General features: G+C 65.2%; 92 protein-coding genes, 2 tRNA genes and 2 pseudogenes. 52 read left to right on the top strand and 44 right to left on the bottom strand.

From position 1 onward, the window contains the following. Nucleotides 1–43: 43 nt before the first annotated feature. Together HUW43_RS07810 and aroA are read right to left on the bottom strand one after the other, a co-directional pair. Complete coding sequence (locus HUW43_RS07810) at nucleotides 44–673, bottom strand: (d)CMP kinase (protein ID WP_188236861.1); 630 nt, start codon at nucleotides 671–673, stop codon at nucleotides 44–46. Then, entirely contained in the window at nucleotides 670–1,998 is a 1,329-nt protein-coding gene (gene aroA / locus HUW43_RS07805) for a 3-phosphoshikimate 1-carboxyvinyltransferase (protein WP_188236860.1), read from the bottom strand. Before aroA ends, HUW43_RS07810 begins: the two co-directional genes overlap by 4 nt. A 125-nt stretch (nucleotides 1,999–2,123) precedes the next feature. On the opposite strand from aroA, the gene HUW43_RS07800 reads away from it, so the two are divergent. Further along, a complete protein-coding gene (locus HUW43_RS07800; protein ID WP_188236859.1) occupies nucleotides 2,124–2,450 on the top strand; it encodes a TIGR02300 family protein in 327 nt (108 codons plus the stop codon). A 120-nt stretch (nucleotides 2,451–2,570) separates the two neighbouring features. Beyond that, nucleotides 2,571–2,646 (top strand) — tRNA-Ala (locus HUW43_RS07795). A 180-nt stretch (nucleotides 2,647–2,826) separates the two neighbouring features. Here the strand turns inward: HUW43_RS07795 and HUW43_RS07790 are convergent. Further along, a complete protein-coding gene (locus tag HUW43_RS07790) occupies nucleotides 2,827–3,267 on the bottom strand; it encodes an RrF2 family transcriptional regulator (RefSeq protein WP_188236858.1) in 441 nt (146 codons plus the stop codon). Between the two features lie 148 nt (nucleotides 3,268–3,415). Here HUW43_RS07790 and HUW43_RS07785 point away from each other — a divergent pair, with 148 nt between their 5' ends. The 3 genes from HUW43_RS07785 (at nucleotide 3,416) to HUW43_RS07775 (ending at nucleotide 5,341) form a co-directional block, all read left to right on the top strand. Further along, nucleotides 3,416–3,976, top strand: coding sequence for a hypothetical protein (locus HUW43_RS07785; RefSeq protein ID WP_223181373.1), 561 nt, complete (start codon nucleotides 3,416–3,418; stop codon nucleotides 3,974–3,976). Further along, nucleotides 3,960–4,670: a hypothetical protein gene (locus HUW43_RS07780; protein ID WP_188236857.1), complete on the top strand. Its 711-nt coding sequence runs from the start codon at nucleotides 3,960–3,962 to the stop codon at nucleotides 4,668–4,670. Before HUW43_RS07785 ends, HUW43_RS07780 begins: the two co-directional genes overlap by 17 nt. Nucleotides 4,671–4,738: 68 nt before the next feature. Further along, a complete protein-coding gene (locus tag HUW43_RS07775; RefSeq protein WP_188236856.1) occupies nucleotides 4,739–5,341 on the top strand; it encodes an HD domain-containing protein in 603 nt (200 codons plus the stop codon). A 91-nt stretch (nucleotides 5,342–5,432) separates the two neighbouring features. On the opposite strand, the gene HUW43_RS07770 is transcribed toward HUW43_RS07775, so the two are convergent. Beyond that, on the bottom strand, nucleotides 5,433–6,236 hold the full coding sequence (locus HUW43_RS07770) for an enoyl-CoA hydratase-related protein (RefSeq protein ID WP_188236855.1): 804 nt from the start codon (nucleotides 6,234–6,236) through the stop codon (nucleotides 5,433–5,435). A gap of 342 nt (nucleotides 6,237–6,578) precedes the next feature. Between HUW43_RS07770 and rpoB the strand changes: the two genes are divergently transcribed. The 6 genes and pseudogenes from rpoB (at nucleotide 6,579) to HUW43_RS07740 (ending at nucleotide 17,954) form a co-directional block, all read left to right on the top strand. Then, nucleotides 6,579–10,757 (top strand): DNA-directed RNA polymerase subunit beta, encoded by a 4,179-nt coding sequence (gene rpoB / locus HUW43_RS07765; RefSeq protein ID WP_188236854.1) that lies wholly within the window; start codon nucleotides 6,579–6,581, stop codon nucleotides 10,755–10,757. Between the two features lie 54 nt (nucleotides 10,758–10,811). Further along, nucleotides 10,812–15,089, top strand: coding sequence for a DNA-directed RNA polymerase subunit beta' (gene rpoC / locus HUW43_RS07760; protein ID WP_188236853.1), 4,278 nt, complete (start codon nucleotides 10,812–10,814; stop codon nucleotides 15,087–15,089). Nucleotides 15,090–15,192: 103 nt separating this feature from the next. Further along, entirely contained in the window at nucleotides 15,193–15,717 is a 525-nt protein-coding gene (locus HUW43_RS15680) for a helix-turn-helix domain-containing protein (RefSeq protein WP_223181372.1), read from the top strand. After that, nucleotides 15,647–16,006 (top strand): annotated as a pseudogene (locus tag HUW43_RS07750) (YciI family protein); the annotation flags it as partial. The gene HUW43_RS15680 and the pseudogene HUW43_RS07750, both read left to right, overlap by 71 nt. A gap of 112 nt (nucleotides 16,007–16,118) precedes the next feature. Beyond that, nucleotides 16,119–17,378: an RNA polymerase sigma factor gene (locus HUW43_RS07745; protein WP_188236851.1), complete on the top strand. Its 1,260-nt coding sequence runs from the start codon at nucleotides 16,119–16,121 to the stop codon at nucleotides 17,376–17,378. A 276-nt stretch (nucleotides 17,379–17,654) separates the two neighbouring features. After that, nucleotides 17,655–17,954 carry a hypothetical protein gene (locus HUW43_RS07740; RefSeq protein ID WP_188236850.1) on the top strand — a complete coding sequence of 100 codons (300 nt, stop codon included), beginning with the start codon at nucleotides 17,655–17,657 and terminating at the stop codon, nucleotides 17,952–17,954. 31 nt (nucleotides 17,955–17,985) lie between these two features. Here the strand turns inward: HUW43_RS07740 and HUW43_RS07735 are convergent, their stop codons facing one another. The 10 genes and pseudogenes from HUW43_RS07735 to HUW43_RS15950 form a co-directional block, all read right to left on the bottom strand. After that, nucleotides 17,986–18,180 (bottom strand): hypothetical protein, encoded by a 195-nt coding sequence (locus tag HUW43_RS07735; RefSeq protein WP_188236849.1) that lies wholly within the window; start codon nucleotides 18,178–18,180, stop codon nucleotides 17,986–17,988. A 27-nt stretch (nucleotides 18,181–18,207) separates the two neighbouring features. Then, nucleotides 18,208–18,360 carry a hypothetical protein gene (locus HUW43_RS07730; RefSeq protein WP_188236848.1) on the bottom strand — a complete coding sequence of 51 codons (153 nt, stop codon included), beginning with the start codon at nucleotides 18,358–18,360 and terminating at the stop codon, nucleotides 18,208–18,210. A gap of 23 nt (nucleotides 18,361–18,383) precedes the next feature. Continuing rightward, a pseudogene (gene infA / locus HUW43_RS07725) lies at nucleotides 18,384–18,642 on the bottom strand (translation initiation factor IF-1). Nucleotides 18,643–18,662: 20 nt separating this feature from the next. Then, the gene (locus HUW43_RS07720; RefSeq protein WP_188236847.1) at nucleotides 18,663–18,869 is read right to left on the bottom strand and encodes a cold-shock protein; all 207 of its coding nucleotides are present in this window, start codon (nucleotides 18,867–18,869) and stop codon (nucleotides 18,663–18,665) included. 304 nt (nucleotides 18,870–19,173) lie between these two features. After that, the gene (gene leuA / locus HUW43_RS07715) at nucleotides 19,174–20,838 is read right to left on the bottom strand and encodes a 2-isopropylmalate synthase (RefSeq protein ID WP_188236846.1); all 1,665 of its coding nucleotides are present in this window, start codon (nucleotides 20,836–20,838) and stop codon (nucleotides 19,174–19,176) included. 248 nt (nucleotides 20,839–21,086) lie between these two features. Next, on the bottom strand, nucleotides 21,087–21,575 hold the full coding sequence (locus HUW43_RS07710) for a rhodanese-like domain-containing protein (protein WP_223181371.1): 489 nt from the start codon (nucleotides 21,573–21,575) through the stop codon (nucleotides 21,087–21,089). Nucleotides 21,576–21,702: 127 nt separating this feature from the next. After that, nucleotides 21,703–22,056, bottom strand: a complete 354-nt coding sequence (locus HUW43_RS07705) for a hypothetical protein (RefSeq protein WP_188236844.1) — start codon at nucleotides 22,054–22,056, stop codon at nucleotides 21,703–21,705. An 89-nt stretch (nucleotides 22,057–22,145) separates the two neighbouring features. After that, nucleotides 22,146–22,790, bottom strand: a complete 645-nt coding sequence (locus HUW43_RS07700; RefSeq protein WP_188236843.1) for a YceI family protein — start codon at nucleotides 22,788–22,790, stop codon at nucleotides 22,146–22,148. A gap of 85 nt (nucleotides 22,791–22,875) precedes the next feature. Then, complete coding sequence (locus tag HUW43_RS07695; protein ID WP_223181370.1) at nucleotides 22,876–23,289, bottom strand: hypothetical protein; 414 nt, start codon at nucleotides 23,287–23,289, stop codon at nucleotides 22,876–22,878. A gap of 251 nt (nucleotides 23,290–23,540) precedes the next feature. After that, on the bottom strand, nucleotides 23,541–23,861 hold the full coding sequence (locus HUW43_RS15950) for a hypothetical protein (protein WP_188236842.1): 321 nt from the start codon (nucleotides 23,859–23,861) through the stop codon (nucleotides 23,541–23,543). A gap of 53 nt (nucleotides 23,862–23,914) precedes the next feature. On the opposite strand from HUW43_RS15950, the gene HUW43_RS07685 reads away from it, so the two are divergent. Next, nucleotides 23,915–25,231: a spinster family MFS transporter gene (locus HUW43_RS07685; RefSeq protein WP_188236841.1), complete on the top strand. Its 1,317-nt coding sequence runs from the start codon at nucleotides 23,915–23,917 to the stop codon at nucleotides 25,229–25,231. A 68-nt stretch (nucleotides 25,232–25,299) separates the two neighbouring features. Here the strand turns inward: HUW43_RS07685 and HUW43_RS15845 are convergent, their stop codons facing one another. Together HUW43_RS15845 and HUW43_RS07680 are read right to left on the bottom strand one after the other, a co-directional pair. Beyond that, nucleotides 25,300–25,434, bottom strand: a complete 135-nt coding sequence (locus HUW43_RS15845; protein ID WP_262926792.1) for a hypothetical protein — start codon at nucleotides 25,432–25,434, stop codon at nucleotides 25,300–25,302. Between the two features lie 8 nt (nucleotides 25,435–25,442). Next, on the bottom strand, nucleotides 25,443–26,732 hold the full coding sequence (locus HUW43_RS07680) for an adenylosuccinate synthase (protein ID WP_188236840.1): 1,290 nt from the start codon (nucleotides 26,730–26,732) through the stop codon (nucleotides 25,443–25,445). A 236-nt stretch (nucleotides 26,733–26,968) separates the two neighbouring features. Here HUW43_RS07680 and HUW43_RS07675 point away from each other — a divergent pair, with 236 nt between their 5' ends. Then, nucleotides 26,969–27,913 (top strand): alpha/beta hydrolase, encoded by a 945-nt coding sequence (locus HUW43_RS07675; RefSeq protein ID WP_188236839.1) that lies wholly within the window; start codon nucleotides 26,969–26,971, stop codon nucleotides 27,911–27,913. A gap of 99 nt (nucleotides 27,914–28,012) precedes the next feature. Here HUW43_RS07675 and HUW43_RS07670 read toward each other — a convergent pair whose 3' ends face one another. After that, a complete protein-coding gene (locus tag HUW43_RS07670; protein ID WP_188236838.1) occupies nucleotides 28,013–28,708 on the bottom strand; it encodes a glutathione S-transferase N-terminal domain-containing protein in 696 nt (231 codons plus the stop codon). Beyond that, nucleotides 28,705–28,992, bottom strand: a complete 288-nt coding sequence (locus tag HUW43_RS07665; protein ID WP_188236837.1) for a chorismate mutase — start codon at nucleotides 28,990–28,992, stop codon at nucleotides 28,705–28,707. The genes HUW43_RS07670 and HUW43_RS07665 overlap by 4 nt, the downstream gene beginning before the upstream one ends. A 106-nt stretch (nucleotides 28,993–29,098) precedes the next feature. Between HUW43_RS07665 and HUW43_RS07660 the strand changes: the two genes are divergently transcribed. From HUW43_RS07660 to HUW43_RS07645, 4 genes are all read left to right on the top strand, one after another. Next, a complete protein-coding gene (locus HUW43_RS07660; protein ID WP_188236836.1) occupies nucleotides 29,099–30,112 on the top strand; it encodes a polyprenyl synthetase family protein in 1,014 nt (337 codons plus the stop codon). A 129-nt stretch (nucleotides 30,113–30,241) separates the two neighbouring features. Continuing rightward, complete coding sequence (locus tag HUW43_RS07655) at nucleotides 30,242–30,628, top strand: DUF1801 domain-containing protein (protein WP_223181369.1); 387 nt, start codon at nucleotides 30,242–30,244, stop codon at nucleotides 30,626–30,628. Next, nucleotides 30,625–33,093 carry an ATP-dependent helicase HrpB gene (gene hrpB / locus HUW43_RS07650; protein WP_188236835.1) on the top strand — a complete coding sequence of 823 codons (2,469 nt, stop codon included), beginning with the start codon at nucleotides 30,625–30,627 and terminating at the stop codon, nucleotides 33,091–33,093. Before HUW43_RS07655 ends, hrpB begins: the two co-directional genes overlap by 4 nt. A gap of 98 nt (nucleotides 33,094–33,191) precedes the next feature. Then, nucleotides 33,192–33,470 (top strand): ETC complex I subunit, encoded by a 279-nt coding sequence (locus tag HUW43_RS07645; protein WP_188236834.1) that lies wholly within the window; start codon nucleotides 33,192–33,194, stop codon nucleotides 33,468–33,470. A gap of 125 nt (nucleotides 33,471–33,595) precedes the next feature. On the opposite strand, the gene HUW43_RS07640 is transcribed toward HUW43_RS07645, so the two are convergent. The 5 genes from HUW43_RS07640 to HUW43_RS07620 form a co-directional block, all read right to left on the bottom strand. Next, complete coding sequence (locus tag HUW43_RS07640) at nucleotides 33,596–33,811, bottom strand: DUF4170 domain-containing protein (protein WP_188236833.1); 216 nt, start codon at nucleotides 33,809–33,811, stop codon at nucleotides 33,596–33,598. An 81-nt stretch (nucleotides 33,812–33,892) separates the two neighbouring features. Continuing rightward, nucleotides 33,893–34,249: a hypothetical protein gene (locus HUW43_RS07635; protein ID WP_120219073.1), complete on the bottom strand. Its 357-nt coding sequence runs from the start codon at nucleotides 34,247–34,249 to the stop codon at nucleotides 33,893–33,895. Further along, nucleotides 34,233–34,616 carry a DUF3618 domain-containing protein gene (locus tag HUW43_RS07630; protein ID WP_188236832.1) on the bottom strand — a complete coding sequence of 128 codons (384 nt, stop codon included), beginning with the start codon at nucleotides 34,614–34,616 and terminating at the stop codon, nucleotides 34,233–34,235. The genes HUW43_RS07635 and HUW43_RS07630 overlap by 17 nt, the downstream gene beginning before the upstream one ends. Then, nucleotides 34,616–35,065 (bottom strand): phage holin family protein, encoded by a 450-nt coding sequence (locus tag HUW43_RS07625; protein WP_188236831.1) that lies wholly within the window; start codon nucleotides 35,063–35,065, stop codon nucleotides 34,616–34,618. Before HUW43_RS07625 ends, HUW43_RS07630 begins: the two co-directional genes overlap by 1 nt. A gap of 7 nt (nucleotides 35,066–35,072) precedes the next feature. Next, nucleotides 35,073–35,663, bottom strand: coding sequence for a hypothetical protein (locus tag HUW43_RS07620; RefSeq protein ID WP_188236830.1), 591 nt, complete (start codon nucleotides 35,661–35,663; stop codon nucleotides 35,073–35,075). A gap of 152 nt (nucleotides 35,664–35,815) precedes the next feature. On the opposite strand from HUW43_RS07620, the gene eno reads away from it, so the two are divergent. From eno to HUW43_RS07585, 7 genes are all read left to right on the top strand, one after another. Further along, the gene (eno, locus tag HUW43_RS07615; RefSeq protein ID WP_188236829.1) at nucleotides 35,816–37,090 is read left to right on the top strand and encodes a phosphopyruvate hydratase; all 1,275 of its coding nucleotides are present in this window, start codon (nucleotides 35,816–35,818) and stop codon (nucleotides 37,088–37,090) included. A 70-nt stretch (nucleotides 37,091–37,160) separates the two neighbouring features. Further along, complete coding sequence (locus HUW43_RS07610) at nucleotides 37,161–37,484, top strand: FtsB family cell division protein (RefSeq protein ID WP_188236828.1); 324 nt, start codon at nucleotides 37,161–37,163, stop codon at nucleotides 37,482–37,484. Between the two features lie 209 nt (nucleotides 37,485–37,693). After that, the gene (pdhA, locus tag HUW43_RS07605; RefSeq protein WP_188236827.1) at nucleotides 37,694–38,764 is read left to right on the top strand and encodes a pyruvate dehydrogenase (acetyl-transferring) E1 component subunit alpha; all 1,071 of its coding nucleotides are present in this window, start codon (nucleotides 37,694–37,696) and stop codon (nucleotides 38,762–38,764) included. A gap of 1 nt (nucleotide 38,765) precedes the next feature. After that, on the top strand, nucleotides 38,766–40,184 hold the full coding sequence (locus tag HUW43_RS07600) for a pyruvate dehydrogenase complex E1 component subunit beta (protein WP_188236826.1): 1,419 nt from the start codon (nucleotides 38,766–38,768) through the stop codon (nucleotides 40,182–40,184). Nucleotides 40,185–40,231: 47 nt separating this feature from the next. Next, the gene (locus HUW43_RS07595) at nucleotides 40,232–40,900 is read left to right on the top strand and encodes a hypothetical protein (protein WP_188236825.1); all 669 of its coding nucleotides are present in this window, start codon (nucleotides 40,232–40,234) and stop codon (nucleotides 40,898–40,900) included. An 85-nt stretch (nucleotides 40,901–40,985) separates the two neighbouring features. Further along, on the top strand, nucleotides 40,986–41,711 hold the full coding sequence (gene cysE / locus HUW43_RS07590; protein ID WP_188236824.1) for a serine O-acetyltransferase: 726 nt from the start codon (nucleotides 40,986–40,988) through the stop codon (nucleotides 41,709–41,711). Then, nucleotides 41,711–42,058, top strand: coding sequence for a DUF2794 domain-containing protein (locus tag HUW43_RS07585; RefSeq protein ID WP_188236823.1), 348 nt, complete (start codon nucleotides 41,711–41,713; stop codon nucleotides 42,056–42,058). Before cysE ends, HUW43_RS07585 begins: the two co-directional genes overlap by 1 nt. Before the next feature lie 3 nt (nucleotides 42,059–42,061). On the opposite strand, the gene HUW43_RS07580 is transcribed toward HUW43_RS07585, so the two are convergent. Then, nucleotides 42,062–42,499, bottom strand: a complete 438-nt coding sequence (locus HUW43_RS07580; protein WP_188236822.1) for a nuclear transport factor 2 family protein — start codon at nucleotides 42,497–42,499, stop codon at nucleotides 42,062–42,064. Nucleotides 42,500–42,571: 72 nt separating this feature from the next. On the opposite strand from HUW43_RS07580, the gene HUW43_RS07575 reads away from it, so the two are divergent. After that, nucleotides 42,572–43,477 (top strand): LysR family transcriptional regulator, encoded by a 906-nt coding sequence (locus HUW43_RS07575; RefSeq protein ID WP_188236821.1) that lies wholly within the window; start codon nucleotides 42,572–42,574, stop codon nucleotides 43,475–43,477. On the opposite strand, the gene HUW43_RS07570 is transcribed toward HUW43_RS07575, so the two are convergent. Continuing rightward, a complete protein-coding gene (locus HUW43_RS07570; RefSeq protein WP_188236820.1) occupies nucleotides 43,474–44,520 on the bottom strand; it encodes a hypothetical protein in 1,047 nt (348 codons plus the stop codon). The two genes, HUW43_RS07575 and HUW43_RS07570, sit on opposite strands and share 4 nt — an antisense overlap. 261 nt (nucleotides 44,521–44,781) lie before the next feature. Further along, on the bottom strand, nucleotides 44,782–45,684 hold the full coding sequence (locus HUW43_RS07565; protein ID WP_188236819.1) for an SDR family oxidoreductase: 903 nt from the start codon (nucleotides 45,682–45,684) through the stop codon (nucleotides 44,782–44,784). Between the two features lie 202 nt (nucleotides 45,685–45,886). Between HUW43_RS07565 and HUW43_RS07560 the strand changes: the two genes are divergently transcribed. Continuing rightward, the gene (locus HUW43_RS07560) at nucleotides 45,887–47,251 is read left to right on the top strand and encodes an OprO/OprP family phosphate-selective porin (RefSeq protein ID WP_188236818.1); all 1,365 of its coding nucleotides are present in this window, start codon (nucleotides 45,887–45,889) and stop codon (nucleotides 47,249–47,251) included. Nucleotides 47,252–47,265: 14 nt separating this feature from the next. On the opposite strand, the gene HUW43_RS07555 is transcribed toward HUW43_RS07560, so the two are convergent. Next, entirely contained in the window at nucleotides 47,266–48,687 is a 1,422-nt protein-coding gene (locus HUW43_RS07555) for a WS/DGAT/MGAT family O-acyltransferase (RefSeq protein ID WP_188236817.1), read from the bottom strand. Nucleotides 48,688–48,785: 98 nt separating this feature from the next. Here HUW43_RS07555 and HUW43_RS07550 point away from each other — a divergent pair, with 98 nt between their 5' ends. After that, nucleotides 48,786–49,019, top strand: coding sequence for an Rrf2 family transcriptional regulator (locus tag HUW43_RS07550; protein WP_317450841.1), 234 nt, complete (start codon nucleotides 48,786–48,788; stop codon nucleotides 49,017–49,019). A 19-nt stretch (nucleotides 49,020–49,038) separates the two neighbouring features. Here HUW43_RS07550 and HUW43_RS07545 read toward each other — a convergent pair whose 3' ends face one another. Next, nucleotides 49,039–50,628, bottom strand: a complete 1,590-nt coding sequence (locus HUW43_RS07545) for an AbgT family transporter (RefSeq protein WP_188236815.1) — start codon at nucleotides 50,626–50,628, stop codon at nucleotides 49,039–49,041. 56 nt (nucleotides 50,629–50,684) lie between these two features. Here HUW43_RS07545 and HUW43_RS07540 point away from each other — a divergent pair, with 56 nt between their 5' ends. From HUW43_RS07540 to phhA, 15 genes are all read left to right on the top strand, one after another. Continuing rightward, complete coding sequence (locus HUW43_RS07540) at nucleotides 50,685–51,278, top strand: thymidine kinase (RefSeq protein WP_188236814.1); 594 nt, start codon at nucleotides 50,685–50,687, stop codon at nucleotides 51,276–51,278. Then, on the top strand, nucleotides 51,271–51,813 hold the full coding sequence (locus HUW43_RS07535) for a GNAT family N-acetyltransferase (RefSeq protein WP_188236813.1): 543 nt from the start codon (nucleotides 51,271–51,273) through the stop codon (nucleotides 51,811–51,813). The genes HUW43_RS07540 and HUW43_RS07535 overlap by 8 nt, the downstream gene beginning before the upstream one ends. 97 nt (nucleotides 51,814–51,910) lie before the next feature. After that, on the top strand, nucleotides 51,911–52,315 hold the full coding sequence (locus HUW43_RS07530) for a DUF6491 family protein (RefSeq protein WP_223181368.1): 405 nt from the start codon (nucleotides 51,911–51,913) through the stop codon (nucleotides 52,313–52,315). Nucleotides 52,316–52,347: 32 nt separating this feature from the next. Beyond that, nucleotides 52,348–53,343, top strand: a complete 996-nt coding sequence (gene truB / locus HUW43_RS07525) for a tRNA pseudouridine(55) synthase TruB (RefSeq protein WP_188236812.1) — start codon at nucleotides 52,348–52,350, stop codon at nucleotides 53,341–53,343. 24 nt (nucleotides 53,344–53,367) lie between these two features. Beyond that, entirely contained in the window at nucleotides 53,368–53,637 is a 270-nt protein-coding gene (gene rpsO, locus HUW43_RS07520) for a 30S ribosomal protein S15 (protein WP_188236863.1), read from the top strand. Between the two features lie 260 nt (nucleotides 53,638–53,897). Then, entirely contained in the window at nucleotides 53,898–56,192 is a 2,295-nt protein-coding gene (gene pnp / locus HUW43_RS07515; protein ID WP_188236811.1) for a polyribonucleotide nucleotidyltransferase, read from the top strand. Between the two features lie 164 nt (nucleotides 56,193–56,356). Further along, entirely contained in the window at nucleotides 56,357–57,061 is a 705-nt protein-coding gene (locus tag HUW43_RS07510; protein ID WP_188236810.1) for a peptidylprolyl isomerase, read from the top strand. Between the two features lie 97 nt (nucleotides 57,062–57,158). Further along, a complete protein-coding gene (locus tag HUW43_RS07505) occupies nucleotides 57,159–57,953 on the top strand; it encodes an outer membrane protein assembly factor BamD (RefSeq protein ID WP_188236809.1) in 795 nt (264 codons plus the stop codon). A 32-nt stretch (nucleotides 57,954–57,985) separates the two neighbouring features. Beyond that, a complete protein-coding gene (gene recN / locus HUW43_RS07500) occupies nucleotides 57,986–59,653 on the top strand; it encodes a DNA repair protein RecN (RefSeq protein WP_188236808.1) in 1,668 nt (555 codons plus the stop codon). After that, nucleotides 59,650–60,339 (top strand): GNAT family N-acetyltransferase, encoded by a 690-nt coding sequence (locus HUW43_RS07495; protein ID WP_317450840.1) that lies wholly within the window; start codon nucleotides 59,650–59,652, stop codon nucleotides 60,337–60,339. Before recN ends, HUW43_RS07495 begins: the two co-directional genes overlap by 4 nt. A 39-nt stretch (nucleotides 60,340–60,378) precedes the next feature. Then, nucleotides 60,379–62,523, top strand: coding sequence for an NAD-dependent DNA ligase LigA (gene ligA / locus HUW43_RS07490; protein WP_188236807.1), 2,145 nt, complete (start codon nucleotides 60,379–60,381; stop codon nucleotides 62,521–62,523). A gap of 72 nt (nucleotides 62,524–62,595) precedes the next feature. Beyond that, nucleotides 62,596–62,988 (top strand): hypothetical protein, encoded by a 393-nt coding sequence (locus tag HUW43_RS07485; protein WP_188236806.1) that lies wholly within the window; start codon nucleotides 62,596–62,598, stop codon nucleotides 62,986–62,988. A 142-nt stretch (nucleotides 62,989–63,130) separates the two neighbouring features. Next, on the top strand, nucleotides 63,131–65,137 hold the full coding sequence (locus HUW43_RS07480) for a TonB-dependent receptor family protein (RefSeq protein WP_188236805.1): 2,007 nt from the start codon (nucleotides 63,131–63,133) through the stop codon (nucleotides 65,135–65,137). A 16-nt stretch (nucleotides 65,138–65,153) separates the two neighbouring features. Then, nucleotides 65,154–66,506, top strand: coding sequence for a PepSY-associated TM helix domain-containing protein (locus tag HUW43_RS07475; RefSeq protein WP_188236804.1), 1,353 nt, complete (start codon nucleotides 65,154–65,156; stop codon nucleotides 66,504–66,506). Nucleotides 66,507–66,546: 40 nt separating this feature from the next. Then, on the top strand, nucleotides 66,547–67,419 hold the full coding sequence (gene phhA, locus HUW43_RS07470; RefSeq protein ID WP_188236803.1) for a phenylalanine 4-monooxygenase: 873 nt from the start codon (nucleotides 66,547–66,549) through the stop codon (nucleotides 67,417–67,419). Nucleotides 67,420–67,454: 35 nt separating this feature from the next. Here phhA and HUW43_RS07465 read toward each other — a convergent pair whose 3' ends face one another. From HUW43_RS07465 to HUW43_RS07450, 4 genes are all read right to left on the bottom strand, one after another. Next, nucleotides 67,455–68,426 carry a 50S ribosomal protein L11 methyltransferase gene (locus HUW43_RS07465; RefSeq protein ID WP_188236802.1) on the bottom strand — a complete coding sequence of 324 codons (972 nt, stop codon included), beginning with the start codon at nucleotides 68,424–68,426 and terminating at the stop codon, nucleotides 67,455–67,457. After that, entirely contained in the window at nucleotides 68,427–69,119 is a 693-nt protein-coding gene (locus tag HUW43_RS07460; protein WP_188236801.1) for an SDR family NAD(P)-dependent oxidoreductase, read from the bottom strand. A 99-nt stretch (nucleotides 69,120–69,218) separates the two neighbouring features. Beyond that, a complete protein-coding gene (locus tag HUW43_RS07455; RefSeq protein ID WP_188236800.1) occupies nucleotides 69,219–70,571 on the bottom strand; it encodes a methyl-accepting chemotaxis protein in 1,353 nt (450 codons plus the stop codon). 100 nt (nucleotides 70,572–70,671) lie between these two features. Continuing rightward, a complete protein-coding gene (locus HUW43_RS07450; protein ID WP_188236799.1) occupies nucleotides 70,672–71,139 on the bottom strand; it encodes an Lrp/AsnC family transcriptional regulator in 468 nt (155 codons plus the stop codon). Nucleotides 71,140–71,295: 156 nt separating this feature from the next. Here HUW43_RS07450 and ald point away from each other — a divergent pair, with 156 nt between their 5' ends. Together ald and HUW43_RS07440 are read left to right on the top strand one after the other, a co-directional pair. Continuing rightward, the gene (gene ald, locus HUW43_RS07445) at nucleotides 71,296–72,411 is read left to right on the top strand and encodes an alanine dehydrogenase (RefSeq protein WP_188236798.1); all 1,116 of its coding nucleotides are present in this window, start codon (nucleotides 71,296–71,298) and stop codon (nucleotides 72,409–72,411) included. Nucleotides 72,412–72,432: 21 nt separating this feature from the next. Beyond that, the gene (locus HUW43_RS07440; RefSeq protein WP_188236797.1) at nucleotides 72,433–72,657 is read left to right on the top strand and encodes a hypothetical protein; all 225 of its coding nucleotides are present in this window, start codon (nucleotides 72,433–72,435) and stop codon (nucleotides 72,655–72,657) included. A gap of 74 nt (nucleotides 72,658–72,731) precedes the next feature. On the opposite strand, the gene HUW43_RS07435 is transcribed toward HUW43_RS07440, so the two are convergent. Continuing rightward, nucleotides 72,732–73,328, bottom strand: coding sequence for an FMN-dependent NADH-azoreductase (locus HUW43_RS07435; protein WP_188236796.1), 597 nt, complete (start codon nucleotides 73,326–73,328; stop codon nucleotides 72,732–72,734). A 110-nt stretch (nucleotides 73,329–73,438) separates the two neighbouring features. Beyond that, nucleotides 73,439–74,137: a pirin family protein gene (locus HUW43_RS07430; RefSeq protein ID WP_188236795.1), complete on the bottom strand. Its 699-nt coding sequence runs from the start codon at nucleotides 74,135–74,137 to the stop codon at nucleotides 73,439–73,441. Between the two features lie 134 nt (nucleotides 74,138–74,271). Between HUW43_RS07430 and HUW43_RS07425 the strand changes: the two genes are divergently transcribed. Next, a complete protein-coding gene (locus tag HUW43_RS07425; RefSeq protein ID WP_188236794.1) occupies nucleotides 74,272–75,207 on the top strand; it encodes a LysR family transcriptional regulator in 936 nt (311 codons plus the stop codon). A gap of 196 nt (nucleotides 75,208–75,403) precedes the next feature. Then, nucleotides 75,404–76,111, top strand: a complete 708-nt coding sequence (gene ctrA / locus HUW43_RS07420; RefSeq protein WP_037557325.1) for a response regulator transcription factor CtrA — start codon at nucleotides 75,404–75,406, stop codon at nucleotides 76,109–76,111. Nucleotides 76,112–76,408: 297 nt separating this feature from the next. On the opposite strand, the gene rplQ is transcribed toward ctrA, so the two are convergent. The 5 genes from rplQ to ychF form a co-directional block, all read right to left on the bottom strand. Then, nucleotides 76,409–76,828, bottom strand: coding sequence for a 50S ribosomal protein L17 (gene rplQ / locus HUW43_RS07415; protein ID WP_188236793.1), 420 nt, complete (start codon nucleotides 76,826–76,828; stop codon nucleotides 76,409–76,411). A 111-nt stretch (nucleotides 76,829–76,939) separates the two neighbouring features. Continuing rightward, nucleotides 76,940–77,998 carry a DNA-directed RNA polymerase subunit alpha gene (locus HUW43_RS07410; protein WP_053554921.1) on the bottom strand — a complete coding sequence of 353 codons (1,059 nt, stop codon included), beginning with the start codon at nucleotides 77,996–77,998 and terminating at the stop codon, nucleotides 76,940–76,942. Between the two features lie 103 nt (nucleotides 77,999–78,101). Further along, nucleotides 78,102–78,491: a 30S ribosomal protein S11 gene (rpsK, locus tag HUW43_RS07405; protein ID WP_003040416.1), complete on the bottom strand. Its 390-nt coding sequence runs from the start codon at nucleotides 78,489–78,491 to the stop codon at nucleotides 78,102–78,104. Nucleotides 78,492–78,569: 78 nt separating this feature from the next. Next, a complete protein-coding gene (rpsM, locus tag HUW43_RS07400; RefSeq protein ID WP_120219119.1) occupies nucleotides 78,570–78,938 on the bottom strand; it encodes a 30S ribosomal protein S13 in 369 nt (122 codons plus the stop codon). Between the two features lie 207 nt (nucleotides 78,939–79,145). Beyond that, the gene (ychF, locus tag HUW43_RS07395) at nucleotides 79,146–80,243 is read right to left on the bottom strand and encodes a redox-regulated ATPase YchF (protein ID WP_188236792.1); all 1,098 of its coding nucleotides are present in this window, start codon (nucleotides 80,241–80,243) and stop codon (nucleotides 79,146–79,148) included. 117 nt (nucleotides 80,244–80,360) lie between these two features. Here ychF and HUW43_RS07390 point away from each other — a divergent pair, with 117 nt between their 5' ends. Further along, nucleotides 80,361–81,014, top strand: a complete 654-nt coding sequence (locus tag HUW43_RS07390; RefSeq protein WP_188236791.1) for a CAP domain-containing protein — start codon at nucleotides 80,361–80,363, stop codon at nucleotides 81,012–81,014. A gap of 11 nt (nucleotides 81,015–81,025) precedes the next feature. Here HUW43_RS07390 and HUW43_RS07385 read toward each other — a convergent pair whose 3' ends face one another. From HUW43_RS07385 to HUW43_RS07365, 5 genes are all read right to left on the bottom strand, one after another. Continuing rightward, nucleotides 81,026–82,015, bottom strand: coding sequence for an SDR family oxidoreductase (locus HUW43_RS07385; RefSeq protein WP_188236790.1), 990 nt, complete (start codon nucleotides 82,013–82,015; stop codon nucleotides 81,026–81,028). A gap of 199 nt (nucleotides 82,016–82,214) precedes the next feature. Next, nucleotides 82,215–82,784, bottom strand: a complete 570-nt coding sequence (gene pth / locus HUW43_RS07380; protein WP_188236789.1) for an aminoacyl-tRNA hydrolase — start codon at nucleotides 82,782–82,784, stop codon at nucleotides 82,215–82,217. A 146-nt stretch (nucleotides 82,785–82,930) separates the two neighbouring features. After that, nucleotides 82,931–83,569: a 50S ribosomal protein L25/general stress protein Ctc gene (locus tag HUW43_RS07375; RefSeq protein ID WP_188236788.1), complete on the bottom strand. Its 639-nt coding sequence runs from the start codon at nucleotides 83,567–83,569 to the stop codon at nucleotides 82,931–82,933. Between the two features lie 214 nt (nucleotides 83,570–83,783). Beyond that, nucleotides 83,784–84,626, bottom strand: coding sequence for a TraB/GumN family protein (locus HUW43_RS07370; RefSeq protein ID WP_223181367.1), 843 nt, complete (start codon nucleotides 84,624–84,626; stop codon nucleotides 83,784–83,786). A gap of 53 nt (nucleotides 84,627–84,679) precedes the next feature. Continuing rightward, nucleotides 84,680–85,645, bottom strand: a complete 966-nt coding sequence (locus tag HUW43_RS07365) for a TraB/GumN family protein (RefSeq protein WP_188236786.1) — start codon at nucleotides 85,643–85,645, stop codon at nucleotides 84,680–84,682. Nucleotides 85,646–85,846: 201 nt separating this feature from the next. On the opposite strand from HUW43_RS07365, the gene HUW43_RS07360 reads away from it, so the two are divergent. The 5 genes from HUW43_RS07360 to HUW43_RS07340 all read left to right on the top strand — a co-directional run bounded on the left by HUW43_RS07360 (nucleotide 85,847) and on the right by HUW43_RS07340 (nucleotide 94,647). Further along, a complete protein-coding gene (locus HUW43_RS07360; protein ID WP_188236785.1) occupies nucleotides 85,847–86,773 on the top strand; it encodes a glycine--tRNA ligase subunit alpha in 927 nt (308 codons plus the stop codon). Continuing rightward, nucleotides 86,770–88,884 carry a glycine--tRNA ligase subunit beta gene (glyS, locus tag HUW43_RS07355; RefSeq protein ID WP_188236784.1) on the top strand — a complete coding sequence of 705 codons (2,115 nt, stop codon included), beginning with the start codon at nucleotides 86,770–86,772 and terminating at the stop codon, nucleotides 88,882–88,884. The genes HUW43_RS07360 and glyS overlap by 4 nt, the downstream gene beginning before the upstream one ends. A 253-nt stretch (nucleotides 88,885–89,137) precedes the next feature. Beyond that, entirely contained in the window at nucleotides 89,138–91,795 is a 2,658-nt protein-coding gene (ppdK, locus tag HUW43_RS07350) for a pyruvate, phosphate dikinase (protein ID WP_188236783.1), read from the top strand. Between the two features lie 54 nt (nucleotides 91,796–91,849). After that, a tRNA-Arg gene (locus tag HUW43_RS07345) sits at nucleotides 91,850–91,926 on the top strand. 618 nt (nucleotides 91,927–92,544) lie between these two features. Beyond that, on the top strand, nucleotides 92,545–94,647 hold the full coding sequence (locus HUW43_RS07340) for a TonB-dependent siderophore receptor (RefSeq protein ID WP_188236782.1): 2,103 nt from the start codon (nucleotides 92,545–92,547) through the stop codon (nucleotides 94,645–94,647). The last annotated feature ends 154 nt before the right edge of the window (nucleotides 94,648–94,801 follow it).

The raw sequence follows: 94,801 nt of genomic DNA, 5'->3' as shown, positions 1-94,801 counted from the left end.
GCGTGAATCAGGAATCCGTGCGGTCTCTGCCCGAATATAGCTTTCAGCCCCGCCGTCCGACCTTGCCCTCGACAAAGGCGATCGCGGCGGCGATCGCGGCATCGCGGTCCAGGTCGCTATTGTCGAGCAGCATCGCGTCGGGCGCGCGCAGCAGCGGCGCGTCGGCACGGCCGGTATCGCGCGCATCGCGGGCCAGGACATCGGCGAGCACGGCGTCAAAGCCGATTTCGACCCCGCGCCCCAGCATTTCGGCATGGCGCCGCCGCGCGCGTTCCTCGGCGCTTGCGGTGACGAACAGCTTTGCGTCGGCGTGCGGCGCGATCACGGTGCCGATGTCGCGTCCGTCGAGCACCGCGCCGCCGGGCTGGTTGGCGAAATCGACCTGGCGCTGGAACAATGCGGCGCGGACCTGCGGATGGACCGACACGCGGCTGGCGAGGCTTCCCGTGCTTTCAAAGCGCAGCGCAGGGTCATCGAGCAGGCTGTCGGGAAAATCGCAGGCGGCAAGCGCGTCGGTGACCCGGTCGGGGTCGCCGTGATTGAGCTGCGTCTGATAGCCGACCGCGCGATAGAGGAGCCCGGTGTCGAGCACCGGAAGGCCGAAATGCGCGGCGAGCGCCCTGGCGATCGTTCCCTTGCCCGATGCCGTGGGGCCATCGATCGCGATAATCATTGCTGCAAGCCCGCAAGCAGCGTTTCGAAATTGGGGAAACTCGTCGCAATCGGCGCGATGTCGTCGATCGTTACCGGCGCCTCGCTGACGAGGCCGGCGACCGCAAAGCTCATGCAGATGCGGTGGTCGAGGTGGCCCGCGACGGTGGCGCCGCCGGGCAGCGGGTCGCCGCCGCTGCCCTCGATGACGAGGCCGTCGTCCTTCTCCTCGATGCGCGCGCCGATGGCTTTGAGGCCGGTCGCCATGACCGCGAGGCGGTCGCTTTCCTTGACCCGCAACTCGTCGAGCCCCGTCGTCACCGTGCGCCCCTGGGCGAGCGCCGCGGCGATGAACAGGATCGGAAACTCGTCGATCATGCTCGGCGCAAGCGCCGGATCGACCTCTATGCCCTTCAATGCGCTGTGGCGGACGCGCAGATCGGCGACGGGTTCGCCGCCGACATCGCGTGCATCGGCCAATTCAATGTCGCCGCCCATTGCCTTCAATACCTCGATCAGTCCCGCGCGCGTGGGGTTGAGCCCGACATTGGTGATGGTGATGTCAGAACCCGGCACGATCAGCGCCGCGACTATGAAGAAGGCGGCCGATGACGGATCGCCGGGAACGACGATCGTCTGCGGCTTCAGTTCCGCCTCGCCAACGATGCGAATGTGCCGCGTGCCGCTGGAATCGGTGTCGACAGTCACGTCGGCGCCAAAGCCGCGGAGCATGCGCTCGCTATGGTCGCGCGTCGGCACGGGTTCGATGACTTCGGTGATGCCCGGCGTGTTGAGTCCGGCGAGGAGGATCGCGCTCTTCACCTGTGCCGAGGCCATCGGAAGCCGATAGGAGAGGGGTATGGCGGGCGCGAGTCCGCGCACCATCAGCGGTAGCCGCCCTCCCGGCGACGCGCCGATATCGGCGCCCATCTGTGACAGCGGGTCGATCACGCGGCCCATCGGGCGGCCCGACAGGCTGGCGTCGCCGATGAAGGTGGCGGTGATCGGATGGCTCGCCACAAGGCCCATGAGCAGGCGTGTCGAGGTGCCGCTGTTCCCCATGTCGAGCGCGCCCTGCGGCTGGAGCAATCCGCCAACGCCGACGCCGTGGATGCGCCATTCGCCGTCGTCGCGGCGCGCGATGTCCGCGCCCATCGCTCGCATCGCTGCTGCGGTGGCGAGCACATCATGCCCTTCGAGCAGCCCGGAGACGCGGCTTTCGCCGACGGCAAGCGCCGACAGCATCAGCGCGCGGTGCGAGATGCTCTTGTCGCCGGGAATGGTGATCCTGCCCTTCAACGGGACGGAAGCCGAAAAGCGGCGCGGTGTGATGGTTTGGTCGGTCATCGCGAGCGGCTTTTGACAGCGGCCTTGCAATCTGGCAAGGCGCTCGCCGATTTGGCGGATAGCTATTCAGGTGCCGTCGCTCTTCCGATATTTTTATCCTGTTTTCAATGGATTATGAGGCGTTTATGATCAAGGCTGAATGGGGCACGAAACGCAGCTGCCCGAAATGCGCCACGCGATTCTATGATTTGACCAAGGAGGATCCGGTGACCTGCATCAACTGCGGTTACGCCTGGATTCCGGAATCGGTGCTGAAATCGAAGCAGCCGATGCCGTTCGAGGAAGCGGAAAAGCCGGGCAAGTCCGCCAAGGACGATGTGGCGGCCGACGAGGATCTGGATCTGGACGTCGATGTTGACGAGGACAGCGATTCGCCCGACAATGACGTCGATCTGGGCGGCGACGACGATCTGGGCGTCGCGACCGGCGACGACGAGGACGACGAAAGCTGATCGGTTTTTTGCGAGGGGCAAAAACTTCGTCGAAAGATGATTTCGCCCCTTGCATCACCCGGCGGCGCTGCTAAAGGCGGCGTCCCGGTCGCGCCGCCCAGGCGCGCGACGAAATGGCACGGGGCCTTAGCTCAGCTGGGAGAGCGCCTGCATGGCATGCAGGAGGTCAGCGGTTCGATCCCGCTAGGCTCCACCATTTTTCAAAAAAGGCCCGCGCAAGCGGGCCTTTTTTGTGCCGCTCGCGAGTCGGCGGGAAGGCGTGGCAGCGATGGCGGTTCTGGAGTGGACTTCCCCAATCAGCTTAATCGTCATCGCGGGACTTGATCCGGGATGACAATATAGAGAGACGCCGCCTTCGACCGGAACTGGCAATCCTCTAGCCCGCCGACTCCTCGAAAACGGGTTCCAGCGCGATCGGGTCAGCGAGCGTGATGCGGTCCAGCACCGACGCGGTGTCGTCGCGTACCTTCAGCATCAGGCTGCGCAACCGGCATTCGGCTTCGGGAAGGCAATTTTTGCAATGTTCATGCGCGTTGCGCGCGGCGCAGGGGACGAGCGCCAGCGACCCGCGCGTCAGGCGGACCAGATCGCCATAGCTGATGTCGACCGGCGGCAGGGCGAGCTGGTAACCGCCGTCGCGCCCGCGCTGCGAAATCAAAAGCCCCTCGCGCGCCATTTCGGACAGGATCACGGTCAGGAACTTTGGCGGGATATTCTGCGCCTCGGCAATGTCCGCAAGCTGCACCTGTCCCTTGCCCCAGTGATCGGCAAGATGCTGGAACGCGCGTATCGTATAGCGGGTCTTTTGCGAGAGCATGGCGGCGTTACTGTGACATTATGCCCTCTAATTCAACCTGTCTGGATGAGATAAGTTGCATGGTTGATGAAAATCACAGCGGGTGGCATGATTCGCCGATAGGGGTTGCGTGACTGCCCGGTCGCGGGCGCGGAACAGGATGAGACAGATGATGCGTAAAATCCTGGCGACCCCCGCGGTGCTTGCGGCCTGCCTGCTGGCGATCACACCCGCCCAGGCGCAGTTCGGCAGCCTCTTGCGCAAGGTGACGACGCCGGCGCCGACGCCGAGCGAGGAGGACAATGGCGGCTGTCCCAAGGGCAAGAAGGGCAGCAGCATCGGCCGCAGCATTCTGGGCAACGTCATCAGCGATGCGGTCGGCGACGCGGCGAGCAAGGCGGGCGTTTATTCCTATGTGCCGATTGCGGAGGTAAGCGGGACGCTGACCGATGCGATCGCCTGTCGCCTTGACCCCGCCGAACAGGTACAGGCAGCCGCGGCGACCGAGGAGGTCACGCGCGGCGAAGCGGTCGGCGCGACCGCGAACTGGACGAGCGAAACGCGCCCCAACGTCAGCGGGTCGTCGACCGTGGCGTCGATCAGCGACGAACGCGGTGGTCGCAAATGTATGAATGTCAACGACTTCATCATTGTCGAGGGTGAGGAAACGCGCGTCACCAAACGTATGTGCAAGGGACCGGGCGAGTCGCGTTATGTCCTGGCGGCATAAAGCCGCGCGGCTGGGTCTCGCGGCGGCGGCGCTCGTCGGCGCGACCGGGGCGACCGGGACGGATCCGGTCAATCCGACCTGTCCGCTGAACCCCAACTGGTCCGACAATCCCACCATGAAGCTGACGATCGAAAGGCGCGGCGGCATAAAGGTGATGTTGGCAGAGGGGCGTGTCGATCCTGGCCTGCCCGACCGTCTTGCGGCCGCGCTCAAGGCCAACCCCGACGTCGGCGAAATCTGGCTGCGTTCGCCGGGCGGCGATGCCCGCGCCGGCAATGCTGCAGGGCGCATTATCCGGTCGAACATGGGGCTGGCGACGCGCATTCCGAGCGGCTGGGCTTGTTTTAGCGCGTGCAATTTCGTTTTCATGGGGGGACAGCCGCGCGTGATCGATCCCGGCGGCGTCTTCATGGTGCATATGTTCACGCGAACCGGTGACCGGGCGGCGATCGACATGAGCGTCGCGCTGGGCACCGACGCGACGCGCGAGCTTATCGGCGATATCGAACAGGACTCGGCCCTGCTGGCCAGCGAGGATAATGATTTTCTTATCCGAATGGGAATCTCCCGCAAATTGCTGACCGAGATCATGTATCGCCAGCAGGCGGTTGCCAGCGAGGACAATAAGTCGACGCGGCGGTGCCTGACGCTCGACGAAGCGCTGAAATATGGTGTGACCTACGCTCCCGAATGAGGTGCGCGACATAGCGTTGCAAACCGAAACGAATGTCGTAGACTGGTGGTCGACAAGGAGAGGCTGCCATGACCGACATGACGCACGACCACGCCACCTTTCGGTCGATGATCGACGGGACGCAGGAAGACTGGGACATCATCGCGCGCGAGCAAAAGCTGTTCGCGCCGCAGAATGGCAAGCGCATCCTCGATCATCTGAAGCTGCTCGGCGGCGATTATGGCGGTTTTCCCGTGGACCGGCTCGAACATTGTCTGCAAACCGCGACGCGCGCGCATCGGGACGGCCGCGACGAGGAATATGTCGTGATGGCGCTGCTCCACGACATCGGCGACACGCTGGGCGCGTTCAACCATCCCGACGTCGCGGCGGCGATCCTGAAGCCCTTTCTGTCAGAGGAGAATCTCTGGATCGTCCAGCATCACGGCATCTTCCAGGGGCATTATTTCTTTCATTACATCGGCCTGGATCGCGACATGCGCGACCAGTTCAGGGATCATCCCTATTATGATGCCTGCGCCGAATTCTGCGAAAAATATGACGCCCCGGCGTTCGACCCCGATTATGACAGCGAGCCGCTGGAGTTTTTCGAGCCGATGGTGATGCGGCTTTGCTCCTATCCGCGCACCAGCATCTACAAAAAGGTGATGGCCGGGGAAACGGCGGCCTAGGCTGGCCCGTCGCCCCCGCGAAGGCGGGGGGCGCGGGAGCTGCGGCGCAAGGCCGACAGCGACGCTCGCCTGCGCGGGGGCGACGAGTTTATTACTTCCCCTTGAACTCGGTCTTGCGCTTTTGCTGGAACGCCATGATGCCCTCCATCGCGTCGGCGGTGCCGCCCGCGATGAACTGGCCCTTGGCCTCGGCATCCAGCGTGGTCGCGAAATCCTGTGACAATCCGTCGCGCAAGACCTTGCGCATTGTGCCCAGCGCGATCGTCGGACCGTTGGCGAGGCGGGCGGCCAGGGTCCTGGCCTCGGCCATCAACTCGCCGTCATCGACGCATTTATAGATCATGCCCCAGTCGGCCGCCTGTTCGGCGCCGATCTTCTCGCCCAGCATCATCATCTGCAACGCGCGCGGCACACCGACCAGACGCGGCAGCAGCCATGATGACCCGCCGTCGGGCACCAGACCGATATTGACGAAAGCCTGAAGGAAATAGGCGCTCTTGCCCGCGATGGTGAAGTCGCCCGACAGCGCGAAGCTGCACCCCACCCCTGCAGCAGGGCCGTTGACCGCGACGACGACGGGAATATCGAGGTTCGCGAGCGCGAGCAGCATCGGGTTATAATGACCGCGCAACGCATTGCGGCTTCGCGCCCCGCCGCCAACGGCGCCGCCCGAACGATCGCCCGCCAGATCGGCGCCCGAACAGAAACCGCGTCCCGCCCCGGTGATCAGCAGTGCGCGCGCGCCAAGCCCCGGCAAATGATCGAGCGCCGCGCGGATATCGTCCGCCATCGCGGGCGGCATCGAATTGAGCCGATCGGGGCGGTTGAGCGTGATGGTCGCGACGGCGTCGGCGAAATCGAGCCTGATCGTGTCGAAGGCGGGCAGGTCGGTCATGGAAACATCCTCTCGCTGGGGCTTTACCTTTACGTTCACGTAAAGATGTGACGCATTTGGGATGCGAGCGCAAGGGGCCGTGGGGAAGAGGCCGCAAACTGCTTGCGCTGACCTCCAGCGCCCAGGCCCCGGCCGTTGACTCGACGTGCGCCAAATCCTATATGGCGTCCATACCCCTTCGTCCGAGATAGAGCCTGACTTTGCGCGGCGGGCTGTACGGATAGGGCGGCGGGGATTTCGGGATGCGTCAAGAAGCTGCGGTAAACCGGCAACGGTTGCCTGCGGCCTTTTTGCGTCTCTTCTGCGCTCGCGAGTCATTTTATCAAGGCGAGACAATCTCTTATGGCGACCAAGGCGAAGTCGGTGGGCCAGGCCCTCGAAGCAACCGCGACCAAGCGAATCCGCAAGCTGTTCGGCAACATCCACGAAGCGGTGGAGATGCCCAACCTCATCGAGGTGCAGCGCGAATCCTATGAGCAGTTTCTGCGCTCGGACCCTTCGATCGGCTATGTTTCGGGCCTTGAAAAGACGCTGCGCAGCGTTTTCCCGATCCGCGACTTCGCCGGCACCGCCGAGCTCGACTTCGTTCATTATGAACTCGAAGAGCCGAAATATGACGTCGAGGAATGCCGTCAGCGTGGCATCACCTATGCGGCGCCGATGAAGGTCACGCTGCGCCTGATCGTTTTTGAGGTCGACAGCGAAACCGACACGCGCAGCGTGCTCGATATCAAGGAGCAGGACGTGTACATGGGCGACATGCCGCTCATGACCGAGAACGGCACCTTCTTCGTCAACGGCACCGAGCGCGTCATCGTGTCGCAGATGCACCGTTCGCCGGGTGTGCTGTTCGACCATGACCGCGGCAAGACCCATTCGTCGGGCAAGTTCCTGTTCGCGGCGCGCGTGATTCCCTATCGCGGCTCGTGGCTCGATTTCGAGTTCGACGCCAAGGATATCGTCAATGTCCGTATCGACCGCAAGCGCAAGCTGCCGGTCACCAGCCTGCTCTATGCGCTGGGCATGACGGGTGAGGAGATCCTGAACCATTTTTATGACCGCCTCGTCTTCGAGCGCGCCGAAAATGGCTGGAAGGTTCCGTTCGTCGTCGAAAACTGGCGCGGGGCGAAGCCCGCGTTCGATGTCGTCGACGCCAAGACCGGCGAAGTCGTCTTTGCCGCGGGCCACAAGATCAGCCCGCGCCTCGCGAACAAGGCGGCGAAGGACGGGCTCGACACGCTGCTGATCCCGACCGAGGAAATCTTCGGTCGCTACTCGGCTTATGACCTGATCAATGAATCGACCGGCGAGATTTACATCGAGGCCGGCGACGAAGTGTCGGCCGAAAATCTGGAGAAGCTGGATGCCGCGGGTATCGACAGGCTGGTTCTGCTCGACATCGACCACAACAACACCGGCCCGTGGATCCGCAACACGCTGAAGGCCGACAAGGCCGAGGATCGCGACCAGGCACTGTCGGACATTTATCGCGTGATGCGCCCTGGCGAACCGCCGACGCGCGAAACCGCGGAAGCGCTGTTCGCGGGGCTGTTTTTCGACCCTGAGCGTTACGATCTGTCGGCTGTCGGTCGGGTCAAGCTCAACATGCGCCTCGGCCTTGATGCCGAGGACACGGTCACCACTCTGCGCAGCGAGGACATCCTTGCCGTCGTCAAGGAGCTGGTGAACCTGAAGGACGGCAAGGGCGAAATCGACGACATCGACAATCTGGGCAACCGCCGCGTGCGTTCGGTCGGCGAGCTGCTCGAAAACCAGTATCGCGTCGGCCTGCTCCGCATGGAACGTGCGGTGAAGGAGCGCATGAGCTCGGTCGACGTGTCGACGGTGATGCCGAACGACCTGATCAACGCGAAGCCCGCGGTCGCCGCGGTGCGCGAATTCTTTGGTTCGTCGCAGCTTTCGCAGTTCATGGACCAGACCAACCCGCTGTCGGAAGTCACCCACAAGCGTCGCGTGTCGGCGCTCGGGCCGGGCGGTCTGACGCGCGAACGCGCGGGCTTCGAGGTCCGCGACGTGCACCCGACGCATTATGGCCGCATCTGTCCGATCGAAACGCCCGAAGGCCCGAACATCGGTCTGATCAACAGCCTCGCGACCTTTGCCCGCGTCAACAAATATGGCTTTATCGAAACCCCGTACCGCCGCGTCGTCGACGGCAAGGTGACGAATGAAGTCGTCTATCTGTCGGCGATGGAGGAGTCGAAGCACACGGTCGCGCAGGCGAACGCCGATTTGAACCCCGACGGCAGCTTCATCGACGAGCTGATCTCGGCGCGCGAAGCGGGCGAGTTCCTGATGGCGCCGCGCGAACAGATCACGCTGATGGACGTGTCGCCGAAGCAGCTCGTTTCGGTCGCGGCATCGCTGATCCCCTTCCTGGAGAATGACGACGCCAACCGTGCGCTGATGGGTTCGAACATGCAGCGTCAGGCCGTGCCCTTGCTCCGCGCCGAGGCACCGGTCGTCGGCACCGGCATGGAAGAGACGGTCGCGCGCGATTCGGGGGCCGCGATTGCGGCGCGCCGCGGCGGGGTGATCGACCAGGTCGATGCGACGCGTATCGTTATCCGTGCGACCGACATGGTCGAACCCGGCAAGTCGGGCGTCGACATCTATCGCCTGCAAAAGTTCCAGCGGTCGAACCAGAACACCTGCATCAACCAGCGTCCGCTGGTGAAGGTGGGCGACGTGGTCCGTGCCGGCGACATCATCGCCGACGGCCCGTCGACCGAGCTTGGCGAGCTGGCGCTCGGCAAGAATGTGCTCGTCGCGTTCATGCCCTGGAACGGCTATAATTACGAGGACTCGATCCTCATTTCCGAACGCATTGTGAAGGACGACGTCTTCACCTCGATCCATATCGAGGAGTTTGAGGTCACTGCGCGCGACACGCGCCTTGGCCCCGAAGACATCACGCGCGACATCCCCAACGTCGGCGAGGAAGCGCTGCGCAACCTCGACGAAGCGGGCATCGTCTATATCGGCGCCGAAGTCGGCCCGGGCGACATTCTGGCCGGCAAGATCACCCCCAAGGGTGAATCGCCGATGACGCCGGAAGAGAAGCTGCTCCGCGCGATCTTCGGTGAAAAGGCCAGCGACGTGCGCGACACCTCGCTCCGCCTGCCGCCGGGCGTGTCGGGCACCGTCGTCGAGGTGCGCGTCTTCAACCGCCACGGTATCGACAAGGACGAGCGCGCGATCGCGATCGAGCGCGAGGAGATCGAGCGGCTGAAGCAGGACGCCGACGACGAGCGCGCGATCCTCAACCGCGCGACCTTCTCCAGCCTCAAGGATCTGCTGGTCGGCCAGACGACCAGCGCGGTGCCGAAGGGGCTGAAAAAGGGCGATACCGTCACCGAAGAGATGCTGGTCGGCCTCGACCGCGCCGACTGGTGGAAGCTCGCGGTGGTCGACGACAAGGCGCAGGCAGCGCTGGAGGCGATCAAGGCGCAATATGACGACGCGATCAAGCGCATCAACGCGAAATATGAGGACCGCGTCGAAAAGCTCCAGCGCGGCGACGAACTGGCGCCGGGCGTGCTCAAGATGGTCAAGGTGTTCGTCGCGGTGAAGCGCAAGCTGCAACCGGGCGACAAGATGGCCGGCCGTCACGGCAACAAGGGTGTCATCAGCCGCATCCTGCCGGTCGAGGACATGCCGTTCCTTGAAGACGGCACGCCGGTCGACATCGTGCTCAACCCGCTGGGCGTGCCTTCGCGCATGAACGTAGGACAGATCCTCGAAACGCATCTTGGATGGGCTTCGCGCGGGCTTGGACAGCAGGTCACGCGGGCGCTGGAGGAGTGGCGCGACGCCAATCCCGATGCAACCGGCGGCGAAATGCCCGAAGCGGTGCGCGAAAAGCTTGAGCATGTCTATGGCGCCGAATATGTCGACGACATCCGCTCGCGCGATGCCGAAGGCATTATCGAGCTGGCGTCGAACCTGAAGGTCGGCGTTCCTTTTGCGACGCCGGTGTTCGACGGCGCGAAGGAAGCCGATGTGTCGAACATGCTGGCGCTGGCGGGACTCGATGAATCGGGTCAGTCGGACCTGTATGACGGCCGCACCGGCGACAAGTTCGACCGCAAGGTGACCGTTGGCTACATCTATATGCTGAAGCTGCACCACCTCGTCGACGACAAGATCCACGCGCGTTCGATCGGTCCCTACAGCCTCGTCACGCAGCAACCGCTGGGCGGCAAGGCGCAGTTCGGTGGCCAGCGCTTCGGTGAAATGGAGGTCTGGGCGCTCCAGGCCTATGGCGCGGCCTACACGCTCCAGGAAATGCTGACGGTGAAGTCCGACGACGTGATCGGCCGCACCAAGGTTTACGAAGCGATCGTCAAAGGCGACGACACCTTCGAGGCCGGCATTCCCGAAAGCTTCAACGTGCTCGTCAAGGAAATGCGTTCGCTGGGCCTCAACGTCGAATTGTCGTCCTATTCGGACGAAGATCCCGACGAAGGCCCGGAAGCCCTTCCCGAAGCCGCCGAATAAGATTTTTCCTCACCCCCTTCGCTTGCCGCGAAGGGGGAAGAGTGGAGCCAGATTATGAACCAGCTTACCAACTTCATGAACCCGGTCGCCAAGCCCGAAACCTTCGACATGATCAAGATCGGCATCGCGAGCCCCGAGCGTATCCGTTCCTGGTCGTTCGGCGAGATCAAGAAGCCCGAAACGATCAACTATCGCACGTTCAAGCCCGAGCGTGACGGCCTGTTCTGCGCGCGCATCTTTGGTCCGATCAAGGATTATGAATGCCTGTGCGGCAAGTATAAGCGCATGAAATACAAGGGCATCGTCTGTGAAAAATGCGGTGTCGAAGTCACGGTCACGAAAGTGCGCCGCGAACGCATGGGCCATATCGAGCTCGCCGCGCCGGTCGCGCACATCTGGTTCCTGAAGTCGCTGCCGTCGCGCATCGGCCTGCTGCTCGACATGCAGCTGAAGCAGCTCGAGCGCGTGCTCTATTTCGAAGCCTATATCGTCCTTGAGCCCGGCCTGACCCCGCTTGAGAAGTTCCAGCTGCTCACCGAAGACGAGCTGCTCGACGCGCAGGACGAATATGGCGAAGATGCCTTTTCGGCGGGTATCGGCGCCGAGGCGATCCGCACGCTGCTCGAAAATCTCGATCTGGAGCAGGAGCGCGTCGACCTGATGGAAGAGCTGGCGACGACCAAGTCCGAGCTCAAGCCCAAGAAGATCATCAAGCGGCTGAAAGTGGTCGAAAGCTTCATCGAATCGGGCAACCGCCCCGAATGGATGATCCTGGAAGTCGTCCCGGTCATCCCGCCCGAACTGCGCCCGCTGGTGCCGCTCGACGGCGGCCGTTTCGCGACGTCGGACCTCAACGACCTTTACCGCCGCGTCATCAACCGTAACAATCGCCTGAAAAGGCTGATGGAACTGCGCGCGCCGGACATCATCGTGCGCAACGAAAAGCGCATGTTGCAGGAAGCCGTCGACGCGCTGTTCGACAATGGCCGCCGCGGCCGCACGATCACGGGCGCCAACAAGCGTCCGCTGAAATCGCTGTCCGACATGCTCAAGGGCAAACAGGGCCGCTTCCGCCAGAATCTGCTTGGCAAGCGCGTCGACTATTCGGGCCGTTCGGTCATCGTGACCGGCCCTGAACTCAAGCTGCACCAGTGCGGCCTGCCCAAGAAGATGGCGCTCGAACTGTTCAAGCCCTTCATCTATGCCCGCCTCGACGCCAAGGGTCTGTCGATGACCCTGAAGCAGGCGAAGAAATGGGTCGAAAAGGAGCGCAAGGAAGTCTGGGACATCCTCGACGAGGTGATCCGCGAGCACCCCGTCCTCTTGAACCGCGCCCCGACGCTCCACCGCCTCGGTATCCAGGCGTTCGAGCCGGTGCTGATCGAGGGCAAGGCGATCCAGCTTCACCCGCTGGTCTGCGCCGCGTTCAACGCCGACTTCGACGGCGACCAGATGGCGGTTCACGTCCCGCTTTCGCTGGAAGCGCAGCTCGAAGCGCGCGTGCTGATGATGTCGACCAACAACATCCTGAGCCCTGCGAACGGCAAGCCGATCATCGTGCCGTCGCAGGACATGGTGCTCGGTCTTTATTATCTGTCGCTTGAGCGCGAAGGCGAGCCGGGCGAGGGCATGTTGCTCGCCGACATGGCCGAAGTGCATCAGGCGCTGCACGTCGGCGCGGTCACGCTGCACTCGAAGATCATCAGCCGCGTCCCGCAAACCGACGAAGATGGCAATGAGTATCTCAAGCGCTTTGAAACCACGCCGGGCCGCATGCTGATTGGCGAATGCCTGCCGAAATCGCACACCGTGCCCTTTGATGTCGTCAACCGCCTTCTCACCAAGAAGGAAATCGGCGACGTCATCGACCAGGTCTATCGCCACACCGGCCAGAAGGAGACCGTGCTGTTCGCCGACGCGATCATGGCGCTGGGCTTCCGTCATGCCTTCAAGGCGGGCATCTCGTTCGGCAAGGACGATATGATCATCCCGGCGTCGAAGGAGCAGCTGGTCGACGAGACGCGTGCGCTCGTGAAGGATTTCGAGCAGCAGTATCAGGACGGCCTGATCACGCAGCAGGAAAAATATAACAAGGCGATCGACGCCTGGTCGCAGTGCGGCGACAAGGTCGCGAACGCGATGATGGACGAAATCCGTGCAACGCCGAAGCTGGAGGATGGTCGCCTGGCCCCGATCAACTCCATCTATATGATGGCGCATTCGGGCGCGCGCGGCAGTCAGGCACAGATGAAGCAGCTGGCCGGGATGCGCGGCCTGATGGCCAAGCCGTCGGGCGAGATCATCGAAACGCCGATCATCTCGAACTTCAAGGAAGGCCTGACGGTTCTTGAATATTTCAACTCGACCCACGGCGCGCGCAAGGGTCTGGCCGACACCGCGCTCAAGACGGCGAACTCGGGCTATCTGACCCGTCGCCTGGTCGACGTGTCGCAGGATTGCGTTGTGATCGAGGAGGATTGCGGCACCACCCGCGGCATGGAAATGCGCGCGATCGTGCAGGGCGGCTCGACGATCGCCTCGCTCGGCGAGCGCATTCTCGGTCGCACGACGCTCGAAGATGTCGTCGACAAGGATGGCAATGTCATCGCGCCGGTCGGCACGTTGCTCGATGAAGCGACGACACAGCGTATCGAGGAAGCCGAAGTCCAGTCGGTGAAGATCCGTTCGCCGCTGGTCTGCGAAGCGACCATGGGCGTTTGCGGCAAATGCTATGGCCGCGACCTCGCCCGCGGCACGCCGGTCAACATCGGTGAAGCCGTCGGCGTCATCGCCGCGCAGTCGATCGGTGAGCCGGGCACGCAGCTGACGATGCGGACCTTCCACATCGGCGGTGCAGCACAGGTCAACGAACAGTCGAACGTCGAAGCGATTTCGGACGGCACGATCGAATATCGCGACATGGCGACGATCGTCGACCAGCGCGGCCGCCGTCTGGCGCTGTCGCGTTCGGGCGAGATCGCGATCATCGACAGCGAAGGGCGCGAGCGCGCGTCGCACAAGCTGCCCTATGGTGCGCAGATCATGCACAAGGACGGCGAGAAAGTGAAGAAGGGCGACCGGATTGCCGAATGGGATCCGTTCACCATGCCGCTCATCACCGAAAAGCAGGGCGTCGTGAAATATCAGGATCTGATCGACGGCAAGACGCTGACCGAACAGGTCGACGAAGCGACGGGCATCGCCCAGCGCGTCGTGATCGAGTATCGCGCCGCGGGACGCAGCAAGAAGGAGGACCTTCAGCCGCGCCTGACGCTGCTCGACGATGCGTCGGGCGAAGCCGCGCGCTATCTGCTCGCGGTCGGCACGATGATCTCGGTCGAGGACGGCCAGGAAGTGCAGGCGGGCGACGTTCTGGCGCGCGTCAGCCGCGAAGCGTCGAAGACGCGCGACATCACCGGCGGTCTGCCGCGCGTTGCCGAGCTGTTCGAAGCGCGCATTCCGAAAGACAACAGCGTCATCGCCAAGATCAGCGGCCGGATCGAGTTCGTCAAGGATTACAAGGCGAAGCGCAAGATCGCGATCGTGCCGGAAGAAGGCGAACCGATCGAATATCTGATCCCCAAGTCAAAAGTTCTGGAAGTGCAGGAAGGCGACATGGTCAAGCGCGGCGACGCGCTGATCTCGGGCTCGCCGAACCCGCACGACATCCTCGATGTCATGGGCGTCGAGGCGCTGGCCGAATATCTGGTCGCGGAAATCCAGGAAGTCTATCGACTCCAGGGCGTGAAGATCAACGACAAGCATATCGAGGTGATCGTTCGCCAGATGCTGCAGAAGGTCGAGATCACCGATGGCGGCGACACCACGCTGCTGCCGGGCGAACAGCTCGATTATCTGGAGATGATGGAATATAATGCCAAGCTGCCGAAGAATGCCAAGCCCGCCGAGGGGCGTCCGGTGCTTCTCGGCATCACCAAGGCGTCGCTGCAAACGCGCAGCTTCGTCTCGGCGGCATCCTTCCAGGAAACGACCCGCGTTCTCACCGAAGCGTCGGTGCAGGGCAAGATCGACGCGCTCCAGGGCCTCAAGGAAAATGTCATCGTCGGTCGCCTGATCCCGGCGGGCACCGGCGCGGCCATGAACCGCATCCGCGTCGCCGCCTCGTCGAAGGATGCCGCGCTGCGCGCCGCGATGCGCGCCGCGAACCAGCAGCATCTGATCGCGCCGCAGACCGCGGCCGAGGAGCATGAAGCCGAGCTGGCACAGGGGCCCGAAGCCGCGATCGGTGATGATCCGCTGGGCAAGGTGCAGGGCGAGGATTTCACGATCGACGATGTGATGGTCGAGGAACGCCCCGACGGCGAGGAATAAGCCCCCTAGCGGCCACAGGCCAGAGACAAGCCCCGCCGGATCGCTCCGGCGGGGCTTTTTTACGGCACACCCCGACGACGCTTCGCAGGCACCGGGGCATGTCTTGCTGGTCGCCGAAATGGCGGGCGAGGCCGGGATGGAAGAGCGGGCCGTTCAGCGACGCTTCAAAGCGGCGGCGGGGATGACGCCGGCCGAATATGTCCGGCATCTGTGCGTTGGCGGGGTGCTCGATCTGCTGGCGTTCACGCGGCGCCTGGTGGACCGGATCGCGTGGAGCGTCGGCTATGCGGATGCGGGGGCCTTCCGCAAGCTTGTTTCCCCGTCTGATCGGCCTGTCGCCCCACGGCTATCGCCAGTCCGTTTCGACGCCGGGATCGCTGACCGAAGCGGCATGATCGGGGCGACCATCCGGCAGGTAATCGCCGCCGCTGCAATGGTCCGCGATAACGGCCAGTGGAGCGCCGAAGATTTTTTTCGACCATGTGTCGATTCCGGTCGGGTTCGTTCGTCGTCAGCACAGGAGGCCGCCGTTGGCCCCGCTAAGAAGGAGATGACCAATGCGTGTGATGGTGTTCGTAAAGGCGACCGAGGACAGCGAAAAGGGCATGACGCCTTCGCCCCAGCTTAGCCAGATGTTCGTCGACATGGGCAAGTTCAACGAAGAGCTGGTCAATGCCGGGGTGCTGGTCGCCGGCGACGGCCTGAAACCATCGTCGTTCGGCAAGCGCGTCGCGTTCGACGGCCCCAGCCGCACGGTGATCGACGGCCCCTTCGCCGAAACGCGCGAACTGGTCGCCGGATATTGGCTTTGGGAAGTCAAGGACATGGACGAAGCCGTGGAATGGGTAAAGCGTTGCCCCAACCCGATGTTCGGTCCGAGCGAGATCGAGATCCGTCCGCTCTACGAGATGGAGGATTTCGCCGACCTTATCCCGCCCGAGGCCGCCGAGATCCACGATGGGGTAGGCGAAAAGCTTGCAAAACGCTGATTGTCTTGCCCGCGGCGCGATGCGCTTCTAGCCCTTGTGCATGGCGACGGATGACACCCATCGGGCGATCGAGGCGGTTTTCCGGATCGAGCGGGCAAGGCTGATCGCAGGCCTTGCCCGCATGACCCGCGATGTCGACCGGGCGGAGGAGCTGGCGCAGGATGCGCTGCTTGTCGCGCTGACCGAATGGCCGAAAAGCGGCGTTCCGGCCAATGCTGGCGCCTGGCTGATGGCCGCGGCGAAGCGGCGCGCGATCGACGGTATCCGCCGCACCGTGATGCAGCGACGCAAGCATGCCGAGATCGCCCGCGAACGCGACGAGGAGCAGGGCATGAGCGCGGAGGCCATGGAAGCGGCGCTGGACGATCCGCTGGGCGACGAGTTGCTCGGCCTCATCTTCGCCGCCTGTCATCCCGTGATTTCGCCCGAAGCGCGCGCCGCCCTGACGCTGCGGCTGGTCGGCGGGCTGACGGTCGAAGAGATCGCCCGCGCCTTCCTGTCGAACGAGGCGGCGATTGCGGCCCGCATCACCCGCGCCAAGAAGGCGATCGCCAACGCCGGCGTGGCGTTCGAGGTGCCGCGCGGCGCCGAGCTGGCGGCGCGGCTGCCATCGGTGCTGGAGGTTGTCTATCTGATTTTCAACGAAGGCTATGCCGCGACTGCCGGACCGTCGCTGGTGCGGCCCCCGCTGTGCGCAGAGGCGCAGCGGCTGGGGCGCATCCTGGCGGGGCTGATGCCGGGCGAACCCGAAGTGCTGGGCCTGTTGGCGCTGATGGAGATTCAGGCGTCGCGGCTGACGGCGCGCGCCGCGCCGGACGGCAGGTTCGTGCCGCTGACCGCGCAGAACCGGGCGCGCTGGGACCAGCTCCTGATCCGCCGCGGGCTCAACAGGCTGGCGCAGGTCGAGGCGCTGGGCGGCGCCGACGGACCCTATGCGTTGCAGGCGGCGCTTGCGGCGTGTCACGCGCGGGCGCTACGCGCCGAGGACACCGACTGGCGGCGCATCGCCGCACTTTACGACCGGCTGGGGCAGGTGATGCCATCGCCGGTGGTCGAGCTCAACCGCGCGGTTGCGCACAGCATGGCGTTCGGCCCCGAAGCGGGATTGAAGCTGGTCGATGCGATCGCCGACGAAGCGGCGCTGCGCAACTATGCCCCGCTGCCTGCGGCGCGCGGCGATTTCCTGCTGCGCGCCGGGCGAAGGGCGGAGGCGCGAGGCGCGTTCGAGGCCGCGGCCGCGCTGTCGGCCAACGAGCGCGAGCGCGAATGGCTGCTCGCCCGCGCCGCGGAATGCGGCTGAAGCGCGAGACAAGACAGCGCTCGCCGATACGCTAACTATCGGTAATTGCGTCGTAACGTTTCGGCTTTCGCCCGTCGCTCGTCGACGACAGAAGGCCGCCGGTCGAAACAATACCTAGAATGCTTTGTTGTTGCGCCATGGTCGTGGCGGCTTTTTCGCGGTGTCGCGAAGGCCGCCTTTCAGTTCAGGAGTTTATTGCTTCGCCCGGCTGCTTTCACGGTGGACCAGATCGTGCCGGTTGCCCCTTCGCTTCCTCCCCCACGAAGGTGATCGGAAATGACCATTCCCCTCGACGCGGCCGCTGGCGGCTGCGAATGCCTGCCTCCGCGGCGGCGCCTCGAACGCGACGATCCGCCCGCCGAGCGGCCGGTAAACGCCTTTGTCCTGCGATATGAGGATCGCTGGTTCGGCATCGAAAAGCGGGTTGCATTCGAGGCCCCCGATCTGGCGACCGCGCTGGCGATGGTCGAGCATGAGCCGATCGGGCGCTGGGCCGAATTGTCGCTGGACGGCAGGACGCTCTGCCGCCGCGGCGGCGAGCCCGATGGCGGGGCGCGTTATTGGGTCGTCGATTGATGGAGCCGGTCGCGGCGCCCTTGTCGCGCGATCATTCAGCCGCTTGAGCGGCGATCCGAACCTTATCGGCGCGCAGTTTTTCGGTGTAGAGCAGCTTGTCGGCCATCGCCTGCCACGCCGCCGCGGCGCGCAGGTTGCGCTCGCGAACCTGGATCAGCGCCGAGGCATCGGCCTCAGCGGCGCATTTTTCGGCTTGGGCGAGATAAAATTCGGTGGTGGCCGACACGGGGCTTTGCTCCTGTAAGGTGGCGGGTCAGTCGACCATGTCGGCGATCAGGCGCCGGAGTTCGCGCCGCGACAGCGTCGGGCGGCGACGACGCGGCGCCTTCGTCGTCATCGCCTTTCCGGCCAGCGACAGCGCCGACAGCGCGGGGATGATCGAAGGATTGGTTTGGAATGGCGTCATCATCATTATCTTTGTTTTCTGCGTTACGTGAATATATCGGGTCGGCGCGAACGGCGCTGTCCGGTGGTGGGTGGCCCGCCGCCGCGTTCGCGGTAGACGAGGCGACCCTTGCTGAGGTCGCAGGGCGTCATTTCGACGCGGACCGCGTCGCCAGCGACCGCCCGGATGCGCAAAACGCCGTATCCGGTCGGCCGTATGGACGACGAACCGATGACCGTTATCGAGCAGGACGCCGAAGCGGCCGTCGGGCAGGACTTCGTCGGCCTGCCCGTCAAAGGTCATCGGCTCATCCTTGACCAGGATCAGGCCGACTGGAGGTTGATCGCCGAAACCTTGCCGTTGCGGCCGGTTTCCAGATCGTAGGAGACGCGCTGCTGCTTGTTGAGCGTGGTCATGCCCGCGGCCTGGACCGCGGTGATGTGGACGAAGCTGTCGCCCGAGCCGTCTTCATTTTCGATGAAGCCATAGCCCTTGTCATTGTTGAAGAATTTTACGGTGCCGATGGGCATGAGCGTGTTTCCTTTCACGAAAAGGGGAAATCCTCCGGCAAAAGCACCGGTGGAGCTGGTAGCATGTGAAGGGAAAAGTCTGCCCCAAGAGGCCGTCAAATTCCGTCTCAGGCGACGTTAGCCAGCACGATATGGAAGATTTTCACCGAAAAGTCAAGGTGACGCGGAAAATCACGGCGGAACGATACGAAATCGCCACGTTCATTATCTGCGCGCGCGATGATAAATCTCACGGTGGACCGGCGATTTATTCCGATATCATGCTGCGATAAAGGCGAATTATTTATCGGGTCGGCATGGGTTTTCAGGCGCCATTCGCCGCCGACAATATCGCCCGCACGCTTGCCGTCGCGACGTCGGTGTCGAGACCGCAGCCGAACAGGCTTCTGCCGTCGGCGGTGCGGCATTCGACGTAGGCCGCGGCTTGCACATTGCTGCCCTGGCCGATCGCATGCTCGCTGTAATCGACGATGTCCATGACGGGGCCGCCCGATTCGGCCAGCGCGGCGATGACGCTGGACATCAGGCCGTTGCCGCGGCCGCTGACGCTGCGTTCGGCACCGTCGATGGTAAGCTTGCCCGCGAAGATGCGGTCGGCGCCGGCGTGCGTTTCGGACCAGTCGACCAGCTGAAACCGCTTGCTCGACGTGGCGAGATAGGCGCGCTCGAAGGCGTGCCAGATGTCATCGGCAGTGAGTTCGCGGCTCGTTTCGTCGGCCAGGGCCTGCACGATGTGGCTGAAGCTCGCCTGCATCTTCTTGGGCAGTTTCAGGCCCTTGTCCTGTTCGAGCACCCAGGCGACGCCGCCCTTGCCCGACTGGCTGTTGACGCGGATCACCGCTTCATAGCTGCGTCCCAGGTCGGCAGGGTCGATGGGCAGGTAAGGGACTTCCCAGCGCTCGTCATTCTGGCGCTCGCGCGCGGCGAAGCCTTTTTTGATCGCGTCCTGATGACTGCCCGAAAAGGCGGTGTAGACCAGCGCGCCGCCATAGGGGTGGCGCGGGTGAACGGGGAGCTGGTTACAATATTCGACCACCCCGATGACTTCGTCGATGTTCGAAAAATCAAGCTGCGGGTCCACGCCCTGCGTATACATGTTGAGCGCGATGGTGACGAGGCAGGTGTTGCCGGTGCGCTCGCCATTGCCGAACAGGCAGCCCTCGACGCGGTCGGCCCCCGCGAGCAGGCCGAGTTCGGCCGCCGCGACGCCGGTGCCGCGGTCGTTGTGCGTGTGCAGCGAGATGATCGCGCGGTCGCGGTTCGGCAGATTCTTGGCAAAATATTCGATCTGGTCGGCATAGATGTTCGGCGTCGCCGCCTCGACCGTCGCGGGGAGGTTGAGGATGATCGGCTTGTCAACGGCGGGCTGGAGGATCTCCATCACCGCTTCGCACACCTCGATGCTGAAATCGAGTTCGGTGGTCGAAAAGCATTCGGGGCTGTATTGGAAACGCCAGTCGGTATCGGGGAGGCGCGCGGCATTGTCGCGCAGCTGCTTTGCACCGTCGATCGCGATCGCCTTGATGTCGGCCTTGTCCATGCCGAAAACGATCTTGCGCCACGCCGGCGCAAGCGCATTATACACGTGGATGATCGCGGTTCGGGCGCCCGCGAGGCTGTCGAAGCTGGTGCGGATGAGGTCGGAGCGGCTTTGCGTCAGCACCTGCGGCGTGACGTCGTCGGGGATGCGGCCCGATCGGACAAGGCCCTGGATATAGTCGAAATCGGTCGCCCCGCTGGCGGGAAAGCCAACCTCGATCTCCTTGAACCCGGCCTTCACCAGCAGGTCGAAGAAGCGCGTTTTTTTTTCGGCATCCATCGGGTCGATCAACGACTGGTTGCCGTCGCGCAGGTCGGTCGACAGCCAGATGGGGGCGCGGGTGATCGTGCGCGCGGGCCATTCGCGGTGGGCGAGCGGAACCTGCGGAAAGGCGCTATATTTGACCGAGGGGTCGCGGAGCATGGTCATGGGATGAAAACTTCTTCTTCGGGTGGCTGTGTCGGTGTCGATCGGACCCTTGGGCGGGTGGCCGCGACGAGCGCGCAGCCAGTGTCACGCCCAAGGGCGTGTAAGTCGCAGAAGAAGAAGAGCGGCGGTGCGCATCGGCGCCCTAGTGATGCAAAATGTCGCGCTTGGCAAGGGGGGAGTGCAAAAATTGCGCCGTAACCCACCCCGTCATCCCCGCCTTCGCCGGGATGGCGGGGTGGGCCAGCGGCCTATCCCGTCACCCATTCGACCTTCGGGTCGTTGAAATCGACGACGTCGGCAAGTTCGCGGACATTGGGATAGCCATAGCCGACGAGGTTGATGAAGGTCTGGATGTTGAGCGCGAGCGCCGCGGCCTTGACTGGCACCGGGCTCTGATCGTTCGAGAAATTATTGTTGCAATAGATGAGGATCGGACGGTTCGTGTCGGGGCCGATCACGGCCGCGAGGCTGTCGGCGGTGAAATCGGTGAGCGGCAGGTTGACGGCGCCCTTGATATGGCCGCGCGCAAAGGCATCCTTCGAACGCGCGTCGAGCAGCAGCGTGCCGGGCCTTGCCGCCTCGGCCTTGAAGGCGTCGAGGGCGAGCAGGCGCGCGGCGCGCTGCGGCGCGACGCGGGCGGTGAGCGTCTCGAACGCCGGATAGTCTATCTGGGGGTTCGCCTGTGCGAAGGCGGGCGTGGCGATTGTGAGAGCGAGGGCAAGAAACAGCGGGCGCATGATCATCCTCCCTTGAACTGCGGGACGCTACGCCGCGCTTGCTGGCTCTGCGATGAACCGGAAAAACGTCGCCGGGCCGCGCGGGAGGCGGGCGGCCCGGCGCAGTGCAGGGGAGCGTTGCAAAAGGTCAGGCGGCTTCGCTCGCGTCCTCGTCCTCGTCCCAGGGCTCGAACAGCTCATCCTCGATCATATTGTCGACGGCGTGAACGCGCACGCCGACGCACCAGTCGTCGAGCGGACCTTCCCATGCAGCCTCGACCTCGGTGAGCGCCTCGGCGGCGTCCGCAGGGCGGTCGCCGACAAGGTCGAAATCCTGCACGCCGTCCTCGGGCGGGGTGATATAAATATGGGGGTCCAGCCGGACGTTGCTCCAGCCCGCGGTAGGGGCAAGTCCCTCGACCTCGACGGTCAGCTGCGGATTTTCCTCGTCACCCGCGATCCAGGCGGTGACCTCGACGATCTTGCGTACCAGTTCGCTCATCACACGCGCTCCTTGTGCGAAAAGGGGCGGGGCCGCGTAGGTCCCGCCCCCTTCATAGGCGGCGCGTGTGACAGATTGAGGTGCGCGCTTTACTGTTTCTCGAAAGCCGCGTGGATTTCGAGTTCGACCTCGTCGCTGACCATCGGGATGCCATAGGTGATGCCGAAATCGCTGCGGCGGATCGTGCCTTCGGCCTTGAATCCGACGGTCGCCTTCTTGTTGAACGGATTGGTGCCGGCGCCGTGGAAATCGACGTCGAGCGTGACCGGTCTGGTCACGCCGTTCAGCGTCAGATTGCCCGTAACCCTGGCCTCATCGCCATCGTCGTCGACGACAACGCTGGTCGAAACAAACCGGGCGTCGGCAGGGGACGCGCCGAAAAAGTCGGGCTTGCCGCCATCCTTGCCCGCGCGCAGCAGGTGGTCGGTGAGGCCGCTGCTCGCGGTCGTCACCTTGGCGACCGGGATCATCACATCGACCCTGGCGGCGGCGGGGTTGGCCGGGTCGATCACCAGCGTCCCGGTCACGTCGCCGAACAGGCCCGTGTACCGGCTGAAACCGAAATGATCGACTTCCCAAACGACCATCGTGTGGCCGGGATCGGCGATATAGGTGCCGGCGGCGACGCGCGCCTTGTCGGGGGTGCCGGGAAGGGCGGGTGCATTCTGTGCGACGACGACGGGCACGGCGACAACGGCAAGGGCGAGAGCGGCGAAGGGGGCGATACGGCGCATGATAACCTCCTGCTGTGGGGGAAGACATAGCTAGGCGAGCGGGCCGCCCGCCGTCAACAAGTGCTCGAGAAACGCCGCGTTTCCATCAGCGGGTCGATGTGCGGCGCGCCTCGAACCATTGGCGGAGCGCCAGCGCGGCGCAGCCGGTGAAGCCATAGCTGCCGACCGGCGAACAGCTGTCGGGGCGCGTCAGGCGCGCGATATTGTCATAGCCCTCGACCGCCGACGCCCAGCTGCCGCCACCCGCCGGGGTGTCGTCCTTGATTTCTTCGCGCAGTTCCTTTGGCACGCGGTAGCGGTCGGATTCGGGACGCTGCGCGCAAACGATGATCTCGTCGCCCTGCGGTTCGGGGCAGGGTTCGTCGCCGAAGGTGTAGAGCACCGAGGTGCGCTGCGGCGGCTGGCCCGATTGCGCGAGCTTCTCGCCGTCCTGCGCCAGCGCGGGCGCCGCGGCCAGCGCAAGCAGGGAAAAGGGGAAGGCGACGGTTCCGGTCATCATTTTCGCACTCCCATGGCCCCGCTGCCCTGCGCACACCATGGGCGGCGAAGATGAACCTGAGCCGAACCGGCGGCGCAATCGGCCGGTTTTGCGACGCAAGGGGGCGAGCGGCACGCACGGGCGATGGCGCGGGAGCCAGGCAGGCGGCGACGCGTTTGCCCATGGGCCTGCGTTCCGCCGCTCCGCCGCTTGCCCGCACGGCGGATGTCGTGTCGCTGTCGGCGGCAGGCAGCCCCGATTTCTTAGGGTCGTCAGGGTTCGATGCTGGTCCGGTAGGTCGGCGCCACCCTCATCCTGCTCGCCTGCTCATAGGCACAGCCCGCGGCCAGGACGTCGGCGGCGCTCCATCGGGGACCGATCAGCGACAATCCGACCGGCAACGCATCGACCGCGCCCATCGGGACAGTCCGATGCGGATAGGCGGCCATGCCGGTCTTGAGTTCGGTCATCAGCAGCTCGAACTCGGCCTTGCCCGGCGCTTCCAGCCCCGTGCGGCCGGAAAAATTTTTTGCATGGGGGAAGGCTGGCAGCCGTAGCGGCAATTGCAAGCCGCAATTTTTATCGCGTCGCACCGGCATTGACAGGGGCTGGCGCCCCCTGCACGCTTTGTCTTCGGGAGAGAATGATGAACGAAAAACCTGCGCTTGCCGTGCAGCCTGGGTCGCCCGCCGCCGACAGTGCCGCCGCGAATGCGCGGACGATGCTGTGGATCCTGCTGATCGTCTATATCTTCAATTTCCTCGACCGGCAGATTGTCAATATCCTCGCCGAACCGATCAAGGCCGACCTCGGCCTCTCCGACACCGAGCTGGGGCTGCTCGCCGGCCCCGCCTTTGCGGTATTCTACGCTCTGCTCGGCATTCCGATCGCGCGCTATGCCGACAGGGACGGGACCAACCGTGTCCGGCTGATCGCCGCCGCGCTTGCCATCTGGTCGGCGATGACCGCGGTGTGCGGCCTTGCGCAGAACTTTGTGCAGCTGCTGTTTGCGCGCATCGGCGTCGGTATCGGCGAGGCGGGCTGCACCCCCGCCGCGCACTCGCTCATCACCGACAGCGTGCCGGCAGCGAAGCGCTCGTCGGCCATTGCCTTTTACGGGATGGGCGTGCCGATCGGCTCGCTGCTCGGGCTCATCATCGGCGGCATTGTCAACGATCTTTATGGCTGGCGCATCGCGCTGATGCTCGTCGGCGCGCCGGGGCTGCTGCTGGCGCTGATCGTGCTGCTGGTGATGCGCGAGCCGCGGCACAGCCGAACGGCGGAAGCCGCCGCGAGCGCGGCCGCGATGACGCAGCTTTCGACGCGCGAGGCGATGAAGGAAATCTTTGCCTCGCGCGCTTTCGTCTACATTCTGATCGCCGCGTCCGTCACCGCCTTTCTCGGCTATGGCAAGGCGCTGTGGACGATCAGCTTCTTCATCCGCAGCCACGGCCTCTCGACGACCGAGGCAGGCTTGTCGATGGCGGTCGTGCTCGGCCTTGCCGGGGTGTTCGGTACCTGGCTCGGCGGCAAGATGGCCGATATGTTCGGCAAGCGCGACAAGAGGCATATCCTGACCTTTCCCGCCTATGGCATGGCGGTGGCGGCGCCGATCCTGTTCCTTGGCTATTATATGGAAAACTGGCTGATCGCGGTCGCGCTGCTCATCGTGCCGACGATCCTCAATTCGGCCTATTACGGCCCCGCCTATGGCTGTGTGCAGGGGCTGGTCCGCCCGCAGGCGCGCGCGGTCGCGGCGTCGATCATGCTGTTCGGTCAGAATCTGATCGGGCTGGGTTTCGGCCCCTTCCTGTTCGGGGTGCTGTCCGACCTGCTCGCGCCTGCCTATGGGCAGGAAAGCGTGCGCTATGTCCTCTATGGCGCGGCGTGGCTCGGGCTGATCCCGGCCTTCTTCTTCTGGCGCGCCAGCTTGCGGCTGAAGGCCGAGCTGAAGTCGGGTTAGGGCATCGTGCGGTAAAGCCGCGCCGCTTCGGCTTCCGTTCGTGTCGCGCGGGATGATGGATCAGATTTTCAACAGGGCGGATCGACCTTCGCGCGCTGCGCTTTCGCCGCGTCGATCCAACCATTGAGGTCGTCGGCGAAGCGCGGGAAGGCTTTGTCGGGCGCCGCGCCGTCGTCGCCCGCAAGCCTGCCCTTGCTGGCCAAGGCGCCAATCAGTCGCTGAACGGATCGCGGATCAGGATCGTGTCCTCGCGTTCGGGGCTGGTCGACACCAGCGCGATCGGCGTTTCGATCAGTTCCTGCACGCGCTGGATATATTTGATCGCCTGCGCAGGCAGGTCGGCATAGCTGCGCGCGCCCGCGGTCGATTCGTGCCAACCGTCCATTTCCTCGTAAATCGGCTCGACCGCCGCCTGATCGGCGGCGTGCGCGGGGAAATAGTCGAGGATTTTGCCGCGCAGCCGGTATCCGGTGCAAATGCGGACCTTGTCGAAACCGTCGAGCACGTCGAGCTTGGTCAGCGCGATGCCGGTAACGCCCGACACCGCGCAGCTCTGCCGCACCAGCACCGCGTCGAACCAGCCGCAGCGGCGCTTGCGCCCGGTGACGGTGCCGAACTCGTGCCCGCGCTCGCCCAAACGCTGGCCCGTCTCGTCCTCCAGCTCGGTGGGAAAGGGGCCGCTGCCGACGCGCGTGGTATAGGCCTTGGCGATGCCGAGCACGAAGCCGACCGCGCCGGGGCCGAGGCCCGATCCCGACGCGGCGGTGCCGCTGACCGTGTTCGAGCTGGTGACAAAGGGATAGGTGCCATGGTCGATGTCGAGCAGCACGCCCTGCGCGCCCTCGAACAGGATACGTGCACCGGCCTTGCGCACCTTTTTCAGGCGCTTCCAAACCGGTTGCGCATATTCGAGCACATAGTCGGCAATTTCGCGCAGGTCGGCGAGCAATTGTTCGCGGTCGATCGGCGGCTGGCCGAAACCGGCGCGCAGCGCGTCGTGGTGCGCGGTGAGGCGGTCGATCTGGGGTTCCAGATGGTCGAGATGCGCAAGGTCGCAGACGCGGATCGCGCGGCGCCCGACCTTGTCCTCATAAGCCGGGCCGATACCGCGCCCCGTCGTGCCGATCTTGCCCGCACCCGCGGCGGTTTCGCGCAGCGCGTCGAGATCGCGGTGGAAAGGCAGGATCAGCGCGCAATTATCGGCAATCGCGAAATTGTCGGCGTTGATTTCGACCCCCTGGCCGCGCAGCTTGGCGATCTCGTCCCTGAGCGCCCAGGGATCGAGCACGACGCCATTGCCGATGATCGACAGCGTGCCGGTGACGATGCCGGAAGGAAGCAGCGACAGCTTGTAGACCTGATCGCCGACGACAAGCGTATGGCCGGCATTGTGACCGCCCTGGAACCGGACCACGGCGTCGGCGCGGCTCGCGAGCCAGTCGACGATCTTGCCCTTGCCCTCGTCGCCCCATTGCGACCCGATGACGGTAACATTTGCCATGATGCTGTCCTGCTGGATGCGGCCCTTTCGGCCCGGCGCGGCCTTAGCGGATTTGGGCGGAGAGGCAAGCGCGGAGCGGGATGATTTTGCGACAATTGGGCATCAGTCATTCGCGCGGACATGGTTCGGTTTCTTGCGTCCCCGCAAATGCGGGTCCCATCTCCGGTCGGCACGAAATGACGGCGATGCGGGACGGGGCTTGGCGGTTGCAGGGGCGCGGCACAGGAGAAGCGGCGATGAAGAGACGGATTTGCGCGGGCGTTGTGATGGTGGCGGCCTGCGCCGCGGCGAGCGTGCTGGTGCCCGCCCCCTTTGCCGGCGCGCGCGAGACCATGCGCGAGCGGCTGCGCGACCGGATAGCCGAGCGGTTGGGCGCGGACAATGCGGCGAAAGTGCCGGGCCACGAGACGATATCCTATGGCCGCGACCCGCTCCAGGCGCTCGACGTCTGGCGTGCGAAAGGCGCGGCGGGACCGGCGCCGCTGATCGTCTTTGTCCATGGCGGCGGGTGGAAACGCGGCGACAAGGACAATGCGACCGGGCGTTTCAAGGCCGTGCATTATCCGGGACAGGGCTATGTCTTTGCCTCGATCAACTATCGCCTTGTTCCCACCGCGACGGTCGAGCAGCAGGCCGCCGATGTCGCGAGTGCGGTCAGGGCGCTGATCGACCGGGCGGGCAGCCTTGGCATCGACCGGCGGCGCATCGTGCTGATGGGGCACAGCGCGGGCGCGCATCTGGTGGCGCTCGTCGGCACCGACCCGCGATATTTGCGGGGCGCCGGGCTGTCGTTCGCCGACATCGCCGGGGTGATCCCGATCGACGGTGCTGCCTATGACGTCGCGGCGCAGATGCAGGACGGCCCGCCGATCATGCAGCAAACCTATGCCCAGGCGTTCGGCACCGACCCCTTGCGGCAGAAGGCGCTGTCACCGACGCAGCACGCGGCCGCGCCCAATGCGCGGCAATTCCTGCTGCTCTATGTCCAGCGCGCCGACGGGGTGCGGCAGGCAAAAGCGCTTGGCGACGCGCTCGAACAGGGCGGCAGCCGCGTCGAGCATGGCAGCTTTCCCGGCGAGGGATTGAAAGGCCATGCGGAGATCAACCGTCGCCTCGGCGATCCTGCCTATGCGCCGACGGGTTTCGTCGATGACTGGTTGAGGCGGGTGTTCGCCCGGTAGGAGCGGCGGCATGGGGCGCGGGTGACGCGCTCTCCTTGCCTTGTCATCCCGGCCTTCGCCGGAATGCGGGTGGAGAGTAAAGCCATGCCGGACCCGCCTTTAATCCGCCGTAACCTCCAGCCCGCGCTGCACGCCCGGCCGCGCCAGTCCGGCGTCCAGCCAGCGCCGGACGTGCGCGAAACGATCAAAGCCGACGATGTCGGCGGCGCCGTAAAAGCCGATCAGGTTGCGCACCCAGCCGAGCAGCGAGATGTCGGCGATGCTGTAATCGTCGCCCATCATCCAGCGCCGCGCCGCGAGCCGGTCGTCGAGCACGCCGAGCAGCCGCGCCGATTCGGCGGCGTAGCGGTCGCGCGGCCGCTTGTCCGCATACTCCCGCCCGCCGAACTTATGGAAAAAGCCGAGCTGGCCGAACATCGGCCCGACGCCGCCCATCTGCCACATGACCCACTGAATCGTTTCGTAGCGCGTGGCCGGATCGGGCGAAAGAAACTGCCCGCACTTGTCGGCGAGATAGATCAGGATCGCGCCCGATTCGAACAGTGCGAGCGGTTTGCCGCCCGGCCCCTGCGGGTCATGGATCGCCGGAATCTTGCCATTGGGGTTGAGTGCGAGAAAGGCCGGGTCATGGCTTTCGTTCGCCATGATGTCGATGCGGTGCGGTTCGTAGGACAGGCCCGTTTCTTCGAGCATGATGCCGACTTTCACGCCATTGGGCGTCGGCGCGGAGAATAGCTGGAGCCGGTCGGGATATCGGGCGGGCCAGCGCGCGAAGATGGGATGGTCCATGCTCATGCGCCCTGCTCGCGTTTCGCCTGCCGGTGGTGGCGGATCACTTCGTCGATGATAAAGCGCAGGAACTTCTCGCTGAACTCGGGATCGAGATCGGCGTCGCGCGCGAGCGCGCGCAGCCGTTCGATCTGCCGCTCCTCGCGGCCGGGGTCGGCGGGGGGCAGGCCCTGGCGCGCCTTCAGCTCGCCGACCGCCTTGGTCACCTTGAAGCGTTCGGCGAGCATATAGACGAGCGCTGCGTCGATATTGTCGATGCTCTGGCGGTAACGGCTCAGCTGGTCGTCCATGCGCGGGGCTCCTGTGTTGCGGGGCAGGCTTGGCACCGGCGGGGGGGCGGTGGCAAGCCGAAAGTCGTTGCAAAATTGCGGTCGCGCCGCCAAGGGTCGCGGCGCTATGACTGCCGAAATCCACCAGCTTCACGGGGCTGCGCCGCCCTCGCTCGACCCGATGATGGCGCTCGTCGCCGCCGATATGAACGAGGTGAATGCCGTCATCCTCGACCGGATGCAGTCCGAAGTGCCGTTGATCCCGGAACTGGCGGGGCATCTGATCGCGGGCGGCGGCAAGCGGATGCGGCCGATGCTGACGCTCGCCTGCGGCAAGCTGCTCGATTATCCCGGCCGGCGCCATTGCAAGCTGGCGGCGGCGGTCGAGTTCATCCACACCGCGACCTTGCTCCACGACGATGTCGTCGACAAATCGGACCTGCGCCGCGGGCGCAAGACCGCGAACGTTATCTGGGGCAACAGCGCTTCGGTGCTCGTCGGCGACTTCCTGTTCAGCCGCGCCTTCGAAGTGATGGTCGAGGACGGTTCGCTGAAGGTGCTGAAGATACTCAGCCGCGCCTCGGCGGTGATTGCCGAGGGCGAGGTCAGCCAGTTGTCCGCGCAGCGCCGCATCGAAACGAGCGAGGACCAGTATCTCGCGATCATCAACGCCAAGACCGCCGAACTGTTCGCCGCCGCGTGCAGGATCGCCGCGGTCGTCGCCGAACGCGATGAGGCGACCGAGGCCGCGCTCGACGCTTATGGTCGCAACCTTGGCATCGCCTTCCAGCTCGTCGACGACGCCATCGACTATGTCTCCGACGCTCAGACAATGGGTAAAGGCGTCGGCGACGATTTCCGCGACGGCAAGGTTACATTGCCCGTCATCCTCGCCTATGCGCGCGGGTCGGCGGAGGAGCGCGACTTCTGGAAGCAGGCGATCACCGGGCACAAGACGTCAGACGAATATCTGGCCCACGCCACCGGCCTGCTGCGCAAGCATGACGCCATCGCCGACACGCTGGCGCGCGCGCGCCACTATGGCCAGCGCGCAGTCGATGCAATCGGGGGTTTTCGCGCCAGCCAGGCGAAAACGGCGCTGACCGAAGCGGTCGCCTTCGCGGTCGCGCGCGCTTACTGACACTTGGCCGTTTCCCCGGCAGCGGCTATCCATTTTTCTTCTTTTTTGCCTTCGCGCCTTTGCGTGACATCGGAAAAATCTCACGCAAAGGCGCAAAGGCACGAAGAAGGATCAAGGGGACGTGACGGAATGCCGATGATGGGCCCGGCGGCGGAAACGCCCGATGCCTATATCGCTGCGCTGTCCGGCTGGCAGCGTGCGCGTTGCACGATGATGCGCGCCGCGATCATGGGGGCGGCGCCGTTCGACGAGACGATCAAATGGACCAATCTGGTGTTCATGGCCAATGGACCGTGCATCCTGATCCGCGCCGAGGAACAGCGCGTGCTGCTTGGCTTCTGGCGCGGCAAAAGGCTGCGCGCGCTCGATCCCCGGATCAAGGCGAGCGGCAAATATGAACTCGGCAATCTGGTGATGACCGAGGCCACCGAGCTTACCGCCGAACAGGTCGGGCGCCTTGCCGCCGAGGCCTGTCGGCTCAACATCGAACTGGGCAATCCCGCGGCGCGCGCATGAGTAACGCCCCGCTGCCGATCGACGCGGTGCTGCCCGACATCATGGCGGCGCTGACGCTGAAACCCAATGCCGTCGTCGTGGCGCCGCCGGGTGCGGGCAAGACGACGCGCGTCGCGCCGGCAATGCTGGGTCAGCCCTGGTGCAAGGGCGCGGTGTGGCTGCTCTCGCCGCGCCGACTTGCGGCGCGCGGCGCGGCCGAACGCATGTCCGAGGAGATGGGCGAGGCGGTGGGCGGCACGGTCGGTTATGCGACGCGGCTCGACAGCAAGCAGTCGGCGGCGACGCGCCTGCTGGTGATGACGCCGGGGCTGTTCCGCAACCGCATCCTTGCCGACCCCGAACTGTCGGGCGTGTCGGCCGTGCTGTTCGACGAGGTGCACGAACGCAGCCTCGACGGCGATTTTGCGCTGGCATTGGCGATCGACGCGCAACAGGGGCTGCGCGACGATCTGCGTCTGGTCGCCATGTCGGCGACGCTCGACGGCGCGCGTTTCGCCGCGCTGCTCGGCGACGCGCCGGTGATCAGGAGCGAGGGCAAGATTTTCCCGCTCGAACTCCGCCACATCGGCCGCCGCGTCGAGGATCGGCTGGAGTTGTCGGTGCTCGCCGCGGTGCGGCAGGCGATGGCGGACGAGGCGGACGGCGACATGCTCGCCTTCCTGCCGGGCGCCGCCGACATCGAGCGCGCGGCGAATGCGGTGGAGGAGGCACGCCTGCCGCTCGCCGTCCACCGCCTTCACGGCCAGATCGACCCCGCGCTCCAGCGCAGGGCGCTCGTCCGCGACCCCGACGGGCGGCGCAAGCTGATCCTTGCGACGAGCATCGCCGAAACCAGCCTGACGATCGACGGCGTGCGCATCGTCATCGACGCGGGCCTGTCGCGCCGCCCGCGCTTCGACAAGGCGGCGGGTATATCGCGCCTCGTTACCGAACGCGAAAGCCAGGCGTCGGCGACGCAGCGCGCGGGGCGCGCGGCGCGGCAGGGGCCGGGGGTCGCCTATCGTCTGTGGGAAGCCGCGGCGACCACGGGGATGCCGCCCTTCGATCCGCCCGAAATCCATGAAAGCGACCTGATGCCCGTCGTGCTCGACTGCGCGAGCTGGGGCATCATCGACCCGCGCCAGCTGGGTTGGCTCGATCCGCCGTCGCCCGCGGCGGTCGCCGAAGCGAAAACGCGGCTGCAAGCGATCGGCGCGCTGGGCGACGACGGGCGGATCACGGCGCATGGCAAGGCGCTCGCTGCGATCCCGCTGCCGGTGCCGCTCGCGCACATGCTGTTTGACGCGGCGCGCGCGGGGGAGGGGGCGCTGGCGGGGCGCCTTGCGGTGCTGCTTACCGAACCGGGCCTTGGCGGGCGCGGCGCCGATGTCGAGGCGCGGCTGGCGCGCTGGCGCGGGCAGCGCGACGGGCGGTCCGAAGGGGCGTTTCGCCTTGCACGGCGGCTGTCGGCTATTGCCGAGAGGCTGGCGGGGGACGCAGGCGAAATCGCGCCGCGCTCGATCGGTGGCTGGATCGCGACCGCATGGCCCGACCGCGTCGCGCGTCGGCGCGCCGGGCAGCGTGGCGATTATCTGAGCGTCGGCGGACGCGCCTTTCGCATCGATCCGGTCGACCCGCTGAGCAACCATGAATGGCTGGCCATTGCCGACGCGCAGGGCCATGCCGCCGGTGTGCGTATCCTTGCCGCGGCGCCGATCGAAGCGGCCGAGGTCGAAACCTTGTTCGCGGACCGCATCCTGTCCCATTCAACGAGCCGCTATGACAGCGCGCGCGACCGCGTCGATCATCGCCGCGAGCGGCGGCTTGGCGCGATCACGCTGACGATCGGGCATGCGCCGCGCGACGATCATGCGGAAAGCGACATAGGTGTGCGCATGGCGGCGGTGCGCGACAAGGGGCTGGGGCTGATCGGCTGGGGTCCGGCGGCGCAGGCGCTGCGCCAGCGTGCGTCCTTTGCGGGACTGGACGCGCTGTCGGCCGATGCGCTGCGCGACAGGCTCGAAATCTGGCTCGAACCCTTGCTTGCCGGTTGCCGCGGGCTGCGCGACATCGGCGACCGCAGGCTCGCCGATGCGCTGATGACTCTGCTCGACTGGCCGACGCGACAGCGGCTCGAAACATGCGCGCCTGCCGACTATGTAACCCCGGCGGGCAGTCGGCATCCGATCGACTATGGCGCCGACGGCGGCCCGACGGTCAGCGTGCGGGTACAGGAAATGTTCGGCCAGTCGCGCCATCCGACCGTCGGCGATCCGCCGGTGCCGCTCATCCTCGCGCTGACCTCGCCTGCTAACCGGCCAATTCAGACGACACGCGATCTCGCCTCTTTCTGGGCGGGCAGCTGGCACGATGTCGCGCGCGAGATGCGCGGCCGATATCCGAAGCACAGCTGGCCCGACGACCCCGCCGACGCGCGACCGACGCTGATGACCAAGGCGGCGCAGGCGCGGCGCGATGCGCAATAATCGCCGCGCCCGCCTTCGCGGAGGTGACGGGCTTTCCTCTTTTCCTGCGGCCTATGCGGCGTTAAGGCGCGCCAAAGACTCCACCCGAGGACGAGATCATGAAAGCGCGAATCTACCAGAAGCCCAAAAATGCGATGCAGTCGGGGCGTGCGGGCACCGATCGCTGGATGCTGGAGTTTGCCCCCGCCGAGGCGCGCAAGGCTGACCCGCTGATGGGCTGGGCGGGCAGCGGCGACACGCAGCGCCAGCTGCGGCTGAGCTTTAAGAGCCGCGAAGACGCGGTCGCCTACGCCGAAAAATATGGGATCGAGGCCGAGGTGATGCCGACGCCCGCGCGCAAGCTGAAGATCCAGGCCTACGCCGACAATTTCCGTTGACGCGGATTCATCAACTCCGTTCGTGCTGAGCCTGTCGAAGCATCGTTCTTGCTTTTGCGACGCCTGAAAGAAAGAACCGCCCTTCGACAAGCTCAGGGCAAAGGGAGTGTTTTGATCCCGCCGCGCTACTCGGCGTCGGGCTGCAACAGCTTGTGCAGGTGGACGACGACATATTTCATTTCGGCATCGTCGACGGTGCGCTGCGCGGCGCTGCGCCACGCCTTTTCCGCCGATTTATAATCGGGATAGAGGCCGACGACATCGAGATTGTTGAGGTCGATGAAGTCGAGGCCCTGCGGATCGCTGACCCGGCCGCCGAACACGAGGTGCAATTTGCTCATGGCTGCTTTCCTTGCGGATAACCGCTGGTTGGGGGAGAAGCGGCGCCCCCTACCAGCGCTTTTCCTGTCCCGCAAGCGGGCTCATTCCTCGCCCGATCGTCCCTTGGGCAGCAGCGAGCCGATGAGCGCGCCAACGGCGACCGCGCCGGCCACCAGCGCCAGCGGCTGCTTTTCGGCAACCTCCTTGAGCTTGCTGTTCGCGCGCTTCGCCTGCACCTTGCCTTTGGCATAGGCCTCGCTTGCCGCTTCGCGCGCGGCGCCCGCCTGTTCGCTGGCCCGCGCCGCGATCTCTTCGGTCGCGGCGCGGGCGCGGCCATAGCCTTCCTGGATGCGCGCCTTTGCCGCCTCGGCGGTCAGGCGAGCGTTCTCGGCGGTTTTTTCCGCAAGCTCACTCGCTTTCGCACGTGTTTCGCGCGCGGTTTCACTGAACGGCTTCATCATCTTCCTCCACTTGTCCGGTGTCATCTTCGTCGGCCGTGTCGGCACGAAAATGATCGGCGACGCCCGCCGCCATATCCTGCACCTTGCGCGCCAGTCTGGGCGCATGCTCCCTGATCGGTTCGCGCAGCAGCCAGGCGATGCCCGCTGCAGCGGCGATGGCAATCGGCCAGCGATTGTCGCGAAACTCCTGCCGAACCGCGTGCGCGGCATCGTCGACCTTGGCCCGCACGCGATATTTGCCGCGGTCGAGCAGCGCCGCCGGGTGCAGCGCCGCCTTGGCGACATCGAGCCGCCGATAGAGCTCGGCGCGCTGGAGCATCGAGCGGCGCGCGGCGGCGATCAGGCGGTTGCGCGTGCGCGGCATCAATCGTCCGCCCCTTCATTCACCAGGTCGCGCCGCAATGCGGTGCGAATATCGTCATACGCCCGCCGCGCACGCCAACCGGCGAGCGCCGCGATCGCCAGCAGCACCGCGACGACGATGATCGTCGCGAGCAAAGGCCCCGTGTGCGGTGCGAGCACAAGGATCGCGCCGAACGCGAGCGCGAGCATCGCGACGCCGAGCGCGCAAGCGGCGACGGCGCCCCACGCGGCGCTCCACGTCGCGCCGTGCAGTGCCAGTTCGCCCCGCGCCTCGATCAGCGCCAGTTCGGCCTTTGCCGTCGCCGACAGATTTTCGACGACGTCGCCGACGATCTTATCGAGCGGCACGGGTTCGCTGGTCGCCCGGCGACCATCGGGCGCATAGCCGTGGCTTACGCCGTCAAAGTTCTGGCCGGCGGATGCGGGGGTGTTGGAGTCGGAGGATGCCAAGGCCCGATCAATCGTTCGAACCGCCCTTGAGCATACGGGCGAGCACGAAGCCGATCACGGTCGCGGCGCCAACCGCGATCGCGGGATTCTTCTTGACCATGTCGCGCGTCGAAGCTGCAAGTTCGTCGAGATCCTTCTTGTCGAGCGTCGAGGCGAGGCCGGCGACGGTCGAGGCGGCCGAGCGCGCATAGTCGCCATACTGCTTGCCGAACTTGGCATCGACAGTGCCCGCGCTGTCTTCGAGCAGCTTGGCAAGGCTGCCCACCGCTTCGGCGGCCTTGTCCTTGCCCTTGATCGCGGCATCGCGCGCCGATGCGGTGGCCTGTTTCTTGAGCGCTGCGGCTTCCTGCTTCAGCGACGCCGCCTTCTTTGACGCTTCGGACTTGATCGTGTCGCGCGTCACCGCCAGCTGATCGCGGATCGGATGCTCCTTGGCGGTCTTTGTCGACGCGGGCTTGCGAGCAGGCGCCGCCTTGGTGGCTGCGGCCTTCGCCGGGGCCTTGGGGCGGGGCGCGGCGGCTTTCTTGGTCGCGGGCGTAGCGGCTTTTGCCATCATCTTGTCCTCTTCTGTCGTGTCGGGCGCCGCGCGGGCGGGCATCCTTTTGATCCTGTCCTGTATATAGCAAGCGGCGCCTTTTGGTTCCATAGCCGCGCAAAAATCCTATGCATATTGCGTCGGCGCGCAGCCGCCGATAACAGGCGGGCGCCTTATCCATCCGGCCGCTGCGGCCGCCAGCAGGGACATTATCCATGACCGCCATCATCGACATCCATGGCCGCGAAATCCTCGATAGCCGCGGCAATCCAACCGTCGAAGTCGACGTGTTGCTGGAGGATGGCAGCTTCGGCCGCGCCGCTGTGCCGTCGGGCGCCTCGACTGGCGCGCACGAGGCGGTCGAATTGCGCGACGGCGACAAGGTGCGCTATCTGGGCAAGGGCGTGACCAGGGCAGTCGCGGCGGTGAATGGCGAGATTGCCGAGGCGCTGATCGGCCTCGATGCCGAGGACCAGCGCGAAATCGACATGGCGATGATCGACCTCGACGGCACCGCGAACAAGAGCCGCCTCGGCGCCAACGCGATCCTCGGCGTCAGCCTGGCCGCCGCCAAGGCCGCGGCCGATGCACGCGGGCTGCCGCTTTATCGCTATGTCGGCGGCGTGTCGGCGCGCACCTTGCCGGTGCCGATGATGAACATCATCAACGGCGGCGAACATGCCGACAATCCGATCGACGTGCAGGAGTTCATGATCATGCCCGTCGGCGCGGGCAGCATCGCCGAAGCGGTGCGCTGGGGCAGCGAGATTTTCCACACGCTGAAGAAGGGCCTGTCGGCCAAAGGCCTTGCCACCGCGGTCGGCGACGAGGGCGGCTTTGCGCCGAACCTCGCCTCGACGCGCGCCGCGCTCGACTTCATCGCCGCGTCGGTCGATCAGGCCGGCTTCAAGCTCGGCACCGATGTCGTGCTCGCGCTGGATTGCGCGGCGACGGAGTTCTTCAAGAACGGGAAGTATGAAATCAGCGGCGAGGGGCTTTCGCTGAGTCCCGAACAGATGGCGGACTATCTCGCTGCGCTTGTCCGGGATTATCCGATCTTGTCGATCGAGGACGGCATGAGCGAAGATGATTTCACGGGCTGGAAGGCGCTTACCGACCTGATCGGCGACAAGTGCCAGCTCGTCGGCGACGATCTGTTCGTCACCAATCCCGCGCGTCTCGAACGGGGGATCAGGGACGGCCTGGCCAATTCGCTGCTCGTCAAGGTCAACCAGATCGGCACGCTGTCGGAAACGCTTGACGCGGTCGATATGGCGCACCGCGCCCGCTACAGCGCCGTCATGTCGCACCGTTCGGGCGAGACCGAGGATTCGACGATCGCCGATCTTGCGGTCGCGACCAACTGCGGCCAGATCAAGACGGGCAGTCTTGCACGTTCGGACCGGCTGGCGAAATACAACCAGTTGATCCGTATCGAGGAAGAGCTGGGCGACATGGCGCGCTATCCGGGCATGGCGATTTTCGGCTGATCGCAACGCGAGGGGGCAAGTGCGCGCTGGCGCCTTGACGCCGTGAATCACCTGTGATTCAAGGGCGGCGATGATGCAGCGCCACAAGTTCCGCAAATCGATGAGCCGGGCGACCGGGCCGGCGCTCGCCGTGATCGCGGTGCTGGCGATGCTGGGCTATGCGATTTTCGGCCCGACGGGGCTTTACGCCTGGGGCGAATACAGCCAGTCGGTCGAAAAGAAACGTGTCGTCTTGAGCGAGCTGACCAAGAAAGAGCGCGAGCTTCAGAACCGCGTCAACCTGCTCGACCGGCGGCGCGTCGATCCCGATCTCGCCGAGGAATATGTGCGCTCGAAGCTCGGTGCCTATCACCCTGACGAGGTGATCATTCCGATGGAGCCCGAGGCGAAGTAACGGCTCCCGTCGTCATCATCAGCCCTTCGGCTGCCTTGCAGGCGCCGCGTATAAACTCGCGCGCCGCGTTCGCGATGACGGGCCTGTTTTGCGCCAGATGCTGCATACGTAACGGAAGCGGGCGCGTTGCCAAGCGGGCGTTGCCAAACCCGCTGCGCCGCTCCTATAGGGGGCCTTGCCGTAACGGCTAATCGCAAAGGAAATCCGCCTTGGCCAAAGCACCCGCGCGTAAGACTGCCGCGCCAAAAAAAGTCGCCTCCACCCCCGCTCCATCGTCCAATCGCGAGCAACCGCGCGACCCCGTCCCCTATGAGGCGACACCGGAGGAGCTTGAGAAATTCTATCGCGACATGCTGCTCATCCGGCGTTTTGAAGAAAAGGCGGGGCAGCTTTACGGATTGGGCCTGATCGGCGGTTTCTGCCACCTCTATATCGGACAGGAAGCGGTCGCGGTGGGGCTTCAGTCCGCGCTCGACGGCGACAGGGACAGCGTCATCACCGGATACCGCGACCATGGTCACATGCTTGCTTACGGCATCGACCCCAAGGTCATCATGGCCGAACTGACCGGCCGCGCCGCAGGCATTTCAAAGGGCAAGGGCGGCTCGATGCACATGTTCAGCGTCGAGCACAAGTTTTACGGCGGCCACGGCATCGTCGGGGCGCAGGTGTCGCTCGGCACCGGGCTTGCCTTTGCGCACAAATATCGCGGCGACGGCGGCGTGGCGATGGCCTATTTCGGCGACGGGGCCGCGAACCAGGGACAGGTTTACGAGAGCTTCAACATGGCCGAGCTGTGGAAGCTGCCGATCATTTTCGTGATCGAGAATAATCAATATGCGATGGGCACGTCGGTCAACCGCGCGTCGGCCGAGGACCAGCTCTATCGCCGCGGCGAAAGCTTTCGCATTCCGGGGATGCAGGTCGACGGCATGGACGTGCTGGCGGTGCGCGGCGCGGCCGAAGCGGCGCTCGAATGGGTGCGGGCGGGCAAGGGGCCCGTGCTGATGGAATTGAAGACCTATCGCTATCGCGGCCATTCGATGTCCGACCCCGCCAAATATCGCAGCCGCGAGGAAGTGCAGGCGGTCCGCGACAAGTCGGACGCGATCGAGCATCTCAAGAAGCTGATGACCGACGCCGGGATCGGTGACGACCGGATCAAGGATATCGACAGGGAGATTCGTGCAATCGTCGCCGAATCGGCCGACTTTGCCGAAAGCGCGCCCGAACCCGACCTGTCCGAACTTTATACCGACGTGCTGGTGGAGCAGTATTGAGATGGCCATCGAACTGAAGATGCCGGCGCTTTCGCCGACGATGGAAGAAGGCACGCTCGCCAAGTGGCTCGTCAAGGAAGGCGACGCGGTGAAGTCGGGCGACATTCTGGCCGAAATCGAAACCGACAAGGCGACGATGGAGTTTGAAGCGGTCGACGAAGGCACGATCACCCGGATTCTGGTTGCCGAAGGCACCGACAATGTGAAGGTCGGCACGGTGATCGCGACGATCGCGGGTGAGGGGGAAGAGCAAGACGTCGCCCCCGCGCAGGCGGGGGGCGCAAGCAACAGCGCGCCCACGTCAGCGGCCGCGACGGGAGGCGCCGGACTCCCGACGCCTTCCTCGGCGGCGATGGATGAGACTGCGCCCGCTCCCGCTGCGGACAGGCCCGTCGCGACCGAACGCGCCTCTGACCCTGCGATTCCCGAAGGGACCGCGATGGTCAGGCTCACCGTCCGCGAAGCGCTGCGCGACGCGATGGCCGAGGAGATGCGCGCCGACGACCGCGTCTTTGTGATGGGCGAGGAAGTCGCCGAATATCAGGGCGCCTACAAGGTCACCCAAGGACTGCTCGACGAATTCGGCGCGCGCCGCGTCATCGACACGCCGATCACCGAATATGGCTTTGCCGGGCTCGGCGCGGGCGCGGCGATGGGCGGCCTCAAGCCGATCATCGAGTTCATGACGTTCAACTTCGCGATGCAGGCGATCGACCACATCATCAACTCGGCGGCCAAGACCAACTATATGTCGGGCGGGCAGATGCGCTGTCCGATCGTGTTCCGCGGGCCCAACGGCGCCGCGGCGCGTGTCGGCGCGCAGCACAGCCAGAATTATGCGCCCTGGTATGCCAGCGTCCCCGGCCTGATCGTCATCGCGCCTTATGACGCCGCCGACGCCAAGGGTCTGTTGAAGGCCGCGATCCGCACCGAAGACCCCGTCGTATTCCTTGAAAACGAGCTGCTTTATGGTCGCAGCTTCGAGGTTCCCGATGTCGAGGATTTCGTCCTGCCGATCGGCAAGGCGCGGATCATGCGCGAAGGCAGCGACGTTACGATCGTCAGCTATTCGATCGGCGTCGGGCTGGCGCTTGAAGCCGCCGACCAGCTCGCGGGCGAGGGCATCGACGCCGAGGTGATCGATTTGCGCACCTTGCGTCCGCTCGACACCGCGACGGTGCTGGCGAGCCTCAAGAAGACGAACCGCCTCGTCGTCGTCGAGGAAGGCTGGCCGGTCTGCTCGATCGCCAGCGAGCTCGCGATGGTCGCGATGGAACAGGGTTTCGACGATCTCGACGCGCCCGTGATGCGCGTGTGCAACGAGGACGTGCCGTTGCCCTATGCCAATAATCTTGAAAAGGCCGCCCTGATCGACACGCCACGCGTGGTGAAGGCGGTGAAGGCGGTTCTCCATCGTTAGCTTGTCGCCCCCGCGAAGGCGGGGGCCGTCATCGGCCTTGCCCTTCCATGCCGAGTAAACCGACAGCGACCCCCGCCCTTGCGGGGGCAACGGCTGAACCCGGCGCCTGTCCCGACATGCGCGATCCGCGCGTCATGGTCGCGGTGCCGCAATCGCGGCGCGCGGCCATGGCGGCGCTGTGGGGATTGGCCGCGCGTCTGACGAAATTGCTGGTCGAAGCGCGCGAACCGCTGATCGGACAGATCAAGCTTGCGTGGTGGCGCGACATGATGACGATGCTCGCAAGCGATCCCGCGGCGCTGCCGAAGGGTGAGCCGCTGCTCGCCGAATTGCAGGCGAGCTGGAGCGGGCAGGGCGGGCTCGATGCGCTGGTCGATGCGGCCGAAGCTATGCTGCTCGCTGACAGCGACGCCGATCGGTGCGCGGCGTCCGAAGATTTCGGGATGCAGCTGTTCGTCCTGTCGGGCGGCGGTAACGCGGCGGGCAGGCGCTGGGGGCTGCTGTGGGGCGCGGGCGTCGTCGGGGCGGATGATGCGGCGCGCCGGCTTCTGGCCGAGGCCAAATACGCCGACGTGCCAGCGCGCGCTGTTTTCGGCGGAAACCGCGCGCTGCTGATGCTTGATCGTTGGGCCGCGGCGATTGCGGCGCGCGATGGCGAACGGCACCTCAGAAGCGAGGGAGTGCTGCTTTTGCGTATCGGGTTGTTCGGCCGTTGATCGAATAAATGCCGCCGGGGGTGGAAATGGCGCCTGCGACCATCTATCTTGCGCGGTACAGAAATAGGGTCGCAGGGGACAGTTTATGTTCAACGGGCTGATCGCCTATCTCGATTCGATCAAGGCGCGCGACCCCGCGCCGCGTTCGCGCTGGGAAATCCTGCTCTATCCGGGTCTGCTCGCCGTCGGGATGCACCGCATCGCGCACTGGCTGTTCGAGGCGCGGCTGTTCTTCCTCGCCCGCTTCGTCAACCATCTGTCGCGCTTCCTGACTGCGATCGACATCCATCCGGGTGCGACGATCGGCCGGCATCTGTTCATCGACCATGGTTTCGGCGTCGTCATCGGCGAGACGGCGGAGATTGGCGACAATGTCTCGATCTATCAGGGGGTGACGCTCGGCGGCACGGACCCGGCGAACGGCATCGGCGGCAAGCGCCATCCGACGCTTGCCGACGACGTCATCGTCGGATCGGGCGCACAGATATTGGGGCCGATCACGGTCAATGCGCGCGCGCGCGTCGGAGCCAATGCCGTGGTGACCAGGGATGTGCCTGAAGGTGCGGTGATGGTGGGCATCCCGGCGCGTTCGACCTTGCTGGACGCAACCGAATATGCGCGCGAGTTCGTGCCATACGGCACGCCGTGCAGCGAAACCTTCGACCCCGCGACACAAAAGGTCGAGCTGTTGCAGTGCCAGCTCGAACAGATGCAGAAGCAGCTCGCGGCGCTGATCGCCGAACGCGACGCGGCAAGCGGCACCGAAGTCGAAGAGGCGCCGCGGCGCAGAGGGAGCCGGAAAAGCGCCTGATGGGAACGGTCACGCCCCTGCCGTTCCATGGCCGGACGGCGCCGCTCCAGACCGGTTTCGAACGCCCCGAACTCATGCGCATCCTCGATCTTTACGGCCGGATGGTGGCGGCGGGGCACTGGCGCGACTATGCGATGGATTTCCACCGCGACGCCGCGATCTTTTCCGCCTTTCGCCGCGCTGCCGAGCGCCCCGAATATCGCATCGAAAAACGTCCCGCGCTGCGGAACCGCCAGGGCATGTGGGCTCTGGTCTCCGAAGGCGGGGCGATTTTGAAACGCGGGGACGAACTGTCCAACATTCTCGCGCCCGTCGAACGCAAACTGTTGAAACTGGTCGGCGACTGACCGTCAGTCATCGGCGCCGCGGTGTGCGGCGAGGACGGCGTCGTAATTTCCGAGCACGCGTTCTTCCAGGGCGGTGTCGCCATATTCGACGATCTCGACAATCTTGCCGCCCGAAAAGCGAAACAGGAAGCAATATTCATTATTATATCGCTCGCCGCGCTTCGTCATCACATCGCCGCGGACCTCGGCGACGACGGTGTCGCCTTCGGCGATCAGGTTGATCGCGCGCGCTGTATAGGTCGTCGCGAACAGCCCGAACAACGGCGCGAACAGGTTGCGGCGCACCGCTTCCTGTCCTTCGAAGCGGCGCGACCAGCTGGCATGGCCGGTAAGCCGCCAGACATAATCGGGGTGGACTGCCGCCCCAAAGGGCGCCCGGTCGCCGGTTTCGAGCGCGGCATAGATGCGGCGGATAGTCTCTTTGTTGGCCTGTGCCGTCATCGAATTATCCTTTCGACGCCGATCATGCCCGCGGCTAGACCATAACAAAAATGAATATGGTGGATATCGGCTATGCGTGAAACGGATTTGGATCGCTGTGACCTCAATCTGCTGCGCATATTGCTCGCGTTGCTCGAAACGCGCGGGGTGTCGGCGGCGGCACAGCGCGTCGGATTGTCGCAGCCGGCGGTCAGCCGCGCGCTCGGGCGCCTTCGCCGCGATTTCGGCGATCCGCTGCTCGTTCGCACCGGCGGCGGCATGGCGGCCACGCCGCGCGCGGTCGCGCTGCTCGATCCGCTGCGCGCGCTGCTTGCGAAGACGGCGGCGCTCTATCGCGCCGAAGCGTTCGACCCGGCGTCGGCGCGGCAGGTCTTTCGCGGCGCCATGCCCGATGTGATAGCGGCGACGATCCTGCCGCGGTTCGCGGCGTTGCTGCTGGACGAAGCGCCATCGTGCCGCATCGAGATCGTCCCCTGGGCGTTCGGCGCCATGCCCGGCGCGGCGGCCGAGATCGATTTTGCGATCAGCTGCGAGCCGCATCTCTATCCTTCCATGCGGATGGAGCCGCTGTTCGAGGATGACGACCGGCTGGCGGTTCGCGCCGATCGCGCCGCGGCGATTGCCGCGATGGGGCTGGCGGAGATTGCCGCCCTGCCACACGTCGCCGTCGCCACTGCCGCGATGCCGCATGATCCGGTCGACCGCTGGTGGCGCGCCGTGGGGGTGGAACGCAATATCGCCGTGGCGGTGCCGCATTATCTTCAGGCGCTGCACCTGGTCGCGAGCAGCAATCTGGTTGCGGTGCTGCCGTCGCGTTTCTGCGCCGGGCCAGGCGCGGCGCTGGGCGTGGCGGCGCTGGACTTGCCGCTGGCCCCGTCGCCGGACCGGCAATGGCTGTTCACGCCCGTGACAGCCGAGGCCGATCCGGCATCGATCTGGCTGCGCGCGCTCGTCCGGCGCGCGGCAGCGGCGGTTTAGGCGGCGGCGGGCAATTGCCCCGCCACATTCGCGGGCAACAGGGCGACGACGGCGCGGCGCGCATTCTGCCAGAAGGCCGACAGCAGCAACAGCGCCGAGCCGATCACGAAGGCGGTGAGCGCGACGTTGAGTTCGACCGCGCCGAACTGGTTGAACAGCTGCGTCAGCGCGAACAGCACATAGGCGAGCGCCGAGACGAGCAGCGCGCGGCGGTCGATCGCGAGCGCGATCAGCCCGAACAGCACATAGATGGCAACGACCATCACCGCGGCGCCGCTGCCGATATTGTCGCCTTGGGTCACGCCGAGCAGGTGAAAGATCGGATGCGCGATCATTGGCGCGGCGAGCAGGTGGAGCCAGAAGGCGACGTCGCTGCGCCGTGTCTGGCGCGCGCGGTCGCTCTTGTCCCACCACATGGCGAGCGCGAAGACGCCGAGTCCCGCGACGAGAACCAGCGCCATCACCAGCGTCGGATTATGATCGGGAACCCCGGTCAGCGACAGGATCAGCGCGATCGCGGTCGCGGCGAGGGCAGCCGTGCCCGCCGCGACGGTGATCGGCACCATGAAGCGCTTCCAGTGCAGCCAGGTCGCGCCCGCGGTCACCGCGGCGATCGTTCCGACGAGCAGTGCGCCGACGGTTTCGCCCGGACTGCTCCCGAAAATGGCCTCGCCATGTTCGACGAGGAAACCCGCCATTGTCGCAAAGACACCGCCGGCGAAAGCAAGGACAAGGATGATGCTGGGCAGCGCCATGCGGCGACGACGCGTGAAATATTCCGCCAGGAGCCAGGCCGAGCTGGCGACGAACGCGCCCGCCAATGCGCTGTGAATCGATTCGCCGATCCACGCCACCGCGACGAGCAGGATCACCGCCGCGATGCTGACGAAAATATCGTTGAAGCCCGTGATGAGGCGGAAGGATTCTTCATCCGCTCCGGGGGCGGCGCGCAGCGATGCGACATGACCCCGAAAGGCTGCTGCGGCCTCCGGCGTCAATATCTTTGCATCGACCGCAGCTTGCAGGTCGCTTTCACTATACATCGGGGTCGTCCTTCCCAGACTGATCCCCTTGCCCCGCGGCGACTATTCCAGAACTGTATTGCTGTGTCAACACGGTATGGCGCCATCCTCGGCCATGACGCCAATCGGAATCGACGTTGCGAGGATCGAAGCGACGCGGCAATCCAGAGCAGCGAAACCGCTCTGGATTGCTGCGCTTCGCTCGCAATGACGAGTTTGGAAACCGGACGTCGTCAGAATCGCAATCCCCACGGCTTGGCCACAGGGAGGATCATCCGACGATCACCCCAGCGCCATCAGGGCCTTCATCACATTCATCGACTGTTCGCTGCCCGATTGCGGGACGGTGTCGCCGGTGCGGTCGATGATCTTGTCCCACGCGGCCGCGACGCCTTCGGGGGTGCGCTCGCTTTCGGGCAGCGCGACGCCGGGGGTCATGGTGACATAGGCGGCGTGATAGGCGCCCGCGCCCGCGCCGACGATCATGTTGGTCGGGGCGTCTTCGCTGACCAGATAGAGCGCGGCCGGAACGACATTTTCCGGTGTGAACTTCTCGAACAGCTCGGCGGGGAAAATATCCTCGGTCATCCGCGTGCCCGCAACCGGTGCGATGGTGTTGCAGCGGATATTATATTTTGCGCCTTCGAGGTGCAGCGTCTTGGTGAGACCGGCGAGGCCCAGCTTCGCCGCGCCATAATTGGCCTGGCCGAAATTGCCGTAAAGGCCGGTCGACGATGCGGTCATCAGGATGCGGCCATAGGCCTGGTCGCGCATCAGGTCCCAGCATGCCTTGGTGACATAGGCGCTGCCGAGCAAATGGACCTTGACCACCAGGTCGAAATCGGCGGGGTCCATCTTGGCGAAGCTTTTGTCGCGCAGGATACCGGCATTGTTGATGAGGATGTGGACGCCGCCCCATTCCTCTTTCGCCCTGGCCACCATTTCGACCATCTGTTCATATTCGGTCACGCTGCCGCCGTCGGGCATGGCGGTGCCGCCAGCGGCGCGGATTTCCTCGACGACTTTGAGCGCCGCGTCCGAATGGCCGGTGCCATCGCGCGCGCCGCCCAGGTCGTTGACGACGACCTTGGCGCCGCGTCGCGCGAGTTCGAGCGCATAGGCGCGGCCAAGGCCGCCGCCCGCGCCAGTGACAATGGCAACGCGGCCGTCAAAATTGATCGTCATGATGGTCTCCCGCAAAAGGCCCTTCGCGTGAAAGGTTGCCCGAAAAAACTGGAACGTCCTTAGCCGCTCGCGCCTCGCTGGCAAGGGGGCAGGAAAAATGGCGATGCAACAAAAATGTCATGTAAATGACGTGTAACGGTCACTTATACGCCATAACGGCGTCGCCAGTTTGTAACCTTTTCGTCACGGAGCTTTCCCTTCCATGCGCTATTCGCTGACCGCCGCCCTGCTGGCGACCTCGATCTTCTGCCTGCCGACGGCGGCACGGGCGCAGGCGATGACGGCTGAGGAAGCTGCCGCGCTTCGCGCCGAGCTGGCGGCATTGAAGGCGCAGGTCGCGACGCTCGAATCGCGGCTCGACGCCGCGACCGTGCAGCCAGTGCCGACAACGGCGCCCGCGCCGACGCCCGCGGTGCCTTCGGTCACCGCCAAGCCCGCGAGCGCGATTGCCTGGAAGGGCGCGCCTGAGATCGGGACCGCCGACGGCTGGAGCTTCAAGCCGCGCGGGCGGATGCAGCTTGATCTGGCCGCAGTCGACACGCCGGTGGGTGCGACCGGCGTGCGGGGCGGCCTTAAAACCGAGTTCCGCCGCATCTATCTGGGCGTCGATGGAAAGATTCCCGGCGGTTTCGCCTATCGCGTCGAGGCTGATGTCGCGAACAGCTCGGTCGAGCTCACCGACGTTTACCTGACCTATGGCACCGGTCCGCTGTCGATCACGGCAGGACAGATCAAACCCTTCTGGTCGCTCGACGAGATGACGAGCGACCTCTTCACCAGCTTCCTGGAGCGTGCAGCCTTTGCGCAGGCCTTTGGTTTCGAGCGGCGCGTCGGCCTGTCGGCGCAGTATAAGCGCGGCGACCTGCTGCTTCAGGCGGGGGTGTTCGGCGACAATGCCGAAGATCTGCTCGACGACAGCAACAATGCGGTCAGCCTCGACGGTCGCGTCGTGTGGATGCCAAAGCTCGCCGATGCCCAGCTGCACCTTGCCGCGTCGGGCCACTGGCGCGACCCCAATGACCCGGCGGCGCTCGGCCGCTATCGCGCGCGGCCCTTCGTTCACACGACCGACGTTCGGCTGGTCGATACCGGACTGATCGATGTGGCGAGCGAGCGCGGCGTCGGGCTGGAGGGCGCGGTGATCGCGGGGCCGTTCCACGCCGCGGGCGAAGCCTATTGGCACCGCGTCAACCGCACCGGCTCGGCCGATCCGACCTTCTTTGGCGGTTATGCCGAGGTCGGGATGGTGCTGACGCCGGGCGACCGCCGCGGATATAAGGACGGCGGTTTCGATCGGCTGAAGCCTTCGAAGCCGATCACGGCCGGCGGCATCGGCGCGTTCGAGCTTAACGCCCGCTACGATCATCTCGATCTCAACGACGGCGGAATCGTGGGCGGACGCCAGCAGGCGGCGTTGATCGGGCTTGTCTGGGCGCCGATCGACTATATCCGCATCACCGCCAACTATGGCAAATTGTGGATCGACGATGCACGCGTCGCGACGGCGACGGGGGACCGCGATTATACCGCGGACAGTTTCGGACTGCGAACGCAGGTCGATTTCTGACGCGGATCGGCGGTTTATTTCGGCTTCTTGATTCCCGCTGCCGTTTCGAGTTCGACCAGAGCATCCTCCAGATAGTCGATCATCCGCTGTGCATGGGGCACGCTGCGGCGACAGGCGGTGATGCCGAAATCGATGTTTTTGAAGTTCGACACCTGCGTGATGTTCATCGCCATGCCGTCGACAGGGATGCTCGCGGGATACATGCCGTCGAGGCGCGCGCCGTTCCAGTACATCTGCTCGCGCGGGCCGGGGACATTGGAGATGGTCGCCGAATAGGCCGGAAACCTGTCGGCGGTGCGGGTGAGCGCGGTGAGCATCATCGGGAAGCTGGTGATCGCGGTGTAGAGCTGGATCTGCTGCGCGGTCATCGCGCGCAGCTGCGCCTTCGCCGAGTTCATCGATTCCTGGATCGCCGCCATGCGGCTTGCCGGATCGTCGATGTGCGTCGCAAGGTTCGCGGTGACGGATGCGACCGAATTGCCCGAATCGACGTCGTCCTTGGGCCGGATCGACACCGGCGCCATCGCTTTCAGGGGCTTGTCGGGCAATTCGTTCAGCGACTGGAGATATTTGCGCATCGCGCCCGCACACATGCCGAGCACCGCGTCGTTGATCGTGCCGTCATAGGCCTTGCCCATCGCGCGCACGCGTTCCAGCGACCAGCTTTGCGCGACGAAGCGGCGGGCGCCCGTGATATTGCGGTTGAAGCTGGTGCGCGGCACCCCGGAAAAGGGCGTGACCAGCCCGTTGCCGCCGATACCGAACATGGCCGCAAGATATTGGTTCAGCGCCCTGGTGACACCGACGCTGTTGCCCCATTGTTCTTTAAGGAAATTGCCGATCGCCTTGATGTCGGTAAGGTCGGGGCGCGGCGGCTTTTTGGGGGCGGGGAACTTGCGCTTATAGGCCTCATAGGCTTCGACCGACAGCGGCGAGGCGGTGCGGCGCTCGTCGGGGTCGGGCGAGAACATCGAGTTGTAGAAATGAATGCTCGCCGCGCCATCCATCAGCGCGTGGTGGATTTTCTTGAAGGTCGCGATCTGGCGGTTTGGCAGGCCCGAAATGAGCGTGATTTCCCACAGCGGCCGCGTGCGGTCGAGGAGGCTCGAATGGAGCCGCGAGGCGAGCTCGAACATTTCGCGATAGCGCCCCGGCTTGGGCAGCGCCGCGGCGCGGACATGATAGTGCATGTCGATGTCGCGGTCGGGGACAAGTCGGATCGGGCCGTACTGGCCGAAGGGGGTGAGCTTCAGCACTTCGCTGAACGGCCGCCTGAGGCCTTCCGACTGGCGGAGGAGAGCAAGCTGGTCATTAAGCCACTCGGTCTCGTCGACCCCGTCGGGCAGCGTATAGAGGTTGATGCCGCCGATGTGCATCGGCATCTCGCGACTTTCCCCCCACAGGAACATCGCATCGGTCACCGGCATCAACCGCATGGCAGCTCTCCCCTATGCTGCGTCTTGTCCGCGCAGCATGGCAGGGGAGGCGGACGAGTCAAGGTCAGGCCCGGAACGGCAAAGCCCGCGGGCACGGCGTGCAACGGCACAGCGATTATGCGCTGCGGATACTGGTCGCGCTGGCGGCGACCGGCAAGCGGATGCCGGTGGATGAGATCGCCAGCCGCAATGGGATTTGGCGCAACCATCGGGCCAAGGTCGCGCAGCGGCTGCAAAGGCTGGGCCATATCCGCGCGCACCTCGACCGCCACACGCTCGCCGACCTGATGCCGCAGCCCGCGCGGTTCCGCGCGATGCCCGGCGCGGAGTGAGGCCGCAGGAGCCGCCCGGTCAGGGCGTGGCGGTCGGCACCGCAATATGAACGCTCGCGCCCGGCCCGAGGGGGAGGTCGAGCGCGACCCAGCCGATCACCAGCGCCATTCCGGTAACGAGCAGCCCGATCGAATAGGGCAGCATCGTCGCGGCGAGGCTGCCCAGCCCGAAGCTCGGTTGCCAGCGCTGGCAGAAAATCAGGATCAGCGGGAAATAGACCATCAGCGGGGTGATGATGTTGGTCGCCCCGTCGCCGACGCGATAGGCTGCGGTCGTCATTTCGGCGCTGATGCCAAGCAGCATCAGCATGGGCACGAGGACGGGGGCGAGCAGCGCCCACTTGGCGCTTGCCGACCCGACGAACAGATTGAGCGCCGCGGTCAGCAACACGATGGCGGCGAGCAGCACGGGCGCGGGCAGGTCCATCGCCTTCAGCCCGTCGGCGCCATGGACGGCGAGAATCAGCCCCAGGTTCGACCAGGCGAACATCGCGACGAAATGCGCCGCGGCAAAGGCGAGGACGAGATAATAGGCCATGTCGCCCATCGATTCGCTCATCATCTTCACAAGGTCGCGGTGGTTGCCGACGACCCCGGTGGCGCGGCCATAGGCCCAGCCGGCGAGCAGGAAGAGCAGGAAAAAGCCCGCGACCAGCGACTGGTAGAAGGGGGTGAAGCGCCCCTCGGGCGGCCCGTCCTCGGCGATCAATGGCGTGCCGGGGCCGAGCGTGAAGAGCAGCCACAGCCCGACGACCAGGAGGATCGCAAGCCCGGCATGGCGCAGCCCCTTGCGCTCGCCGTCGTTCAGCGGACGGTCCTGTTCGCCGATGTCGCCCTTTGCCGCGAGACCGGCGGGGACATAGGTGCCAAGGCGCGGCTCGATGATACGGTCGGTGACGTACCAGATGACCGGCAGGAAAATGATGAGCATCGCCGCGATGAAATACCAGTTGCCCGCGATATTCGCCTGCCAGTCGCCGAACACCGTTTCGACCGCCGCCTCGGTAATGCCGAACAGCAAGGCATCGAGCTGGCCCGGCAGCAAGTTGGCCGAAAAGCCGCCCGACACGCCTGCAAAGGCCGCGGCGATCCCCGCGACGGGATGGCGCCCGGCGGCGTGATAGATCACCGCCGCAAGCGGGATCAGCACGACATAGGCGGCATCGGCGGCAAGATTGCCCATCATCGCGACAAAAGCGACAAGCGGGGTGAGCATCCATGTCGGCGCGCCGCGCACGCTTGCGCGCATCGCCGTGCCGAACAGGCCGCTGCGCTCGGCCACGCCCGCGCCGAGCATGACGACGAGCACATAGCCGAGCGGATGGAAATGGGTGAAGGTCGCGGGCATTTCGACCCACAGCCTTGCGATATTGTCGGCGCTGAGCAGGCTGGTTGCAGCAATGACTTTCTGCCGCCCGGTTTCGGGATCCACCTCGGTCGGGTGCAGCGCCGACCAGCCCGCCGCCGACGCGATCGCCGAAATGACGACAAGCATGCCGACGAGCCACAGAAACAGCACGACGGGATCGGGCAGGCGGTTGCCGACCCGTTCGATCCATCCCAGCACGCCCTTTTGCGGTGGCGTGGCGGCGGCGGTGCTGTCGGTCATCCTCAATCCCTTTTCGATCGGCTTGTCGTTCGCGTGGCGCCGACTATAGCCGGGCCATGGCCAAGCTCTACTTTTATTATGCCAGCATGAACGCAGGCAAATCGACTACGCTGTTGCAGGCGGATTTCAACTATCGCGAGCGCGGCATGGAAACAATGCTGTGGACCGCGGCGCTCGACGACCGTTACGGCGCGGGACGGGTGGCGAGCCGGATCGGCTTGATGGCCGAGGCGCGCAAGTTCGATCCCGAGACCGACCTGTGGGCCGCGGTGACGGCGGAGAATGCCGGGCGTCCGCTGGCCTGCGTGCTCGTCGACGAAGCGCAATTCCTGTCGCGTGAGCAGGTATTGCAGCTGGCACGGCTTGCCGACGAAGCGAATATCCCGGTGCTCTGCTATGGGCTGCGAACCGATTTCGCCGCGAACCTGTTTCCGGGCTCGGCGGCGCTGCTCGGCCTTGCCGATGCGCTCGTCGAACTCAAAGCCGTGTGCGAATGCGGGCGCAAGGCGACGATGAACCTGCGCGTCGATGAAGGCGGCCGCGCGGTGGTCGAAGGCGCGCAGACCGAAATCGGCGGCAACGACCGCTATATCGCGATGTGCCGGCGGCATTTCATGCAAAAGCGGCGCGAGGCGGCGGCCGATGCTTGACCGGCTTTATGTCGAGCTTGCCGACGGCGACCTTCGGCTCGTCAGGCTTGCCGAGGCGCATCGCGAAGCGCTGCGCATTGCCTGCGCCGCCGACGCCGACATCTGGCCAATTTATTCGTCGAGCTTTGACACCGAGCATTTCGACGCGAGCTTCACCGCGCTCGTCGGGCATGAAAGCCGGATGCCCTATGCCATTTTCGACGGCGAAACGCTGGTCGGCATGACCGCGTGGCTGCGTCCCGATGTGTCGGCGCAGACGATCGAACTGGGCAACAGCTATATTCATCCCGCGGTGCGCGGCACGGGGCTCAACGGCCGGGTCAAGCGGCTGATGCTCGATCATGCGTTCGCGGTCGGCATCCGCCGCGTCGAGTTCCGCATCGACGAACGGAACGGGCGGTCGCAGGCGGCGGTCGCCAAGCTCGGCTGCACCAAGGAAGGCGTTCTGCGCGCCGAGCGCATCACCTGGACCGGGCATGTGCGCGATACCGGACTGTGGTCGATATTGGCGGACGAGTGGGCCGTTCGATCCTGATCCTCATCCTCGCGAGGGCCGGGATGAGGTGTCGGGGTGGGGCGCCGTCGCGGCGATGTCAGCATCCGTTCAGCCTGCTCCTGCTAGGCGAGTCGCCATGAAGATACTCGCACTCTCCCTGGCCGCTGCGCTCCTTCCCCTTTCGGTCGCGGCGGCCGACGAGCCCGCCACGCAACCGCGCGCGCTCGGCGTCGAATCGGGCATCGTCTTTCCGAACGACAGCTCGATCCGCAACTGGCGCGCCGATGGCGAGCGCGGCGTCTGGATTCAGGACCGCCGCGGCGATTGGTATTATGGCACCTTTGCGGGATATTGCCGCGACATCGACTTCGCCCATGCGATCGGCGTCGAAACGCGCGGCGCGGCGCGGCTCGACCGTTTTTCGGCGATCATCGTGCGCGGCGAGCGCTGCCCGCTCTCCTCCTTCGTGACCTCCGCGCCGCCGCCGTCGAAGCGCGACAAGTCGAAGGACATCATGGGCGAAAAGCCCGCGGCAAATTGACAAGCGCCGCCCGGCGCGCCTAGCGCGCGCCCGTGAACGGCTGGATCATCCTCGACAAACCCCTGGGGCTCGGCTCGACGCAGGCGGTCGGCGCGGTCAAGCGCGTGTGCCGCGAGGCGGGGCTGGGCAAAGTCAAGGTTGGCCATGGCGGGACGCTCGATCCGCTCGCTTCGGGGGTATTGCCGATCGCGCTGGGTGAGGCGACGAAGCTGTGCGGGCGGATGCTCGATGCGAGCAAAGTCTATGATTTTACGGTGCGGTTCGGGACGGAGACCGCAGGACTCGATGCCGAAGGCGAAGTTGTGGCGATAAGCGAGGTGCGGCCGACACTCGCGGAAATCGAGGCGGTGCTGCCGCGCTTCACCGGGCCGATCGAACAAGTGCCGCCCGCCTTTTCGGCGATCAGGATCGACGGGCAGCGGGCATATGATCGGGCGCGCAAGGGCGAGGCGGTCGAGATGAAAGCACGGGGCGTAACGGTTTATTCGCTCCAGACCCTCGCTTTTGGGAGAGCGGCTGGAGCGGGAGCCGTCGGCCTTGCGCCAGGCGGATGGCCCGCACCCGCTGCGACCAAGCGGGCAGGCTCGCAAGTCTCGCTGCCGTCCCAGGAATGGCAGGGCGTGGATGAAATCACCCTCACGGCCCATGTTTCCAAGGGCACTTATATCCGCAGCCTTGCCCGCGACATCGCGCGCGCCGTCGGCAGCGTCGGCCATGTCACGATGCTCCGCCGCACCAAAGCCGGGCCTTTCACGCTTGAACAGGCGATTTCGCTGGACAAATTGCGCGCTTTCGGCCAAGGGGCCGCGCAATCAGAAATTATTCTGCCGCTCGAGGCAGGGCTGGTCGACATCCCGGCTCTTGACCTTTCCCCGGAAGCGGCAGGGGCGATCCGTCAGGGTCGCGTCTGGACCGGGGTTAGCACGCACGACGGGCTCTATTGGGGACGCGACGCCGAAAACCGGCCCGTTGCCTTGATCGAGGCTTTGGCGGGAAGGCTGAAGGTCGTGCGAGGCTTTAATCTGTAAGACACGATGTTCGAGGAAGAAACCATGTCGATTACCGCCGAGCGCAAAGCCGAAGTCATCAAGGACAATGCCCGTGCAAAGGGCGATACCGGTTCGCCGGAAGTCCAGGTCGCGATCCTGACCGACCGCATCAACGCGCTGACCGAGCATTTCAAGGCGCACCACAAGGACAACCACAGCCGCCGCGGCCTGTTGATGATGGTCAACAAGCGCCGCAGCCTCCTCGACTATCTGAAGAAGAAGGACGAGGCCCGCTATTCGGCACTGATCGCGAAGCTGGGTCTGCGTAAGTGACGCAATCGTTCGGCCCCCGGTAACGGGGGCCGTTTACATATGGCGTATTCCCCGCGGCGGGGGATCGCTGCAAGCCTTCAGCGACCGTCAAGGCCGATCGCGGCCCCCGTCTTCGCGGGGGCGACGGAAGGAACAAGGGCCGCTCCCGCATCCGGCGGGACCGCCATTGGGGCATCAAAGCGCCCCGCACCGCCCCGGGCCGGATTGCCCGGAATCAGAGGCCCCGCCCGGCATAGGGCCCGGCGGGCGAAGGAAAAAGCATGTTTGACGTGAAAAAAGTATCGATCGAGTGGGGCGGTGAAACGCTGACGCTCGAAACGGGCAAGGTTGCCCGTCAGGCCGACGGCGCCGTGATGGCGACGCTGGGCGAAACGGTCGTGCTGTGCGCCGTGACCGCCGCGAAGTCGGTGAAGGAGGGGCAGGATTTCTTTCCGCTCACCGTCCATTATCAGGAAAAATATTCAGCCGCAGGGCGCATCCCCGGCGGCTTCTTCAAGCGCGAGCGCGGCGCGACCGAAAAGGAAACCCTGGTCAGCCGCCTGATCGACCGCCCGATCCGCCCGCTGTTTCCCGAAGGTTTCTATAACGAAATCAACGCCATTGCCCAGGTTCTGAGCTATGACGGCCACAATGAGCCCGACATCCTCGCGATGGTCGCCGCATCGGCCGCGCTCACCATTTCGGGCGTCCCCTTCATGGGCCCGATCGGCGCGGTGCGCGTCGGTTATCTGAACGGCGAATATATCCTTAACCCCACCGACGAACAGGTTGCCGAAGGCGACCTCGACCTGGTCGTCGCGGCGACGCACGACGCGGTGATGATGGTCGAATCCGAGGCCAATGAGCTGTCGGAAGAGGTCATGCTGGGCGCGGTGATGTTCGCGCACGATGCGTGCAAGGAGGTCGTCAAGGCGATCATCAAGCTTGCCGAACAGGCCGCGAAGGATCCCTGGGAGATCGCACCTTCGGACGACAATGCCGCGCTCAAGGACAAGCTCAAGAAGCTGATCGGCAAGGATATTGCCGCCGCTTACAAGCTCACCGACAAGTCGGCGCGCTCGAACGCGCTCAATGCCGCGCGCGACAAGGCGAAGGCGATGTTCGCCGAGGACGGGCTCGACCCGCAGGCCGTGATGGCGGGAATCAAGCTTACCAAGAAGCTCGAAGCCGAAATCGTCCGCACCGCGATCCTGAAGGAAGGCAAGCGCATCGACGGCCGCACCACCACGCAGATCCGCCCGATCGTCGCCGAAACGCACTTCCTGCCCCGCGCGCACGGCTCGGCGCTGTTCACCCGTGGCGAGACGCAGACGATCGCGACCTGCACGCTCGGCACCAAGGATGCCGAACAGATGATCGATGGTCTCAACGGGCTGTCGTATCAGCATTTCATGCTGCACTATAACTTCCCGCCCTATTCGGTCGGTGAAGTCGGCCGCTTTGGCGCGCCCGGCCGCCGCGAAGTCGGTCATGGCAAGCTTGCGTGGCGGGCGTTGCATCCGGTGCTGCCGACGAAGGATGAGTTCCCCTATACCATCCGTCTGACCAGCGACATCACCGAATCGAACGGTTCGTCGTCGATGGCGTCGGTGTGCGGCGGTTCGCTCGCGATGATGGACGCCGGCGTGCCGATCAAGCGTCCCGTGTCGGGCATCGCGATGGGCCTGATCCTTGAGGGCAAGGATTATGCGATCCTCAGCGATATTCTGGGCGACGAGGATCACCTTGGCGACATGGATTTCAAGGTCGCGGGCACGTCCGAAGGCATCACCACGATGCAGATGGACATCAAGATCGCGGGCATCACGCGCGAAATCTTCGAGGCTGCGCTCGCGCAGGCCAAGGAAGGCCGCGCGCACATCCTGGGTGAGATGAACAAGGCGCTCGGCGAAGTCCGCAGCGAATTGTCGGCGCACGCGCCGCGGATCGAAACGATGCAGATCGACAAGGCAAAGATCCGCGACGTCATCGGCACCGGCGGCAAGGTGATCCGCGAGATCGTCGCGACCACCGGCGCCAAGGTCGACATCGACGACGAAGGCCTCATCAAGATTTCGTCGAGCGACCTCGACCAGATCGAGGCGGCGCGCAAATGGATCGCGGGCATTGTCGAGGAAGCGGAAGTCGGCAAAATCTATGACGGCAAGGTCGTCAATCTTGTCGATTTCGGGGCGTTCGTGAACTTCATGGGCGGCAAGGACGGCCTTGTCCATGTTTCGGAAATCAGGAATGAACGTGTCGAAAAGGTCACCGACGTCCTGTCCGAAGGGCAGGAGGTCAAGGTCAAGGTGCTCGAGATCGATCCGCGCGGCAAGGTTCGCCTGTCGATGCGCGTCGTCGATCAGGATACTGGCGAGGAACTCGAAGATACCCGCCCGGCGCGTGAACCGCGCGGTGATCGCGGTCCGCGGCGTGACGGCGAGAACCGCGGCGACCGCGGCCGCGGCGGCCGCGACCGTGGCCCGCGTCGTGACGGCGGCGATCGCGGGTCCCGCCGTGAACGCAGCGAAGGCCCGGAAGACCAGGGCCATGTGCCCGACTTTCTGAAAGACTGAGTCTTTCGATAGGCGAACAGCGAAGGGGCTGCCGAGAGGCGGCCCCTTTTTTGCGGAATGGCGGCTTTGGGGTGGGGAATGGACAAGGCCGGTCCCTGCCCAAGGCGGACCGGCCCGTCGCCGGGCGACAGGAAAGCACTCGCGTCGGCGGCGCAGATGCGTTTATGATCGGGGTTATGCTGAACCTTGTCGCCATCTTCTTCTTCGCCGCCCAATCGCCGTCACTTCCCCCGCAGGCCACGCAGTTGCCGCCGGCCGTGCCGCCGGTGCCCGCGCCCGTCGCGCCGGTCGTCGCGGTCGACACGCGGCCCCATGTCGCGCTTACCACCGATCTTGGCACGATTACCGTGCGGATCGAGGACAAGCGCGCGCCGGTCACCGCCGCCAATTTCCTTCGCTATGTCGATACGAAGCGGATGGACGGGTTCCAATTCTATCGCTCGACCCGAAGCTGGGGGCCTGCGAACCAGCTGATCCAGGCGGGCAATCGTGGCGATGCAAGAAAGAACTTCCCGCCCATCGCGCACGAGCCGACAACCAGCACCGGCCTCACCAATTGCAAGGGCGCGCTGTCGATGGCGCGGCTCAATCCCGGTGACGCAACCACCGACTTTTTCCTGCTGCTCTCCGACATCAAGGGCTTTGACGCCGATGCGCCGGGGGGCGACGGCGCCGGTTTTGCCGTGTTCGGCGAAATCGTCGCGGGCGCCGATGTCGCCGCAGCAATCTTCAACGCGCCGATATCGCCCACCGCAGGCGAGGGGGTGATGGCGGGGCAGATTCTTGACCCGCATGTGACGATCAGGACGGCGCGCCGCGTGCCCGCGCCGGCCGATGCGCCAGCGGGCTGTGTGGTCAAGGCGGGATGAGGCGGCCTGCCGCTTGTTCCCGCAAGGCGATGTCGAAACCCGACGGGGCGCCCATCATTTATTTTGCGTTCATCCGCGCTGTGGCTATACCGCGCGCATGACTCATTTTGCTCCTTCGCGCGCCGCCGTGCGCCTGTTCGCCGCCGCATTCGTGATGACGCCCATGCTCGCGGCCTGCGCCGGGGGCGGCGGGGTCAAGCAGGATACGCGCTATGTCGCGCGCGACGTCAACACGCTTTACCGCGCCGCGCAGGATCGGCTCGACCGCGGGCAATATGGCCTGGCTGCCGCGTTGTTCGACGAAGTCGAGCGCCAGCACCCCTATTCGCCCTGGGCACGCCGTGCGCAGCTGATGAGCTCGTTCAGCTATTATATGGACCGCGAATATACCCCGGCGATCGAAGCCGCGCAGCGCTTCCTCGCGATCCATCCAGGCAACAAGGACGCGCCCTATGCCTATTATCTGATCGCGCTCAGCTATTATGAGCAGATCAGCGACGTGACGCGCGACCAGCGGATCACGCAGCAGGCGCAGGCGGCACTCGGCGAAATCATCCGCCGCTATCCCGACAGCCGTTATGCCGCCGACGCGCGGCTGAAGCTCGACCTGGTGCAGGATCATCTCGCGGGCAAGGAAATGGAAATCGGGCGTTTCTATCAGCGCAGCTCGAACTGGCTCGCCGCGTCGATCCGCTTTCGCGAGGTCGTCGACAAATATCAGACGACCAGCCACGCGCCAGAGGCGCTCTACCGTTTGACCGAATCCTATCTTGCGCTTGGCATTCCCGAAGAAGCGAAGAAATCGGCGGCGGTGCTCGGTGCCAACTATCCGGGCAATGAATGGTATGAGCGCGCGTACAAGCTGATGCAGAAACACGCACCGAGCGCATAGATTCTGCCTTTGTTCTGCGGTAAGGACGGCGCGTGCTGACCGCATTGTCCATCGCCAACATCGTTCTGATCGAACGGCTCGACCTCGATTTCGAGGGCGGGCTGGGCGTGCTGACCGGCGAGACGGGGGCCGGGAAATCGATCCTGCTCGACGCCCTGGGCCTCGCGCTCGGCGCGCGCGCCGACAGCGCGCTGGTGCGGCAGGGGAGCGGGCAAGCACAGGTCACCGCAAGCTTCACCGCGCCCGCCGCGGGCAGCGCGCTTGCGGCCTTGCTGGCCGACAATGACATCCCGCAGGGCGTCGGCGAGCCGTTGATCGTGCGCCGCACGCTGAAAGCCGACGGCGGCAGCCGCGCCTTTCTGAACGACCAGCCCTGTTCGGCGGCGCTGCTGCGCGAGGTCGGAGCGCATCTGGTCGAAATCCATGGCCAGCATGACGACCGCGGCTTGCTCGCGCCCGCGGGGCACCGCGCGCTGCTCGACGCCTATGCGCGCGCCGACACCGCCGCGGTCGCCGCCGCCCATGCCGCGTGGCGCGCCGCCGAGGCGAAGCTTTCCGCCGCCCGCGCGGCCATTGTCGAGGCCGAGCGCGACCGCGAATGGCTCGAACATTGCGTCGCCGAACTGCGGGCGCTCGCTCCGCGGCCGGGCGAAGAGGCCGAACTGGCCGAAGCGCGCGCCGCGATGCAAAAGGGCGAACGGCTCGCGGGCGATCTTGGCGCGATCATGCAGGCGTTCGACGGCAGCGAAGGCGGCCCTGCGCTGCTGCGCGGCGCGGCGCGGCGACTGGACCGGCTTGCGGGCGACCATCCGCTGCTTGCCGAGGCGCTCGCGTCGCTCGACCGCGCGATCATCGAGGCCGACGAGGCCGAGACGAAGCTGCACGACGCGGCGCGCGCGCTGGAATATGACCCTGAACGGCTCGAGGCGGCCGAGACGCGGCTGTTCGAGCTTCGCGCGATGGCGCGCAAGCATGGCCGCCAGCCCGACGAGCTTGCCGATCTGGCGGGCGAGCTGGCCGCGCGGCTCGACGCGATCGAGGGCGGCAGCGCGGGACTTGCCCGGCTCGAAGCCGCGGTGGCCGAAACGGCGGCAGCCTATACCCACGCCGCAACGGCGCTGTCCGACCAGCGCGCGAAGGCGGCGGCACGGCTCGACGCGGCCGTGGCGGCCGAGCTGGCGCCCCTGAAGCTCGACGCGGCGCGTTTCCAGACGCTCGTCGAGCGGCTTCCCGCCGACCGCTGGGGCCCCGACGGGATGGACCGCGTCGAGTTCCTGATCGCGACCAACCCCGGCGCGCCCTTTGCCCCGCTTGCCAGGATCGCCAGCGGCGGCGAATTGTCGCGCTTCATCCTGGCGCTCAAGGTCGCGCTCGCCGAAGAGGGCGGCGCCGACACGATTATCTTTGACGAGATCGACCGCGGTGTTGGCGGCGCGGTAGCCAGCGCGATCGGCGAGCGGCTGGCAAGACTGGCCGGTGCGGGCAAGCAGTTGCTGGCGGTGACGCACAGCCCGCAGGTCGCGGCGAAAGGCGCCTTTCACTTCGTCATCGCCAAATCGAGCGAGGGGACCATCACGCGCACCAGCGTCCACGCGCTCGACGATAGCGGCCGCCGCGAAGAAATCGCGCGGATGCTGTCCGGCGCGGAGGTGACCGAGGAAGCGCGTGCCCAGGCAGAGCGGCTGCTGGAGGTGGCGTGACCTCGCCCCACCCCCTCGATCGTCCCGTCTGGTCGATGCTCACCGGGCGGCAGGCGCATCTGGCCGAGGGCGACGCGCGGGCGCTGCGGATCGACCGCGGCTATGGCGTGTTCGGGGTCGCCGCCGATACGGGCGCCGAGGCGCAGGCGGCCCTTGCTGCGCTGGTGCCCGCCGACGGCGAACTCTGGATCGTCGAGGGCGATCCCTGGCCGGTGCCGCCGGGCGTGCGCGAGGTGAAGCGCGCGGTGCTGGCGCAGATGGTTGCCGAAGGACCGCCGCCCGCGGCGCGCGACGGCGAACCGACGATCATCGCTTTGCACGATTCGGACGCGCCCGAAATGGCGGCGCTTGCCGATCATGCCCAGCCGGGGCCGTGGGGACCGGCGACGCACCGTTATGGGCCCTTTTTCGGGGTTCGCGAAGACGGGCGCCTGCTTGCGATGGCGGGGCAAAGGATGCTGATGCCCGGCATGGCAGAGGTCAGCGGCGTTGCAACCTGGGCCGATTGCCGCGGGCGCGGGCTGGCGCGCGCGCTGATCGGCCATGTCATGCGCGAAATGGTCGCGCGCGGCGAAACGCCTTTCCTGCACAGCTATGCCGACAATGCGGGCGCGATCGCGCTGTATGAATCCTTGGGCTTTCGCATCCGGCGACACGTGCATGTGCTGGTGATCGCTGCGAATTGAGGCTCGCGCCGCGCCCGCGCTGGTGGCAAAAGCGCTGCCATGAAGGATATGGAATCGCTGACCGAGGCCGAAGCCGCGAACGAGTTGATGCGGCTCGCCAAACAGATCGCGCGACACAACAAACTTTATCACGCCGAAGACAGCCCGGAGATTTCGGACGCCGACTATGATGCGCTGGTCCGCCGCAACAATGCGCTGGAGGAGGCCTTTCCCCACCTGATCCGCGCCGACAGCCCGAACGTCCAGGTCGGCGCCGCGGTCGAAGCCTCGCCACTCGCCAAGGTGACGCACGCGCAGCGGATGATGAGCCTCGACAACGCCTTTGCAGCGGAAGACGTCGAGGAGTTTGCGGCGCGCGTGCGGCGCTTCCTCAATCTTGGCGAAGGCGAGACGATTGCATTCACCGCCGAGGACAAGATCGACGGGCTTTCCTGCTCGCTCCGTTATGAAAAGGGCAAGCTCGTTCAGGCGGCGACGCGCGGCGACGGCACGGTCGGCGAGGATGTGACCGCCAATGTGCGGACGATTGCCGACATCCCGCAGAATCTGACCGGGGATGCGCCCGACGTGTTCGAGATCCGGGGTGAGGTTTATATGGCGAAGGCCGACTTCGCCGCGCTCAATGCCCGGCTGCTGACCGAGGCCGACGATCCCGAAAAGGCGCGCCAGTTCGCCAATCCGCGCAACGCCGCCGCGGGATCGCTGCGCCAGAAGGATGCCGCCGTCACCGCGTCGCGCCCGCTGCGCTTCCTTGCGCACGGCTGGGGCGAGGTGAGCGCGCTGCCCGCCGACACCCAATATGCGGTGATGAAAGCGATCGAGAGCTGGGGCGTGCCCGTGTCGCCGCGCTTGCGGCGCTGCGGCGACGTCGCCGAACTGCTGGACCATTACCGTGCGATCGAGGCCGAGCGGGCCGATCTGCCCTATGACATCGACGGCGTCGTCTACAAGGTCGACCGGCTCGACTGGCAGGAGCGGTTGGGGTTCGTCACCAGGGCGCCGCGCTGGGCCATCGCGCATAAGTTCCCCGCCGAACGCGCGCAGACGACGCTGGAAGCGATCGACATTCAGGTCGGCCGCACGGGGAAACTGACGCCGGTGGGGCGGCTGACGCCCGTTACCGTCGGCGGGGTCGTCGTTTCCAACGTCACGCTCCACAATCGCGATGAGATTGGACGTCTTGGCGTGCGCCCCGGCGACCGCGTCGTGATCCAGCGCGCAGGCGACGTGATCCCGCAGGTCGTCGAAAATCTGACCCGCGACGAGCAACGCGCGCCGTTCGTCTTTCCCGACCACTGTCCGGTGTGCGGCAGCGAGGCCGTCGCCGAAGAGGGCGAGGTCGATGTGCGCTGCACTGGCGGGCTGATCTGTAACGCGCAGAAGTTCGAGCGGCTGCGCCACTTCGTCAGTCGCGGCGCGCTCGACATCGAGGGGCTGGGCGAAAAGAGCATCGCCGAATTTCTGGCGCTTGGCTGGCTCGACAAGGGGCCGGCGGATATTTTCCGGCTGCACCGGCACCGCGACGAATTGATCGCGCGCGAAGGGTGGAAGGAAAAATCGGTCGACAATCTGTTCGCCGCGATCGAAGCAAAGCGGCAGCCCGACGCCGCGCGCCTGCTGTTCGGCCTGGGCATCCGCCACATCGGCGCGGTGACCGCGCGCGACCTGATGAAGGGTCTGGGCGACATCGCGCGGCTTCCCGACAAGGCTGCCGAACTCAATGCCTGGATTGCCGCCAATCCGCGGGAAGATGGCGAATCCGACGGCAAATATGCGGCGCGCAAGCTCGACGCGATCAAGGCGATTCTGGAGGTGCGCGCCGACGGCATCGGCCCCGCGGTTGCCGAAGCGCTCGGCGACTTCTTTCACGAACCGCATAATCGCGCGCTGTGGGACGATCTGCTCTGCGAAGTGTCGCCGCCGCCCTATATCGTCGAAACGCGCGACAGCGAGGTGTCGGGCAAGACCGTCGTTTTTACCGGCAAGCTGGAAACGATGAGCCGCGACGAGGCGAAGGCGCAGGCCGAAGCGCTGGGCGCGAAGGCCGCGGGCAGCGTCAGCGCCAAGACCGACCTGGTTGTCGCCGGCCCCGGCGCGGGATCGAAGCTCAAGCAGGCGGCGGCGCTCGGCATCCGCGTGATCGACGAGGCCGAATGGGCGGCGATCGTCGCGGCGGCGGGCTGAATCTGCGAGGGCCGTGCGCCAGGACAATTTGTCCGCTTGCCAGCCGCGCAGTCGCGCCATAGGGCGCGCGCCGTGAGCCTGCTCGCCGCCTTTCGCCGTCCCGGCATCCTGCTTCTGCTGCCGGTGCTGCTGGCGCTCGCGGCGCGGATGCTCGTCGCGCCGGGCTGGATGATCGAAAGCGATGCAAGCGGGTCGATCACCGTGCGCATCTGTTCGGACCCCGCGAATCCCGGCGCGACGATGACGATCCCGATCGAAAAAATCGGGGAGCACGACAGGATTGAAGGGCAGCAACATTGCCCGTGGGGCGCGCTCGCCCATGCGCCGATCCTTCCCGACCCACCGGTTCTGGCTGCCGCGGCGACCGGACCCGAACCCGCGCGGCTTGCGCTGCCGTCGCCGGGCTTTGCCCCCGGCATCGCATCGCCGCTGCCGCCCAGCACCGGACCCCCATCGCTAAGCTGAGATCGCGTCAGCCCGGCGAAAGCCGGGTTATCGCCCTTGCGCCCTGACGCAGCTTCGAGATTCCGGCCTTTGCCGGAATGACGAATGATGTGCCGCGCCGTCTTGCGCGGCGCCATACCAGTTTTCCGGGGAAGATATTTCCATGACCATATTCGCCACTCGCGCGGCGCCCTTGCTGGCGCTCGCCACCAGCCTTGCCGCCAGTCCCGCGCACGCCGACGAAGCGGCCGACGCCACCATCATCGTCACCGCGCCGCAGCTTGCCGACCAAGCCGAGCAGCGCGCAGCCAAAACCGCGGGCGGCACCGATGTCGTCCGCCACCAGGACTATGCCGACAAATCGATCGTCAGCTTGCGCGACACGCTGGCCTTTTCGCCGGGCGTCTATCTCCAGCCGCGTTACGGGCAAGAGGTTCGCATTTCGATCCGCGGATCGGGGCTGTCGCGCGGCTTTCATATGCGCGGGCTCACGCTGCTGCAGGACGGGGTGCCGATCAACCTGGCCGATGACAATGGCGATTTCCAGGAACTCGAACCGATCTTTTTCGATCATCTTGAGGTCTATCGCGGCGCCAACGCCTTGCGCTTCGGGTCGGGCACGCTCGGCGGTGCGGTCAATGGCGTGACCCCGACCGGGCGCACCGCCGAGGGTTTCTACCTGCGCGGCGATGTCGGCAGCTTCGATAGCTGGCGCGGGCTGGTGTCGGCGGGCGGCGCCGGTGAGCGCGTCGATGCATGGGGAGCCGTCAGCGCCGATACATCGAGCGGCGACCGCGACCATGTAAACCGGCGCAGCTTTCGCTTTCACGGCAATGTCGGGCTGAAGCTCAGCGACGTGGTTTCGACGCGCTTCTATGCCAGTTACAATGACATCAAACAGGAAATCCCCGGCGCGCTGACCCTCGCTCAGGCGCTGACCACGCCGCGCATGGCGAGCGCGGCGGCGGTGGCGGGCGATCAGGCGCGCGATATCGTGTCGCTGCGGCTCCAGAACCGCACCTCGTTCGACTGGGGCGCGTTCCGGCTCGACGTTGGCGGGTTTGTCAATGCCAAGTCGCTGTATCACCCGATCTTTCAGGTAATCGATCAGGATTCGCTCGACGCCGGCGGCTTTTTCCGCGCCGATTATGCGGCGGGGTCTGTCGAGGTGACGTTGGGCGGCGAACTGCGTCGCGGCAGCACCGACGCGCGGCAATATGTCAATATCGCCGGATGGCGCGGGGCCCTGCTGTTCGATGCCGACCAGACCGCCCGCACCGCCAGTATCCATGGCGAGGTGCGGGTTCGGCCGACCCGTCAGCTGACCTTGATCGCGGGCGGGGTCTATGCTGACGGTTTCCGCAAGCGGCGCGTCAATGTGTCGACGTCGCGCGACGGGCGGATCGACTTCGACGCCTTTTCGCCCAAGCTTGGGGTGCTGTTCGAACCGAACGCCGATGTGCAGTTCTTTGCCAATTACAGCCGCTCGGCCGAATTTCCGGGCTTCGGCGAAGTGTTCCAGACGATCGGCACCCCGCCGGTCAGCCAGATCGTCTCGACGATTCGCCCGCAGCGGGCGTGGACGGCCGAGGTCGGGACGCGCGGCAAGGCCGGGGTCGTCCGCTGGGACGTCGCGTTCTATCGCTCGACGCTGAGGGGCGAATTGCTGCAATTCACCACCAACGCCAGCATTCCGGCAGCGACCTTCAACGCCGATCGCACGCTGCATCAGGGGGTCGAGGCGGCACTGGAAATCGCGCCGACGGGCTGGCTGCGGCTACGGCAGGTTTATACCTGCAGCGACTTCCGCTTTCGGGGTGACAGCCAGTTCGGCAACAACCGCCTGCCGGTGGTGCCCAAGCATGTCTATCGGGCCGAAGCGCGGATCGGCAGCGACGCGCTGCATATCGCGCCGAATGTCGAGTGGGTGCCCGATGGACCGTTCGCCGACTATCGCAACCTCGTCCAGACACCCGGCTATGCCTTGCTGGGCGTGACCGGCGGGGCGCGGGTTGCCGAGGGCATCGACGCCTTTGTCGATGTCCGCAACATCACCGGCAAGAAGGCGATCGGCGACATCAGCGCCGCGATCACCGTGACCCCGGCATCGGCGATCTATTACCCCGTCGAGCGCCGCGCGCTGTCCGCCGGCATTCGCGCGCGCTTCTAAAGGGGAGGAACAGGGGATGGCTGACATCTGCCGCATTCCGCTCTATCGCACGATCTGGCGCTGGCATTTTTATGCCGGGCTGTTCGTCATCCCCTTTATCCTTATGCTGTCGGTGACGGGCGCGGCCTATCTGTTCAAGCCTGAGCTGGACCGGTGGCAGGAGCGTGAATGGCGCGGCCTGCCGGTCGCCGAGCGAGTCGACGCCGACGCGCAGGTGACGGCGGCGCTCGCCGCCTTTCCCGGCGCCAGCTTTCATTATTACCGGGTGCCAGAGGCGCCGGGCGATGCGGCGATCGTCCGTGTCGGCCTGCCAAATGGCACGATGCGCGATGTCGCGGTCGCGCCGCGGGGCCGAGTGATCGGATCGGTCAATCCCGACGACCGCATTTCGGCGTGGCTGGCGAAAATCCATGGCAGCCTGTTGATTGGGCGCGCGGGCGGCATAATTGTCGAACTGACGGCAAGCTGGGCGATCGTGATGATCCTGACCGGACTGTATCTGTGGTGGCCGCGCGGGCGCGGGCCGGCGGGGGTCGTGTGGCCGCGGCTGCGGCTGGGCGGTCGCACGGCGCTGCGCGACCTGCACGCCGTCACCGGTTTCTGGGTGTCGGGGCTGGCGTTGGTGCTGCTGCTCACCGCCTTGCCGTGGACTGATGTCTGGGCGCAGGGCTTTCGCGCAGTGCGCGCCGAAATGGGTTGGGTGCAGGGCGCTCAGGACTGGAAAAGCGGCGGTCATGCCAGCCATCACGCCGCGCATGACCACAGCGCGGTGGCAAAGGCGACGCCCGCGCCGGTCGCGAACGATACGCCGCGCGTCCCGCTCGACCGCATCGTGTTGCGCGCGCGAAACGAAAATCTGCCTGCGCCGGTGATCATCCAGCCGCCGGGGGCGCCAAATATGTTCGGGCCGCCCAATGGCAACGCCTGGACGCTGACCACCCAGACGCAGAACCGCCCGCTGGTGCGCAAGGTGAGCTATGACGTCGTGACCGGGATCGAGGTGTCGCGCAGCGGCTTTGCCGACAAGCATGTCATCGATCGCATCGTCGGCATCGGCGTCGCCTGGCACGAGGGCGCGCTGTTCGGGATCGTCAGCCAGCTGATCGGGGTGCTCACCGCGCTGATGCTGATGATTGTCGCGGTATCGGGGTTCCTGATGTGGCGCCGTCGCAAGCCGGAGGACATGCTGGGCGCGCCGCCGCTGCCGCGCGATCCGGCCAGGCTCAAAGGCGTGGCGGCGATCACCCTGCTGCTCGCGGCGCTGTTGCCGCTGCTCGCCGCATCGCTGGTCTTGCTATGGATTGTCGATCGGCTCATCATTCCGCGCCTGCCGCGCGCCGCCGCCTGGCTGGGGGTGGCTCGCGCATAAATGGTTTCTTTTGAAACCAGTTCATGATAGGTCATGGTTCATGAAAGATGGTTTTACCCATGTTCACGAAACGCCGCCGCCGGGCGCCGCTGCCGACTGGACGATTCCGCAGAATTGGGACGCCTTCACCGCCGACGAACATGCGATGTGGGACAAGCTGTTCGCGCGCCAGTCGGCGATGCTGCCCGGACGCGCTTCAGAGGCATTCCTGCGCGGCATCGACGTGCTCAAGCTCGAAAAGCCGGGGATTCCCGATTACCGCGAGCTCAACGCGCGGCTGATGGCGGCGACCGGGTGGCAGGTCGTCGCTGTGCCGGGACTGGTGCCCGACGACGTTTTTTTCGACCATTTGGCGAACCGGCGCTTTCCCGCGGGCAATTTCATTCGGACCCCCGACCAGCTCGATTATCTTCAGGAACCCGATGTCTTTCATGACGTGTTCGGTCATGTCCCGATGCTCGCCGACCCGGTGTTCGCCGACTATATGGTGGCTTATGGCGAAGGAGGCCTGCGCAGCCTGAAGTTCGATGCGCTGAAACAGCTGGCGCGGCTTTACTGGTATACGGTCGAGTTCGGACTGATCCGCGAAGCCGGGGCCTTGCGCATCTATGGCGCGGGCATCGTTTCCTCCTACGCCGAAAGCATTTTTGCGCTGGAATCGGACAGCCCGAACCGCATCGGATTCGACCTCGCGCGTGTCATGCGCACCGACTACCGGATTGACGATTTTCAGCAGAATTATTTTGTGATCGACAGCCTCGAACAGTTGCTCGACATAACGGTAAACACCGACTTCGCGCCGCTCTATGCCGCGAACGCAGCGTTGCCGCCGATCCCCATTGCCGACATTCTGCCTGGTGACAGGGTGATTACGCGCGGGACGCAGGAATATGCCCTCGCGAAAAGCGGGTAAACAATGCCCTTTCCCATGAAGGGAGAGCGACGTTTTTACCAGCTGCCGAAACTGGCGTCCGCCGGATTCGCCCGGTGGAACGCCCGTTCCTTGCGGCGCCAGCCATAACGGCGGCGCTTGACGAGCAGCAGGCATGGCCATTCGGCGCTGCCGCCGCGCGCGGCGAGGCGGAACCCCTGTGCGCGATAGGCGGCGAGCACCGGTGCCATCTGCCGCGCGATCAGCCCCGCGAGGATCGCATGGCCAGCCGGCGCGGTTGCCGCGGCGATGTCGGGGGCGAGCGTTATCAGCGGTCCGGCAAGGATGTTCGCGATGACCAGGTCATAGGGTGCGCGGTGGCGGATCGCGGGATGGTCGGTGCCCGGCGCGACCGCAAGCGTAAGCCGCCCGCCGCCGCGACCCAGCGGGACGCCGTTGATCGCGGCGTTTTCGCGGGTGACAAGGATGCTCGCCGGGTCGATGTCCGACGCGATCACCCGCGCGCGCGGCCAGAGCGCCACCGCTGCGAAGGCGAGCAGACCGGTGCCCGTGCCGATGTCGGCGATGTTGCGCGGATTCCCGCCCCGCCGCGCAAGCCGGTCCAGCATCGCAAGACAGCCCGCCGTCGTATCGTGCCCGCCGGTGCCGAACGCCTGGCTCGCGTCGATCAGAAAGGGGGTCGTGCCAGGCGGTATGCGGTCGGCAAAGCTGCTGCTATGGACAAAGAAACGGCCCGCGCGGACGGGTTCGAGGCCCTGCTGCGATATCGTGACCCAATCCGCGTCGGGCAATGGCTCGACGATCGGCCTATCGTCCCTGGCGCTCGGAACGAGCGAGCGTAGAAGGTCCAGCAGCGCCGCGTCGGGCTTGTTGTCCAGATAGACGTCGAGCTGCCACCGCCCCGAATCCTCGTCGACCTCGCGCGTAACCACCACCGGGGGCTGGGGCAGTGCGTCGAGTGCCGGTATCTCGCCCGACAGCGCTTCGGCCTCGGCGCGGGTGCAGGGGAGGGAAGCGATCCAGTTCATTCAGCGCACATAGCTCGCGCCATTGATGTCGAGCACCGCGCCGGTCATCGACGCGGGCGCCTCCATCGCGCACCAGCGTGCCGCTTCGGCCACTTCATCGGGCGCCGCGACGCGTCCCAGCGGAATGTCGGCGAGCAGTTTATCGCCGCCGCGGCTTTCCAGATACTCTTCGGCCATGCCGGTCATGGTGAAGCCGGGGCATATGGCAAAGGCAAGGATGCCGTCCTTGGCATAGGCGCGCGCGATCGTCTTGGTCATCGCAACCATTCCCGCTTTCGATGCGGCATAGTGCCAGTGCGCGGGGCTGTCGCCGCGATAGGCCGCCCGGCTCGCGATATTGACGATGCGTCCGCCCGATCGGCGCGCCTGCCAGTGCAGCACCGCACGGCGGCAAAGCTGTGCGCCGGCGGTGAGGTTGACCTGCATCGTGCGGTTCCAGCTCGCGAGCCAGTCGGCGTCGTCGGCGTCGATCGGGTTTGCCTCGAACACCCCGGCGTTGTTGACGATTATGTCGATACGCCCGTCCAGCCGGTCGAGGCTCGCCTGCCACAGAAGGTCGGGGGTCGCGGGGTCGGAAAGGTCGCCGTCGGCGCTCGACAGCGCGACCACCTTCCTTGTGTCGGCGCTCAGCGCCTTGGCGATCGCCGCGCCAATGCCGCGGCTTGCGCCGGTGATCAGGATATGGGTTGGCATGATGCGGCTTTAGGCAGCGGGACCGGGCTTGCCAAGCGGGCGCATCCCCAAAAACTCGTCATCCCGACCTTCGCCGGGATGACGATGAAACAAGCGAGTTTACGCCACCCGGCGGCTGAACTCGCTCGCCGCCTGTTCGAGCTGTTGCAACCGTCCACCCATCTTGGCGAACTCCTGACTCAGCACGCTGATCTCGCTCGCGACCATGCCCGAATCGTTACGGATGCTGGCGATCGTCGACGACATGCTGTCGGCGGCCAGCGCGGTTTCGTCGACTGCGGCGGTGATCGACGTCACCGTCTGCGCCTGCGCGTCCATCGCCTCGCGGATGCGTTGCGCCGATCGTTGGACTTCGACGATCGTCTGCTGGATCGACTGATTCGCGTTCACCGACCCGCGCGTCGCCTGCTGGATCGCGGTGATCTTGCCCGCGATATCGTCGGTCGCGCGCGCGGTTTCGTTGGCCAGGCTTTTGACCTCCTGCGCGACAACGGCAAAGCCACGACCCGATTCGCCCGCGCGCGCCGCCTCGATGGTGGCGTTGAGCGCAAGCAGGTTGGTCTGCCCGGCAATCTCGCGGATCAATCCCAGGATCGATTCGATCGATTCGGCATGGTGCGACAGCGCCTCGGACATGGCAACCGCTTCGCCCGCCTGTTCCGACGCGCGCGTCGCGACACTGGCCGAGGCTTCGACTTCGCTGCGTGCATCCTCGATCGCGCGGATCAGTCCCGCGGCGGTCGAAGCCGCTTCGCGCATCGCCATCGCCGATTGTTCGGATGCCGCGGCGACCTCGCTCGTCTTGGCGATCATGCCCTTGGCCGCATGGTCGGCCGAAGCCGCCTGCTTGGCGAGCTGCTCGCGCACACCTTCCGTATCCTGCACCAGCGAGGCGATCGAGCGGTCGAAGTCGCGCGCGAGCGTCTGTCGTTCGCTGGAAATCACGGCGCGATCAAGCTTGCTGGCGTATCGCTGCATGATGTCGAACTCGAGCAGCGCGAGGCGGTTGATGGCGCTCGTCAGCCGTGCCAGCCGTTCGGCATCGCCGATACAGGCCTCGACGACATATTCGATTGTCAATCGATGGCTTTCGGCGATGCACGACATGACCGAGGCCAGCGGCATTTTGACGCGCCGCGCCATATGCGTATTCTGACAGGCGATCGTCGCGGCTTCCTGTCCGGCCGCGTCGGCATATTTGACCGACGCGTGACGGGCGCTACCGTGGACATAGCTGTCGTAAAGCTCGCCTTCGACACGGCGATCCATGTTCGGCAGCCTGTTGAACGCATCCCAATAGGCCCGCGCGACGGCTTCCTCGCGGCCGCCGACGATGGCATGGATTTCGGCCGCGTCTGCGGCCAGCCGACCGTCGAGATCATAATAGGGAAAGCGCTCCGACATCAAAATCGGTTCGATCTGCTGTTTGTGAATCGGACTGTCCTTCACCATGATCCCATCCCTGGTCGATCCAAAGCCGCGCGGGTCTTTGCCCGTTTGCGTCCCACGAAACTGGTGAACGGGATATGCGGCAAGACTGGTAAATCGACCGTTAACCCGCTGCGGAAACCGGATAGCCCTCGAACGCCTTGATCGTGCGCAACGCAAAGGCGCTGTGCATCGCCGCCACGCCGGGCAGACGTGACAGGCAATGACGATGCAGCCGGTCGAAATCGGCAACGCTGCGCGCCGCCACGCGCAGCCGATAATCGGAGGCGCCTGACAAGAGCTGGCATTCCAATATCTCGTCGAAACTTTTGACCGCGCTCTCGAACGCCGTCAGCGCCTCCTCGCTCTGCGAGGTCAGGCTGATGTCGACGAAGACGTCGAGCCCCAGCCCGATGCGTTCGGGCGACAGCCGCGCGGCATAGCCGGTAATGATCCCCGCCGCCTCGAGCGCGCGGATGCGGCGGTGGCAAGCCGACGGCGACAGCCCGACGATCTCGCCGAGTTCGGCGGCAGGCTTTGGTCCCCTGCGCTGGAGTAGATGAAGCAGCTTTGCATCGATCCGATCAATCATTGTGCAGCAAATCCCGAACTGGCGCATAAAACTTGCACGAACCTGTCGAATCAAAGGATCATATGCAAGCACCTCGCGGGGCTTTGCTGCTATTCTTTTCGGAAGGCGCCGCGCACCGACCGGGCGCGCCATGGCCAAGGACAGTGGAGAGCGAAGATGATCATCGGCACCCCGAAGGAAATCAAGAATCACGAATATCGCGTCGGGCTGACCCCCGAAAGCGCGCGCGAGCTCGTCGTCCACGGCCACCGCGTGCTGGTGCAGACCGGCGCGGGCGAGGGCATCGGCGCGCATGATCGCTTTTATGAAGAGGCGGGCGCCGAGATCGTTCAGAGCGCGGAGGACATCTTTGCCGCCTGCGACATGGTGGTGAAGGTCAAGGAGCCGCAGCCAGGCGAGCGCGCGATGCTGCGCGAAGGGCAGATCCTCTATACCTATCTCCACCTCGCCCCCGACCCCGACCAGACGCGCGACCTGATGAAATCGGGCGCGGTGTGCATCGCCTATGAAACCGTCACCAGCCCGCACGGCGGGTTGCCGCTCCTCAAACCGATGAGCCAGGTCGCGGGGCGCATGTCGATCCAGGCGGGCGCCACCGCGCTCGAAAAGGCGCATGGCGGTCGCGGGGTGCTGCTCGGCGGCGTCCCCGGCGTCGCGCCGGGCAAGGTGTGCGTGATCGGCGGCGGCGTCGTCGGCTTCAACGCGGCGCAAATGGCGGCCGGGCTTGGCGCCGACGTCACCATCCTCGACCGCGATCCCGAAGTGCTCGAACGCGTCGGCACCTTTTTCGAGGCGCGCGCCAAGACGCGCTTCTCGAACCGCGCGAACCTCGCCGAATGCGTCGCCGAGGCCGATCTGGTGATCGGCGCGGTGCTGATCCCCGGCGCCGAAGCGCCCAAGCTTGTGACGCGTGAGATGCTCGGCACGATGCGGCCCGGCTCGGTGCTCGTCGACGTCGCGATCGACCAGGGCGGATGCTTTGAAACCAGCCATCCGACCACGCACGCCGATCCGACCTATGTGGTCGACGGCATCGTCCATTACGCGGTTGCCAACATGCCGGGCGCGGTCGCGCGCACGAGCACCTATGCGCTGAACAACGTCACGCTGCCGCACGCGCTGCGCATCGCCGATCTCGGCTGGAAGGAAGCGTTGAAACGCGACGTGCATCTTGCGCAGGGTTTGAACGTTTGGAATGGTAAGGTGACGTTCGCAGCCGTAGCCGAAGCGATCGGAACCGATTATGTGCCTGTCGAACAGGCACTCGCCTGACGACAAGGACCATAGAGCAAGATGACCGACCAAAGCCCGAGGCCCGCCGACGACGAAGCCCAGGAGAATGAAGTGCTGCGCGCCGCGCGCGAGTTGCAACAACAGCGCGAGGCGGCCGAAGCCGCCGAGAAGGAGGCGGGCAAGTCCAGGCGCGGCTGGAAAACCGCGGCGGCCGCGGGCATCGGAATCGGTTCGGCGGCGGTGATCGCGGCACTGCTCTACGCCAATCGCGGCAAGATCAAATAGGTTCGGAGCGCTTAACCCGGAACAGGAAAAGGGGCGGCCGCGACGGACCGCCCTTTTTTCTTGCAGGCCGCCGATCAAGCCGCCTGTTGCAGCGCCTCGATCGCCGATGTCGCGCGCGCCATGGCCTCTGCGTCCATCATTTGCTGGTCGGCGGCGATGATCGTGACATCGGTGATGCCGACAAAGCCGAGGACGTGGCGCAGGTATCCGGTGGCAAAGTCATGGTTGCTTCCGACGGGCACGCCGCCCGACGCGACGACGAGATAGGCCTTCTTTCCCTTCAGCAGCCCTTGGGGACCGTTTTCGGTGTAGCGGAAAGTGCGACGGGCGCGGGCGATCAGGTCGACCCAGGCCTTGAGCGACGCGGGGATCGCGAAATTATAGACGGGTACGCCGATGACGATCGTGTCGGCCGCTTCCAGCTCGGCGATCAGCTCGTCGGAGCTGGCGAGCGCCGCTTTCTGCGCGTCGCTGCGTTCGCTCTCGTCGGTGAAACTGGCGCCGACCCAGCTTTCGGTGAGCAGCGCGGGCGGGGTCAGCGCCAGGTCGCGGGTGGTGACCGCCGCGCCATAGCCCTGTTCGACGAGGCGGGCGACGAGTCGGTCGGTAAGCTGGCGCGTGGTCGATCCGCTGGTGCGGGCGCTGGCGTCGATACGAAGAATATGGGACATCAGATTGCTCCTGGGGATGCTTGCGGGGAGAAGGGGGTGCCGCGAACCGGGGCAGCCCGCGGCACCGGGCGGGCCGCCGCCGGGGAGGATGGCGGCCGGGGGGGGGGTGATTACAGGCTGTCGACGAGGACCAGTTCGGCGTCGTCGATCGCCTCGACCTCGATCGCGCCGACGTCGCGCAGTGCGATGCCGTCGCGCGGATCGGCGTCGTGGCCGTTGACGCGGATGCGCCCCTTGGCGGCGACCAGATAGGCGTGGCGTCCGGGTTCGAGGTCATAGGACACGCTTTCCCCGGCGTTCACCGTCGCCGCCGCGACGCGGGCGTTGGCGCGGATCGGCAGCGCGTCGGCGTCGCTTTCGATCCCGCTCGCCAATGTCACGAATCGGCCCGACCGATCCGCCTTGGGAAATTGCCGCGCGCCCCAGCCGGGGTTGCCACCCGCCTGGTCGGGGATGATCCAGATCTGGAACAGCGTCGTTTCCTCGTCTTCCAGGTTGAACTCGCTGTGCGTGACGCCGGTGCCGGCGCTCATCACCTGCACATCGCCTGCGGCGGTGCGGCCGACGTTGCCCATGGAGTCGCGATGGCTGATCGCGCCCGTGCGGACATAGGTGATGATTTCCATGTCGCGATGCGGGTGCGGGGGAAAGCCCGACTGCGCTGCAATCCGATCGTCGTTCCACACGCGCAGCGCGCCCCAGCCCATGCGATCGGGATCGTGATAGTTCGCGAAGGAAAAATGATGGCGGGCGTCAAGCCAGCCATGGTCGGCGTGGCCCAGCGTGTCGAACTTGCGAATGTCGATCATGGCCTTGTCCTTTCTCTGCCGCCGCTGGGCCGGAGTGCCCGGCGGCGTTCATGCGTTGAGGACAAAATAGGGATTGGGATTGTTTCTGAAACAGCATAAATGGAAAATCATCGTTTCCATGCTGGAGCCAATATATGGCGCTTCCCGATTATGAAGGCTGGGCCTGTTTCGTCGCCGTTGCGGACGGTGGCAGCTTTACCGCGGCCGCGGCCGCGCTTGGCCTGTCGAAGGCGAGCGTGTCGAAAGCGGTGACGCGGCTGGAGGCGTCGCTCGGCATCACCCTGCTGCACCGAAGCTCGCGCGTCGTTGCGGTGTCGACCGCGGGCGCGCGGCTGCTCGATGAGGCGCGCGCGATGGTTGCCGCCGCGACCGCGGCGACCGAGGCGGCGCGCGGCGACCGGCTCGACCTCGCCGGCCCGATCCGCCTTGCCGCGCCGATGAGCTTTGGCATCAAGGTGCTCGGCCCCGTGCTCGCATCTTTCCTCGACCGTCATCCCGCGGTCGAGATCGAGCTTATGCTCAGCGACGCGCGCAACGATCCGATTGCCGAGGGAATCGACCTTACGCTGCGCATCGCGCCGCTCGCCGATTCCAGCCTGCTTGCCCGCACGATCGCGCCTGTTACGGCGTCGGTGATCGCCAGTCCCGCCTATCTTGAAAAACATGGCACGCCCCGCCATCCGCTTGATCTGGCGCGTCATCGTCTCATCGGCTACGGTCACCGCCAGCGCGCGGTGCCGCTTCATTTTTCGCGCAAGGGCGAAGAGGCGACGGTGCTGCCGACCGGGCCGTTGTTCGCGAACAATGGCGATGTCATGGTGCCGATGATCGTCGCGGGCGGCGGCATTGCCGTGCTGCCCGATTTCATAGCGGCCGACGAGCTCGCCGCGGGGACGGTGGTGCCGATCCTCACCGACTGGTCGCTGCCGCGATCCCATCTTCACCTTCTTTCGCCCCCTTCGCGGCTGCGTCCGGCGCGCGTCCGCGCCTTTTCGGACCATCTCGTCGACACGCTCAAGCGCTCTTGCAGCCGCGCCAACGACCGTTACGCGGTGCTCCACAGGGGGTGAAAAGGCGATGTCCGACTGTTGCAAATAAGGCGCGACTCGTGGATTCCTGCGGGTTAAACCAAAATTAACCTTTTCCCTTCATTGCTTTCATGGTTAATGTTCCGGCAGTCCTGCAACGGGGGTTGGTCGGTGACATCCTTGATGGTCATGCGATCGGTTCGCGGGATCATCGTGGGAAACAGTCAAGGGGTGCCCAATGCGCGTACTGCTGATCGAGGACGAGCCGACGACCGCGAAAGCGATCGATACGATGCTCACGACCGAGGGCTTCAACGTCTACACCACCGATCTGGGCGAAGAGGGCCTCGATCTGGGTAAGCTCTATGATTACGACATCATCCTGCTCGACCTGAACCTGCCCGACATGCACGGCTATGACGTGCTCAAGAAGCTTCGCACCGCCAAGGTGCAGACGCCGGTGCTGATCCTGTCGGGCATTTCGGAAATGGATTCGAAGGTGCGCTCGTTCGGATTCGGCGCCGACGATTATGTCACCAAGCCGTTCCACCGCGACGAGCTGGTCGCCCGCATCCACGCGGTCGTTCGCCGGTCGAAGGGGCACAGCCAGAGCGTCATCAAGACCGGCAAGCTCGCGGTCAATCTCGACACCAAGACGGTCGAGGTCGACAGCATCCGCGTGCATCTGACCGGCAAGGAATATCAGATGCTCGAGCTGTTGAGCCTGCGCAAGGGCACGACGCTCACCAAGGAAATGTTCCTGAACCACCTTTATGGCGGGATGGACGAGCCCGAGTTGAAGATCATCGACGTCTTCATCTGCAAACTGCGCAAAAAACTCGCGCTCGCCTGCGGGGGCGAAAATTATATCGAGACGGTCTGGGGCCGCGGTTATGTCCTTCGCGACATCGACGACGAAGGCAATGAGGTGCGCCGCGTCGCCTGACGCCCGCATCGCGCAAAAGTTAACCGAGGGAAGCCGGTGCGGAGCAATCCGCGCCGGTTTTCCTTTTTTGTCGGGGTGACGGCTGACGACCGATAATTTCCGTGCCACGGCGAAAGCCGGGGTCCAGAGCGGGATGAGCCGACGCCAGCCCTGGGGCGCCCCGGGGCCAGGCTTTCGCCGGGATATGGCGGCAGGGCGAATATCCGCTCCCCGCCCCAAAAGCAGGCGCTGCGGCACGAAAAAGGGCGGTCGTCCTGCCGGACGCCGCCCTTGATCCTGTATCTGCGAAGGCGCGGTTTATGCGTCTTCCAGTGCCTCGTCCGTCATCACCGGGCCCGAATCCTGGCCCTTGGCATCAACGTCGCGGTCGACGAATTCGATGATCGCGATCGGCGCGGCGTCCGAGGCGCGGATACCGGCCTTGATGATGCGGGTATAACCGCCATTGCGGTCCTTATAGCGTTCCGCGAGCACGTCGAACAGCTTGGCAAGCTGGGCTTCGTCCATCAGGCGGCTCATCGCGAGGCGGCGGTTGGCGAGGCCCCCGCGCTTTGCCAGCGTGACCAGCTTTTCGACATAGGGACGCAGTTCCTTCGCCTTGGCGAGCGTCGTCGTGATCTGCTCATGCTTGATCAGCGAAGCCGACATGTTGCGGAACAGGGCCGTGCGGTGTGCGCTCGTGCGCTGCAGCTTCCGGCCACCCGATTTGTGACGCATGATTTCTTCCTTCGTTTGTCAAAGGGGCCGTGTGAGGTACCCCAAGCCAGGTCGATTTGCGGGCCGACCCATTCCCGTTCCTTGACCTCTCCCCAGATGGGGAGAGCGCCATTATCCCAGCAGTTCCTGTTCCAGCTTCTTGGCCATTTCCTCGATATTTTCGGGCGGCCAGCCGGGGATGTCCATGCCGAGCCGCAGACCCATCGACGACAGCACTTCCTTGATTTCGTTCAGGGACTTGCGGCCGAAGTTCGGCGTGCGGAGCATTTCGGCTTCGGTCTTCTGAACCAGATCGCCGATATAGATGATATTGTCGTTCTTCAGGCAGTTGGCCGAACGGACCGACAATTCAAGCTCGTCGACCTTCTTCAGGAGGAAGCGGTTGAGCTGGTTGACGTCGGACTCATCGCTTGCGGCCGACGGGGCCGCCATGCCGATGAGGCCGCTGTCGTTCATCGCTTCTTCGAAGTGGACGAAGACCTGGAGCTGGTCCTGCAGGATGCGCGCGGCGTAAGCGACGGCATCTTCCGGCGTCACCGTGCCGTCGGTTTCGACGGTCAGGTTCAGCTTGTCATAGTCCAGTTCCTGCCCGATGCGGGCATTGTCGACCTTGTAGGCGACCTGGCGCACCGGCGAATAGAGCGAGTCCACCGGGATCAGCCCGATCGGCGCGTCGGCCGGGCGGTTGGCGGTCGCCGGAACATAGCCTTTGCCGGTGTCGGCGACGAGTTCCATGTTCAGCGTCGCGCCCTCGTCGAGGTGGCAGATGACATGGTTCGGGTTCATCACCTTGATGTCGCCCGACACCATGATGTCGCCCGCCTTGACGGTTGCGGGACCGGTCGCCGAAAGCTGGAGCCGCTTCGGACCTTCGCCTTCCATCTTGAGCGCGATCTGCTTGACGTTGAGCACGATGTCGGTGACGTCTTCGCGCACGCCGGCCAGGCTCGAAAACTCGTGCAGCACATTTTCGATCTTGATCGAGGTGATCGCCGCACCCTGGAGCGACGAAAGCAGCACGCGGCGCAGCGCGTTGCCCAGCGTCAGACCGAAACCGCGTTCGAGCGGTTCGGCAACAAAGGTCGCCTTGCGCTTGCCGTCGCCGCCGGCCTTGATTTCCAGGTTGCTGGGCTTCTTCAATTCCTGCCAGTTCCGGATGTTGACAGTCATGGATTTCCCTTTGCTAGTGGCGGGACGGATGGGGGTCGGCCATCGGTCCAGCGAGGAGTTTTACGCGAGCGGCGCCCCGTTCCGGGGCGCGGCCGAAAGGACGTCAGACGCGGCGGCGCTTGGCCGGGCGGACGCCATTGTGCGGGATCGGGGTCACGTCGCGGATCGACGTGATGTGGAAACCCACCGCCTGCAACGCGCGCAGCGCCGATTCGCGGCCGGCGCCGGGGCCCTTGACTTCGACTTCAAGCGTGCGGACGCCATGTTCAGCGGCCTTCTTGCCCGCGTCTTCGGCGCAGACCTGCGCCGCATAGGGGGTCGATTTGCGGCTGCCCTTGAAACCCATCATGCCGGCGCTCGACCAGGCAATGGCATTGCCCTGCGCGTCGGTGATGGTGATCATCGTGTTGTTGAAGGTCGCGTTGACGTGGGCCACACCCGACGAGATATTCTTGCGTTCGCGCCGACGAAGGCGCTGGGGTTCACGAGCCATGATGAAATCCTAACCTAAATCCGTAAAGCGGGCCGGGGCGCAGCCGCGATGGGCGGCCGCCGACGCGGAAAAACCGACTTACTTTTTCTTGCCGGCGATCGGCTTGGCCTTGCCCTTGCGGGTGCGCGCATTGGTGTGCGTGCGCTGGCCGCGAACGGGAAGGCCCTTGCGATGGCGCAGGCCGCGATAGCAGGCGAGGTCCATCAGGCGCTTGATGTTCATCGCCGTGTTGCGGCGAAGGTCGCCCTCGACCGTGTGATCGGCGTCGATCGTTTCGCGGATCTGCAGAACTTCGGCGTCCGACAGGTCCTGAACACGGCGGCTGTGGTCGATGCCCAGCTTGTCGGCGATGTCGACGGCGGTCTTGCGGCCGATGCCATGGATATAGGTGAGCGCGATGATCACGCGCTTGTTGGTGGGCAGGTTGACGCCCGCGATACGTGCCATTGTTAACTTTCTCCTGCTCCACAGGGCGCGCTGGCAAACGGCCCCATCTCAAAGCGTCTGATTTCCAACGCAAAAAACGGACCACGAACGCGCCGCTGCGCTTCGCCGTCCGGTCAGCCTGTCGGAATGGAAGCGCAACTAGGCTGAGTCGGGCCGATTGTCAAGCGACGCGCCCGGCAACGGCGCGGCGGAATAGCCTGGGCTGCGTCAACTATGCAGGAAATGCATCACATCGCCATCCTGCACGACATAGCCCTTGCCTTCGGCGCGCAGCTTGCCGGCTTCGCGCGCCCTGGCTTCGCCGCCCAGCGCGACATAATCGTCATAGGCGATCGTTTCGGCGCGGATGAAGCCCTTCTGGAAATCGCTGTGGATCTCGCCCGCGGCTTCGGGTGCGGTGGCGCCCTGATGCACGGTCCACGCGCGCGCTTCCTGTGGGCCGACGGTGAAGAAGGTGATGAGGCGGAGCAGCGCATAGCCTGCGCGGATAACGCGGGCGAGGCCGGTCTCGCTGAGCCCCATTTCGGACAGGAACTCCATCCGGTCGGCCATGTCCATCGTCACCAGCTCGCTTTCGATCGCAGCCGAGACGACGACGGCCTGCGCGCCTTCGGCGGCGGCCTTGGCAAATACTTTTTCGGATAAGGCGTTGCCGTTCGCCGCGCTGCCTTCGTCGACATTACAGACGTAAAGCACGGGTTTCGAGGTCAGCAGCTGCGCATTGCGTAGCACGCGCGCTTCCTCGTCGTCCCTGGGTTCGACCAGCCGCGCGGGTTTACCGTCGCGCAACAGGTCGAGCGCCTGGCCCAGCACCGAAGCGGCGATCTTGGCCTCCTTGTCGCCCTGAGCCGCTTTTTTGGCAAAGGCGGGGACGCGCTTTTCCAGGCTTTCGAGGTCGGCGAGCAGCAGCTCGGTCTCGACCGTTTCGGCATCGGCGACGGGATCGACGCGGTTTTCGACATGCTGGATGTCGTCATTTTCGAAACAGCGCAGGACGTGAACGATCGCATCGACCTCGCGGATGTTGCCAAGGAACTGGTTGCCCAGTCCTTCGCCCTTCGACGCGCCGCGCACCAGCCCGGCGATGTCGACGAAGGCGAGCTGCGTCGCGATGATCTTCTTGCTGTTTGCAATCGCCGCCAGCTTGTCGAGCCGGTCATCGGGCACCGCGACATTGCCGATATTCGGCTCGATCGTGCAAAAGGGATAGTTTGCCGCCTGCGCCGCCGCGGTTTCGGTGAGCGCGTTGAACAGGGTGGACTTGCCGACGTTGGGCAATCCGACGATCCCGCATTTGAAACCCATAAACACTCCATCAGGCCGGATGACCCCGGCGTCGCAGCGCCCCTAGCGCCAAGACGCGTGCGGCACCAGCCTTTGCGGTTGCACAGCGTTCAGACTTGGCGCTTTATCGCCCGGCCTATGAAACCCTCGCGCCCGCCTGTCGTCATTCTTTTCCTGATCGCCGTGGGCGCAACGTCTGCGCTTGCCTCTCCCGACCGGTTCGAGGCGGGGGTGTTCGCCGAACTCAACCGTTTCCGCAGTGATCCTGCCGCCTATGCTGATTTTCTGCGCGATTATCGCCCGCGGTTCGAGGGGCGGCGGCTGCGCGCCGCGGAGGAGGGGGAGATTGACATTCTGACGCGTGAAGGCGTCGTTGCGGTCGACGAGGCGATCCGCGAACTCAGCCGCGAGCGACCCTTGCCGCGTCTCGAATGGAGCGATCTGCTCGCCCGCGCCGCCGCCGATCATGTCGCGGTCCAGTCGCGATCTGGTGCGGTCGGCCATTATACGCGGGGGCAGGGGCCCGGCGAACGGATGCGCGCGCGCGGCGGCGGACCCTATGTCAACGAAGTCATCACCTATGGGCATCACACGCCCGAAGGCGTCGTCGACCAGCTGCTGATCGACGATGGGGTTCCCGACCGCGGCCACCGTTTCAGCCTGCTCCGCCCCACCCACCGTTTTGTCGGCATCGCCTGCGGGCGCCATCCGGTCCACCGCACGATGTGCGTGACGCTTATGGCGCAGACCGCTGACGGATCACCGCCCCCGCCGCCCAAACGGACACCATAGCCGCCCGCGCCTCAGTCGTGGACCGCTTTCACGAGCGGCCCCAACGCCGATCCGCCGAGCCAGGCAAGCTGGACCTCGGCCGACACGCGGTTGATCGCCTCCTGCGGCTTGTTCCCCGGATGCACTGCGCGGCGCAGCGGCCGCTTGCCCGCGGGCATCGCCATGATTTCGGCGATCGCGCGCGGCACGTCGAGCGGATCGGCGCTGCGCCCGCTGCCGTCCTCGGTCCCCATGCCGCGCGTGAAGGGTGCATAAGCATCAAGCAGCGCCGCGTCGCTCCGCGCTTTCAGCGCGCCGGTATAGGCGTTGCGGTTGACCCACACTTTCGTCGGGTAACCGCCCGGCTGGATGATCGTGACGTCGATGCCGTGCGGCACCAGTTCATAGGCGAGCTGTTCGGACAGGGCCTCGACCGCGAACTTGGTCGCCGAATAATGGCCGCCGCCGGGCACGATAACACGGCCGAGCTGGGACGAAATGTTGAAGACCTGACCCGATCGGGCGGCGCGCATCTGCGGCAGCAGCGCGCGGAGCATCCGCTGGATGCCAAAGACATTGGTGTCGAAGATCAGCTGCGTCGCCATCATATCCTGCACCTCGACCGGTCCGGTGATGCCGATCCCGGCATTGTTGACCAGTGTGTCGATGTGCCCGCCCGCAATGTCGAGCGCCTTCGCGGTCCCGCTCGCGACCGAGGCATCGTTCGTCACGTCGATTTCGACGATGTGGAGGTCGAGCTTCTCTTTCGCGGCCTCGGCGGCCAGGCTTTCCGCTTCGACGCGCGGCAATCCGCGCATCGTTGCAATCACCTTTGCGCCAAGCCGCGCACAATGCAGCGCGCCGAGACGGCCAAAACCGCTCGAACAACCGGTGATCAGCACCGTGCGGCCTTTGAGCGACGGATTGTCGGCGGGCGTCGCGGCGTGGAGCAGGGCGGGGGCGGCGGCGGACAGCGCAGCGGCTCCGGCAAGAATCTCGCGGCGATTGGGGGTATGCGGCATGGCGAATGGCTCCTTTCGCATCCATCATGCCTCAGTCGGCGGTCTGTGCCAAATCGGCGGCGGGGTGGGGGCCGTGGGGCGGCGGGTTGTCACGATCCCATCCGTGATCCCGGCCTTCGCAGGGGCGACCATCGACGGACGGGGGATGACGAGGGAACAAGGGGCCGGGTTCGACCGTCGCGGCGCTCACCAGTCCCGTTCACCCCTGCAATCTCAACGCCAGATCGCTCTGGAACCGCACGTCGTCGCCCGCGGCCAGCCATTCCGCTTCGGCGGCGATTGCGCCGAGCAGGTCGATCAGTGGCTCCATCTCGCTCTTGTGATAATTGCCGAGGACATGGCCCGTCACGCGGTCCTTGTGTCCCGGATGGCCGATGCCGATGCGAACGCGGCGAAAATCGTCGCCGATATGCTGGATCATCGACCGGATGCCATTGTGCCCCGCCGCACCGCCGCCGCGTTTCACCTTGACCTTCATGGGCGCGAGGTCGAGCTCGTCGTAAAAGACGGTGACGTCGGCGGCGGTCAGCTTGTAGAAATCGAGCGCCGCACGCACGCTGCGGCCGCTTTCGTTCATGAAGGTGCCGGGTTTGAGCAGCAGGATCCGCGTCGATCCGACGCGCCCGTCCTGCAACCAGCCCTGAAACTTCTTCGCGGGTGGCGGAAAATCGTGGAAATCGGCGATGACGTCGGCGGCCATGAAGCCGACATTGTGGCGGTGCATCGCATATTTGGGCCCCGGATTGCCAAGGCCGACCCAGAGCTGCATTTTTTTTCTTCCCTCCGCTTCAAGGGAGGGGCAGCGCGCCCCGGATTTCATCCGGGGTGCAGCGGGGCGGGCCGGCTGGCCTTGCGCTGCCCCGCGGAACCCCACCCCGACCCCTCCGCCAAAGGGGAGGGGCCGAAGTGCCGGTCTCAGGCTTCGCCGCCGCCTTCGGAAGCGCCTTCGCCGTCATCCTTGGTCGTGTCGCCGTCGCTCGACTTGAGCGCCGACGGGGCGACGATGGTGGCGATGGTGAAGTCGCGGTCGGTGATCGCGCTTTCGACGCCCTTCGGCAGGGTGACATTGCTGATGTGGATCGAATCGCCGATGTCGAAACCGGTGACGTCGATCACGATCTCGTCGGGAATCTTGTCCGCGTCGCAGACCAGTTCCAGCTCGTGACGAACGATATTCAGCACGCCGCCGCGCTTCAGGCCCGGCGACTTTTCTTCGTTCTGGAACACCGCCGGCACCGCGACGGTGACCTTGGCGTCCTTGGTGATGCGCAGGAAGTCGGCGTGGATCGGGCGATCCTTGACCGGGTGGAAAGCGACGTCCTTGGGCAGGGTGCGGATGGTCTTGCCGCCGACCTCGATCATCACGATCGAGTTCATGAAGTGACCCGTCATCAGCTGCTTCATCAGCAGCTTTTCTTCGACGTGGATCATCAGGGGTTCTTCCTTGCCGCCATAGACGACGGCGGGGACGCGGCCGTTGCGACGCAGATCACGCGAGGCTCCCTTGCCTCCGCGTTCGCGCGTCTCGGCCGTCAGCGTCAGCTGATCGCTCATATCATTTCTCCGAGAAACAGTTGCACAGTTCCGCCGCGCCTCCAGGGATGACCATGGCGGAAGCCGGGGCGCTTAGCGGGGATCGGCCGGAAAAGCAAGCGTGGCGGCGAGAAGGCGGGAAAGGATCGAGATTCGCCGGCTCGTGGCGGAGCAAGCTGCGCTACCCTGTCCTCCGAAGATCAGGGGGCGATGGCAGCGTCCCGGCCCAGCCCCCCTATTGCACGCGCCGCACCTGCACCCCCTGCGCTGCCAGTAATGCCGGAACCCCGTCGGCGCCGACCAGATGCCCCGCGCCGACCGCCATCAGCACCGTTCCCGGCCGCTCCATCCGGCGCGCCGCCCATTTGGCCCAGCGATGGTTGCGATCGGTGATGATCGCCTTGCGCGCCGCGGGGACGGTGTCGATGTCCTCGTTGACGACCTTCTCCAACGCCGCGACGTCGCCGCGGCTCCATGCCGCGGTCAACGCCAGCACGTCGCGGGTCGCCGTATCGGCCTCTTCGGCCGCGCGAATCAACAGCATGCGCTGCGCCGCCGGATCGAGTGTTTCAAACAGCATCAGCTGTTCGCGCGCGCGTTCCAGTCCCGCGACGGGTTTGCCCGCCGCCTTGAACCGTTCGGTCAACTGCGCCTCCACTCCTTCCTCCGGCGACAGTTTGGCATTCTGCGCGATGCGCTGGCCGACCAGCACCATGACCGCCCAATCGTCCAGGCCGTCGGCGTTCAGCGGCCGCCCGCTCGCCTCCAGCGCGCGGTAACCCATCAGCGCCTTGCCGGTCAGCCGCGCGTCGATTGCCAGCGGAGCGCTGCGCGGCGCCAGCTTGCGGAACGCATCGGCGGCGGCGTCGAGCTGGGTCGGTGACAATTCCATCACCAGCTCGTCGGCGGCTTCGATCGCGGCGCCGACCGCGCCGTCGTCCCAATCGGTGCCGCGCGGCAGCGCGTGCATCGACCCCAGGATATAGATGCGCGTGTCGGCATCCTCGGCCAGCCACATTGCCGGTCGCGCCCTGGTTCCGGGATCGGCGGGGCCGCACGCCGCGAGCAGCAACGGCAAAAGGGCCGCCGCGATGCGGCGCCTCGCTGGACCGGGCGAGGCCGATGCCCGCTTCAATAATCGACCCGCGATACAGTCAGGCCGTGCTGTTTCAGATAGTCCTGCACGCTCTTTTCGCCCGCAAGATGCCCCGCGCCGACTGCGACGAACACCGTGCCCGGCTGCTCCATCCGCGCCTTCAGCGCCTCGGCCCAGCGCGCATTGCGATCGTAAAGCAGCGTCTGAGCCAGTTCGGGCGTCGCGGCCAGGCTTTCGTTCATCGCGACGGCGAGCCCGTCGGGGTCGCCTTTCGCCCACAGCACGACCATCTTGTCGAGCGTCGGCCCCAGCGTGTCGAGATCCTTCACCACCGAATTGAGGAAGGCGATCTGCTGCGTTTCGGGCAGGCCGTCGAAAAAGCCGAGCTGCTCGCTCAGCGTCTCGAATCCCGCCACCGGCTTGCCACTCGCCTTGGCAAAGCGCGTGAGCTGCTTTTCGGCGCCCTGTTCGGGATCATAGCCCAGTTTGGTGAGCGGCAGGACCGACAGGGTGATGGCGGGGAACCAGGGTTCGAACATGTCGAACTGCGCTGGCGGCAGGCCGACGCTCGCCATTGCCGCCTGATAGGCTGCAAGCTGCTCCGCGTCGAGCCGCGAGGTCAGCGTCGTGCCGTTCGCGTCGATCGCGAGCGGCAGCATCGTCCTGGCCACCTCGGCCTGGTCGTCGGGCAGCACCAGTTCGAGCATCAGCTGGTCGGACTTGTCGAACGCATCCTTCACCGCTTCGTCGAACCAGCTGAGGCCGGGTTTCAGCACATGGACGGTGCCGAACAGATAAATGGTCGTGTCCTCGTCCTTGACGACCCACAGCGCGGGGTCGGCGTCGACGGTCGCTGGCGCGGCAGCGGTGGCCGGTGCCGGTGTGGTCGCCGCGGGCGCCGGTTCGGCCGCGGAGGCCATGTTGCCGCCGGGGATCAGCGCGCATTGCGCAAAAGGAATGATCGCGCAGGTCGAGGCGAGCGTCTTGAACCAGCTGTTCATGGGGAGGGCCTTTCGTGGGTCGGTTATGGCGGTCGAGGGGATGTGGAACGGCGACCTTCAACCACATAGGGTGGGGCAGTTCAAGGGCGGCCGAAACGAAGCGACAGGCCGGCGGTGCGCGCCGCCCGTTCGCCCGCCCTTGACCCTTGCGCGCCGCTGCGCCAAGGGCGGCGAAACTTGTTGCACCTGCGAAAGAGCGGAATGGTGGTCGACGCGGCGGAGACGAAACCCTTAAGCTTTCAGGACATGATCCTGACGCTGCACAATTACTGGAGCGCGCGGGGCTGTGCGGTTCTGCAGCCCTATGACATGCGCGTCGGGGCGGGAACCTTTCATCCGGCGACGACGCTGCGCAGCCTGGGGCCAGAGCCATGGAATGTCGCCTATGTCCAGCCGAGCCGCCGGCCCACGGATGGCCGCTATGGCGAGAACCCCAACCGGCTCCAGCATTATTATCAATATCAGGTGATCCTCAAACCCTCGCCCGCCGACCTGCAGGAGCAATATCTGGGCAGCCTTGCAGCGATCGGCATCGACCCGCTGCTTCACGATATTCGCTTCGTCGAGGACGACTGGGAGTCGCCGACGCTCGGCGCATGGGGATTGGGCTGGGAAGTCTGGTGCGACGGGATGGAAGTCACCCAGTTCACCTATTTCCAGCAGATGGGGGGCTTTGACTGCAAGCCCGTCGCGGGCGAGCTGACCTATGGGCTCGAGCGGCTGGCCATGTATATCCAGGGCGTCGACAATGTGTACGACCTGCGCTTTTCTGACCCCGTCGGCGACGTGCCGGGGTTGAGCTATGGCGACGTGTTTCTCGAAAACGAGCGCCAGTTCTCGAAATGGAACTTCGAGGTTGCCGACACCGACAGCCTGTTCGCGGGTTTCAGGGCGGCCGAAGCCGAATGCCAGCGCGCGATCGATGCGGGGGTGCCGCTCGCCGCCTATGATCAGGCGATCGAGGCGAGCCACCTGTTCAACCTGTTGCAGGCGCGCGGCGTCATCAGTGTGCAGGAACGTGCCAATTATATGGCTCGCGTCCGCGACCTTGCGAAAGGCAGCTGCAAGGCGTGGATCGACAGCCAGTCCGACAGCTGGACCGCAAAATATCCGGGGTGGACGCTGTGACCGACTTCCTTCTCGAACTGCGCAGCGAGGAAATCCCGGCGCGGATGCAGGCCGGTGCGCGCGCCGAGCTTGATAAGCTGTTCCGTGCACAGATGGCCGCTGCGGGCGTCCCGGTGGGCGATCTCACCATCTGGTCAACGCCGCGCCGTCTTGCGCTGATTGCGAAGGGCCTGCCCGACGCCACCGCTGCCGTGAGCGAAGAAATCAAAGGCCCGCGCACCAGCGCGCCGCCGCAGGCGCTCGAGGGTTTCCTCCGCAAAACCGGCTTGACGCAGGATCTGCTGGAGGACCGCGACGGCGTGTATTTCGCCGTGATCGACAGGCCCGGCCGCGCGACCGCCGACGTGCTGGCCGAAGCGATCCCCGCGATCGTCCGCGCCTTTGCCTGGCCCAAGTCGATGCGCTGGGGCAGGGAAAGCGCGAGCAGTGAAAGCCTGCGCTGGGTGCGCCCGCTGTCGGGCATCGTCGCAATCTTTGGCGAAGACCTCGTGCCGTGCGAGATCGGCGGCATCGCCAGCGGCTTCGTGACGCGCGGGCACCGCTTCCATTGTCCGGGCGAGATCACCATCGGATCGGCGTCGGACTATGCCGAAAAACTGCGCGCCTGCCATGTCATCGTCGATCATGAGGAACGGCAGAACATGATCCGCGGCGGCGCTGCCAAAGCGGCGGCTGACGCCGGGCTCAGCCTTGTCGAGGACGATGGGCTGGTGATCGAAAATGCCGGGCTCGCCGAATGGCCGGTGCCGTTGCTCGGCCGTTTCGACGAAGCGTTTCTGGAGGTGCCGCCTGAGGTCATCCAGCTCACCGCGCGGGTGAACCAGAAATATTTCGTCGTGAACGGGCCGGATGGAAAGCTGGCGAACGGCTTCGTCTGCACCGCGAATATCGACGCGACGGACGGCGGCGCGGAAATCGTCGCGGGCAATCGCAAGGTGCTGGCGGCGCGGCTGTCGGACGCGCGTTTTTTCTGGGAACAGGATCGCAAGACCCGCCTCGCGGATCATGCGAAGAAGCTGGACCGCATCACCTTTCACGAGAAGCTCGGCACGGTGGCCGACAAGGTCGAGCGCGTCGCCAAACTTGCCGAATGGCTGGCGCACGAAGGCATCGTCCCGAACTGCGACCCCACGCTCGCGCGGCAGGCCGCCGAACTGGCCAAGGCCGATCTCGTCACCGAAATGGTCGGCGAGTTTCCCGAATTGCAGGGCCTGATGGGCGGCTATTACGCCCGCGCCGAGGGCTTGCCCGATGCGGTCGCCGACGCGATCCGCGACCATTACAAACCGGTCGGGCAGGGCGATGATGTGCCGACGGCGCCGGTGACGGTGGCCGTGGCGTTGGCGGATAAGCTCGACGTTTTCACCCAATTCTTCGTGCTGATCGATGAAGCGCCAACCGGATCGAAAGATCCGTTCGCTTTGCGGCGCGCGGCCTTGGGCGTGATTGCCATCATTATACGGAACGGCCTGCGTTTCCGCCTGGAACAGGTGCTGCTGAAGGCTGTTGAGGATGATCTGGATAAGTTCGGAGTTGTCTGGGAAGGCGACACCGAGAAGAAGCTGGCAGCCTTCTTCGCAGACCGCCTCAAGGTCCAGCAGCGCGAGGCCGGGGTCCGCCACGACCTGATCGACGCCGTGTTCGCGCTCGGCGGTGAGGATGATCTTGTGCGTCTGCTCGCGCGCGTGAAGGCGTTGCAGGCGTTCATGGCGACCGAGGACGGCACAAACTTGCTTGCGGGGTATAAGCGCGCGGCGAATATATTGAAGCAAGCGGGTAAAGATACCGTCATCCCAGCGGAAGTCGGGATTGCTGGCGATGGCGCACCCAAGGTGGCGGCCCCCGCCTTCGCGGGGGCGACGGATGTGGACAAGGCGCTGCTCACCGCGCTTGACGCCGCCGAACCCGCCGCCGCCGCCGCGGTTGCCGACGAACGCTTCACCGACGCCATGGCCGCGCTCGCATCGCTGCGCGCGCCGATCGACGCCTTTTTCGATGGCGTGATGGTCAACGATCCCGATCCGGCGGTCCGCGCCTGTCGGCTCGGCCTGCTCGCCCGATTTACCGGCGCGGTGCACGGCGTTGCCGATTTCTCGAAGATCGAGGGATAAAGCCGACCGTCCGTTTCCGTTCGTGCCGTGCCCTTCGGCTGCCTCGCAGGCGTTCAGGCTAAACGTCCGGCTTCGCCGGAAGTCGAGAAAGCGGGAAGGCAAGATGGAACGACGGCCATCTCGACGGCGATCGATGCGAACGGGAATTGAAATGCCACTTAGCTTATAACGAGCGAAGCAAAACTGAATCGACCAGGCGCGATTGCATACCTATCCAGCCGCAACCTCCTCCCCGGGGCAGCAGGAGCAAGAGATGACGAAGATGGTGCATTTGTTCGGCGGCGCGGCCACCACGGCCGAGCGTTCGAAGGAATTGCTGGGCGGCAAGGGATCGAACCTCGCCGAAATGGCCTCGATCGGCCTGCCGGTTCCCCCAGGCTTTACAATCACCACCGACGTCTGCACGGCTTATTATGCCAATGGCGAGCAATATCCGGCGGGTCTGGTCGATGAAGTGGCCGCAGGCATCGCGCACATCGAGGCGATCACCGGCAAGCGTTTCGGCGACGCCACCGACCCGCTGCTCGTCTCGGTGCGCTCTGGCGCGCGCGTGTCGATGCCGGGAATGATGGACACGGTGCTCAATCTGGGGCTCAACGACAGGACCGTCATCGGCCTGGCGGAAGCCTCCGGCGATCCGCGCTTTGCGTGGGACAGCTATCGCCGCTTCGTTCAGATGTATGCCGACGTCGTCATGGGCCTCGACCATGCCGAGTTCGAGGAGGCGCTGGAAATCGCAAAGGAAGACAAGGGCTTCTATCTCGACACCGAGATGTCGGCGGAGGATTGGCAGGCGCTGGTCAAACAATATCAGGCGATCGTCGAGCGCGAGACCGGCGCACCCTTTCCACAGGAGCCGAGCGACCAGCTTTGGGGCGCGATCGGCGCGGTGTTCGCAAGCTGGGAAAGCGACCGCGCGAAAGTCTATCGCCGTCTGAACTCGATCCCCGCCGAATGGGGCACCGCGGTCAATGTGCAGGCGATGGTGTTCGGCAATATGGGCGACACGTCGGCGACCGGCGTGGCCTTCACCCGCGATCCCGCGACGGGCGAGCGCGCCTGGTATGGCGAATGGCTGATCAATGCGCAGGGCGAGGACGTCGTCGCCGGAATCCGCACGCCGCAATATCTGACAAGGCAAGCGCGCGAGAAGGCGGGCGCCAAGCCGCTCAGCATGGAAGAAGCGATGCCCGAAACCTTCGCTGAACTCGGCCGCGTCTTCGACACGCTCGAAAATCATTATCGCGACATGCAGGACATCGAGTTCACCGTCGAACGCGGAACGCTTTGGATGCTGCAAACGCGGTCCGGCAAGCGCACCGCCAAGGCGGCGCTCAAGATTGCGGTCGATATGGTCGCCGAGGGGCTGATCAGCGAGGAGGAGGCCGTCGGCCGCGTCGATCCGGGCGCGCTCGACCAGCTGCTTCACCCGACGCTGGATCCCAAGGCGCCGCGCGATGTTTTGACCAGGGGGCTGCCCGCCAGCCCCGGCGCCGCGTCGGGCAGGATCATGTTCGACGCCGACAGCGCGGAGAAAGCCGCGGCGATGGGCGAAGCGGTGATCCTCGTCCGCGTCGAAACGTCGCCTGAGGACATTCACGGGATGCACGCCGCCAAGGGCATCCTGACCGCACGCGGCGGGATGACCAGCCACGCGGCGGTCGTCGCGCGCGGCATGGGGCGCCCCTGCGTGTCGGGCGCGGGCGGCCTCAGCATCGACGGTGCCGCGCGCGTGCTGCGCGTTGCGGGCCGCGAGCTGCGCGAGGGCGACATCATCACCCTCGACGGTTCGACCGGTGAGGTGATGGCGGGCGAGGTTCCGACCTTGCTGCCCGAACTCGTCGGTGATTTCGGCACGCTGATGGGCTGGGCCGACAAGGTGCGCCGGATGAGGGTGCGCACCAACGCCGAAACCCCGCAGGATGCCCAGGTCGCGCGCGATTTCGGTGCCGAAGGGATCGGCCTTTGCCGCACCGAACATATGTTCTTCGACGCGGCGCGCATCACCGCGGTGCGCGAGATGATTCTCGCCGACAGCGAGGACGGCCGCCGCGCCGCGCTCGCCAAGCTGCTTCCCGAACAGCGCGGCGACTTTGCCGCGATCTTCCGTGTGATGGCGGGGCTGCCGGTGACGATCCGCCTGCTCGACCCGCCGCTCCACGAGTTTCTGCCGACGCGCGAGGAGGATTTTGCCGACGTCGCCGCAGCCGCAGGCGTGGGGATCGAGGCGCTGAAAGCGCGCGCGAACGAACTGCACGAGTTCAACCCGATGCTCGGCCATCGCGGGTGCCGCCTGGGGGTCACCTATCCCGAAATATATGAGATGCAGGCACGCGCGATTTTCGAGGCGGCGTGCGACGTCGCCGCCGAAACCGGTGCGGCGCCGATTCCCGAGGTGATGATTCCGCTCGTCGCCACGCGCCGCGAGTTCGACCTGATGAAGTCGGTCGTCGACGCCCAGGCGAAGGCGGTGTTCGCCGAGAAAGGCCGCGAGATTGCCTATCTGGTCGGCACGATGATCGAACTGCCGCGCGCCGCGCTGATGGCGGGCGAGATCGCCGAGTCGGCGGAGTTTTTCAGCTTTGGCACCAACGATCTGACGCAGACGACGATCGGTATCAGCCGCGACGACGCGGGGCGCTTCCTGACGCAATATGTCGACAAGGGCATTTTCGTCACCGACCCGTTCGTCAGCCTCGACGTCGAGGGCGTGGGACAGTTGATCGAGCTCGCCGCGACGCGCGGCCGCACGACGCGCGCGGGTATCAAACTCGGCATCTGCGGCGAACATGGCGGCGATGCGCCGAGCATTCTTTTCTGCGAGAAAACGGGGCTCGATTACGTCAGCGCCTCCCCCTATCGCGTGCCGATCGCGCGGCTGGCGGCGGCGCAGGCGGCGCTGCGCAAATAATCGCCCAAAGGGGCTTGCGCGACTCCGCGCAGGCCCCTAAAGGCACCGCTCCACGCACCCGTAGCTCAGCTGGATAGAGCATCAGACTACGAATCTGAGGGTCGGGCGTTCGAATCGCTCCGGGTGCGCCATTACTTTCCGTGAAGTCTGCGGCTTTAATTGATCGTGCCAGTGGCAGCGCCGGGACGATTAGCTCCGGCATCTCGAAGGTTCCGCATTACGCAAAAGCCTTCATTCGGAACGGCTATGATTGCGCTGGTGCCATGTGTGCCAACAATGTCGCCCCCGCCAGACAGGACCTCGATCATAAGGTGGACATGCCGCCCGGCCGTGATCGGGATGTTGCCGTGGTTGGCCCATTCCAACAGGCGCCGAATGTCCATGCCACCGACGGTCCGCCGCGTCAGGCAGGCGTGCCGCATCGTGCGATAGCGCCAGCGACGCACAAGCCGGTCGCGCATGGATCCAGGTGACAGTCACCCCCGATCGCTGCCGTTGCGAACGGCCCTTCGCTTCAGCTCGTAAAGCCAGTGATCAGCCGACATTCGATTCTTCCTTGCAACTGCTAGTCATTCGCATTAGCGGCTGGTTCGCGCCGGGAGGGTGCCTCGCCAACCCGATAACTTTCGGCACTTGTGCTGGCATCCTTTCCCGGACTTCGGCCGGGTGCATTCGCATCCCGGCCCCTTTCGCGGCTGTTCGGAAGGGGCGGAACTCAACGTGGGCGAGAGCCAGGAACGGGAAAAGCAATGAAGCGCAGTTATTTGATAAGGGTAGCGTCGATCGCGTTCGCAGCCGGCATGACGCAGCCGGTATATGCTGCCGGGGCAGCCGAAGATTCCGGTGATGCGGTTGATCGCTCGGCAATCATCGTCACCGGAGCGCGGATGGGCGAACAGCCAAGCGCTGCCACCACTTTGCCGATCAGCATTGTCGACACGCCGCAGTCGGTCACCGTGATCGAGCGCGACTATCTCGATGATTTCGGATTTGATGACATCAATGACGTCCTGCGTCTGGTTACCGGCGTCAACGTGGAACGCGCCGAGAGCGACCGAACCTATTACAACTCGCGCGGGTTCGACATCAAATCGATGCGGGTGGATGGTCTTGGCCTGCCCAATATCTGGGGCGTATATGCCGGGCAGCTTGACACTGCGGTATTCGATCGCATCGAGGTGGTGCGCGGCGCGAACGGCCTTTTGTCCGGAACCGGCAATCCGTCGGGCACGGTCAATTTCCTGCGTAAGCGGCCTACGGGCGAACGGCGGCTGTTTGGCGAACTCAGCGCCGGCTCCTGGAACCGCTTCCGCGCCGAAGCGGATGTCGAAGTCCCTCTCACGTCAGATGGCAGCTGGTTGGCCCGGATGGTGGGGGCTGCCCAGACCAACGATTCTTATCTGCGCGACTATCAGCAGAAGCGCACAGTTATTCAGGGCATTGCGAGCGGGAGGTTGGCAGAAAATCTTGGCATCGTCGCTGGTTATACACGGCAGGATACTCACGCGGACAGCCCGCTGTGGGGTGCGCTGCCGCTGCTCTACACGGACGGCACACAGACTCATTTTCCGGTCGGCACCTCGACTTCGCAGAAATGGGCTTACTGGGACACCCACGATGCGACCGCATTTGGCGAGCTGCGCTGGGACTTCGCCAATGATTGGTCACTCAAGACTTCGCTGACCCGCAAGGACTATTCTGAGCCATCGCGGCTGTTCTATGTCTATGGCACGCCGGACCCCGTCACCGGGTTGGGCCTTTTCGGCTATCCAGGTGGCTATTACCACACCAATGACGGCTGGATCGGCGATGCCGAGGTCGTCGGCAAGCTTCGCGCCTTTGGGCGGGAACACGAACTGACGTTGGGTGGCCAATACGTCGACAGCAACCTGCATTACCTGACTTATCCGGTCGATTTTTCTGACCCCGCATGGGGGCCGCTGCCTGCCCTGCCGAACTGGTCTGGACTGGAAGTGGCCATGCCCGCATTCGGCGCCCCCTACGAATCGTCCGATGTCGATTACCGCGTTTGGCGCATCTATGGCGCTATTCGGCTTGCCTTGACGGACCAGCTCAAACTTATCGGCGGGTTCAACTACATTGACGTTCGCTCGTCCGGCATCAGTTTCGAAGTCGATTACGGCCGCAGTGAGAAGGCCATCAGCCCTTATGTCGGGGCAACCTATGAAATCGCCCCGCAGGTCAACCTCTATGCCAGCTATTCCGACCTGTTCGAGCCGCAGCACGAAACCGGACTTGATCTTCTGCCGCTGGGTTCGGCCAAGGGGCAGAGCCTTGAAGGCGGCGTCAAGGGCAATTTTCTTGGAGGCAAGCTGTTCGGATCACTGGCCATCTTCTCCTCAAGACAGAGCAACATCCCGGAGGCTGCCGATTTCGTGCCGCCCTTTGGAACGCTCTATCGTGGCATAACGGTCAAGAGCGCCGGCGTGGAACTCGAATTCGGTGGAAAGCTGAGCAACGCACTGACCGTGCAAGGCGGCGTCGCACACCTGTTTGCGCTCAACAATGACGCCGGAGACCGGGTGCGCACCTATACGCCCAGGACGACGGCCAACCTTTCGGCCCGCTGGAAGCTGCTGCCGGCGTTGACGCTGGGGACCGCAATCCGGTGGCAGGATGATATCTATCTCGTCAACGCCGTCGGCACGATCCGACAGGGGGGCTACGCCACCATGCAGTTGCATGGCCGCTACGACATCAGCGACCAGCTGGCGCTGACACTCAACCTGGCCAATGCGACCAATCGCAAACATTTGCAGAGCCTGTACTGGGACCAGTCCTACTATGCCGCGCCGCGCAACCTGACGGCCTCGCTCCAGTGGCGCTTCTGACCTGAGCAGAAGGGGAAGCAGACGGCCTGCGCAGCTACCGCCCTGCGGGCTCCGCTGCGCAGGCCATTGCTTTCATGGCATTCATGCGCAACAAAACGGCCCGGTGTCCGTCGTCAGAACATTTGGCGCAACTTGCGGCGTAAATTAGCGGAGT

It is taken from the genome of Sphingopyxis sp. LK2115 (assembly GCF_014595975.1).
GTDB lineage: Bacteria > Pseudomonadota > Alphaproteobacteria > Sphingomonadales > Sphingomonadaceae > Sphingopyxis.
The sequence above is the reverse complement of the archived record's forward strand: the minus strand, read 5'-3'. Positions and strand labels throughout refer to the sequence as shown.

What these genes read in the sequence shown, in the direction of transcription:
- HUW43_RS07810 (WP_188236861.1), bottom strand. Translation starts at nt 673, where the DNA reads ATGATTATCGCGATCGATGGCCCCACGGCATCGGGCAAGGGAACGATC.
- aroA (WP_188236860.1), bottom strand. Translation starts at nt 1,998, where the DNA reads ATGACCGACCAAACCATCACACCGCGCCGCTTTTCGGCTTCCGTCCCG.
- HUW43_RS07800 (WP_188236859.1), top strand. Translation starts at nt 2,124, where the DNA reads ATGATCAAGGCTGAATGGGGCACGAAACGCAGCTGCCCGAAATGCGCC.
- HUW43_RS07790 (WP_188236858.1), bottom strand. Translation starts at nt 3,267, where the DNA reads ATGCTCTCGCAAAAGACCCGCTATACGATACGCGCGTTCCAGCATCTT.
- HUW43_RS07785 (WP_223181373.1), top strand. Translation starts at nt 3,416, where the DNA reads ATGATGCGTAAAATCCTGGCGACCCCCGCGGTGCTTGCGGCCTGCCTG.
- HUW43_RS07780 (WP_188236857.1), top strand. Translation starts at nt 3,960, where the DNA reads ATGTCCTGGCGGCATAAAGCCGCGCGGCTGGGTCTCGCGGCGGCGGCG.
- HUW43_RS07775 (WP_188236856.1), top strand. Translation starts at nt 4,739, where the DNA reads ATGACCGACATGACGCACGACCACGCCACCTTTCGGTCGATGATCGAC.
- HUW43_RS07770 (WP_188236855.1), bottom strand. Translation starts at nt 6,236, where the DNA reads ATGACCGACCTGCCCGCCTTCGACACGATCAGGCTCGATTTCGCCGAC.
- rpoB (WP_188236854.1), top strand. Translation starts at nt 6,579, where the DNA reads ATGGCGACCAAGGCGAAGTCGGTGGGCCAGGCCCTCGAAGCAACCGCG.
- rpoC (WP_188236853.1), top strand. Translation starts at nt 10,812, where the DNA reads ATGAACCAGCTTACCAACTTCATGAACCCGGTCGCCAAGCCCGAAACC.
- HUW43_RS07745 (WP_188236851.1), top strand. Translation starts at nt 16,119, where the DNA reads ATGGCGACGGATGACACCCATCGGGCGATCGAGGCGGTTTTCCGGATC.
- HUW43_RS07740 (WP_188236850.1), top strand. Translation starts at nt 17,655, where the DNA reads ATGACCATTCCCCTCGACGCGGCCGCTGGCGGCTGCGAATGCCTGCCT.
- HUW43_RS07730 (WP_188236848.1), bottom strand. Translation starts at nt 18,360, where the DNA reads ATGACGCCATTCCAAACCAATCCTTCGATCATCCCCGCGCTGTCGGCG.
- HUW43_RS07720 (WP_188236847.1), bottom strand. Translation starts at nt 18,869, where the DNA reads ATGCCCATCGGCACCGTAAAATTCTTCAACAATGACAAGGGCTATGGC.
- leuA (WP_188236846.1), bottom strand. Translation starts at nt 20,838, where the DNA reads ATGACCATGCTCCGCGACCCCTCGGTCAAATATAGCGCCTTTCCGCAG.
- HUW43_RS07710 (WP_223181371.1), bottom strand. Translation starts at nt 21,575, where the DNA reads ATGCGCCCGCTGTTTCTTGCCCTCGCTCTCACAATCGCCACGCCCGCC.
- HUW43_RS07705 (WP_188236844.1), bottom strand. Translation starts at nt 22,056, where the DNA reads ATGAGCGAACTGGTACGCAAGATCGTCGAGGTCACCGCCTGGATCGCG.
- HUW43_RS07700 (WP_188236843.1), bottom strand. Translation starts at nt 22,790, where the DNA reads ATGCGCCGTATCGCCCCCTTCGCCGCTCTCGCCCTTGCCGTTGTCGCC.
- HUW43_RS07695 (WP_223181370.1), bottom strand. Translation starts at nt 23,289, where the DNA reads ATGATGACCGGAACCGTCGCCTTCCCCTTTTCCCTGCTTGCGCTGGCC.
- HUW43_RS07685 (WP_188236841.1), top strand. Translation starts at nt 23,915, where the DNA reads ATGAACGAAAAACCTGCGCTTGCCGTGCAGCCTGGGTCGCCCGCCGCC.
- HUW43_RS07680 (WP_188236840.1), bottom strand. Translation starts at nt 26,732, where the DNA reads ATGGCAAATGTTACCGTCATCGGGTCGCAATGGGGCGACGAGGGCAAG.
- HUW43_RS07675 (WP_188236839.1), top strand. Translation starts at nt 26,969, where the DNA reads ATGAAGAGACGGATTTGCGCGGGCGTTGTGATGGTGGCGGCCTGCGCC.
- HUW43_RS07670 (WP_188236838.1), bottom strand. Translation starts at nt 28,708, where the DNA reads ATGAGCATGGACCATCCCATCTTCGCGCGCTGGCCCGCCCGATATCCC.
- HUW43_RS07665 (WP_188236837.1), bottom strand. Translation starts at nt 28,992, where the DNA reads ATGGACGACCAGCTGAGCCGTTACCGCCAGAGCATCGACAATATCGAC.
- HUW43_RS07660 (WP_188236836.1), top strand. Translation starts at nt 29,099, where the DNA reads ATGACTGCCGAAATCCACCAGCTTCACGGGGCTGCGCCGCCCTCGCTC.
- HUW43_RS07655 (WP_223181369.1), top strand. Translation starts at nt 30,242, where the DNA reads ATGCCGATGATGGGCCCGGCGGCGGAAACGCCCGATGCCTATATCGCT.
- hrpB (WP_188236835.1), top strand. Translation starts at nt 30,625, where the DNA reads ATGAGTAACGCCCCGCTGCCGATCGACGCGGTGCTGCCCGACATCATG.
- HUW43_RS07645 (WP_188236834.1), top strand. Translation starts at nt 33,192, where the DNA reads ATGAAAGCGCGAATCTACCAGAAGCCCAAAAATGCGATGCAGTCGGGG.
- HUW43_RS07640 (WP_188236833.1), bottom strand. Translation starts at nt 33,811, where the DNA reads ATGAGCAAATTGCACCTCGTGTTCGGCGGCCGGGTCAGCGATCCGCAG.
- HUW43_RS07635 (WP_120219073.1), bottom strand. Translation starts at nt 34,249, where the DNA reads ATGAAGCCGTTCAGTGAAACCGCGCGCGAAACACGTGCGAAAGCGAGT.
- HUW43_RS07630 (WP_188236832.1), bottom strand. Translation starts at nt 34,616, where the DNA reads ATGCCGCGCACGCGCAACCGCCTGATCGCCGCCGCGCGCCGCTCGATG.
- HUW43_RS07620 (WP_188236830.1), bottom strand. Translation starts at nt 35,663, where the DNA reads ATGCCCGCCCGCGCGGCGCCCGACACGACAGAAGAGGACAAGATGATG.
- eno (WP_188236829.1), top strand. Translation starts at nt 35,816, where the DNA reads ATGACCGCCATCATCGACATCCATGGCCGCGAAATCCTCGATAGCCGC.
- HUW43_RS07610 (WP_188236828.1), top strand. Translation starts at nt 37,161, where the DNA reads ATGATGCAGCGCCACAAGTTCCGCAAATCGATGAGCCGGGCGACCGGG.
- HUW43_RS07600 (WP_188236826.1), top strand. Translation starts at nt 38,766, where the DNA reads ATGGCCATCGAACTGAAGATGCCGGCGCTTTCGCCGACGATGGAAGAA.
- HUW43_RS07595 (WP_188236825.1), top strand. Translation starts at nt 40,232, where the DNA reads ATGCCGAGTAAACCGACAGCGACCCCCGCCCTTGCGGGGGCAACGGCT.
- cysE (WP_188236824.1), top strand. Translation starts at nt 40,986, where the DNA reads ATGTTCAACGGGCTGATCGCCTATCTCGATTCGATCAAGGCGCGCGAC.
- HUW43_RS07585 (WP_188236823.1), top strand. Translation starts at nt 41,711, where the DNA reads ATGGGAACGGTCACGCCCCTGCCGTTCCATGGCCGGACGGCGCCGCTC.
- HUW43_RS07580 (WP_188236822.1), bottom strand. Translation starts at nt 42,499, where the DNA reads ATGACGGCACAGGCCAACAAAGAGACTATCCGCCGCATCTATGCCGCG.
- HUW43_RS07575 (WP_188236821.1), top strand. Translation starts at nt 42,572, where the DNA reads ATGCGTGAAACGGATTTGGATCGCTGTGACCTCAATCTGCTGCGCATA.
- HUW43_RS07570 (WP_188236820.1), bottom strand. Translation starts at nt 44,520, where the DNA reads ATGTATAGTGAAAGCGACCTGCAAGCTGCGGTCGATGCAAAGATATTG.
- HUW43_RS07565 (WP_188236819.1), bottom strand. Translation starts at nt 45,684, where the DNA reads ATGACGATCAATTTTGACGGCCGCGTTGCCATTGTCACTGGCGCGGGC.
- HUW43_RS07560 (WP_188236818.1), top strand. Translation starts at nt 45,887, where the DNA reads ATGCGCTATTCGCTGACCGCCGCCCTGCTGGCGACCTCGATCTTCTGC.
- HUW43_RS07555 (WP_188236817.1), bottom strand. Translation starts at nt 48,687, where the DNA reads ATGCGGTTGATGCCGGTGACCGATGCGATGTTCCTGTGGGGGGAAAGT.
- HUW43_RS07545 (WP_188236815.1), bottom strand. Translation starts at nt 50,628, where the DNA reads ATGACCGACAGCACCGCCGCCGCCACGCCACCGCAAAAGGGCGTGCTG.
- HUW43_RS07540 (WP_188236814.1), top strand. Translation starts at nt 50,685, where the DNA reads ATGGCCAAGCTCTACTTTTATTATGCCAGCATGAACGCAGGCAAATCG.
- HUW43_RS07535 (WP_188236813.1), top strand. Translation starts at nt 51,271, where the DNA reads ATGCTTGACCGGCTTTATGTCGAGCTTGCCGACGGCGACCTTCGGCTC.
- HUW43_RS07530 (WP_223181368.1), top strand. Translation starts at nt 51,911, where the DNA reads ATGAAGATACTCGCACTCTCCCTGGCCGCTGCGCTCCTTCCCCTTTCG.
- rpsO (WP_188236863.1), top strand. Translation starts at nt 53,368, where the DNA reads ATGTCGATTACCGCCGAGCGCAAAGCCGAAGTCATCAAGGACAATGCC.
- pnp (WP_188236811.1), top strand. Translation starts at nt 53,898, where the DNA reads ATGTTTGACGTGAAAAAAGTATCGATCGAGTGGGGCGGTGAAACGCTG.
- HUW43_RS07510 (WP_188236810.1), top strand. Translation starts at nt 56,357, where the DNA reads ATGATCGGGGTTATGCTGAACCTTGTCGCCATCTTCTTCTTCGCCGCC.
- HUW43_RS07505 (WP_188236809.1), top strand. Translation starts at nt 57,159, where the DNA reads ATGACTCATTTTGCTCCTTCGCGCGCCGCCGTGCGCCTGTTCGCCGCC.
- ligA (WP_188236807.1), top strand. Translation starts at nt 60,379, where the DNA reads ATGAAGGATATGGAATCGCTGACCGAGGCCGAAGCCGCGAACGAGTTG.
- HUW43_RS07480 (WP_188236805.1), top strand. Translation starts at nt 63,131, where the DNA reads ATGACCATATTCGCCACTCGCGCGGCGCCCTTGCTGGCGCTCGCCACC.
- HUW43_RS07475 (WP_188236804.1), top strand. Translation starts at nt 65,154, where the DNA reads ATGGCTGACATCTGCCGCATTCCGCTCTATCGCACGATCTGGCGCTGG.
- phhA (WP_188236803.1), top strand. Translation starts at nt 66,547, where the DNA reads ATGAAAGATGGTTTTACCCATGTTCACGAAACGCCGCCGCCGGGCGCC.
- HUW43_RS07465 (WP_188236802.1), bottom strand. Translation starts at nt 68,426, where the DNA reads ATGAACTGGATCGCTTCCCTCCCCTGCACCCGCGCCGAGGCCGAAGCG.
- HUW43_RS07460 (WP_188236801.1), bottom strand. Translation starts at nt 69,119, where the DNA reads ATGCCAACCCATATCCTGATCACCGGCGCAAGCCGCGGCATTGGCGCG.
- HUW43_RS07455 (WP_188236800.1), bottom strand. Translation starts at nt 70,571, where the DNA reads ATGGTGAAGGACAGTCCGATTCACAAACAGCAGATCGAACCGATTTTG.
- HUW43_RS07450 (WP_188236799.1), bottom strand. Translation starts at nt 71,139, where the DNA reads ATGATTGATCGGATCGATGCAAAGCTGCTTCATCTACTCCAGCGCAGG.
- ald (WP_188236798.1), top strand. Translation starts at nt 71,296, where the DNA reads ATGATCATCGGCACCCCGAAGGAAATCAAGAATCACGAATATCGCGTC.
- HUW43_RS07440 (WP_188236797.1), top strand. Translation starts at nt 72,433, where the DNA reads ATGACCGACCAAAGCCCGAGGCCCGCCGACGACGAAGCCCAGGAGAAT.
- HUW43_RS07435 (WP_188236796.1), bottom strand. Translation starts at nt 73,328, where the DNA reads ATGTCCCATATTCTTCGTATCGACGCCAGCGCCCGCACCAGCGGATCG.
- HUW43_RS07430 (WP_188236795.1), bottom strand. Translation starts at nt 74,137, where the DNA reads ATGATCGACATTCGCAAGTTCGACACGCTGGGCCACGCCGACCATGGC.
- HUW43_RS07425 (WP_188236794.1), top strand. Translation starts at nt 74,272, where the DNA reads ATGGCGCTTCCCGATTATGAAGGCTGGGCCTGTTTCGTCGCCGTTGCG.
- ctrA (WP_037557325.1), top strand. Translation starts at nt 75,404, where the DNA reads ATGCGCGTACTGCTGATCGAGGACGAGCCGACGACCGCGAAAGCGATC.
- rplQ (WP_188236793.1), bottom strand. Translation starts at nt 76,828, where the DNA reads ATGCGTCACAAATCGGGTGGCCGGAAGCTGCAGCGCACGAGCGCACAC.
- HUW43_RS07410 (WP_053554921.1), bottom strand. Translation starts at nt 77,998, where the DNA reads ATGACTGTCAACATCCGGAACTGGCAGGAATTGAAGAAGCCCAGCAAC.
- rpsK (WP_003040416.1), bottom strand. Translation starts at nt 78,491, where the DNA reads ATGGCTCGTGAACCCCAGCGCCTTCGTCGGCGCGAACGCAAGAATATC.
- rpsM (WP_120219119.1), bottom strand. Translation starts at nt 78,938, where the DNA reads ATGGCACGTATCGCGGGCGTCAACCTGCCCACCAACAAGCGCGTGATC.
- ychF (WP_188236792.1), bottom strand. Translation starts at nt 80,243, where the DNA reads ATGGGTTTCAAATGCGGGATCGTCGGATTGCCCAACGTCGGCAAGTCC.
- HUW43_RS07390 (WP_188236791.1), top strand. Translation starts at nt 80,361, where the DNA reads ATGAAACCCTCGCGCCCGCCTGTCGTCATTCTTTTCCTGATCGCCGTG.
- HUW43_RS07385 (WP_188236790.1), bottom strand. Translation starts at nt 82,015, where the DNA reads ATGCCGCATACCCCCAATCGCCGCGAGATTCTTGCCGGAGCCGCTGCG.
- pth (WP_188236789.1), bottom strand. Translation starts at nt 82,784, where the DNA reads ATGCAGCTCTGGGTCGGCCTTGGCAATCCGGGGCCCAAATATGCGATG.
- HUW43_RS07375 (WP_188236788.1), bottom strand. Translation starts at nt 83,569, where the DNA reads ATGAGCGATCAGCTGACGCTGACGGCCGAGACGCGCGAACGCGGAGGC.
- HUW43_RS07365 (WP_188236786.1), bottom strand. Translation starts at nt 85,645, where the DNA reads ATGAACAGCTGGTTCAAGACGCTCGCCTCGACCTGCGCGATCATTCCT.
- HUW43_RS07360 (WP_188236785.1), top strand. Translation starts at nt 85,847, where the DNA reads ATGGTGGTCGACGCGGCGGAGACGAAACCCTTAAGCTTTCAGGACATG.
- ppdK (WP_188236783.1), top strand. Translation starts at nt 89,138, where the DNA reads ATGACGAAGATGGTGCATTTGTTCGGCGGCGCGGCCACCACGGCCGAG.
- HUW43_RS07340 (WP_188236782.1), top strand. Translation starts at nt 92,545, where the DNA reads ATGAAGCGCAGTTATTTGATAAGGGTAGCGTCGATCGCGTTCGCAGCC.